At 70.8% G+C, this 112,462-nt stretch carries 109 protein-coding genes, 5 tRNA genes and 1 pseudogene (2 of these 115 running past the window's edge); 48 read left to right on the top strand and 67 right to left on the bottom strand.

Annotated elements, in window-relative coordinates; translation table 11 throughout:
• The 6 genes from ACWPQI_RS04765 to ACWPQI_RS04740 form a co-directional block, all read left to right on the top strand.
• Positions 1 to 1,722: the 3' portion of a glycerol-3-phosphate 1-O-acyltransferase gene (locus tag ACWPQI_RS04765; RefSeq protein WP_010593916.1), read on the top strand. 630 nt of this gene lie to the left of the window's left edge; 1,722 of the gene's 2,352 nt are visible here — the last part of the coding sequence; its start codon lies beyond the left edge, outside the window; its stop codon occupies positions 1,720 to 1,722.
• Complete coding sequence (locus ACWPQI_RS04760) at positions 1,719 to 3,146, top strand: HAD-IB family hydrolase (protein ID WP_010593915.1); 1,428 nt, start codon at positions 1,719 to 1,721, stop codon at positions 3,144 to 3,146. Before ACWPQI_RS04765 ends, ACWPQI_RS04760 begins: the two co-directional genes overlap by 4 nt.
• On the top strand, positions 3,143 to 4,288 hold the full coding sequence (locus ACWPQI_RS04755; RefSeq protein WP_190242370.1) for a lysylphosphatidylglycerol synthase transmembrane domain-containing protein: 1,146 nt from the start codon (positions 3,143 to 3,145) through the stop codon (positions 4,286 to 4,288). The genes ACWPQI_RS04760 and ACWPQI_RS04755 overlap by 4 nt, the downstream gene beginning before the upstream one ends.
• A gap of 99 nt (positions 4,289 to 4,387) precedes the next feature.
• The gene (locus ACWPQI_RS04750) at positions 4,388 to 5,929 is read left to right on the top strand and encodes a sodium-dependent transporter (protein WP_458603127.1); all 1,542 of its coding nucleotides are present in this window, start codon (positions 4,388 to 4,390) and stop codon (positions 5,927 to 5,929) included.
• Positions 5,926 to 6,063 (top strand): methionine/alanine import family NSS transporter small subunit, encoded by a 138-nt coding sequence (locus ACWPQI_RS04745; protein ID WP_082061337.1) that lies wholly within the window; start codon positions 5,926 to 5,928, stop codon positions 6,061 to 6,063. Before ACWPQI_RS04750 ends, ACWPQI_RS04745 begins: the two co-directional genes overlap by 4 nt.
• A 211-nt stretch (positions 6,064 to 6,274) precedes the next feature.
• Positions 6,275 to 7,099, top strand: coding sequence for a hypothetical protein (locus tag ACWPQI_RS04740; protein WP_010593911.1), 825 nt, complete (start codon positions 6,275 to 6,277; stop codon positions 7,097 to 7,099).
• A gap of 49 nt (positions 7,100 to 7,148) precedes the next feature.
• Here the strand turns inward: ACWPQI_RS04740 and ACWPQI_RS04735 are convergent, their stop codons facing one another.
• On the bottom strand, positions 7,149 to 7,796 hold the full coding sequence (locus ACWPQI_RS04735) for a TetR family transcriptional regulator (protein ID WP_010593910.1): 648 nt from the start codon (positions 7,794 to 7,796) through the stop codon (positions 7,149 to 7,151).
• Between the two features lie 161 nt (positions 7,797 to 7,957).
• Here ACWPQI_RS04735 and ACWPQI_RS04730 point away from each other — a divergent pair, with 161 nt between their 5' ends.
• Positions 7,958 to 8,809 (top strand): LLM class F420-dependent oxidoreductase, encoded by an 852-nt coding sequence (locus ACWPQI_RS04730; protein WP_010593909.1) that lies wholly within the window; start codon positions 7,958 to 7,960, stop codon positions 8,807 to 8,809.
• A gap of 28 nt (positions 8,810 to 8,837) precedes the next feature.
• Complete coding sequence (locus tag ACWPQI_RS04725; RefSeq protein ID WP_474738674.1) at positions 8,838 to 10,304, top strand: FAD-dependent oxidoreductase; 1,467 nt, start codon at positions 8,838 to 8,840, stop codon at positions 10,302 to 10,304.
• 105 nt (positions 10,305 to 10,409) lie between these two features.
• Here the strand turns inward: ACWPQI_RS04725 and ACWPQI_RS04720 are convergent, their stop codons facing one another.
• The 8 genes from ACWPQI_RS04720 to ACWPQI_RS04685 all read right to left on the bottom strand — a co-directional run bounded on the left by ACWPQI_RS04720 (position 10,410) and on the right by ACWPQI_RS04685 (position 17,645).
• Complete coding sequence (locus ACWPQI_RS04720; protein ID WP_010593907.1) at positions 10,410 to 11,669, bottom strand: hypothetical protein; 1,260 nt, start codon at positions 11,667 to 11,669, stop codon at positions 10,410 to 10,412.
• A complete protein-coding gene (locus ACWPQI_RS04715; RefSeq protein ID WP_017680889.1) occupies positions 11,663 to 12,214 on the bottom strand; it encodes a Cif family virulence factor in 552 nt (183 codons plus the stop codon). Before ACWPQI_RS04715 ends, ACWPQI_RS04720 begins: the two co-directional genes overlap by 7 nt.
• A 17-nt stretch (positions 12,215 to 12,231) precedes the next feature.
• Positions 12,232 to 12,426 (bottom strand): ferredoxin, encoded by a 195-nt coding sequence (locus ACWPQI_RS04710; protein WP_010593905.1) that lies wholly within the window; start codon positions 12,424 to 12,426, stop codon positions 12,232 to 12,234.
• A gap of 11 nt (positions 12,427 to 12,437) precedes the next feature.
• Positions 12,438 to 13,790 carry a cytochrome P450 gene (locus tag ACWPQI_RS04705; protein ID WP_017680891.1) on the bottom strand — a complete coding sequence of 451 codons (1,353 nt, stop codon included), beginning with the start codon at positions 13,788 to 13,790 and terminating at the stop codon, positions 12,438 to 12,440.
• Positions 13,787 to 14,587, bottom strand: coding sequence for an SDR family oxidoreductase (locus tag ACWPQI_RS04700; protein ID WP_010593902.1), 801 nt, complete (start codon positions 14,585 to 14,587; stop codon positions 13,787 to 13,789). The genes ACWPQI_RS04705 and ACWPQI_RS04700 overlap by 4 nt, the downstream gene beginning before the upstream one ends.
• Entirely contained in the window at positions 14,580 to 15,791 is a 1,212-nt protein-coding gene (locus ACWPQI_RS04695; protein ID WP_017680892.1) for a cytochrome P450, read from the bottom strand. Before ACWPQI_RS04695 ends, ACWPQI_RS04700 begins: the two co-directional genes overlap by 8 nt.
• A 3-nt stretch (positions 15,792 to 15,794) precedes the next feature.
• Positions 15,795 to 16,355, bottom strand: coding sequence for a TetR/AcrR family transcriptional regulator (locus tag ACWPQI_RS04690; RefSeq protein ID WP_010593900.1), 561 nt, complete (start codon positions 16,353 to 16,355; stop codon positions 15,795 to 15,797).
• Between the two features lie 66 nt (positions 16,356 to 16,421).
• Entirely contained in the window at positions 16,422 to 17,645 is a 1,224-nt protein-coding gene (locus ACWPQI_RS04685) for a cytochrome P450 (RefSeq protein ID WP_474738673.1), read from the bottom strand.
• A gap of 86 nt (positions 17,646 to 17,731) precedes the next feature.
• Here ACWPQI_RS04685 and ACWPQI_RS04680 point away from each other — a divergent pair, with 86 nt between their 5' ends.
• The 7 genes from ACWPQI_RS04680 to ACWPQI_RS04650 all read left to right on the top strand — a co-directional run bounded on the left by ACWPQI_RS04680 (position 17,732) and on the right by ACWPQI_RS04650 (position 23,638).
• Positions 17,732 to 18,325 (top strand): TetR/AcrR family transcriptional regulator, encoded by a 594-nt coding sequence (locus tag ACWPQI_RS04680; protein WP_010593898.1) that lies wholly within the window; start codon positions 17,732 to 17,734, stop codon positions 18,323 to 18,325.
• 238 nt (positions 18,326 to 18,563) lie between these two features.
• Positions 18,564 to 20,045: an aldehyde dehydrogenase gene (locus ACWPQI_RS04675; protein ID WP_010593897.1), complete on the top strand. Its 1,482-nt coding sequence runs from the start codon at positions 18,564 to 18,566 to the stop codon at positions 20,043 to 20,045.
• 5 nt (positions 20,046 to 20,050) lie between these two features.
• Entirely contained in the window at positions 20,051 to 20,812 is a 762-nt protein-coding gene (locus ACWPQI_RS04670; RefSeq protein ID WP_017680897.1) for an SDR family oxidoreductase, read from the top strand.
• 29 nt (positions 20,813 to 20,841) lie between these two features.
• Positions 20,842 to 21,675 (top strand): NAD(P)-dependent oxidoreductase, encoded by an 834-nt coding sequence (locus ACWPQI_RS04665; RefSeq protein ID WP_474738834.1) that lies wholly within the window; start codon positions 20,842 to 20,844, stop codon positions 21,673 to 21,675.
• A complete protein-coding gene (locus ACWPQI_RS04660; protein ID WP_010593893.1) occupies positions 21,672 to 22,031 on the top strand; it encodes a carboxymuconolactone decarboxylase family protein in 360 nt (119 codons plus the stop codon). The genes ACWPQI_RS04665 and ACWPQI_RS04660 overlap by 4 nt, the downstream gene beginning before the upstream one ends.
• Before the next feature lie 65 nt (positions 22,032 to 22,096).
• The gene (locus ACWPQI_RS04655) at positions 22,097 to 22,867 is read left to right on the top strand and encodes an SDR family NAD(P)-dependent oxidoreductase (RefSeq protein WP_010593892.1); all 771 of its coding nucleotides are present in this window, start codon (positions 22,097 to 22,099) and stop codon (positions 22,865 to 22,867) included.
• Positions 22,868 to 22,978: 111 nt separating this feature from the next.
• Positions 22,979 to 23,638, top strand: a complete 660-nt coding sequence (locus ACWPQI_RS04650; RefSeq protein ID WP_026137805.1) for a class I SAM-dependent methyltransferase — start codon at positions 22,979 to 22,981, stop codon at positions 23,636 to 23,638.
• 4 nt (positions 23,639 to 23,642) lie between these two features.
• Here ACWPQI_RS04650 and ACWPQI_RS04645 read toward each other — a convergent pair whose 3' ends face one another.
• The 3 genes from ACWPQI_RS04645 to ACWPQI_RS04635 are packed head-to-tail and all read right to left on the bottom strand — an operon-like array spanning position 23,643 to position 26,699.
• Entirely contained in the window at positions 23,643 to 24,743 is a 1,101-nt protein-coding gene (locus tag ACWPQI_RS04645) for a glucosidase family protein (protein WP_017680901.1), read from the bottom strand.
• A complete protein-coding gene (locus ACWPQI_RS04640) occupies positions 24,730 to 25,461 on the bottom strand; it encodes a class I SAM-dependent methyltransferase (RefSeq protein WP_017680902.1) in 732 nt (243 codons plus the stop codon). The genes ACWPQI_RS04645 and ACWPQI_RS04640 overlap by 14 nt, the downstream gene beginning before the upstream one ends.
• On the bottom strand, positions 25,461 to 26,699 hold the full coding sequence (locus tag ACWPQI_RS04635; protein ID WP_026137807.1) for a glycosyltransferase family 4 protein: 1,239 nt from the start codon (positions 26,697 to 26,699) through the stop codon (positions 25,461 to 25,463). The genes ACWPQI_RS04640 and ACWPQI_RS04635 overlap by 1 nt, the downstream gene beginning before the upstream one ends.
• Before the next feature lie 349 nt (positions 26,700 to 27,048).
• Between ACWPQI_RS04635 and ACWPQI_RS04630 the strand changes: the two genes are divergently transcribed.
• The gene (locus ACWPQI_RS04630) at positions 27,049 to 28,017 is read left to right on the top strand and encodes a cyclase family protein (protein ID WP_010593887.1); all 969 of its coding nucleotides are present in this window, start codon (positions 27,049 to 27,051) and stop codon (positions 28,015 to 28,017) included.
• Complete coding sequence (locus tag ACWPQI_RS04625) at positions 28,014 to 29,699, top strand: class I adenylate-forming enzyme family protein (protein ID WP_010593886.1); 1,686 nt, start codon at positions 28,014 to 28,016, stop codon at positions 29,697 to 29,699. Before ACWPQI_RS04630 ends, ACWPQI_RS04625 begins: the two co-directional genes overlap by 4 nt.
• A 56-nt stretch (positions 29,700 to 29,755) precedes the next feature.
• On the opposite strand, the gene ACWPQI_RS04620 is transcribed toward ACWPQI_RS04625, so the two are convergent.
• The 5 genes from ACWPQI_RS04620 to ACWPQI_RS04600 all read right to left on the bottom strand — a co-directional run bounded on the left by ACWPQI_RS04620 (position 29,756) and on the right by ACWPQI_RS04600 (position 30,970).
• Positions 29,756 to 29,829, bottom strand: a tRNA-Asp gene (locus tag ACWPQI_RS04620).
• Positions 29,830 to 29,900: 71 nt separating this feature from the next.
• A tRNA-Phe gene (locus tag ACWPQI_RS04615) sits at positions 29,901 to 29,977 on the bottom strand.
• 37 nt (positions 29,978 to 30,014) lie between these two features.
• Positions 30,015 to 30,088: transfer RNA gene (locus tag ACWPQI_RS04610), tRNA-Asp, on the bottom strand.
• Between the two features lie 57 nt (positions 30,089 to 30,145).
• Positions 30,146 to 30,218: transfer RNA gene (locus tag ACWPQI_RS04605), tRNA-Glu, on the bottom strand.
• A gap of 98 nt (positions 30,219 to 30,316) precedes the next feature.
• Positions 30,317 to 30,970, bottom strand: coding sequence for a TetR/AcrR family transcriptional regulator (locus ACWPQI_RS04600; protein ID WP_010593885.1), 654 nt, complete (start codon positions 30,968 to 30,970; stop codon positions 30,317 to 30,319).
• A 229-nt stretch (positions 30,971 to 31,199) separates the two neighbouring features.
• Between ACWPQI_RS04600 and ACWPQI_RS04595 the strand changes: the two genes are divergently transcribed.
• Positions 31,200 to 31,272 (top strand) — tRNA-Lys (locus tag ACWPQI_RS04595).
• Positions 31,273 to 31,356: 84 nt separating this feature from the next.
• On the opposite strand, the gene ACWPQI_RS04590 is transcribed toward ACWPQI_RS04595, so the two are convergent.
• Positions 31,357 to 31,935 carry a hypothetical protein gene (locus ACWPQI_RS04590; RefSeq protein WP_010593884.1) on the bottom strand — a complete coding sequence of 193 codons (579 nt, stop codon included), beginning with the start codon at positions 31,933 to 31,935 and terminating at the stop codon, positions 31,357 to 31,359.
• A 162-nt stretch (positions 31,936 to 32,097) separates the two neighbouring features.
• On the opposite strand from ACWPQI_RS04590, the gene ACWPQI_RS04585 reads away from it, so the two are divergent.
• The 6 genes from ACWPQI_RS04585 to phoU all read left to right on the top strand — a co-directional run bounded on the left by ACWPQI_RS04585 (position 32,098) and on the right by phoU (position 38,568).
• Entirely contained in the window at positions 32,098 to 32,541 is a 444-nt protein-coding gene (locus ACWPQI_RS04585; protein ID WP_010593883.1) for a hypothetical protein, read from the top strand.
• A gap of 58 nt (positions 32,542 to 32,599) precedes the next feature.
• Complete coding sequence (locus ACWPQI_RS04580) at positions 32,600 to 33,184, top strand: DUF937 domain-containing protein (protein WP_017680906.1); 585 nt, start codon at positions 32,600 to 32,602, stop codon at positions 33,182 to 33,184.
• 218 nt (positions 33,185 to 33,402) lie between these two features.
• Complete coding sequence (locus ACWPQI_RS04575; protein ID WP_010593881.1) at positions 33,403 to 34,359, top strand: acyl-ACP desaturase; 957 nt, start codon at positions 33,403 to 33,405, stop codon at positions 34,357 to 34,359.
• Between the two features lie 120 nt (positions 34,360 to 34,479).
• A complete protein-coding gene (gene dusB / locus ACWPQI_RS04570; protein WP_010593880.1) occupies positions 34,480 to 35,622 on the top strand; it encodes a tRNA dihydrouridine synthase DusB in 1,143 nt (380 codons plus the stop codon).
• Positions 35,623 to 35,926: 304 nt separating this feature from the next.
• On the top strand, positions 35,927 to 37,777 hold the full coding sequence (locus tag ACWPQI_RS04565; RefSeq protein ID WP_010593879.1) for an LCP family protein: 1,851 nt from the start codon (positions 35,927 to 35,929) through the stop codon (positions 37,775 to 37,777).
• Between the two features lie 83 nt (positions 37,778 to 37,860).
• Positions 37,861 to 38,568 carry a phosphate signaling complex protein PhoU gene (gene phoU, locus ACWPQI_RS04560; protein ID WP_010593878.1) on the top strand — a complete coding sequence of 236 codons (708 nt, stop codon included), beginning with the start codon at positions 37,861 to 37,863 and terminating at the stop codon, positions 38,566 to 38,568.
• Positions 38,569 to 38,644: 76 nt separating this feature from the next.
• On the opposite strand, the gene pstB is transcribed toward phoU, so the two are convergent.
• The 6 genes from pstB to ACWPQI_RS04530 all read right to left on the bottom strand — a co-directional run bounded on the left by pstB (position 38,645) and on the right by ACWPQI_RS04530 (position 44,492).
• On the bottom strand, positions 38,645 to 39,421 hold the full coding sequence (gene pstB / locus ACWPQI_RS04555; protein WP_003936505.1) for a phosphate ABC transporter ATP-binding protein PstB: 777 nt from the start codon (positions 39,419 to 39,421) through the stop codon (positions 38,645 to 38,647).
• Between the two features lie 52 nt (positions 39,422 to 39,473).
• On the bottom strand, positions 39,474 to 40,382 hold the full coding sequence (gene pstA / locus ACWPQI_RS04550) for a phosphate ABC transporter permease PstA (protein ID WP_010593877.1): 909 nt from the start codon (positions 40,380 to 40,382) through the stop codon (positions 39,474 to 39,476).
• Positions 40,383 to 40,386: 4 nt separating this feature from the next.
• Entirely contained in the window at positions 40,387 to 41,442 is a 1,056-nt protein-coding gene (gene pstC / locus ACWPQI_RS04545) for a phosphate ABC transporter permease subunit PstC (protein WP_010593876.1), read from the bottom strand.
• A 58-nt stretch (positions 41,443 to 41,500) separates the two neighbouring features.
• The gene (pstS, locus tag ACWPQI_RS04540) at positions 41,501 to 42,619 is read right to left on the bottom strand and encodes a phosphate ABC transporter substrate-binding protein PstS (protein ID WP_010593875.1); all 1,119 of its coding nucleotides are present in this window, start codon (positions 42,617 to 42,619) and stop codon (positions 41,501 to 41,503) included.
• 238 nt (positions 42,620 to 42,857) lie between these two features.
• Positions 42,858 to 43,754 carry a mycothiol synthase gene (gene mshD, locus ACWPQI_RS04535; RefSeq protein ID WP_010593874.1) on the bottom strand — a complete coding sequence of 299 codons (897 nt, stop codon included), beginning with the start codon at positions 43,752 to 43,754 and terminating at the stop codon, positions 42,858 to 42,860.
• 9 nt (positions 43,755 to 43,763) lie between these two features.
• Positions 43,764 to 44,492 (bottom strand): winged helix-turn-helix transcriptional regulator, encoded by a 729-nt coding sequence (locus ACWPQI_RS04530; RefSeq protein ID WP_010593873.1) that lies wholly within the window; start codon positions 44,490 to 44,492, stop codon positions 43,764 to 43,766.
• A gap of 127 nt (positions 44,493 to 44,619) precedes the next feature.
• Here ACWPQI_RS04530 and ACWPQI_RS04525 point away from each other — a divergent pair, with 127 nt between their 5' ends.
• The 5 genes from ACWPQI_RS04525 (at position 44,620) to ACWPQI_RS04505 (ending at position 47,773) form a co-directional block, all read left to right on the top strand.
• On the top strand, positions 44,620 to 45,399 hold the full coding sequence (locus ACWPQI_RS04525; RefSeq protein WP_010593872.1) for an LmeA family phospholipid-binding protein: 780 nt from the start codon (positions 44,620 to 44,622) through the stop codon (positions 45,397 to 45,399).
• Positions 45,396 to 45,842, top strand: coding sequence for a thioredoxin family protein (locus ACWPQI_RS04520; RefSeq protein ID WP_010593871.1), 447 nt, complete (start codon positions 45,396 to 45,398; stop codon positions 45,840 to 45,842). The genes ACWPQI_RS04525 and ACWPQI_RS04520 overlap by 4 nt, the downstream gene beginning before the upstream one ends.
• Before the next feature lie 245 nt (positions 45,843 to 46,087).
• A complete protein-coding gene (locus tag ACWPQI_RS04515; RefSeq protein WP_140188320.1) occupies positions 46,088 to 46,567 on the top strand; it encodes a DUF4395 domain-containing protein in 480 nt (159 codons plus the stop codon).
• A 61-nt stretch (positions 46,568 to 46,628) separates the two neighbouring features.
• On the top strand, positions 46,629 to 47,465 hold the full coding sequence (locus tag ACWPQI_RS04510; RefSeq protein WP_010593869.1) for a sulfurtransferase: 837 nt from the start codon (positions 46,629 to 46,631) through the stop codon (positions 47,463 to 47,465).
• A gap of 2 nt (positions 47,466 to 47,467) precedes the next feature.
• Positions 47,468 to 47,773: a DUF1416 domain-containing protein gene (locus ACWPQI_RS04505; RefSeq protein WP_010593868.1), complete on the top strand. Its 306-nt coding sequence runs from the start codon at positions 47,468 to 47,470 to the stop codon at positions 47,771 to 47,773.
• Between the two features lie 53 nt (positions 47,774 to 47,826).
• Here the strand turns inward: ACWPQI_RS04505 and ACWPQI_RS04500 are convergent, their stop codons facing one another.
• Positions 47,827 to 49,062, bottom strand: a complete 1,236-nt coding sequence (locus ACWPQI_RS04500; protein WP_010593867.1) for a cutinase family protein — start codon at positions 49,060 to 49,062, stop codon at positions 47,827 to 47,829.
• 228 nt (positions 49,063 to 49,290) lie between these two features.
• On the opposite strand from ACWPQI_RS04500, the gene ACWPQI_RS04495 reads away from it, so the two are divergent.
• Entirely contained in the window at positions 49,291 to 49,962 is a 672-nt protein-coding gene (locus ACWPQI_RS04495; RefSeq protein WP_017680914.1) for a heme-binding beta-barrel domain-containing protein, read from the top strand.
• Here the strand turns inward: ACWPQI_RS04495 and ACWPQI_RS04490 are convergent.
• The 6 genes and pseudogenes from ACWPQI_RS04490 to ACWPQI_RS04465 form a co-directional block, all read right to left on the bottom strand.
• Positions 49,950 to 51,662, bottom strand: coding sequence for a BCCT family transporter (locus tag ACWPQI_RS04490; RefSeq protein WP_029539989.1), 1,713 nt, complete (start codon positions 51,660 to 51,662; stop codon positions 49,950 to 49,952). The two genes, ACWPQI_RS04495 and ACWPQI_RS04490, sit on opposite strands and share 13 nt — an antisense overlap.
• 315 nt (positions 51,663 to 51,977) lie before the next feature.
• Positions 51,978 to 53,639: a thiol reductant ABC exporter subunit CydC gene (cydC, locus tag ACWPQI_RS04485; protein ID WP_474738672.1), complete on the bottom strand. Its 1,662-nt coding sequence runs from the start codon at positions 53,637 to 53,639 to the stop codon at positions 51,978 to 51,980.
• Between the two features lie 224 nt (positions 53,640 to 53,863).
• Positions 53,864 to 55,570 (bottom strand): annotated as a pseudogene (gene cydD, locus ACWPQI_RS04480) (thiol reductant ABC exporter subunit CydD); the annotation flags it as partial.
• Positions 55,567 to 56,604 carry a cytochrome d ubiquinol oxidase subunit II gene (gene cydB, locus ACWPQI_RS04475; RefSeq protein WP_040274077.1) on the bottom strand — a complete coding sequence of 346 codons (1,038 nt, stop codon included), beginning with the start codon at positions 56,602 to 56,604 and terminating at the stop codon, positions 55,567 to 55,569. The pseudogene cydD and the gene cydB, both read right to left, overlap by 4 nt.
• A gap of 10 nt (positions 56,605 to 56,614) precedes the next feature.
• Positions 56,615 to 58,111, bottom strand: coding sequence for a cytochrome ubiquinol oxidase subunit I (locus ACWPQI_RS04470; protein WP_017680647.1), 1,497 nt, complete (start codon positions 58,109 to 58,111; stop codon positions 56,615 to 56,617).
• A gap of 212 nt (positions 58,112 to 58,323) precedes the next feature.
• Positions 58,324 to 59,169 carry an aminodeoxychorismate lyase gene (locus ACWPQI_RS04465; RefSeq protein ID WP_010593857.1) on the bottom strand — a complete coding sequence of 282 codons (846 nt, stop codon included), beginning with the start codon at positions 59,167 to 59,169 and terminating at the stop codon, positions 58,324 to 58,326.
• Positions 59,170 to 59,223: 54 nt separating this feature from the next.
• Here ACWPQI_RS04465 and ygfZ point away from each other — a divergent pair, with 54 nt between their 5' ends.
• The 4 genes from ygfZ (at position 59,224) to ACWPQI_RS04445 (ending at position 62,389) form a co-directional block, all read left to right on the top strand.
• Positions 59,224 to 60,354, top strand: a complete 1,131-nt coding sequence (gene ygfZ, locus ACWPQI_RS04460) for a CAF17-like 4Fe-4S cluster assembly/insertion protein YgfZ (protein WP_102031006.1) — start codon at positions 59,224 to 59,226, stop codon at positions 60,352 to 60,354.
• Entirely contained in the window at positions 60,351 to 61,025 is a 675-nt protein-coding gene (locus tag ACWPQI_RS04455) for an MOSC domain-containing protein (protein ID WP_010593855.1), read from the top strand. The genes ygfZ and ACWPQI_RS04455 overlap by 4 nt, the downstream gene beginning before the upstream one ends.
• Positions 61,022 to 61,996, top strand: a complete 975-nt coding sequence (locus tag ACWPQI_RS04450; protein ID WP_102031007.1) for an asparaginase — start codon at positions 61,022 to 61,024, stop codon at positions 61,994 to 61,996. The genes ACWPQI_RS04455 and ACWPQI_RS04450 overlap by 4 nt, the downstream gene beginning before the upstream one ends.
• 183 nt (positions 61,997 to 62,179) lie before the next feature.
• Positions 62,180 to 62,389 (top strand): DUF3073 domain-containing protein, encoded by a 210-nt coding sequence (locus ACWPQI_RS04445; protein WP_003936528.1) that lies wholly within the window; start codon positions 62,180 to 62,182, stop codon positions 62,387 to 62,389.
• 265 nt (positions 62,390 to 62,654) lie between these two features.
• Here ACWPQI_RS04445 and purM read toward each other — a convergent pair whose 3' ends face one another.
• From purM to ACWPQI_RS04405, 8 genes are all read right to left on the bottom strand, one after another.
• Positions 62,655 to 63,728, bottom strand: a complete 1,074-nt coding sequence (purM, locus tag ACWPQI_RS04440) for a phosphoribosylformylglycinamidine cyclo-ligase (RefSeq protein ID WP_026137732.1) — start codon at positions 63,726 to 63,728, stop codon at positions 62,655 to 62,657.
• 175 nt (positions 63,729 to 63,903) lie between these two features.
• Positions 63,904 to 65,490: an amidophosphoribosyltransferase gene (purF, locus tag ACWPQI_RS04435; protein ID WP_010593852.1), complete on the bottom strand. Its 1,587-nt coding sequence runs from the start codon at positions 65,488 to 65,490 to the stop codon at positions 63,904 to 63,906.
• Between the two features lie 116 nt (positions 65,491 to 65,606).
• Positions 65,607 to 65,993 carry a sterol carrier family protein gene (locus ACWPQI_RS04430; protein WP_010593851.1) on the bottom strand — a complete coding sequence of 129 codons (387 nt, stop codon included), beginning with the start codon at positions 65,991 to 65,993 and terminating at the stop codon, positions 65,607 to 65,609.
• An 11-nt stretch (positions 65,994 to 66,004) separates the two neighbouring features.
• Positions 66,005 to 66,688, bottom strand: coding sequence for a CPBP family intramembrane glutamic endopeptidase (locus ACWPQI_RS04425; RefSeq protein ID WP_048772588.1), 684 nt, complete (start codon positions 66,686 to 66,688; stop codon positions 66,005 to 66,007).
• Positions 66,685 to 68,457 (bottom strand): alpha/beta hydrolase, encoded by a 1,773-nt coding sequence (locus ACWPQI_RS04420; RefSeq protein ID WP_010593849.1) that lies wholly within the window; start codon positions 68,455 to 68,457, stop codon positions 66,685 to 66,687. Before ACWPQI_RS04420 ends, ACWPQI_RS04425 begins: the two co-directional genes overlap by 4 nt.
• 3 nt (positions 68,458 to 68,460) lie before the next feature.
• Positions 68,461 to 70,767: a phosphoribosylformylglycinamidine synthase subunit PurL gene (purL, locus tag ACWPQI_RS04415; RefSeq protein ID WP_301914590.1), complete on the bottom strand. Its 2,307-nt coding sequence runs from the start codon at positions 70,765 to 70,767 to the stop codon at positions 68,461 to 68,463.
• Between the two features lie 65 nt (positions 70,768 to 70,832).
• Positions 70,833 to 71,444, bottom strand: coding sequence for a Uma2 family endonuclease (locus ACWPQI_RS04410; RefSeq protein WP_010593847.1), 612 nt, complete (start codon positions 71,442 to 71,444; stop codon positions 70,833 to 70,835).
• 69 nt (positions 71,445 to 71,513) lie between these two features.
• Positions 71,514 to 72,812 carry a M18 family aminopeptidase gene (locus tag ACWPQI_RS04405; protein ID WP_010593846.1) on the bottom strand — a complete coding sequence of 433 codons (1,299 nt, stop codon included), beginning with the start codon at positions 72,810 to 72,812 and terminating at the stop codon, positions 71,514 to 71,516.
• 120 nt (positions 72,813 to 72,932) lie between these two features.
• On the opposite strand from ACWPQI_RS04405, the gene ACWPQI_RS04400 reads away from it, so the two are divergent.
• Positions 72,933 to 74,030, top strand: a complete 1,098-nt coding sequence (locus ACWPQI_RS04400) for an ATP-binding protein (protein ID WP_228287179.1) — start codon at positions 72,933 to 72,935, stop codon at positions 74,028 to 74,030.
• A 46-nt stretch (positions 74,031 to 74,076) separates the two neighbouring features.
• Here the strand turns inward: ACWPQI_RS04400 and ACWPQI_RS04395 are convergent, their stop codons facing one another.
• From ACWPQI_RS04395 to ACWPQI_RS04380, 4 genes are all read right to left on the bottom strand, one after another.
• The gene (locus ACWPQI_RS04395) at positions 74,077 to 74,427 is read right to left on the bottom strand and encodes a VOC family protein (RefSeq protein WP_010593843.1); all 351 of its coding nucleotides are present in this window, start codon (positions 74,425 to 74,427) and stop codon (positions 74,077 to 74,079) included.
• Between the two features lie 60 nt (positions 74,428 to 74,487).
• Entirely contained in the window at positions 74,488 to 74,853 is a 366-nt protein-coding gene (locus tag ACWPQI_RS04390) for a hypothetical protein (protein WP_010593842.1), read from the bottom strand.
• 347 nt (positions 74,854 to 75,200) lie between these two features.
• Positions 75,201 to 77,270 carry a copper-translocating P-type ATPase gene (locus ACWPQI_RS04385; protein WP_010593841.1) on the bottom strand — a complete coding sequence of 690 codons (2,070 nt, stop codon included), beginning with the start codon at positions 77,268 to 77,270 and terminating at the stop codon, positions 75,201 to 75,203.
• A gap of 107 nt (positions 77,271 to 77,377) precedes the next feature.
• Positions 77,378 to 77,959, bottom strand: coding sequence for a DUF305 domain-containing protein (locus ACWPQI_RS04380; RefSeq protein WP_010593840.1), 582 nt, complete (start codon positions 77,957 to 77,959; stop codon positions 77,378 to 77,380).
• A gap of 174 nt (positions 77,960 to 78,133) precedes the next feature.
• On the opposite strand from ACWPQI_RS04380, the gene ACWPQI_RS04375 reads away from it, so the two are divergent.
• Genes ACWPQI_RS04375 through ACWPQI_RS04365 form a run of 3 tightly spaced genes read left to right on the top strand, consistent with a single transcriptional unit; the run spans position 78,134 to position 80,300 of the window.
• On the top strand, positions 78,134 to 78,373 hold the full coding sequence (locus tag ACWPQI_RS04375; protein ID WP_474738671.1) for an SHOCT domain-containing protein: 240 nt from the start codon (positions 78,134 to 78,136) through the stop codon (positions 78,371 to 78,373).
• On the top strand, positions 78,370 to 79,182 hold the full coding sequence (locus ACWPQI_RS04370) for a response regulator transcription factor (RefSeq protein ID WP_017680638.1): 813 nt from the start codon (positions 78,370 to 78,372) through the stop codon (positions 79,180 to 79,182). The genes ACWPQI_RS04375 and ACWPQI_RS04370 overlap by 4 nt, the downstream gene beginning before the upstream one ends.
• On the top strand, positions 79,179 to 80,300 hold the full coding sequence (locus ACWPQI_RS04365; RefSeq protein ID WP_010593837.1) for a sensor histidine kinase: 1,122 nt from the start codon (positions 79,179 to 79,181) through the stop codon (positions 80,298 to 80,300). The genes ACWPQI_RS04370 and ACWPQI_RS04365 overlap by 4 nt, the downstream gene beginning before the upstream one ends.
• Here ACWPQI_RS04365 and purQ read toward each other — a convergent pair.
• From purQ to ACWPQI_RS04350, 3 genes are all read right to left on the bottom strand, one after another.
• Positions 80,267 to 80,944 carry a phosphoribosylformylglycinamidine synthase subunit PurQ gene (purQ, locus tag ACWPQI_RS04360; RefSeq protein WP_003936545.1) on the bottom strand — a complete coding sequence of 226 codons (678 nt, stop codon included), beginning with the start codon at positions 80,942 to 80,944 and terminating at the stop codon, positions 80,267 to 80,269. The genes ACWPQI_RS04365 and purQ overlap by 34 nt on opposite strands.
• Complete coding sequence (purS, locus tag ACWPQI_RS04355) at positions 80,941 to 81,186, bottom strand: phosphoribosylformylglycinamidine synthase subunit PurS (protein ID WP_003936546.1); 246 nt, start codon at positions 81,184 to 81,186, stop codon at positions 80,941 to 80,943. The genes purQ and purS overlap by 4 nt, the downstream gene beginning before the upstream one ends.
• A 114-nt stretch (positions 81,187 to 81,300) precedes the next feature.
• On the bottom strand, positions 81,301 to 83,682 hold the full coding sequence (locus ACWPQI_RS04350) for an ATP-binding protein (RefSeq protein WP_010593835.1): 2,382 nt from the start codon (positions 83,680 to 83,682) through the stop codon (positions 81,301 to 81,303).
• A 181-nt stretch (positions 83,683 to 83,863) separates the two neighbouring features.
• Here ACWPQI_RS04350 and ACWPQI_RS04345 point away from each other — a divergent pair, with 181 nt between their 5' ends.
• From ACWPQI_RS04345 to ACWPQI_RS04335, 3 genes are all read left to right on the top strand, one after another.
• On the top strand, positions 83,864 to 84,172 hold the full coding sequence (locus ACWPQI_RS04345; RefSeq protein WP_017680636.1) for a heavy-metal-associated domain-containing protein: 309 nt from the start codon (positions 83,864 to 83,866) through the stop codon (positions 84,170 to 84,172).
• Between the two features lie 67 nt (positions 84,173 to 84,239).
• Positions 84,240 to 86,480, top strand: coding sequence for a heavy metal translocating P-type ATPase (locus tag ACWPQI_RS04340; RefSeq protein ID WP_124259174.1), 2,241 nt, complete (start codon positions 84,240 to 84,242; stop codon positions 86,478 to 86,480).
• Positions 86,481 to 86,565: 85 nt separating this feature from the next.
• Complete coding sequence (locus ACWPQI_RS04335) at positions 86,566 to 87,282, top strand: hypothetical protein (protein ID WP_474738670.1); 717 nt, start codon at positions 86,566 to 86,568, stop codon at positions 87,280 to 87,282.
• Between the two features lie 131 nt (positions 87,283 to 87,413).
• On the opposite strand, the gene ACWPQI_RS04330 is transcribed toward ACWPQI_RS04335, so the two are convergent.
• The gene (locus ACWPQI_RS04330; RefSeq protein ID WP_010593831.1) at positions 87,414 to 88,892 is read right to left on the bottom strand and encodes a carboxylesterase/lipase family protein; all 1,479 of its coding nucleotides are present in this window, start codon (positions 88,890 to 88,892) and stop codon (positions 87,414 to 87,416) included.
• Between the two features lie 152 nt (positions 88,893 to 89,044).
• On the opposite strand from ACWPQI_RS04330, the gene ACWPQI_RS04325 reads away from it, so the two are divergent.
• Both ACWPQI_RS04325 and ACWPQI_RS04320 read left to right on the top strand, forming a co-directional pair.
• Positions 89,045 to 89,581 (top strand): flavodoxin family protein, encoded by a 537-nt coding sequence (locus tag ACWPQI_RS04325; protein ID WP_010593830.1) that lies wholly within the window; start codon positions 89,045 to 89,047, stop codon positions 89,579 to 89,581.
• A 102-nt stretch (positions 89,582 to 89,683) separates the two neighbouring features.
• The gene (locus ACWPQI_RS04320; RefSeq protein ID WP_010593829.1) at positions 89,684 to 90,328 is read left to right on the top strand and encodes an MBL fold metallo-hydrolase; all 645 of its coding nucleotides are present in this window, start codon (positions 89,684 to 89,686) and stop codon (positions 90,326 to 90,328) included.
• A 54-nt stretch (positions 90,329 to 90,382) separates the two neighbouring features.
• Here the strand turns inward: ACWPQI_RS04320 and ACWPQI_RS04315 are convergent, their stop codons facing one another.
• From ACWPQI_RS04315 to ACWPQI_RS04260, 12 genes are all read right to left on the bottom strand, one after another.
• Positions 90,383 to 92,026, bottom strand: coding sequence for an FAD-binding dehydrogenase (locus ACWPQI_RS04315; protein ID WP_017680633.1), 1,644 nt, complete (start codon positions 92,024 to 92,026; stop codon positions 90,383 to 90,385).
• Between the two features lie 48 nt (positions 92,027 to 92,074).
• Complete coding sequence (locus ACWPQI_RS04310) at positions 92,075 to 92,779, bottom strand: DUF2334 domain-containing protein (protein ID WP_010593827.1); 705 nt, start codon at positions 92,777 to 92,779, stop codon at positions 92,075 to 92,077.
• 30 nt (positions 92,780 to 92,809) lie between these two features.
• Entirely contained in the window at positions 92,810 to 93,463 is a 654-nt protein-coding gene (gene bluB / locus ACWPQI_RS04305) for a 5,6-dimethylbenzimidazole synthase (RefSeq protein ID WP_010593826.1), read from the bottom strand.
• 5 nt (positions 93,464 to 93,468) lie between these two features.
• The gene (locus tag ACWPQI_RS04300) at positions 93,469 to 93,963 is read right to left on the bottom strand and encodes a glutathione peroxidase (protein WP_010593825.1); all 495 of its coding nucleotides are present in this window, start codon (positions 93,961 to 93,963) and stop codon (positions 93,469 to 93,471) included.
• Between the two features lie 69 nt (positions 93,964 to 94,032).
• A complete protein-coding gene (locus ACWPQI_RS04295; protein WP_203011435.1) occupies positions 94,033 to 94,869 on the bottom strand; it encodes a methylamine utilization protein in 837 nt (278 codons plus the stop codon).
• 45 nt (positions 94,870 to 94,914) lie between these two features.
• Positions 94,915 to 95,247 carry a cupredoxin domain-containing protein gene (locus tag ACWPQI_RS04290; RefSeq protein WP_010593823.1) on the bottom strand — a complete coding sequence of 111 codons (333 nt, stop codon included), beginning with the start codon at positions 95,245 to 95,247 and terminating at the stop codon, positions 94,915 to 94,917.
• Positions 95,244 to 95,588 carry a plastocyanin/azurin family copper-binding protein gene (locus tag ACWPQI_RS04285; RefSeq protein WP_017680631.1) on the bottom strand — a complete coding sequence of 115 codons (345 nt, stop codon included), beginning with the start codon at positions 95,586 to 95,588 and terminating at the stop codon, positions 95,244 to 95,246. Before ACWPQI_RS04285 ends, ACWPQI_RS04290 begins: the two co-directional genes overlap by 4 nt.
• 11 nt (positions 95,589 to 95,599) lie before the next feature.
• Positions 95,600 to 97,210 carry a multicopper oxidase family protein gene (locus ACWPQI_RS04280; protein ID WP_040274038.1) on the bottom strand — a complete coding sequence of 537 codons (1,611 nt, stop codon included), beginning with the start codon at positions 97,208 to 97,210 and terminating at the stop codon, positions 95,600 to 95,602.
• Positions 97,207 to 98,520: a hypothetical protein gene (locus ACWPQI_RS04275; RefSeq protein WP_026137730.1), complete on the bottom strand. Its 1,314-nt coding sequence runs from the start codon at positions 98,518 to 98,520 to the stop codon at positions 97,207 to 97,209. Before ACWPQI_RS04275 ends, ACWPQI_RS04280 begins: the two co-directional genes overlap by 4 nt.
• Positions 98,517 to 99,179, bottom strand: coding sequence for a methylamine dehydrogenase light chain (locus ACWPQI_RS04270; RefSeq protein ID WP_010593819.1), 663 nt, complete (start codon positions 99,177 to 99,179; stop codon positions 98,517 to 98,519). Before ACWPQI_RS04270 ends, ACWPQI_RS04275 begins: the two co-directional genes overlap by 4 nt.
• Before the next feature lie 36 nt (positions 99,180 to 99,215).
• Positions 99,216 to 99,830 carry a redoxin domain-containing protein gene (locus tag ACWPQI_RS04265; protein ID WP_474738669.1) on the bottom strand — a complete coding sequence of 205 codons (615 nt, stop codon included), beginning with the start codon at positions 99,828 to 99,830 and terminating at the stop codon, positions 99,216 to 99,218.
• Positions 99,831 to 99,871: 41 nt separating this feature from the next.
• Positions 99,872 to 100,462: a MauE/DoxX family redox-associated membrane protein gene (locus ACWPQI_RS04260; RefSeq protein WP_029539987.1), complete on the bottom strand. Its 591-nt coding sequence runs from the start codon at positions 100,460 to 100,462 to the stop codon at positions 99,872 to 99,874.
• A gap of 436 nt (positions 100,463 to 100,898) precedes the next feature.
• On the opposite strand from ACWPQI_RS04260, the gene ACWPQI_RS04255 reads away from it, so the two are divergent.
• Complete coding sequence (locus ACWPQI_RS04255; protein ID WP_474738833.1) at positions 100,899 to 102,362, top strand: APC family permease; 1,464 nt, start codon at positions 100,899 to 100,901, stop codon at positions 102,360 to 102,362.
• A complete protein-coding gene (locus ACWPQI_RS04250) occupies positions 102,359 to 103,120 on the top strand; it encodes an IclR family transcriptional regulator (protein WP_017680627.1) in 762 nt (253 codons plus the stop codon). Before ACWPQI_RS04255 ends, ACWPQI_RS04250 begins: the two co-directional genes overlap by 4 nt.
• Positions 103,121 to 103,207: 87 nt before the next feature.
• On the opposite strand, the gene ACWPQI_RS04245 is transcribed toward ACWPQI_RS04250, so the two are convergent.
• Together ACWPQI_RS04245 and ACWPQI_RS04240 are read right to left on the bottom strand one after the other, a co-directional pair.
• Positions 103,208 to 104,473 carry a serine hydrolase domain-containing protein gene (locus ACWPQI_RS04245; RefSeq protein ID WP_017680626.1) on the bottom strand — a complete coding sequence of 422 codons (1,266 nt, stop codon included), beginning with the start codon at positions 104,471 to 104,473 and terminating at the stop codon, positions 103,208 to 103,210.
• A gap of 34 nt (positions 104,474 to 104,507) precedes the next feature.
• A complete protein-coding gene (locus tag ACWPQI_RS04240) occupies positions 104,508 to 105,575 on the bottom strand; it encodes a helix-turn-helix transcriptional regulator (RefSeq protein ID WP_474738668.1) in 1,068 nt (355 codons plus the stop codon).
• A gap of 87 nt (positions 105,576 to 105,662) precedes the next feature.
• On the opposite strand from ACWPQI_RS04240, the gene ACWPQI_RS04235 reads away from it, so the two are divergent.
• Together ACWPQI_RS04235 and ACWPQI_RS04230 are read left to right on the top strand one after the other, a co-directional pair.
• Positions 105,663 to 106,124 (top strand): cupin domain-containing protein, encoded by a 462-nt coding sequence (locus tag ACWPQI_RS04235; RefSeq protein ID WP_017680624.1) that lies wholly within the window; start codon positions 105,663 to 105,665, stop codon positions 106,122 to 106,124.
• The gene (locus tag ACWPQI_RS04230) at positions 106,121 to 106,525 is read left to right on the top strand and encodes a DUF1304 domain-containing protein (RefSeq protein WP_017680623.1); all 405 of its coding nucleotides are present in this window, start codon (positions 106,121 to 106,123) and stop codon (positions 106,523 to 106,525) included. The genes ACWPQI_RS04235 and ACWPQI_RS04230 overlap by 4 nt, the downstream gene beginning before the upstream one ends.
• Before the next feature lie 6 nt (positions 106,526 to 106,531).
• Here the strand turns inward: ACWPQI_RS04230 and ACWPQI_RS04225 are convergent, their stop codons facing one another.
• Genes ACWPQI_RS04225 through ACWPQI_RS04210 form a run of 4 tightly spaced genes read right to left on the bottom strand, consistent with a single transcriptional unit; the run spans position 106,532 to position 110,181 of the window.
• Positions 106,532 to 107,296 carry a (2Fe-2S)-binding protein gene (locus tag ACWPQI_RS04225; RefSeq protein ID WP_234420164.1) on the bottom strand — a complete coding sequence of 255 codons (765 nt, stop codon included), beginning with the start codon at positions 107,294 to 107,296 and terminating at the stop codon, positions 106,532 to 106,534.
• On the bottom strand, positions 107,289 to 108,071 hold the full coding sequence (locus ACWPQI_RS04220; protein ID WP_026137726.1) for an ABC transporter ATP-binding protein: 783 nt from the start codon (positions 108,069 to 108,071) through the stop codon (positions 107,289 to 107,291). The genes ACWPQI_RS04225 and ACWPQI_RS04220 overlap by 8 nt, the downstream gene beginning before the upstream one ends.
• Complete coding sequence (locus ACWPQI_RS04215) at positions 108,068 to 109,177, bottom strand: FecCD family ABC transporter permease (RefSeq protein WP_017680620.1); 1,110 nt, start codon at positions 109,175 to 109,177, stop codon at positions 108,068 to 108,070. Before ACWPQI_RS04215 ends, ACWPQI_RS04220 begins: the two co-directional genes overlap by 4 nt.
• A complete protein-coding gene (locus ACWPQI_RS04210) occupies positions 109,174 to 110,181 on the bottom strand; it encodes an ABC transporter substrate-binding protein (protein ID WP_017680619.1) in 1,008 nt (335 codons plus the stop codon). Before ACWPQI_RS04210 ends, ACWPQI_RS04215 begins: the two co-directional genes overlap by 4 nt.
• Before the next feature lie 664 nt (positions 110,182 to 110,845).
• On the opposite strand from ACWPQI_RS04210, the gene ACWPQI_RS04205 reads away from it, so the two are divergent.
• Positions 110,846 to 111,094, top strand: coding sequence for a hypothetical protein (locus ACWPQI_RS04205; RefSeq protein ID WP_017680618.1), 249 nt, complete (start codon positions 110,846 to 110,848; stop codon positions 111,092 to 111,094).
• An 18-nt stretch (positions 111,095 to 111,112) separates the two neighbouring features.
• Here ACWPQI_RS04205 and ACWPQI_RS04200 read toward each other — a convergent pair whose 3' ends face one another.
• Both ACWPQI_RS04200 and ACWPQI_RS04195 read right to left on the bottom strand, forming a co-directional pair.
• Positions 111,113 to 111,448, bottom strand: coding sequence for a hypothetical protein (locus ACWPQI_RS04200; RefSeq protein ID WP_225222236.1), 336 nt, complete (start codon positions 111,446 to 111,448; stop codon positions 111,113 to 111,115).
• A gap of 125 nt (positions 111,449 to 111,573) precedes the next feature.
• Positions 111,574 to 112,462 carry the 3' portion of an LLM class F420-dependent oxidoreductase gene (locus ACWPQI_RS04195; RefSeq protein ID WP_017680617.1) on the bottom strand. It continues 89 nt past the right edge of the window, so only the last 889 of its 978 coding nucleotides appear in the window; its start codon lies beyond the right edge, outside the window; the stop codon is at positions 111,574 to 111,576.

Raw genomic sequence — 112,462 nt, 5'->3', positions numbered from 1 at the left:
GCGACCTCCGCGCTCGGGGAACTCGTCGCCGTCCAGTCCCGGCTGGTGACGGACCTGTTCACCGAGATGATGCGGCCGCTGCACTCCGCGGCGTGGACCGTGCACGCCGATGAAACGGGGCTGCGGAGTCTGCGCGACCTCAACCGCCGCTACCCGCTGGTGTTCCTGCCGTCGCACCGGTCCTACGCGGACGCCTTCGTGCTCGGCGACGTGCTGGCCCGGAACGACTTCCCGCGGAACCACCTCATGGGTGGCGCCAATCTGACGTTCTGGCCGATCGGTCCGATCGCCCGGCGCACCGGCACCGTGTTCATCCGTCGCAGCTTCGGTGACGACGCCGTGTACAAGGCGGCGCTGGAGGAGTACTTCGCATATCTGCTGACGAAGCGGTTCAACCTGGAGTGGTACTTCGAGGGGGGCCGCACCCGCACCGGCAAACTCCGCTCGCCCCGCTACGGCCTGCTCAACTACGTCGCGAACGCGATCCGGGGCGGCCGGGTGGAGGACGCGATGCTCGTGCCGGTCTCCATCACCTACGAGGGGCTCGCCGAGGTCGCGGCCGTCGCGGCCGAACAGACCGGCGCCCAGAAGAAGCCCGAGGGTCTGGCCTGGCTGGCGAGGTACGCGCGCAACCAGCGACGCCGCGCAGGCAACGTGTACGTGCGGTTCGGGGAACCGCTGTCGATGCGCTCGCAGCTCGCCGCGAGCGGGGACCCGGAGCTGTCCGGCGAACCCGCCGCGGACGAGACCGAATACACCGAGCGCAGCCGCAAGGCGCTGCAGAAGGTCGCGTTCGAGGTGGCCGTGGGCATCAACTGCCACACCCCGGTCACCGTGAACTGCCTGGTCACGCTCGCCCTGCTCGGTGTCCGGGACCGGGCGCTGACCCTCGACGAGGTGCGGGCGGTCATCGCACCGGTCCGCCGGTACATCGACGCCCGCGGGATACCGCAGGGCGAACTCGACGTCCTCGACGTCGAGGGCGGCCTGGAGAACGTCCTGTCCGCGCTGAGCGATGCCGGCGTCGTCACCACCTACGCCGGTGGGGACGAGCCGGTCTACTCGATCCAGCCCGGGCAGCACCTGGTCGCCGCGTTCTATCGCAACAGCGGCGTGCACTGGTTCGTCAACCGCGCCCTGATGGAGCTGGCGGTCCTCCACGCGCACGCCAATCCCGACCTCGACCCGGTGCGGGCGGCGTGGGAGGAGGCCAAGGCGGTGCGCGACCTGCTCAAGTTCGAGTTCTTCTTCCCCGACCGGGACCGGTTCGAGGCCGACATGCGCGACGAGATCGCCCTGCTGATGCCGTCCTGGCGTGACGCCCTGCCGGATGTGGAGCTGGCGCTGACCGCGCTGCTCGAAACCGGGTTCTTCATGGCGCACCGCGCGCTGCGGTCCTTCTTGGACGCGCAGCTCGTCGTCGCCGAACGCCTTGCCCGGCGTGACCCGGCCCTGCAGGTCGACCGCAAGACGTTCCTGGACGAGTGCGTCGCCGTCGGCCGGCAGATGCTGCTGCAGGGCCGGCTGTTCGGGCCCGAGTCGGTCTCGTCGGAACTGTTCGCGACGGCGCTGCAGCTTGCCGCCAACCGCGGGCTGCTGGAACGTGGAGGCGACGAGATCCGGCAGCGACGGGAGGAGTTCGCGGCGCAGCTGCTCGCGGTGGGTGAGCGGGTCCGGCTCGCCGAATCTCTCGACGTATCCAACAGAAAGGCGGAGCGGTGATCCTCGAGGAAGCGCTCGAGCGGGTGCGAACCGGGCCGAAGGGTCCGGAGATCGCGGCGTTCTTCGATTTCGACGGCACGATCGTCCACGGCTTCTCCGGCCTGCACTTCTTCCGCGACCGGTTGCTCGCCGGGAAGGTCGGCGCCGCCGAACTCGCCGCCACCATGCTCAACGGTTTGCGTGGCCACGACACCGAGGCGGACTTCGAGCGGTTCGTCGCGGTGGCGTTCAAGGCGTGGGGCGGGCACACCGAGGACGAGCTGTACGAGATCGGGCGCCGGTTGTTCGCGTCCACGATCGCCGGCCACATCTATCCCGAGGCGTGGCAGCTCATCCGGGCGCACCAGGCGGCGGGGCACACGGTGGTGATCGCGTCCTCGGCGTCGCGCTACCAGATCCAGGCGACGGCGGATGCGCTCGGCGTCGAGCACGTCCTGTTCAGCCCGCTCGAGGTGCGCGACGGGGTGCTCACGGGTCGGGTGGACGGAAAGTCGTTGTGGCGCAGCGGCAAAGCGCAGGCCGTGGCGGCGTTCGCCGAGGCGAACAACATCGATCGCGAGCAGAGCTACACGTATTCCAACGGGGGCGAGGACGCCGACTTCCTCGCCACGATGGGCAATCCGACGCCGACCAACCCGGACCGGAACCTCGAGCGCACCGCCGCCGCGCAAGGCTGGCCGATCCTGCGATTCAGGCCGCGCGGAACGCCGGGCACCAAAGAGGTGGTCCGCACCCTCGCCGCGTACGGCGGCCTGTTCGGCTCGGTGTGGACCGGTGTCGGCCTCGGCCTGCTCAACCGCAACAAGAAGGTGGCGCTGGACTCGATCGCCACCCTGGCGGGCGAGGTCCCGCTGGCCCTCGCCGGCATCGATGTCGACATCCGGAACGAGGCCAACGCCTGGTCACAGCGTCCCGCGGTCTTCATCTTCAACCACCAGAGCCAGCTCGATCCGGTGATCATGGCGCGGGTGCTGCGGCACAGCTTCACCGGGGTCACGAAGAAGGAGATGGCGAGCGACCCGCTGTTCGGGCTGGTGCTCCGCTTCGTCGGGGCCGCGTTCGTGGACCGGGCCAACACCGAGCAGGCGAAGGCGGCACTCGGTCCCGTGGTCGACACACTGCGCGAGGGCACCTCGGTGATCATCGCGCCGGAGGGCACCCGCTCCCTGACCCCGGAGATCGGCCGGTTCAAGAAGGGCGCGTTCCACATCGCCATGCAGGCGGGCGTCCCGATCGTGCCGGTGGTGATCCGCAACGCCGGGGAGGTGCTGTGGAAGCACTCCACGGTACTGCGGCCGGGAACCGTCGACGTGGTGGTTCTCGACCCCATCGACGTGAGCGACTGGACGCTCGACGAGCTCGGCGCGCGGGTCGCGGAGGTGGAGGACCTGTACCGGAAGACGCTCGCGAATTGGCCCGCATGACCGATGCGGGTGAGAACGGGGACGCGGCCGTGGGAGAACACGACCGCACCCCGGGCCACGGCAACGGCAACGGCAACGGCAACGGCAACGGCAACGGCAACGGCGGAATGTCGCCGACCCGGCGCCGGCGCCTCAAGTGGCTGCTCGGACTCGTGCTCGTCGTCGTCCTCACCGTCGAGGTCGTCCTCGTCTGGCCGGAGCTGAAGACCAGCGTCAGCAACCTCTCCGACCTGCGCTGGTGGTGGGTGGGCGCGGCAATCCTGGCCGCACTGACCGAGATGTCGAGCTTCGCGCGCGTGCAGCGCACCCTGCTGTCCGCGGCCGGGGTCACGGTGACGCAGCGCCAGTCCCTGTCGGTGGCGTACGCCGCGAACTCGATGAGCGTGACCCTGCCGGGCGGCCCGGTGGTGGCCACCACCTTCACGTACCGGCAGATGCGCAAGTGGGGGGCGAGCCCCGTCGTCTCCACCTGGCAGCTCGTGATGGCCGGTCTGCTGCAGGCGGCAGGACTGGCACTGCTCGGCATCGTGGGCGCGCTGCTCGTGGGCGCCACCACCAACCCGTTCTCGCTCATCTTCTCCCTCGGCGGGTTCGCGGCGTTCGTCGTGCTCGTGCAGTACGCGGCCAGCCGGCCCGATGCATTCGAATCGATCGGCATCATCGCGCTGCGCGGCGTCAACCGCCTGCGCAAGAAGCCGGCACAGGCCGGTGCCCGGGCCTGGAAACGCATCGTGGCTCAGCTGCGGGCGGTCCAACTCGACCGCACCCACGCCGCCCGGGCGTTCGGCTGGTCGCTGTTCAACTGGCTGTGCGACGGCGCGTGCCTCGCCTTCGCCGCGTACGCGATCGGCGGCAAGCCCAGCCTGGCCGGCATCGCCGTCGCATACGCCGCGGGGACCGCCGCCAGCCGCGCGATCCCCCTCCTGCCGGCTGGACTCGGCGTGATGGACGCCGTGCTCGTGCCCGCGCTGACGGCCAGCGGAATGACCGGCGCGCAGGCCCTGTCCGCGGTCGTCGTGTACCGGCTGGTGAGCTTCCTGATGATCGCGGCCATCGGCTGGGTGATCTTCGCCCTGCGCTACCGCGGGGCCCCGCCGGACGAGGAACCGGGCCCCGAACTCGACAAGCTGTGGCAGGACTGAGCCCCGCTCCGACACGCCGTGCCCGTCCGCCCGGATCACCCACGGAGCAGGCCCGCGGGCGCTAGCGTCGACAGTCTGAAACCGAGGAAAGGTACGTCAGTGACTGAGGACGCAGCGGTGCGCACGAGAGAGGTCTGGTCCGGCCGGTCGGTGTTCATTCTCGCCGCCATCGGCTCGGCGGTCGGACTGGGCAACATCTGGCGCTTCCCGTACATCGCGTACGAGAACGGCGGCGGCGCATTCGTCGTGCCGTATCTGGTGGCCCTGCTGACCGCGGGCATTCCCTTGCTGTTCGTCGACTACGCGATCGGGCACAAGTTCCGCGGCTCGCCGCCGCTGGCGTTCCACCGCCTCAAGCGCGCGACCGAGAGCCTCGGCTGGTGGCAGGTGGGCATCTGCTTCGTCATCGGCGTCTACTACGCGGTGATCATCGCGTGGGCGCTGCGCTACACGTTCTTCTCGGCGACCCGGGCGTGGGGTGACGACGCGGAAGCCTTCTTCCTGCAGGACTTCCTGCAGATGGATGCCGACGCCACGTTCGGCCTCGACTTCGTGCCGGGTGTGGCGTGGCCGCTGCTCGGGATCTGGGTCGTGGTGCTCGTCATCCTGGCGCTGGGGGTGCAGCGCGGCATCGGGGCCGCGAACCGGTTCTTCGTGCCGCTGCTGCTGCTGTTGTTCGCCGGCATGGTGGTGCGGGCGCTGACCCTCGACGGCGCCGCGACCGGTCTCGACGCGTTCTTCCGGCCAAACTGGTCGGCGCTCACGGACACCGGCGTGTGGATCGCCGCCTACGGCCAGATCTTCTTCTCGCTGTCCGTCGCCTTCGGCATCATGGTCACCTACTCGTCGTACCTCAAGCACCGGACCAACCTCACGGGCTCCGGTCTCGTCGTCGGCTTCTCCAACTCGAGCTTCGAGATCCTCGCCGGCATCGGGGTGTTCTCGGCGCTGGGCTTCATGGCGCAGGCGCAGGGCGTGGGTGTGGACGAGGTGGTGAGCGGCGGGATCGGCCTTGCGTTCATCGCGTTCCCGACGATCGTCTCGCAGATGCCCGGCGGTGCATTGTTCGGCCTGCTGTTCTTCGGCTCGCTCGTCTTCGCGGGTTTCACGTCGCTGATCAGCATCATCCAGGTGTGCGTATCGGCGGTCGAGGACAAGACCGGCCTCACCCGCGTGCCGGCGGTCCTGCTCGTCGGCAGCGTCGCGACGATCACGTCCGTTCTGCTGTTCCCGACCACCACCGGTCTGAACACCCTCGACGTCGTCGACCGCTTCGCCAACCAGTTCGGCATCGTCGGGGTCGCTCTCGTCACGCTCGTCGTGCTCGCATGGGGCTTGCGCCGGCTGCCCGAGCTGCAGGATCACCTGAACTCGGTGTCGTCGTTCAAGGTCGGCCTCCTCTGGCGGATCTTCGCCGGCGTCCTCACCCCGGTCGTGCTCGGGTACATGCTGATCAGCGAGATCGTGGACCGGATCGACGAAGGTTACGGCGACCTGCCCGACGCGCTCGTCGCCACCTTCGGATGGGGTGTGCAGGTGGCGGTGATCGTGATCGCGGTGGCGCTGTCGTTCGCCCCGTGGGGGTTGACGGACGCCGAGTTGGCGCACACCGAATCGACGGAAGCGGGAGAGAGACTGTGAGCGGATCTGCGATCGCGATGATGGTCGTCGCACTGGGGTTGGTGTGGGGCGGTCTCTCCGCCAGCCTGATGCATCTACGCCGGAATCCGGACGACACCTCGGGCCTGGAGTCGGCCGAACGCCCTCACGAGTGAAATGTCCGGTCTCGAACCGGACACGACTCGTTTCGTTTGCATAACACCACGCCGCGCCGGACTGGCCGGTCTGTTCTCGCTGTGTTCTGCTTGATCCCACCAACACCACGAGTCACACAGGTAACACGTGACTCGCAGGTCTCCGCCCCGGAGCCGTGCAGGACTCCGGGGCGGACGGTGTTCCGGTTCCGACCACGTACAGGAGCGAAGCATGACCACCAGGACCACCCGGCGCGGGCTGCGCCGGCTCACCGCCGCAGCCTCCCTCACCGTGGCCGCTGCCCTGGCGCTGCCCGCCGTCGCGGCCGCCGAACCCCCCGCGGACCCCATCGTCGCTGCCGCGCCGGCACCCGATCCGCTCGTCGGCGCCCTCGAGACGCTCCGGGCCCAGCCGGGCGCCGATGCCCTCGCGGTCGCCGCCGCCGAGGCCATCGGCTCCGCGCGCGGGGGCGCCACCGACGTCGCCGAGGACTCGCCGCTCTCCGCCTACGAGGACGCCGTGGAGTTCCTGCGCGGCCTCGGCATCGAACCGTTCCTCTACCCCACCGGCGCGCCCTTCTGCACCGAGGGCGGCAGCCTGCCGCTCGGCATCGCCCCCGCCGTCGCCGGGGCCGCCCCCGGCCCGTGGCCGAACCTGAACATCCCGATGGTCGGGCCCGTCAACGCCGTCGATCCCGGGGAGACCCTGTTCGCCTTCGTGCCGATGGGCGTGGAGAAGGACGGCGCGAACACCACCGGGATGCAGGTCGCGTGGTTCAACGTCAACACCTTCCAGGGCGGGTTCGTGCCCATGGGCACCATCGCCGAGGCCGCGGCGCTCGCCGTCCCCGGGGGCGTGCCCGAGTTCGCCCGGCCGCTCGTCGCCACCGCGGTGCAGAACTTCTTCGCCGGTGCGGTCCCGCTCGGCGGAGTCCGCGCAGCACCGGTCGCCACCGGCTCGGGAACCGTCCTCGCCGCCGTGTTCGGCACGGTGCAGAACGGCGAGACGTCGTGCTTCTTCCTGCCGACCGTGGGCATCGTGGAGGTCCCGGCCTGATCGTCCGCGTCCGGGGTGTGCATGCACGCCCCGGACGCGGACGATCGCGTCAGCCGATCGCCTGGAGCTTCTCCAGCCGGTCGAACACGAGCCGGACCACACTGTCCATGTGCGCCATCACCTGGTCCGCGGTGGCCCGGCCGGCCGCCCAGCTCACCAGGTTCGACATCCACACGTCGGCGATCACGTGCACCGCGTTGAGCAGCTGCTCGCTCACCACCTCGACGCCCGCCGCGCGGGCGTACATCCCGGTCATGATCGCTCCGAGCCGGTCGAGTTCGGCCGAGGACGACGCGTCCGCGAACATCGCTGCACGCACGAGCGCGTCGTAGAGGTTGTGGTCGCTCTCGAGCCGGCCGATGTAGCCGTGCAGCACCGACATGATCCGCTCGTGCGCCGAGTCACCGGGGATCTCGGTCTCGCCGAACCGGTTGCTCAGATCTTCGAACAGCAGCACCATCGCCACCACCAGCAGGTGGTTCTTGGACGGGAAGTAGCGGTACACGGTGCCCAGGGCCACGCCCGAGCGCTCGGCGACGGCGCGCATCTGGACCGCGTCGTAGCCGCCTTCCGAGGCCAGCTCCTTCGCGGTCTCGATGATCCTCAGGTAGCGGGCGCGCTGGGCCGGCTTCAGGTCCGCGCCCAGAAACGACGCGGGCCGCACCTTCGATCGCGATGCTGCGCTCGCCTCCGCCATCGTCCTCACCTTTCGTACGTCTGTCCGCCAGCGTAGTGCGCTCCCCGTCCCGCGGCGCCCGGACCCGTGCGGATTGAATGGACAGCTGTCTGGAACGAGTTCCACCGCACACTAGAACGCGTTACAGTTGCCTGGACTCGACCAGTAGGGAGGCAGCGTCCGTGCGTCACGGCATCACCCTGTTCACCAGCGATCGCGGCATCCGGCCGGAGCGGGCCGCCCGGGCAGCCGAGGAACGCGGCTTCGACGCGTTCTACGTCCCCGAGCACACCCACATCCCCGTGCGCCGCGAATCCGCACATCCCGGCACCGGCAACGAGACGCTGCCCGACGACCGGTACCGCCGGACCCTGGATCCGTGGGTCGCGCTCGGGCTCGCCGCGGCCGTCACCTCGACCATCCGGCTCGGCACCTCGGTCGCCCTGCCCCTCGAGCACGACCCCATCACGCTGGCCAAGACCGTCGCGACCCTCGATCACCTCTCCGGCGGGCGGGTCGTCCTCGGCGCCGGATTCGGCTGGAACGCCGAGGAACTCGCCGACCACGGCGTACCGCCCGGAAAACGGCGCACCGCGCTGCGCGAGTACCTCGAGGCGATGCAGGCCCTGTGGAACGAGGACGAGGCGGCCTACGCCGGGCAGTTCGTCTCGTTCGGCCCGAGCTGGGCCTGGCCCAAACCGATCCAGCAGCCCCGCCCACCGGTGCTGATCGGCGCGGGCGGCACCGACCGCACCTTCGCGTGGATCGCCCGCTCCGCCGACGGCTGGATCACCACCCCGATCGAACGCGACATCGACGACCGCGTCGAACGGCTGCGGACCACCTGGACCGAAGCCGGCCGCGACGGCGCCCCGGAGATCGTGGTCCTCGCCGGCCGGCCCGACCCCGCCCGGCTCCAGCGGTGGCGCGACCTCGGCGTGACCGAAGTGATGTTCGGCCTGCCCGACCGCCCCGAGGACGAGATCCTCGCCTACCTCGACAAGCTCGCCGCCACGCTGGACTCGACCCGCTGACGGTCCACGACAGAGAAGGAACACCTCCATGACCACTGCCGCCTTCCGCCCACTGCGCGCCGCCGAGATCACCGCCTGGGACCACGAGGCCGACGTCGTCGTCGCCGGCTACGGCATCGCCGGGGTCTCGGCCGCCATCGAGGCCGCCCGCGCCGGCGCCGACGTGCTGATCCTCGAACGCACCGGCGGCTGGGGCGGTGCCGCGGCCCTGTCCGGCGGCATCGTCTACCTGGGCGGCGGCACACCGCTCCAGCGCGAACTCGGATTCGAGGACACCCCCGAGAACATGAAGACGTTCATGCTCGCCGCCCTCGGCCCCGGCGCCGACGAGGCCAAGATCGCGGACTACTGCGACGGCAGCGTCGAGCACTACCGGTGGCTCACCGAGAACGGAGTGGTGTTCAGATCGGCGTTCTGGGGCGAGCCCGGCTGGGAGATCCCCGGCGACGAGGGCCTGATGTACTCGGGCGGCGAGAACTCCGCACCCTTCAACGAGATCGCCACGCCCGCTCCGCGCGGCCACGTGCCGCAGATGAGCAACAAGCGCACCGGCGAGCAGGGCGGCGGGTACATGCTGATGAAGCCGCTGGCCGAGACGGCCGAATCCCTCGGGGTGACACCGGTGTTCGACATCCGGGTGCAGCGGTTGATCGTCGACGACGCGGATCGGGTCGTCGGGATCGCCGCGAAGAAGTTCGGCGACGAGGTCTTCGTGCGGGCACGTCGCGGCGTCGTGCTCACCACCGGTAGCTTCGCGTACAACGACGCCATGGTCACCGCGTTCGCCCCGCAGCTCATCGGCCGGCCGGCCGCCGCGATCGAGGAGCACGACGGCTGCTCCATCCGGATGGCTCAGGCCCTCGGCGCCGACCTCGCGCACATGGGCGCCACCGAGGTGGCGTTCTTCGCCGATCCGCAACTGATGGCACGCGGCATTCTCGTCAACGCCCGCGGCCAGCGGTACGTCCCCGAGGACACCTACCCCGGACGCGTCGGACAGCTCACCCTTCTGCGCAACGACAACCAGGCGTACCTCGTCATCGACGAGGCTTCCTACGAAGAAGGCTGTGCCACCACCAGTTCCACTCCGTACTTCCGGTTCCCGCCGAAATGGGCGGCGGAGACGGTCGCCGAACTCGAATCCGACATGGGCCTGCCGGAGGGCACTCTGCAGGCCACCGTCGAGGTGTACAACCGGCACGCCGCGGCCGGCACCGACCCCGTCCTCGGGAAGAAGCCCGAGTGGGTCAGACCGATCGGGACCCCCGTCGCAGCGCTCGACCTGCGCAACTGCACCGCGGGCTTCACCCTCGGCGGCCTGCACACCACCGTGAACTCGGAGGTCCTGCACGTCTCCGGCGAGCCGATCCCGGGCCTGTACGCCGCGGGCCGCTGCACCTCCGGTGTGTGCGCAGGCGGCTACGCGAGCGGCACGTCGCTCGGGGACAGCAGCTTCTTCGGCCGCCGCGCCGGCATCGCCGCCGCCGCGAACTGAACGTTCCCCCACCCCGTCGGTGTGGCCGAATGTCACATCGGTTCGATCGAATCGAACCGATGTGACATTCGGCCGGTACGGGCCGGACGGATGGGGGCGGGGCGTTCAGACGACGGTGAGCGGCAGGGGGATTCCCCGGTCGGCGAACGCGAAGGTCGCGCCGGTGCTGAAGCGGGTGATCGCGACCTCGCCGCACTCGCTCGCGGGTTCGGCCTCGCGGATCACCTCGACGGTGAGCGCGTGGGCGTCCTCGGACACCACGCGCGCGGTGAAGTGCGGGTCGACGCCGCGCACCAGCGCCTGCAACGGCCCGAGGTGGTCCCCGTCGATCAGGGTGGGCCACGATCCGTCCGCGTCGGCACCCCCGGACCGCCCGAGGCGCAGGTGCAGCCTGCCGGGCTCCCAACTGATCTCGCAATCGACGTACTGCCTCGGCGCGAACACAGGGTGGACCGAGAGCACCGTCGCCAGTCCTTCGACGTCGCGCGGCAGGCCGAGGGCGTCGCGTAGCCGCTCGGACGCCAGCCCCGCAATGCCGGTCAGCTGCTTGCGGGCGAGGGACAGCGCGGTGTCCTCGTCGGTGCGTTTGCGCACGCCGAGAAGGAAGCCCAGCGTGAGCAGATGCTGTTGCAGGCACACCTCCTCCGCGATCCGTACGAGGGCCGAGTGCGAGAAGTCCGCGAACCGCAGGTCGGAGAGCAAGGGGCCGGAGTAGTCGCCGCGTCCCTCGTCCGCCGGGTCGATCGGACCGAGTTCCACCGCGACGGCCGCGGTAAGGCCGATCGCCTCGGTGTGCGGGGCGGTCTCCGGCGGCACGTGCGACGGGTCGATCGTCACCGTCCACGCGCAGTGCGGGTGGCGGTCGGCCGGCCGGCGCGGGGGCCGGTGGATCGGCCGCACCTGCGCGTGCGGGTTGGTGGCGAGGGCGGTCGCGTCGAAGGTGGGGTCCTCGATGTCGTGGCACATGGCCGTCACATACGCCTCGCCCAGCGGCTCGACGTCCATGAGCGCGCCGCAGTGGTCGAGCCGGAACTCGCCGTGGTCGTGGTCGTCGACGCGGAACCGGAAGTCCATGAACTGTGGCGGCGCACCGATGTCGAGCTGCAGCCCCTTGAAGATCGTCTCGACGCCGTCGCCCTCGTACCGCAGGGCGCGCTGCATGCGCCGGGTGTACCACGGGCTCGACGCCTGCCACTCCTCGACGGCCACCTCGGCCATCCCCTGCCGTCCGAACGCCGAGATCAGGTGGGCCATCCCGGACCGGTCGACGAGCTGGCCGCACAGAAGCAGTTCGGGGACGAGGACGGCGAGGTCCGACCGGGTGAGCGCGGCGAACGAGTCGCGGACGTTCACCGGGCTCACCACAGCGGCACCGGTGCCTGTCCGGCCGGGTACCAGCCGGGCAGGCGTTTCGTCGACGTCGACCGTTCGATCCGCCTGTTCATGCCGTCGGACAGGGTGCCGGCCGTGATCATCTCCAGGAACAGGTGGGAGACGTTGCCGAAGTCGAAGAAGTCGCGCTGCCAGGACCACTGGAAGTCCCCGCCGTAGCGGAACCAGCTGCCGCCGAAGCCGTACACCTCGTAGTGTGATCCGTCGTCGCGGGTCGCGTCGGCGACCTGCTTCCAGAAGCCGATGACGTCGCCGGTCCGCTCGTCCACGACGAACCGCTGGTAGGGGTACTGCCATCCCTCGAGACCGGCCATCTCCTGGCCGAGGGCGAGTTCGCGGATCTCCGCCCTTCCGACGGCCATGAAGTCGTCCTTCGGGCCGTAGTTCCAACCGTAGGTCGCGTCCTCGGTGTACATCTCGGCCAAGGGCTTCCAGTCGCCGGCTGCCTCGGCCTTCATGTTCGCTCCGATCCAGCGTTCGATCATCTCGTCGAGTTCGGCTCGGTCGAACGGTGCCATGACGTGTCTCCTCGGGATCAGTCCTCGACGATGCGGAGGGCTCGGGTGGGGCAGTACCGGACGGCGGATTCGACGTCGCCGCGCAGGTTTTCGGGTATGTCGTCCATCAGGATCCGGACCGTGCCGTGCTTGGGAACGTCGAAGACGTCCGGTGCTTCCAGCGCACACATCGCATGCCCCTGACACAGGTCGAGGTCTGCTTCCACTTTCACGGGGGGTGTCCTCACATCCGACGGCGGTAGCGCACCGCACACGGCTGCGCGAGCTGAACCACCATCTTGGAATGGTCGTTGCGGTAGGTTCCGGACGGCTGGGACATCTCGAATTCGTAGTCCCGCAGCAGGACCGAGAAGATCGCCTTGAGCTGCATGAGGGCGAACGCCGCGCCCACGCACCGGTGCCGGCCCGCCCCGAACGGAATCCAGGTCCAGCGATTGACGATGTCCTCCTGCCGCGGATCGATGTAGCGGCCCGGATCGAAGGAATCGGGCTCCGGGAAGTCCTCCGGGATGCGGTTGGAGATCGCCGGGGTGGCGCCGACGAGATCGCCCTCCCCGATCCGGTAACCCTCGACCTCGAACTCGCCGCGCGCGACGCGCAGCAGCAGGATCAGCGGCGGGTGCAGCCGCAGCGTCTCCTTCAGTACCGCCTCGAGCAGCGGGATCTGCCGCAGCGCATGGAAACTCACGCCCTCACCGTCGGCGTAGAGGACGTCGAGCTCGTCGGTGACCCCGCGCAGGTACTCCGGATTGCGCAGCAGCTCGATCAGCGCCCAGGCCGCCGTTCCCGACGTGGTGTGGTGGCCGGCGAACATCATCGAGATGAAGATGCCGGTGATCTCGTCCGCGCTGAACCGCTTGGCGCCGTCCTCGTCCTCGATCGAGACGAGGACGTCGAGCATGTCGCGGTCCTCCCTGCCTCGGGGCGGGTTCGCGATGCGATCGACCATGATCTCCTCGACGAGGGCGACCAGCCCGCGACGAGCCTCGTCGCGGCGACGGAAGCTCTCGATGGGCGCGTAGGGGTCGACGAAGGCGAGCGCGTCGGTGCCCTTTTCCAGGTCGTGGTACAGGCGCGCGAACCGGCTGTCGAGCTGGCCGCGGAACTTCTTGCCGATCAGGCAGGCCGAGGACGTGTAGATCGTCAGCTCCGCGAAGAACTCCAGCAGGTCGATCTCGCCCTCGTCGCCCCAGCCCGCGACGATGTCCCGGACCTCGCGCTCGATCGTGGCCGCGTGACCCTTCATCTGCTCGCCGCGCAACGCCGAGTTGTGCAGCATCTCCTTGCGGCGCTCGGGGCTGGCGTCGAAGACCACACCCTCCCCGAAGACCGGCTTCATGAACGGGTACGCGGCCTGCTGGTCGAGGTCCTCGTCGGCGGAGCGGAAGAAGAACTCGTTGGCCCGCGCGCCGGAGAGCAGCACGACGTTGCGGTCGGCGAGCTGGAAGACCCCCACGTCGCCGCACTCGTCGCGGACGCGCTGCATCAGTCCGATGGGGTCGGTGCGCAGCTCCTCGAGGTGGCCGTGTTCGTGCTCGCCCCCCGAGACACGCGTGGGAGTGACGATCGTGGTCATTCAGGGTCCTTTCCCCGAGAGTCCTTCAGCAGCGGCGCTTCCGGTTGCACTTCGGTCAGTACCAGGTGGGTTCCGCGCGGGGCCGACACGACGGCGACGACGGCGTTCGCGATCTCGGAGGCGCGGAGGAAGTAGGAGTGCCGGGCGAAGCCCCATCTGGTCCAGTCGGCGAGCAGCGGCTCGATGACCTCCGCGGGGGCGTCGAGCCCCATCCCGGTCTGTGTCGGGCCGGGACGCACCACCGACGCGCGAACCCCCGTGCCCTCGAGTTCCATCCGCATCTGGCGCACGAGCGCCTCGAGACCGGTCTTGGCGGCGACGTAGGCGCCCATGCGGGGCCGCGCGACGTCGGCGCAGTCCGAACCGATGACGACGAAGTCGCCGCGGCGCCGTTCGATCATCCCGGGGAGCACGCGATGGGCGAGACGCTGCGTGCCGACGAGGTGGACGTTCACCTGGAACTCGAACCGGTCCGGATCCATCTCGTGCACGAGCCGGAAATCCATGTCGCCGGCGCCGGACAGGACGATCTCGGTGGGGCCCAGGGCGTTCTCGGCGGCGGTGACGAACTCGTCGACCGAGTCGGTGGACGACACGTCGAGGAAGTGCGCGACGGCCTCGCCGCCTTCGCCGCGGATCTTCTCCGCGAGGGCCTCGCACTGTTCGACGCGCCGGGCGCCGAGGGCGACCGGGTGACCGAGGGCGGCGAGTGCGAACGCGGTGGCCGTACCGATGCCGGAGGAGGCGCCGCCGACGATCGCGGGCCGGCGCGGCGGATTGGGCTCGAATCTAGGCATGGCGCCGGGTCACCTCTACGGGCAGGGCCGCGAGGCCTCGGACATTGGTCGAGTGCACGCGCTCGCAACGGTCGAAGTCGACGTCGTAGTCGGCGACGCGCGCGGCGAACTGTTCGAGCGCGATGTTCGCCTCGAGGCGCGCGAGGTGGGCACCGAGGCAGAAGTGCACGCCGCCACCGAAGCTGGCGATCCTGGACGCGCTGTCGCGGCCGATGCGGAAGGTGTCGGGATCGGCGAACACCTCGGCGTCGCGGTTTGCCGAACCGATGAGCAGCAGTACCTTGTCGCCCGCGCGGATGGTGCCGTCGTGCCGTTCGATGTCGGTGGCGGCGGTGCGCGCGACGATCTGGCTGGAGGTGTCGTAGCGCAGTGTCTCCTCCACCCAACCGGAGACGGCGTCCGGGTTGCCGAGGACGCCGGCCAGCTCGGTCTTGTTCTTCGCACCCCAGTACAGCGCGTTGCCGAGAAGTTTGGTGGTGGTCTCGTTGCCCGCGACGACCATCAGGAACATGAAGCCGATGATCTCGTCGTCGCCGAGGCGGTCTCCGTCGACCTCGGCGTCGAGCAGGGCCGAGGTGAGGTCCTCGGTCCGGTGTGTGCGGCGCTGCGCCAGCATGTCCGCGTAGTAGCCGACGAGGTTCAGCGACGCCTCCATCGCCGCGACGGGCACGTCGAGCACGCCCTGCTCCCGGTGGACCACGAGATCCGCCAGCCGGCGCAGTTCGGCGCGGTCGGCCTCGGGCACACCCAGCAGTTCGGAGACGACGTCCATCGGGAGCTTGCCCGCGAACTCCGCGATCCAGTCGAATTCGCCCGTGCCCAAGGCGGTGTCGAGGTATCGGAGGGTCAGCTCGAGGATGCGGCCGCGCAGGTCGGCGACCCGGCGCGGGGTGAAGCCCTTCGAGACGAGCCGGCGCATGCGCATGTGGCGGGGGTCGTCCATCGCGAGAAACGACATGACCTTGTGGGCGTGGGGTCCGTAGGCCGACGGGTCGAGGGAGACCCCGTTGGCGCTGGAGAGCCGGGTGTGGTCGCGGAAGCCCGCGACGACGTCGGCGTGCCGGGACAGGGCCCAGAAGCCGAGGTCGTCGTTGCGATAGAGCGGCGCCTCCTCGCGCAGACGCCGGTAGACCGGGTACGGATCCTCGTGGAAGCCGTAGTCGTAGGGATCGAACAGGAGCGGTTCGAGCGAAGCCTGGGTCATGCGCTACTCCAATAGAAGTGCGGCGGAGGTCTCCAGCCGATCGGCGATCTTCTCGTAGGTCTCGTATCCCATGCCCGCGCGGACGAGGGCGCCGGCGTAGAGCATTTCCAGCGCCTCGATCTCGTCGGGATCGGCGTCGGGGCCGAGCGCGGTGGCGAGCCGCGCCCGGATGTCGAGGCCGATGCGGGCGCGCAGGTGTTCGACGTCGGGGTCGCGGCCGAGCAGTGCGCTGGTGACCGCGCCGGCGAGTTCGGGCTCGTCGGCCATCATCAGCGCGACGTTGCGCAACACCGCGACCACCCGGCCGACGCGGTCGGTCGTGGCCGCCTCGGGTTCGGGCGAGGCGACAAGCCGGCGCCAGAACACTTCGGCGACAAGGTGTTCCTTGGACGAGAAGTAGGTGTAGGCGGTCGCCGGTGCGACACCGGCCCGGGCGGCGACGTTGCGTACGGTCAGTCCTGCGAACCCCTCTTCCCGCAGGACCTCCACGGCAGCGCGCGTCAGGCGATCCACGGTGTCGGCCTGCTTCTCGGTGAGACGGCGGCGGGTGGATTCGAGATTCACATTTCTGGACACGTGTCTGGACATTACTACGGTCGCCTGTCCGGGGCAACGGCCTCCGTACACCGGTCACCCCTTCGGGTACACGCGTACGGGCATGGATTTGATGCCGTTGACGAAGTTCGAGCGCAACCGCCGGACCGGGCCCGCGGGCTCGACGCGCTCGATCCGGCGTGCGAGCGTCTCGAACAGGATCCGCAACTCCAGCCGCGCCAGGTGCGCACCCAGGCAGAAGTGCACCCCGGTGCCGCCGAACGCCACATGCGGATTGTGGGTGCGCCCGATGTCGAAGACGTGCGGATCCTCGAAAACGTCCTCGTCCCGGTTCGCGCTCGGGTAGTAGACCACCACCTTGTCCCCCGCCTCGACGGGCTGGCCCCCTATCGTCGCCGGGCACGTCGGCGTGCGGCGGAACCCGATCACCGGGGTGACCCCCCGGAGGATCTCCTCGACCGCACCGGCGGCGAGTTCCGGCTCGGCCTGCAGGCGGCGCCACTGCTCCGGATGGTCGACGAAGGCCTGCATGCCGCCGGCGGCGGCGTTGCGCGTCGTCTCGTTCCCGGCCACCACCAGCAGCACGAAGAACATGTCGAACTCCATCTCGGTCAGCGTGTCACCGTTCTCGTCCGGCCGGACGAGCCGGGAGACGATGTCGTCGCGCGGCTCCGCCCTGCGCGCCGCGGCGATCTCGTTGGCGTACAGGAAGATCTCCTCGGCGGCGAGTTCTCCGTCGGCCCGGGTGTTGCCGAATTCCGGGTCGTCGAACCCGATCATCCGGTCGGACCAGTCGCAGAGCCTGTCGACGTCCTCCCCGGGTGCGCCGAGCAGGGCGGCGATCACCTCGAGCGGAAGCGGAGCGGCGGCCACCGGTACGAAGTCGACGACCGCGCCGTCGCGGCCCCGCTCGACGAGATCGTCGACGACGCGGTTGCAGATGTCGCGGATGTGTCCCTCGAGCGTCCGGACCGCCCGGGGAGTGAATCCGCGGCTGACGAGCTGGCGCAACCGGGTGTGCTCGGGCGGATCGAGGTTGACGAGCATCGCCGCCTGTTTGCGGCGGGTCTCCGCGTCGAACTCGTCGATCTGCGTCGTGCCGAGCGCCGACGAGAACGTGGTGCTGTCGCGCGAGACCGCGGTGACGTCCGCATGCCGCGTCACCGCCCAGTAGCCGGGTCCGTCCTCCTCGTCCTGCCGGTAGACCGGGCAATTGCGCCGCAGCTCGGCGAAGACGTCGTGAGGGACGCCCTCGGTGTAGAGGTCGGGGTTCTTCAGGTCGATACGGGATGCCGTCACGGGACCACCTCGCGCGTGTATACGAATGACCGTCGTTTACAAGCTACACACATTCGTTTGAAATGGAAGATCCGTAGGATGGCTGCATGGGGACCGGAGAGCACAGGCCGATACGCCGTCGGAATCTCAGCCGCGAGAAGGTGATCGACGCGGCCTCGGCGGTGGTGGACGAGTCCGGCTGGGAGCAGCTGACGATGAGCACCCTCGCCGGCCGTCTCGGCATCGTCACCGCCTCGCTCTACAACCACGTCCGCGGACTCGACGACGTCCGCGGTGAGATCCAGGTGCGGACGATGACCGAGCTCGGCGCCCGGCTCCGCGAGGTGGCAATGGGCCGCAGCGGGCCCGAAGGCCTGCGCGCTCTCATCGATGCGCACCGGGCGTGGGCCGCCGAGCATCCGCACCGCTACCAGGCGCTGACGGTGGCGCCGGGCGACCGCAGCGCCCTGCTCGCGGCGGCCCTCGACGCGAATTCGGCCCTCCGCTCGATGCTCGCCTCGTGCGGGGTGCCGGAGGAGGACACGCTCGAGGCCGCGGTGAGCCTGTTCACCGCGATGCACGGGTTCGCCGTGATCGTGCGCAGCGGCTTCCTCGGCGACGAGCTCGACCTCGACCGCATCTACGAGAACGTGGTCGCGGGCGCCCTGGCCGCCGCTCGCGCGGCCTCCGCGCGATCCTGAGTCCGTCCCACGCCGTCGCCGGAGGAGAAACTGCCGGCCGTCCCGAGTGCCCGTGCCGGCGCGTCCCTGCCGCCGCGCGGACCGGTCCGGCGGCATTGCGCCACCCCCCTGGCCGAACTATAGTCCAGACAGCTGTCCAGAAAATGAGGGGCCTCACATCGTGCCGCCCGGCACTCGACGCCCCGCCGGACCCGTTCCGATACCGCCCGCCACGCCGCCCCGACGAACGGAAGCACCGATGTCCCTGATTCCGACCGGCAGCTCGGCACTGCTCATCGACGGCAAACTCGTTCCCGGTTCGGGAGGCACGTTCGAGGTCGTGAACCCGGCGACGGAGGAAGTCCTCGGCACCGCCGCCGACGGCACCGCCGCCGACGCGGACGCCGCGATCGAGGCGGCCCGTCGCGCCTTCGACACCACCGGCTGGTCCCGCAACCATTCCTTCCGGGCCCGCTGCCTGCGTCAGCTCCGCGATGCGCTGCGCGGTCACCTCGAGGAACTGCGGGCGATCACCATCGCCGAGGCCGGCGCCCCCCGATTCCTCACCACCGGAGCCCATCTCGAGGGCCCCGTCGGCGACCTCGGGTACTTCGCCGATCTGGCCGAGAACTACGCGTGGCGCCAGGATCTCGGCAACGCCGCGCCGATGGGCATCCCCACCCACCGCTACGTGCTCCGCGAGGCGGTCGGTGTCGTCGGGGCGATCACCCCGTGGAACTTCCCGCACCAGATCAACTTCGCCAAGCTGGGCCCCGCGCTCGCCGCCGGCAATGCGATGGTGCTCAAGCCCGCGCCCGACACGCCGTGGTGCGCCGCGGTCGTGGGCCGGATCCTCGCCGAGGAGACCGACATCCCGCCGGGCGTGGTGAACATCGTGACCTCGAGCGACCATGCCCTCGGCGCCCTGCTCGCGACCGACCCGCGGGTGGATCTCGTGTCGTTCACCGGATCCACCCCCACCGGACGGTCGGTGATGCGCGCCGCCTCGGACACCGTGAAGAAGGTGTTCCTCGAACTCGGCGGCAAGTCGGCGTTCATCGTGCTCGACGACGCCGATCTCGGCGCCGCCTGCTCGATGGCCGCCTTCACCGTGTGCACCCACGCCGGGCAGGGGTGCGCCATCACGACCCGCCTGCTCGTCCCCCGCGGCCGCTACGAGGAGGCGGTCCGCGTCACCGCCGACGCGCTGCGCGGCATCCGGCCCGGCGACCCGGACGACCCCGGCACGGTATGCGGTCCGCTGATCTCCGAGCGCCAGCGCGCCCGGGTCGAGGGCTATCTGCGGCTCGCCGTCGAGGAGGGCGGGACGATCGTCGTCGGCGGTGGCCGCCCCGCCGAGCACGAGCGCGGCTTCTTCGTCGAACCGACACTGATCGCCGGGGTCGGCAACGACGCGCGGGTCGCCCGGGAGGAGATCTTCGGGCCGGTCCTCGTGATCCTCCCCTACGACGGCGACGACGAGGCGATCCGCATCGCGAACGACTCCCCCTACGGCCTGTCCGGAGCCGTCTGGGGTACCGACGAGGACCGGATCCGCCGGGTCGTCGAGGGGGTCCGCACCGGCACCCTGAGCGTCAACGGCGGGATCTGGTACGCCGCCGACGCTCCCTTCGGTGGCTACAAGCAGTCCGGGATCGGCCGCGAGATGGGTGTGGCCGGCTTCGAGGAGTACCTGGAGACCAAACTCGTCGCCGAACCCGCGGCGAAGCAGAGAGGCTGACGAACATGATCCGCAGCACAACGCGTTTCGCCGACCGTACCGCCATCGTCACCGGGTCGGCCCAGGGCATCGGCGAGGCGTACGCCAAGGCCCTTGCCGCCGAGGGCGCCTCGGTCGTCGTGGCGGACATCGACACCGAGCGCGGCGGGCACGTGGCCGAGCAGATCGTCGCCGACGGCGGGACCGCCGTCTTCAAGACCGTCGACGTGTCCGATCCCGGTTCGGCCGGCGAACTCGCGGCATTCACGGTCGAGACGTTCGGCGGCATCGACCACGTCGTCAACAACGCCGCGATCTACGGTGGCATGAAACTCGATCTGCTGCTGACGGTTCCGTGGGACTACTACAGGAAATTCATGAGCGTGAACATGGACGGCGCGCTGAACGTCACCCGCGCGGTGTGGCCGCACATGACGGCGAACGGCGGCTCGCTCGTCAACCAGTCGTCGACCGCCGCATGGGTGTACTCCGGCTTCTACGGCCTGGCCAAGGTCGGCGTCAACGGACTCACCCAGCAGCTGGCCACCGAACTCGGCGGCTCGAACATCCGCATCAACGCGATCGCCCCGGGCCCGATCGACACCGAGGCCACCCGCACCGTCACACCGGAAAACATGGTGGCGGACATAGTTTCCAGACTGCCGCTGAAACGGATGGGCACCCCCGGGGATCTGGTGGGCATGTGCCTGTTCCTGCTCTCCGACGAGGCGGACTGGATCACCGGGCAGATCTTCAACGTCGACGGCGGCCAGGTGATCCGCTCGTGACCCGGCTCGGCTGCATCGGCCTCGGCAACATGGGGGCCCCGATGGCGAAGCGACTGCTGGACCGGCCGGGCAGGCTCACCGTGCTCGACACCCGACCCGACGCCGTCGCGCCGTTCACCGCGGCCGGCGCGCGAGCCGCCGACGACCCCGCCGGCCTCGCGCGCGAATGCGACGTCGTGTGCGTCACCGTCGTCGACGACGCCCAGGTCCGCACAGTCGTCGCGGGACTGCTCGGCGGCGCGCGGCCCGGCACGGTCATCGCGGTCCACTCGACCGTCGCCGACACCACCGCCGTGGAACTCGCCGCCGCATGCGCCGAGCGCGGGCTCGAGCTCGTCGATGCTCCCGTCAGCGGCGGGGCCCCCGGCGCCGAGCAGGGCCGGCTCGCGGTGATGGTCGGCGCCTCCGACGCGGCGTTCGACATGGTGCGCGAACCGTTCTCGTGGTTCTCCGACCTCGTCGTGCACGCCGGTCCGGTCGGCGCGGGCACCCGGATGAAGCTGGCCCGGAATCTGCTGCACTTCGTGTCGTTCACCGCTGCCGCGGAGGCGCAGCGGCTCGCCGAGGCGGCCGGGCTGGACATCACCGCGCTCGGGAAGGTGGTCCGCCACACCGACGCGATCAGCGGGGGCGCCGGGGCGATCATGCTCCGGGACACCACCGCACCGATCCCACCGGACGACTTCTGGTTCCCGATCCTCGACCACGTGCGTGCGCTGGGCGAGAAGGACCTGTCGCTGGCCCTCGGTCTCGGCGCTCGGCTCGGCGTCGACCTGCCCCTCGCGGCGCGCGCGCTCGGCGACCTCGGTCCGGGTCTCGGGGTGGGCCGGGGAGAGAACGCACGACAGGAGGAGCCCGCATGACCGACGACCGCCGCCGCCGCGGCCTGGACATGATGTCGCAGGTGTACGGCTGGGAGATGCAGGACGGGCCCGGCGACCATTTCGCCGTCACCGCAGACCACCTCTTCGCCGACATCTGGTCCCGGCCCGGGCTGAGCATCCGCGACCGGCGGCTGCTGTTGCTCGGCGCGCTCACCGCACAGGGGCTGATCGACGTGGCCGAGATCCAGGTCGGGGCCGCACTCCACAACGAGGAACTCGACGAACCGCAACTGAAGGAGATCGCCCTGTTCCTGTGCCACTATGTCGGATGGCCGCTCGGCACCGAACTCGACTCGATGATCGGCGGCGTGCTCGCCCGGCGCCGCAAGACGTGAGCCCACCGAGGGAGTTCCCCGAGCCCGCTCGGGGCCCCGCGGCGCGAGAACCGAAGGAGTGAGCAGTGCAGGACTTCGCGGACCGCCCGGGCGCGGCCCTCGTGGCCGGCGGCACCGGCGGGATCGGCCGGGCGGTGTGCCGGATGCTGGCCGAGCGCGGCAGCGACGTCGCCTTCACGTTCCGCCGCAACGACGGGGCCGCCGCCGCACTGGCGGCGGAACTGCGCACACTCGGGGCGAAGGCGCTGCCGCTGCAGGCGGAGCTGAGCGACAGTGCCGCGGCCGCCGGGGTCGTGGACGCAGCCGTCGCGACGTTCGGTGCACTGCACACACTCGTCCACGCGGCGGGACCGCACGTGCCGATGGTGCACCTGAGCCGGGTGACGCCCGCGCAGTTCCGCGACCAGCTCGTGGGCGACGCGGGCGCGTTCTTCAATCTCGTCCACCCGGTACTGCCCCGGCTGCGGGAGTCGCGGGGCAACATCGTCGCGGTGACGACGGCGGCGACCCGCCGGTTCCCGGTCCGGGACGGCCTGTCGGCCGGACCGAAGGGTGCGATCGAAGCCCTCGTGCGGGCGCTGGCGGCCGAGGAAGGGCGATTCGGGGTGCGGGTCAACGCGGTGGGGCCGGGCATGCTCACCGACGGCACCGCCGCCCGGCTGATCGGGTCCGGCGAACTCGACGAGCGCGCACTGTCCGTCGCGCGCAACAACATTCCCCTGCGACGCTTCGGCGACGCCCACGACGTCGCCGAGGCCGTCGCCTTCCTCGCCTCGGACCGGGCGGACTTCGTGTCCGGGCAGATCCTCGACGTCGACGGCGGCTACGGCGCCTGACCTGCATCCGGCGGCTTGCCGGGTGGCCCGCCGGAACCGGTGGGTACTGTGGTTCCGATACGTACCGCTTCCGAGCACACCGTGGACCGCAACGAACGGAGACCGATCATCATGACCCGCACCACCCTGCCCCGGGAGACGATCGAGCTGGCCGAGGCGACACCGGGTTTCATGCCGATCGACGAGGGCACGGCCCTGCACGACGCCGCGGTCCGGTATCTCGGCGACGGGGTCGGCGTCGAGATCGGCACCTACTGCGGGCGCTCGACCGTCTATCTCGGAGCCGCCGCGAAGGCCACCGGGGGAACCATCGTCACGATCGACCATCATCACGGGTCCGAGGAGCACCAACCCGGATGGGAGTACCACGATCCGGCCCTCGTCGACCCGCACACCGGGCATCTGGACACGGTGGGACGGTTCCGCCACACCCTGGCCGACGCGGACCTCGAATCTCATGTCGTGGCGGTGCTGGGACGATCCGGCCAGGTCGCGGAGTTCTGGCGGACCCCGGTGTCGTTCGTGTTCGTCGACGGTGGTCACAGCAGTGAGGCGGCGCAGGCGGACTACGCGGGCTGGGCGCCGTGGGTGCGTGTCGGCGGCGCCCTGATCATCCACGACGTGTTCCCCGATCCGAAGGACGGCGGCCGTCCCCCGTACGAGGTCTACCTGCGCGCGCTCGGGAGCGGCGAGTTCACCGAGGTGTCGGTGACCGGTTCGCTGCGCGTGCTCGAACGCACTTCCGGCACCGCCGGAATGCTGCCGGGCTGACGGCTCAGACCGTCACCCGGCAGTCCTCGTGACAGCTCTCGGCGGCGACCCATCCGGCGGGTGCGGTGGCGTCGCGGAACACTCCGTTGCCGGCGGTGCTGCGCGAGAGCGCGTCGGCGGCGAGGATGACCGCAGCGCTGGTCCAGGAGCTCTTCTCCACGGGCCAGCGCTTTCCGTCCGTGAACACCATTCCGGTCCAGTAGGACCCGTCCGGGTCGCGAAGATGCTGCATGGCGGCCAGCAGGATCCGGGCCGTCGTGGCCTCACCGATCGCGTCCAGGGCGAGGACGAGCTCGCACGTCTCGGCACCCGTCACCCACGGCCGGTGGTCGACGCAGCGGATGCCGATGTCGCCGACCACGAAATCGTCCCAGCGCTCCCGGATCCGTTGCCGGGCCGGCGCACCGCGCACCGCCCCGCCGAGGATCGGGTAGTACCAGTCCATCGAGTACTCCGGCTTGGGGGTGAATGCCTCCGGATGCCGTCGCAGCACGTGGCCGAGCCGGTACCACGCGACCTCCCAGTCCGGATGGGGGTCGCCGACCACCTCCGACAGGCGCAGCCCGCACTGCAGACTGTGGTGGATGCTCGAACACCCCGTCAGCAGAGCCTCGTCGGCCGTGCCGTGTTCGCCTCGAGCCCAGTAGATCTCGCCTCCGGGTGCCTGCAGCTCGAGCACATGGTCGAGGGCCGCCCGCACCGTCGGCCACAAGCGCACCACATGGTCGGTGTCGCCCGTGACGAGGTAGTGGTGCCACACCCCCACCGCGATGTACGCGGTGAAGTTCGAGTCGGCGTCGTGGTTCTCGACGGCGTCCCCGCGGAACTGCATGGGCCACGAGCCGTCCGGCCGCTGGGTCCGACGGGACCAGTCGAAGGCCGCCTCGGCCTCCTCGAACAACCCCGCGGCGGTGAGCGCCATCGCGGACTCGATGTGGTCCCACGGGTCGGTGTGACCGCCGGGGAACCACGGGATCGCTCCGGAGGACTCCTGCATGTCGGCGATCGCGCGGGCGGTTCGCAGGCACTGATCCTCGGACAGCACTCCCGGCACGGCCGGAACCGCGTGCCGTGCCCCGCCGGGGCGGAAGTCAGCGGCCGACAACGGGAACCGTCGGCTTCTCGAGGTAGAACACGACGCTCTTGCCGAGCACCGGATTCAGCAACGATTCCGCCGTGCGCGTCAGCCACGGCCCCTGCATCAGGTCCCATACGAGGAGACGGTGATACGCCTTCGTCAGGGGGTTGTCGTCGTTGTCGACGCCCACGGCGCATTTGAGCCACCAGTACGGCGAATGCAGGGCATGGGCGTGGTCCCGGCCGCGCACCGTCAGGCCTGCGGCCGTCAGCTTCGCTGCCAGTTCGTCGGCCTTGTAGATCCGCACGTGGCCGCCCTCGACCTCGTGATACGCGTCGGACAGCGCCCAGCAGATCTGCTCCGGCAGCCACCGCGGGACGGTGACGGCCGCGACGCCGCCGGGTTTGAGCACCCGCACGAATTCGGCGATGGCGCGGTCGTCTTCGGGCACGTGCTCGAGCACCTCGGAGATCAGCACCACGTCGAAGGTCTCGTCGTCGTAGGGCAGGGCGAGGGCGTCGCCCACCTCGGCCCGGGCCAGTGCTCCCTCGGGTACCTGGCCCTCGAGTTCCATCGCCGCGAACATGTCGCCGACGGCCTTCATGTCCTCCGCGCTGCGGTCGAACGCCACCACGTCGGCGCCCCGGCGGTAGAGCTCGAACGAGTGCCGTCCGGCGCCCGCGCCGATGTCGATGGCACGGTCACCGGGTTCGACCCCCAGCCGGTCGAAATCGACTGTCAGCATCAGACTTCGGTCCTTCCTGCCTGGGCCGCAACGGTATCCCGGTAGGCCTGGGCGGTCCGGGCGGCCACGGCCGCCCAGCTGAATCGCTCGAGCACCCGGGCCCGCGCCACCGACCCCAGCCGGGCCTGTTCGGCGGGATCGTCGAGAACCCGTGCCAGCGCCGCGGCCAGCTGTTCGCTGTCACCCGGGGGCACGAGGATGCCCGCATCGCCGACCACCTCGGGAATCGCACCGGCGCGACTTGCCACCAGCGGCGTGGCGCAGGCCATGGCCTCGACCGCGGGCAGCGAGAACCCCTCGTAGAGTGACGGGACCGCGGCCACCTGCGCCGAACCGAGCAGTCCGGCCAGCTCGCCGTCGTCGATCCCGGAGACGGTGCGTACCGAGTCCCCGATGGCGAGCTGCTCGATCAGCTTCTCGGTGACGCCGCCCGCGGCCAGCTTGGTGACGAGCACCAGCTCGACCTGCCGCTCGGTGCGGAGCTTCGCCACCGCCTCGAGCAGATTGGCGACGCCCTTGAGCGGTGCGTCCGCGCTGGCCACGCACACGATGCGGCCGGACACGCGTTCGGTCGACGGCGGGGCGAAGATCTCGGTGTCCACTCCCAGCGGGATCGTGCGCAAGCGCCCGTCGGGGATGTCGAACGCGGTACGGATGTCGTCCTCGGAGGATTTCGAGACGGTGAGCAGGGTCGGGATGCGCCGCGCCACCCGGGCCTGCATGCGCAGGAATCCGTACCATCGGCGCAACGTGATCCTGCGGCGCAGCGTCGGGGCGCTCGCGAGGTCCAGCTCCCGGTCGCGGGTGATCGGATGGTGGATGGTCGCGACGAGCGGCAGGCCCGCATCCGCGATCCGGAGCAAGCCGTAGCCGAGGCACTGGTTGTCGTGCACGACGTCGAACTCCCCGGCCCGGTCGCGCAGCAGCCGGGCCACGCGCAGACTGAAGGTCAACGGCTCCGGGAACCCCGCCGTCCACATCGTGCCCAGCTCGAGCAGGTCGATCGCGTCGCGGATCTCCCGCGGGTGCGGAAAGCGGAACGGGTCGTCGTCGCGATAGAGGTCGAGGCTCGGGACCTTCACCAGGGTGACCCCGTCGTCGAGCTCGGGATACGGCTGCCCGGAGAACACCTCGACGTCGTGGCCGAGTGCCGCGAGTTCGCGGCTGAGATGTCGAACGTACACGCCCTGACCACCGCAGTGCGGCTTGCTGCGGTACGACAGCAGAGCTACTCGCACAGATCACCTCGTTCGTCGTGTCACCGGAGTGCGTCCGTCCGGAAGATCGAACTCACTCTAGAACATGTTCTCATCCGACGCTCGACCCGGCTCCGCCCTGCGGATCAGCGCCGGAACCGCACCGGGTCCGGTGCAAACTGAACGTACAGGGTGGCGACCCGTTCCGCCGTCGAAGACCCGCCGAGACGACACCGGCCCAGGCTCTGCGGTGCGCATCACGAGCGGGCGGCGCGCCCTCGTCCTCCGCGGGTTGACACCTCGAGATGTGACCTACACCATAAGCGAACGCTTACCGTACGAACGCTCGGTGAGCGGCAACTGCACCTCGACCCCCGAAACAGGAGACGGTATGTCCGACGCCCCGTCCATGCGCGAACTGCTCGGCGACGACGCCCCCAGCAACTGGGGACGCTGGGGCGCCGACGACGAGATCGGAGCTCTGAACTTCCTCGGCACCAAGGAGGTTCTCGGCGGAATAGCCGAGGTCGAGTCCGGCGACGTGTTCACCCTGCAGATCCACATGGGCCGCAAGGAGGCCCCCGGCGATCCCCTGTGGCCCAGCCGCAGCGGCATCGATCGCCGCAACACCCTCGACGAATCGTCGTGGGACGGCGAGGACGCCCCGCAGTTCCCCGGCGGACTGCACTACGCCGACGACACCGCCACCCTCTTCCTGCAGGGCTCCACCCAGTACGACGCCCTCGGCCACGTCTGGTACGACGGCAAACTCTGGAACGGATACGACGCGCGCAGCACCGTCGGCAGCATGGACAAGGCCTCGGTGCTGCCGATCGCCGAGAAGGGCGTCGTGGGCAGGGGGATCCTGATCGATATGGCCCGCCACCGGGGCAAGGAGTGGCTCGACGCCGGCGAGACCTTCGACCACAACGACCTCGAGGCGGCCGCCGCCGCCCAGGGCGTGACCATCGAGCCGCGCGACATCCTCGTGATCCGTACCGGCTGGCTGAAGTACTGGTACAGCCTCGAAGACACCACCGAGTTCTACGCCGATTTCTGCGAACCCGGCCTGACGTACAGCCGCGGACTCGTCGAATGGTTCCGGAACCGGGAGATCCCCAACCTGGTCACGGACACCATCGCCAACGAGGTGACCACCGACCCGGCCAGTGGCGTGGCGCTGCCCCTGCACTGCGCGCTCATGCGCAATCTCGGCGTCGCCCTCACCGAGATCGCCTGGCTCGAGGACCTCGCCGACGCGTGCGCCGCCGACAACCGCTGGACCTTCCTGTACACCGCGGCCCCGCTGAAGGTCGTGGGCGGCACGGGCGCCCCGGTCAATCCGGTCGTCATCCGATGAGCGCAGCCGGACCCCGCGACGCGCACACGGGCGTCTACGACAGCAAGCCGTGGCTCGCGCGCTACGCGCCGGGCCTGCCGACCCACATCGAGCCGGAGTACACCGACGCGCTGGAGATGTTCCGCGCCACCGTCGCTCGCGACCCGGACGCGGACATCATCCGCTACTTCGACGGGCGCCTGACCCGCCGTGAACTCGACGAGCAGTCCGACGCGTTCGCGGCCGCACTGACGGCCCACGGCTTCTGCCCGGGTGAGCGGGCGGCGCTGTTCCTGCAGAACGTCCCGCAGTTCGTCGTGGCGCAGCTCGGTGTCTGGAAGGCCGGCGGTATCCCGGTCTCCGTCAACCCCATGAACAAGGAACGCGAGCTCGGCGAAATCCTCCTGGACTCGGGGGCTACCGTGCTCGTTGCACTCCAGGGGCTGTACCGGGACGTCGCACAGCACGTCGTCGCCGGCACCGCCGTCCGGATCGTGATCACCACGTCCGAACTGGAATACCAGACGCGTGGAGACGAGCGGATCTTCTCCGGCATCGAACGCCTCGATCTGCCCGGCACTCTCGACCTGCAGGCGCTCCTGGCCGAGTTCCGGGGACGGCCCGTCCCGGTGCACGCCCTCGGCCCGGACGACATCGCGTTCCTCACCTACACATCCGGTACGACCGGACCACCGAAGGGTGCGATGACCACTCACCGCAACGTGGTGTTCAATGCCCGCACCTACCGGGAATGGGTGGGACTCGGCGCGGACGACGTCGTGCTGGGCATCGCCCCGCTGTTCCACATCACCGGGCTCGTCGGGCACATCGCTGTCGCCCTGCTGACAGGCGCGCCCCTGGTGTTGATGTACCGGCTCGACCCAGGCGTGACCCTCGAAACGGTGGCGGTGGAACAGGCGACGTTCACGGTCGGCTCGATCACCGTGTTCATCGCGCTGATGAACGTTCCCGGCGCCCGCGGTGAGTCGCTGAAGACGCTGACCAAGATCTTCTCCGGCGGAGCGCCGATACCGCCGAGCACCGTCGCGGCGTTCGAGACGTTCTCGGGGACGTACATCCACAACATCTACGGCCTCACCGAGACCACCTCTCCCTCGCATGCAGTTCCGTTCGGCACCCGGGCTCCGGTGGACGAGGCCTCCGGCGCCCTGTCGGTCGGAGTCCCGACCTTCGACACCGTCGTGCGGGTCGTCGACGAGGACGGCAACGACCTTCCCGTCGGGGAGGTGGGCGAGCTCGTCACGTCGGGGCCGCAGGTGGTCGCCGGCTACTGGAACAAGCCCGAGGAGACCGCGACCGCGCTGCCCGGGGGTGCCCTCCACACCGGGGACGTCGGGTACATGGACGCCCACGGCTGGTTCTACATCGTCGACCGCAAGAAGGACCAGATCAACGCCGGTGGGTACAAGGTCTGGCCGAGAGAGGTCGAGGACGTGCTCTACGAGCACGATGCGGTGCGCGAGGCCGCGGTCGTGGGGGTGGTGGACAGCTACCGCGGCGAGACGGTCAAGGCGTTCGTCAGCCTCCGTCCGGGGCACTCGGTCACCGAGGAGGAACTGATCGCCTTCGCCAGGGAGAGGATGGCGGCGTACAAGTACCCGCGGCTGGTGGAGATCATCGACGAGATCCCGAAGACCGTGTCCGGCAAGCTTCTTCGCAGGGAACTCCGGGCCCGCGGCTGAACCGGGCAGGACGGCGAAGGCCCGGTCCGTGTCGGGACCGGGCCTTCGCCGTGAAGCGACCCTGACGGGACTCGAACCCGCGACCTCCGCCGTGACAGGGCGGCGCGCTAACCAACTGCGCCACAGGGCCGTGTGCATCCCCGAAGGGGATTTCCACAGAAAACCCACCGCCGGGCGGTGGGCCTACCGTATGAAGTTGTGTGGTGGCCAGGGCCGGGATCGAACCGGCGACCTTCCGCTTTTCAGGCGGACGCTCGTACCAACTGAGCTACCTGGCCGGACGGCACCCGAACCGAATGCCAATTGCCAACTCTGCGACCCTGACGGGACTCGAACCCGCGACCTCCGCCGTGACAGGGCGGCGCGCTAACCAACTGCGCCACAGGGCCATGCTCTTCACTTGTGGTCAAACCGTACTGCATGCGGCGATACTGCTTCCGCAAGCGTACCCCCTACGGGATTCGAACCCGCGCTACCGCCTTGAAAGGGCGGCGTCCTAGGCCGCTAGACGAAGGGGGCCCGCCGGATTACTCCGACCCGCACCCTCAACGGGTTCGCGTTCCGTTGGGAGCTTGGATAGCTTAGGACACCGGTTTCCGGATTCACAAATCAGCAGGTCACGCCGATTGTTCGCCCTCCATGGGCGACTCCGGCGCCCCGCGCCGCCGCTCGAGCCACTCCGGCGCGGCCGTCGCCTCGAGGCACACGTCCAGGCATTCCGCGAAGCGGGCCCGCACGTCGACGTCGGTCGCGGTGAGATCGTGGAAGTAGCGCTGGCCGGCCAGGCACGCCCCGAGCACACCCAGGAACCGTTCGAGGTCGACGCCGGCACGGACCAGCCCCGCGTCCCGCGCCTCGACGGCCAGCCGGCGGCCGGCGGCTCCCCACACCGAGCTGCCGCGCAGCTTCGCCTCGGCGTCGAACTCGGGTTCGGTCACGAGCTTGAACTCGGCCCGGATGATGACGTCGCCCTGCAGGGCGTCGGCGAGATCTCCGACGAGGCCGTGCAACCGCTCGAAGGGATCCAGCCCCGGCGCGTGCAGCCACCGCTCGGTGATCACCCGATAACGGTCGAGGCCCTCCGCGAGCACCGCCCGGGCGAGCTCCTCCTTCGAATCGAAGTGGAAGTACATCGCGCCCTTGGTCGCCCCGGAGTGCTCGAGAATCGCGTTGACCGAGGCTGCGCCGTATCCGCGCCGGGCGAATTCGATCGCCGCGGATTCGACGATGGACGCGCGGGTGCGCCGCGCCCGCTCTTGCTGACGTGACATGGGGGGTTCGTGCCTCCGAACGTGACCTGCGGTCCCCCCGATCGCCACTGTAGCCGCCGGGCGACCGGCACGCGCACAGCCAGGCATTTCCCGTCTTCGCACAGAACACACCAAGTGGTATGCTTTTATCCGGCTCGGGTGCGCCGCAGGGGGTGCGCACCCGAGCCTTCGAGCGGCACGGCCGTCCGATACTGTTGACCGGCGCGATGCAGTTAGACTGTGCGCCCACGCCCCTATAGCTCAGTTGGTAGAGCTACGGACTTTTAATCCGCAGGTCCCAGGTTCGAGCCCTGGTGGGGGCACTGTGACTTCGAACCCTGGTGGGGGCACTGGACACTGCCGGCCGGAGTGCGCCCGCAGTGTTCGACACACCTCGTCGTCGCCTGCTAGTCCGGCGCGCCGGCCACCCTGCCCGGACGGTCGCTTCGCAGCTCCGACTCCTGCTGGGCCCGCTCCCGCTCGAGGTCGCGACCGCGTTTGCGGTACATGAAGCTCAGAGCGGCGAACACGAGGAACATGACCGCTCCGAGGACGGCGCCGACGAGCGTCGCGCCCCGGAATCCTGGGGCGTCGACGTCGAGGATCCGCTCCCCCGCGTGCGCCGCGTTCCCGCTGCCCAGCACGATGCTCGAGGTCATCAGGTTGGGAATCGCCACGATGACGGCGGCGACGACGAACACCACCTGCAGGACGCGATGCCGCCGCCACGTCCTGATCCGCCACACCGCAGCGAAGAGGGCCAACGGCACGAAGGTGCACACGAATCCGAACAGCAGTCCCCAGGCCGTTCCACGAGCGAAACCGGCGTCGGCCAGCCCGGCGACACGCTGCGCCCACCATCGGGGGACGAACGCCGCCAGCGCGAAGTACGCGGCCACCAGCGTGAGCACGGCAGCGACGCTCCACAGGGCCTTCTTCGCCCACGGGGGAAGCCCCGACCGCTGCGCCGTCTCGTTGCCCGCCATCACGTAGTTCCCCTTCCGGGTCCGGGTGTGCCGTCTCTTCAGACTACGGATCCGCACACCCGACACGGCGTCCGAATCGCCGGTTCTGCGCTGCTGCCGCACCCGAAGTGTGGTTAGGGTGGCATCGCTCACGAAACCGATCCGGCGATCGATGGGAGTGGCGTGCGCAGCTTCGTGGACCTCGGCCTGTTCCTGTCTGCCGTCGCCCTGGGAATCGGCTCGTTCCTGCCGGTGGTGGCCGGGGCCCGGCCGACCGAGATCCCGTTGACCGACCTGCGCGACGGGATTGCGGCCGGCGACGTCTCCGCCCTCGGCGCAGCCGACCTTCCGGTCCATCAGGCACTCGCGGCACCGCTCGTCCTCGCCGCCGTCCTGCTGCTCCTGGCCGCCCTGTTCGATTCGGCGGTCGCAGGCTGGGCCGGGGTGGTCGTCGGTCTCGTCGCGACCGGCGCCTTCGCGGTGCGGGTCCACCAGCAGTTCGACGACTACGTGCGCGCGAACCACGCGACGGCGCTGACGAACCAGACGGGGTTCGTGCTGATTCTCAGCGGGTTGGGGGTCGCGTTGCTGTGCGCGGTGATCGCGGGACGGCGGACGTCCGCGTAGCCGCAACGCCGACGCGGAACGCCGACCGGGGTGGCGACGGCGGCTACCCTCGGTGCCCATGCCCTCACTCGACGAACTCCTCTCGCAGATCCCGGTCGACCAGATCGCTCGTCGACTGGGCGTGGACGAGCAGACGGCGGCCACCGCGGTGCGGGCCGCCCTGCCCACGCTCGTCGGCGGCCTCGAGGCGAATACCCGGAATCCGGACGGCGCCACGTCCCTGCTGTCCGCGCTCGACCAGCACCGCGGCTCACCCCTGCTCGACGGCGGAGTGAACGTGAGCGACGTGGACACCGAGGACGGCGACCGGATCGTGTCGAACGTGTTCGGCGACAACAAGGACCAGGTCGTGCAGACGCTGGGCCACGCCGACGGCGCGGGCGGCAGCGACCTCGTCGCGCGACTGCTGCCCATTCTCGCTCCGATCGTGCTGACGTACCTGGCCCGCCAGGCCGGCGGGAAATCCGGCGAGCCGGGTGGCCTGAGCGATCTGCTCGGCGGGCTCCTGCGCAGTGCGTCGGGCGGCGCGGGCAGCGGGGGCGCCTCCGGCGGCCTCGGCGGAGTTCTCGGCAGCGTTCTGGGGGGCAACGGCGGCGGCCTGGGCGATCTGCTCGGCGGACTCCTCGGTGGCGGCAAGCGCTGAGGTTTCGGAGAGGACACGGGCTCACTCCCGCGCGTCGCGCCGAGGCACCCGTGTCCACCCGGTAGGATGGCCGGATCACCGCATGTGAAGGATCCCATCGGCGGTCGGGCCGGGGTCGGCCGAATTTGGAGCACGTCACAGACATGGCGGCGCCCAACCTACGGTGCCGTAGCCTGTAATTCGTTCGTGATACGCACAGTTATGGAGAGGTAAACGGAATGACGCGAGTTCTGACTCAGCTGGAGCTTCTGCGCGAGCTGGAGCCCGTCGCCGAGGCGAACGTCAACCGCCACCTTTCGATGGCCAAGGACTGGCACCCCCACGACTACGTGCCCTGGGACGAGGGACGCAACTTCGCCGCGATGGGCGGCGTGGACTGGGAGCCCGAGCAGTCGAAGCTCGACGAGGTCGCCAAGGCCGCGATGATCACCAATCTGCTCACCGAGGACAACCTGCCGTCCTACCACCGCGAGATCGCCGAGAGCTTCTCCCGCGACGGCGCGTGGGGAACGTGGGTGGGCCGCTGGACCGCCGAGGAGAACCGCCACGGCATCGTGATGCGCGACTACCTCGTCGTCACCCGCGGCGTCGACCCCGTCGCTCTCGAGAATGCCCGCATGGAGCACATGACCAACGGGTTCGCCTCGCCCAACGAGGTGGGGATGCTGCACTCGGTGTCGTACGTCACCTTCCAGGAGCTGGCCACCCGCGTCTCGCACCGCAACACCGGCCGGGCGTGTCACGACTCGATCGCCGACAAGATGCTCCAGCGCATCGCCGCCGACGAGAACCTGCACATGATCTTCTACCGCAACATCTGTGAAGCGGCTCTCGACGTGGCCCCGGATCAGACTCTCGCGGCGATCACCGATGTGCTGACGAACTTCCAGATGCCCGGCGCCGGCATGCCCAACTTCCGCCGCAACGGCGTGCTGATGGCCAAGCACGGCATCTACGACCTGCGTCAGCACCTCGACGAGGTGGTCATGCCGGTGCTCCGCAAGTGGCGCATCTTCGAGCGTGAAGACTTCGGTGCCGAGGGCGCCCGCGTCCTCGACGAACTCGGCACCTTCCTCGAGGATCTCGAGAAGCAGGCGGTGAAGTTCGAGGAGATGCGCGATCGGTCCCTCGCCCGCGACGCCGCCCGCCGCGAACGCAACGAAGCCGCATCCTGATCCTCGCCGGTGCGTGATTCGGGGGCGGCGTCCCCGAACAGCTATCCTGTGCCCGGTGCCGGATTCGGTGCCGGGCACAGTTGTACGCACTTCTTCTTCACGCCGTCTTCGAGGTTCTTCATGTCACCCCTTCGCATCGGCTCGCTCGAGTTGAACAGCCCGGTCGTGCTCGCGCCGATGGCGGGAATCACCAACGTCGCCTTCCGCACCCTGTGCCGCGAGCTCGAACTCGAGCGTTCGGGAAGCACGTCGGGGCTGTACGTGTGCGAAATGGTCACCGCCCGGGCACTCGTCGAACGTCACCCCGTCACGATGCACATGACGACATTCGGCCCCACCGAGACGCCCCGGTCGCTGCAGCTGTACACCGTCGACCCGGACGTCACCTACCAGGCCGCGAAGATGATCGTCGACGAGAACCTCGCCGACCACATCGACATGAACTTCGGCTGCCCCGTGCCGAAGGTCACCCGCAAGGGGGGCGGCTCGGCCCTGCCGTACAAGCGACGCCTGTTCGGCAACATCGTCGCGGCCGCCGTCCGCGCCACCGAGGGCACCGACATCCCGGTGACCGTGAAGTTCCGCATCGGTATCGACGCCGATCACCACACCCACCTCGACGCGGGCCGGATCGCAGCGGCCGAGGGCGCCGCCGCCGTCGCGCTCCATGCCCGCACCGCCGCCCAGCGGTACTCGGGTGAGGCGGACTGGAACGAGATCGCCCGGCTCAAGGAGCACGTCACCGACGTACCGGTCCTGGGCAACGGCGACATCTTCGCCGCCGAGGACGCGCAGAAGATGATGGAGCAGACCGGTTGCGACGGCGTCGTCGTCGGACGCGGATGCCTCGGCCGGCCCTGGCTGTTCGCCGAACTCAGCGCCGCCCTGAACGGCACGCCCATGCCCACCCCGCCGAATCTGGGCGAAGTGGCGGGCATCATGCGCCGGCACGCCGAACTGCTCGCCGACCACCACGGCGAGGACCGCGGCATGCGCGAGATCCGCAAGCACATCGCCTGGTATCTGCGCGGCTTCCCGGCCGGATCCGACGTGCGCAACGCCCTGGCGCGCGTGTCCGGCCTCGCCGAACTCGACGAGTTGCTCGGCCGCCTCGACCCGACGGTGCCCTTCCCCAAGGACGCGGAGGGCCCTCGGGGCCGCCAGGGCTCCCCCGGTACCGTCGCCCTGCCGGACGGCTGGCTCGACGACCCCGAGGACTGCATGGTGCCGGCAGGCGCCGACGTCATGCACTCGGGCGGCTGACGTCGGCTCAGCCGTTCGGACCGGACGAACCGGACCGCACCGGCCTGTCGCTCGGCGGACACCTCGATCCGGATCGAGGCCGCCAGTATCATGACGGGATCGCCGTGGTGGCGGGTGCGTACGAAAGCGGAACATCCGCGGAGAGGCGAGGGAATCGGTGGGTGAGGAGCACGATTCGGGCCTGCCCGACAGTCGCGCTCCGTGGGAACGTCCTATCGCCGACTCCGGGTATCGCAGCTCACACACCGGCCGGACACGCCGACGCCCGACGGATCTGCCCGGTGACGCCGGACCGCCGCCGCCGGTGCGCGGTGCCGAAACCGGCCGTCCCCGCCGCTCGGCCACTCCGGGCGAGAACCCCGACCAGGTCACCGTCGCGGCGCTGATGAACAAGGTGGGGCGCGACAGCACCCCTGTCCGCCGTCCCGAACCCGAACCGGCCGCGCCGAACCCGCAGCCCGTCCGGCCGCCGCGGACATCGCCCGCCGACGACGACCCCACCGAGAAGATCCCGCCCGTGGGCGCCGCGCCGCCGGACAGCCCGCCGCCCACACCCCCGCGCGACGACCGCGCCGACGAGCAGAACGACGAGCCCGAGCAACCGGTCGCGCTGCCCCGAGCGGTCGGGGACAACGGTCCGAGCAGGCTGGCTCTGAGCAAACGGCGCAAACGCCGGCGCCTCGCGACGGCGGGCCGCACCGTCCTGGCCCTGCTGTCCGTACTGACCCTCGTCGGCAGCGGCCTGGTGTGGGGCTACGTGCGTTCCACCGAGGCAGGATTCGCCCAGATCGCGGCGCTGGACACCGAATCCACCGACATCGTCGACCCCGGCGGCCAGACCGGCGACGAGACCTATCTGATCATCGGCACCGACACCCGTGCCGGGGCGAGCGGTGCGGTCGGCGCCGGGACCGAGGCCGAGGCCGAGGGCGCGCGCGCAGACACCGTCATCCTGGTCAACATCCCCGCCGACCGCAGTCGCGTCGTCGCCGTCTCCTTTCCGCGCGACCTCGACGTGACGCGGCCCGTGTGCCGGGGCTGGGACAGCACCACCGGCGAGTACACGTCGGAGACGTTCCCCGCCGCCGAAGGCGACAAGCTCAATGCCACCTACGCGCTGGGCGGACCGAAGTGCCTGGTGAAGGTGATCCAGAAGCTGTCCGGCCTGAAGATCGGGCACTTCGTCGGAATGGATTTCGCCGGCTTCGAGAGCATGGTGAACGAGGTCGGTGGCGTCGAGGTGTGCACCCCTACCCCCCTGGTCGACGGGGAACTCGGCACCGTCATCGAGACCGCGGGCACCCACACCCTCAGCGGCCGGCAGGCGCTGGACTACGTGCGGGCGCGGAAGGTCGAGTCGGAAGGAAACGGCGACTACGGACGCATCACCCGGCAGCAGAAGTTCCTGTCGTCGCTGTTGCGCTCGGCGATGTCGAACAGGGTCCTGTTCGACCCCGGCAAACTGAACGGGTTCATCAACGCGTTCACCCGAGCGACGTTCGTCGAGAACGTCGACACCGAGTCGCTCGTCCGGCTCGGGCGCTCGCTGCAACGGGTCGAAGCCGGAGCCGTCACCTTCCTCACCGTGCCCACGGCGGGAACCAACGAGTGGGGCAACGAGATTCCGCGTCTCGACGACATCAAGGCGATCTTCCACGCGATCATCGACGACGAACCGCTGCCCGGGGAGAAGCGGGAGGCCCCGGAACCCGATTCGTCCGCGCCGCCGCCGGTGTCCGTTCTGCCCGACCGGACCGCGGTGGATCCGTCGACGGTGTCGGTGCAGGTGTCCAACGCTTCCGGCGCGTCCGGCCTCGCGGCCCGGACCGCGGAAGAACTCGGCGCCTACGGTTTCCCGATCTACAGCGTCGGCAACTACTCCGGCACGAGCAAGGAGACCGTCGTCCGCTTCTCGCCCGGGCAGGAAGCCGAGGCGCTGACACTGGCGTCCGCGGTGCCGGGGGCGGTGCTGCAGGAATCCGCGGACCTCGGCGGCATCGTGGAACTCGTCCTCGGCACCGGATTCGCCGGCAGCATCACCGCGCCGACCGAGGCGGGGTCGGTCCTGCCGACGGTGCCCATCCAGGCTGCCGAGGAGAACGAACTGCCGGTCGACCTGTCGATCACCAACGCGGGCGACGATTCCTGCGCTTGAGCGGGTCGTCGCGCCCGGCCATTCACCCTGCGTTCACCCGCTGCTCGTGACCCGGCTGTGTGTGCGCCGTAGTCTGTGTCATTATGCGCGTCGTATACCACGAACAGATGACCGAGCTCGCCGATCTCCTCGGAGAGATGGCGGGCCTTGCGGGCCTTGCGATGGAGCGGGCCACCCAGGCACTGCTCCAGGCGGATCTCGCGCTCGCCGAGACCGTGATCGGTGAGCACGACAAGATCACGGACCTGAGCACGCAGTGCGAGGAGAAGGCATTCTCGCTGCTCGCCCTTCAGGCGCCGGTCGCCGGCGACCTGCGTTCCGTGGTCAGCGGCATCCAGATCGTCGCCGACATCGACCGGATGGGTGCGCTGGCCCTGCACGTCGCCAAGGCGACGCGGCGCCGGCACCCCAATCACGTTCTGCCCGAAGAGGTCAACGGCTACTTCGCCGAGATGGGCCGGATCGCGGTCTCCCTCGGCGCAGCGACCAGGGAGATCCTCGAGACGCGCGATCCCGAGCGGGCGGCCCGGCTGCACCAGGAGGACGAGGCGATGGACGATCTCCATCGTCACCTGTTCACGGTGCTGATGGACCGCGAATGGAAGCACGGCGTGGCCGCGGCGGTGGACGTGACGCTGCTGGGACGGTTCTACGAGCGGTTCGCCGACCACGCCGTCGAGGTGGGTCGTCGCGTGATCTTCCTGGTCACCGGCAAGCTGCCCACCGACGAGGACTTCCGGGCGATGCGTGAACGCGTCGACAAGCTGACGGTGTATCCGCAGGACCAGTAACCCGACGCGGAAAGGCCCCGCCCGGATTTTCCGGGCGGGGCCTTTCCGCGTCCGCGGTGCCGAAGTCGCAGCCGGCTCAGCCGAAGCGACCGGAGATGTAGTCCTCGGTGGCCTTCTGGGTGGGGTTGGAGAAGATCTTCTCGGTGTCGTCGATCTCGACGAGCCGGCCCGGCCTGCCGGTGGCCTCGAGGTTGAAGAATGCGGTCTGATCACTCACGCGCGCCGCCTGCTGCATGTTGTGCGTGACGATCACGATGGTGTAGTCCTGCTTCAGCTCGGCGATCAGATCCTCGATGGCGAGCGTCGAGATCGGGTCGAGAGCGGAGCACGGCTCGTCCATCAGCAACACCTCCGGCTGCACCGCAATGGCGCGGGCGATGCACAGGCGCTGCTGCTGACCACCGGACAGGCCGCCACCGGGCTTGTCGAGACGGTCCTTGACCTCGTTCCACAGGTTCGCGCCGCGCAGCGACCGCTCGGCGATCTCGTCGAGCTTGTTCTTGTCGCGCACGCCCTGCAGCTTGAGGCCGGCGACGACGTTGTCGCGGATCGACATGGTGGGGAACGGGTTGGGGCGCTGGAACACCATGCCGATCGTCTTTCGGACGCCGACCGGATCGACGGACGAGTCGTAGATGTCCTCGCCGTCGAGCAGCACGGAGCCCTCGACGCGGGCACCGGGGGTCACCTCGTGCATTCGGTTGAGCGAGCGCAGCACGGTGGACTTGCCGCAGCCCGACGGTCCGATGAACGCGGTGACGTTCCGCGGCGGCACGGCCAGCGTCACGTCGGCGACGGCGTGGAACTTGCCGTAGAAGATGTTGACGTCCTTGAGGTCCAGACGCTTGGCCATTACCGGCTCCCTACTGGTGTATCGAAATCGGGGGATGTGTGCACGAGGAGGCCTACTTGGTCCGCACCTGGGAGTAGTGGCCGATCACCTTGGCGACGATGTTGAGGACCGCGATGACGAGGATGAGCGTGAGGGCAGCGCCCCAGATCCGCATCGTGCCCGCGTCGGTCGGGTTGTTCATCTCCGCCACCATGACGCCCGGCAGGCTGCCCATCTCGCCACCGAACAGGTTGAAGTTGATGAACGGCGCGTAGCCCACGAGGATCAGCAGCGGCGCGGTCTCGCCCATGACGCGCGCCAGGGCCAGCATGACGCCGGTGATGATGCCCGGCAGCGCGGTCGGGATCACGATGCGCGCGATGGTCTTCCACTTGGGCACGCCGAGGGCGTAGGAGGCCTCGCGCAGGTCCTGCGGCACGATCCGCAGCATTTCCTCGGTGCTGCGCACGACCACGGGAACCATGAGCAGGACCAGCGCCAGGGACACCGCGAAGGCGGACTTCGGGAATCCGAACGTGGCGATCCACAGGGCGTAGATGAACAGTGCGGCAACGATGGAGGGGACGCCGCTGAGGATGTCCACCATGAACGTGGTGATCCTGCCCAGTCGCGTGCCGGCGCCGTACTCCACGAGGTAGATCGCCACGAAGATGCCGATCGGGATGGAGATCACCGCGCACACCAGGCCCTGCAGCAGGGTTCCGACGAGGGCGTGGTAGATGCCACCGCCCATCGCGGACGCGGACAGCCCGCTCAGGGAGTTCGTGAACCAGGTGGCGCTGGTCAGGGCGGGAATGCCCTTGGCGATCACGGTGATCAGGACCCATGCCAGCGGCACGAGAGCGACCAGCACCGACACCGTGACCAGCACGGTGGCGGCGAGATTCGTTGCGCGCCGACGGGTGCCGACGCCCCGGAAGGTGGGGCCCTTGACCGGCGTCTCGAGGAGTGTGGTCGTCATGGCTTCAGTCCTTCTTTCCTGCGACGACCGCACGCGCCGCGGCGTTGACCACGAAGGTCAGCACGAAGAGCACCAGGCCCGCGGCGATGTAGGCACCGGCCTGGATGTCGTTGTTGAACTCGGCGTATCCCAGCGCGATCTTCGAGGCGATGGTGGCGCCGCCGTCGAACAGCGACCACGAGAACGGCTGCGACGTGGTCCGCAGGATCAGGTACAGCGCCATGGTCTCGCCGAGGGCGCGGCCGAGGCCGAGCATCGACCCGCTGATGTAACCCGACTTGCCGAACGGGATGACCGTGGTCCTGACGACCTCCCAGCGGGTGGCGCCGAGGGCGAGCGCTGCCTCGATGTGGGGAGTCGGCGTCTGCACGAACACCTCCCGGCTCACCGCGGCGATGGTGGGCAGGATCATCACGGCGAGCACGATGCCCGCAGTGAAGATCGTGCCGCCGCCGAGGATCGAACCCGAACCGGAGGCGAACAGCGGGAACCAGCCGAGGCTTTCGTTGAGCCACGTCGCCAGCGGGCGGATCGCCGGGGCCAGGACGAGCAGGCCCCACAGGCCGTAGACGATGGACGGCACGGCGGCGAGCAGATCGATGACGTACGCCAGGGGCTTCTTCAGGCGCGCGGGGCAGTACGAGGTGAGGAAGATCGCGATGCCGAGGGCGACCGGCATCGCGAGGACCAGCGCGAAGAACGACACCAGGACGGTCACCTGGAACAGGTCGAGCACACCGAACGACATCTCGGCGATGTCCTGGGTGACCCACTCGCGGCTGGTGAGGAAGTTGACGGTGTTGCGCTGGAGCGCCGGCACCGCGCGCCAGACGAGGAACACGCCGATGGCCGCGATGATCACCGAGATGAGGACGGCGGACCCGGAGGCCAGCGAACTGAAGATCCGGTCGCCCGGTCTGGTCAGCGGTTTGCTGTCGCCGCGCGCTGGGGTGGTAATCGTGGCCTCCGGGATGTTGCCGTGCGGACCGCCCGCCCCGGACCCGGCGTCGTCGCCGGACCCGGAAGTGCGAGGTGCGGATTTGGTGGGCGCGTCACTCATCTGCGCTCGCAATCTCTCTCTGCTCGTGATCGACGGTACGGTCCGCGGCGCTCATCGGCTAGGCGATGGCGTTGATCGACTCGGTGAGCTTCGCCTTGAAGGACTCGGGCAGCGGCACGTAACCCTGCTCGGCGAGACCCTCCTGGCCCTCGTTGGCGGCGCTGACGAGGAACGACTTCACGGCCGCCGAGGTGTCGGCGTCGTAGCCGGCCGAGCACACGATCTCGTAGGTGGCGAGCATGATCGGGTAGGCCCCCTCCTGCGTCGTCCCGAAGATCGAGCTCAGGTCGAGCGTCAGGTCGCCCTCCCCGGTGGGCGCGAAGGTCGCGGCCTCGATGGCCTTGCCGGCCGACTCGTCGGTCAGCTCCACCGCGCCGGACCCGTTGTCGATCTGCGCGATGCTCAGGCTGTTCTGGTCGGCGAAGGACTTCTCGACGTAGGTGATCGAGCCGGGCGCGCTGGCGACGGCCTGGGCGACACCGGCCGACCCCTTGGCGCCTTCACCGATGCCGCCGGTGAAGTCGGAGCCGGCGCCGGAGGTCCAGGCACCGTTCGAGGCGGCCTCGAGGTACTTCTGGAAGTTGTCGGTGGTGCCCGACGAGTCGGAGCGCACGATCGCGGTGATGGCCGAATCCGGAAGGCTCACACCCTCGTTGAGAGCCGCGATGGCCGGATCGTTCCACTGCTTGATGGTGCCGTTGAAGATCTTGGCGACGGTCTCGCCGTTCAGCACGAGGTTGTCGACGCCGTCGACGTTGTACGCGATGGCGACCGGACCGAAGACCAGCGGCAGGTTCCACGCGGGGTTGCCGGCGCACCGCTCGGCGGCCTGGGCGGCCTGCTCGTCCTTGATGGCGGAGTCGGAGCCGGCGAAGTCGATCTGGTTCGCGATGAACTGGGTGCGTCCGTCACCGGAACCCGACGGGTTGTAGGCGACGTTGACGTTCTTGCCCTTCTCCTGGCAGACCGCGATGTAGGTGGACACGAACTGGTCCATCGCGTTCTTCTGCGCGGACGACCCGGCGGCGGACAGCGTCTCCTTGCCCTCACACGTCGCAGCCGAGGCGGACGCGTCCACGTCCGTCGAGGCGGCATTGTTGTCACTGCCGCATGCGGCCAGGGTGAGGGCACCTGCAGCCACCACACCGAGCAGGGCGCCATTGCGCTTGAGGTTCACTCGTTCTCCTCCGGAATTCGCGACCGGCACGCCCGCGATACGGGCGGCGGCATCAGGCGCGGGGCGATCCCGGCGCCGGACCGGCATGCTGCGGCCCGTAATGGAAAGTTAATGAGGACGGGTTGACGGTTGGACGCCCGAAGGTGAACGCGGCGTGAACGCGAAAAGTACACCTGCAGTCCGTATGGTCGACGTCACACGACGAAGACGGGACGGACGCGTGCGGTACGTGCGCCGTTCACGCGCCGACGTAGGCGAGATCGACGTGGAATCGCTCGAACCCGAGCCGGCCGTAGGTGTGCAGGGCGGCGGTGTTGTCACCCTCGACGTACAGCAGCACCGCGCCGAGGCCGCACTCCTGCAGGTACCGCAGCCCGGCGAGGGTGAGCAGCCGGCCGAGACCGCGTCCCTGCGCTCCGGGGTCGATGCCGACCACGTACACCTCGCCGATCGCCGGTCGGTCCGCCGTGGCGGCGTGCACCTTCGTCCAGTGGAAGCCGAGGAGCCGGTCCGGATCCTGTTCGTCGAAGGCGAGGAACACCCCCTCCGGGTCGAACCAGGACTCGCTGCGGCGCTGCGCGAGATCGCGCTCCGTCCACCGGCCCTGCTCGGGGTGCCAGGCGAAAGCGGCCGCGTTGACCCGCAGCAGTTCGGCATCGTCCTCGGGTCCCCGGTACGTCCGCAGGAGCAGACCGTCGGGGACCTGCAGGGCCGGCAGTTCGGGCTCGCCGAGCGGGCGCCGCAACTGCAGGAGCTCGCGGACCGGCGTCAGGCCGAGCCGCGCCGCGAGCGCCCGGGCGGGCTCGAGGTTGCCGTGCGCCCACACCCGGGTGCCGGCACCTCCGGCCTCGAGCGCCGCGGCGACGAGCCGCGACCCCACACCGTGCCGGCGGTGCGGCGGATCGACGACCACCTCCGCCATGGCCGGGTGCTCCCCGTGGCCGGGGACGAGGTTGGCGTAGCCGACGATCGTGGCGTCCGCCACGGCCACCAGATGCTGCTCGTCACCGTCGCCGGTGAGGGAGTGCAGCACCTGCTCGGACACCGGGGCCGTTCCGTCGGCAGCGTGCGCGCGGGCGACGAGTGCCCGCACCTCGGCGGCTTGCTCGGCGGACAGTCGACTGACGAATTCCACGAGGCGAGCCTAGTCGGCGAACTCGGCGTCCTCGAACTCGACGCTGGTGGAGCCGCCCTTCCCGGTCTTGGTGGTGGGACGCACCGCCTTGTAACCGACGTTGCGGACCGTGCCGATCAGGGACTCGTACTCGGGGCCGAGCTTGGCGCGCAGGCGCCGCACGTGCACGTCGACGGTGCGGGTACCACCGAAGAAGTCGTAACCCCACACTTCCTGCAGCAGTTGCGCGCGGGTGAACACCCGGCCGGCGTGCTGTGCGAGGTACTTGAGGAGCTCGAACTCCTTGTACGTCAGGTCGAGGGGACGGCCGCGCAGCCGAGCGGTGTAGGTGCCCTCGTCGATCGAGAGCTCCCCGAGCGTGATCTTGCCGCTGTTCTCGGGGCCGGCTGCAGCGCCGGACCGGCCGACCAGCAGTCGCAGTCGCGCGTCCAGCTCGGCCGGTCCGGTGGTGGTGAGCAGGATGTCGTCCAGCCCCCACTCCGGGTTCACCGCCACCAGGCCCCCCTCGGTGAGCACGGCGACGACCGGGATCGCCGAACCGGTGCTGCCCAGCAACCGGCACAGGCCGCGGGCGGCAGCCAGGTCGGTGCGGGCATCGACGACCGCGATGTCCGCGGACCCCGCCTCGAGGAGCGACGACACCTCGGTCGGCGCCGGGCGCACCGAGTGCGCGAGCAGCGACAGCGAAGGCAGGACCGCCTCCGGGTCGGGATCGGAGGTCAGCAGCAACAGCTCCACCGTGCCTCCATTCTTCGCGGGCTGCGCGAAACTCGTGTGAACGACGCGCTACAGATTAGCGCCACGAGGGCGTTCACCGGGCAACCGCGCTCGGGAAGCGGTGCGAGCCGTCCGTCACAATGGTGCGGTGCGCAAACTCATCCTCGCTCTCGTGACGCTCGTCGGAGTCGCACTCCTGATCGATTTCGGCGCCGCGGCGTGGTCCGAGTACCGGGTCTCGCGGGCGCTGCGGGAGGGTGGTGCGCTGACGGCGGACCCGGCGGTGACCATCCACGGGTTCCCGTTCCTGACCCAGGCCCGGGCCGGCCACTACGAGAACGTCGAGATCCGGGCGCAGGGTGTGCCCAGCGGGACGCTCGGTGACATCACGATCGAGGCCAACCTGATCGGTGCCCACGCGGACGCGGGCGAGCTGCTCGACGGTTCGATCCGCACGGTGCCGGTGGACCTGCTGTACGGGCGCGTGATGATCGACGCGACCGAGCTCGGTCAGCTCTACGGCATTCCCGACCTGCAGGTGTCCGCTCCCCCGGCCGACAAGTCCGACGGCACGGGCGGGTCCGGCGGCTCCGGACGCACCACCGCGGGCGGGGTCGTCCTCACCGGCACGGTTCCGGTGGGCCCGGTCTCCGCGGAGGTCAGCGTGCAGGCGAACCTGCTGCTCGAGGGCGACACGGTGCGCATCGTGGCGTCGGACCTGTACTTCGGTCCGGAGGGACAGGCGGACTTCACCGTCCCGGATCCTCTGAAGCCGACGGTGCTGGGTCTGTTCACCACCACGATCGAACCCCAGAATCTGCCGTTCGGGGTGCGCCCGACCGCGGTCGAGGCCCGCGGCTCGACGATTGTGATCGAGGGTGAGGCACACCGGACCACGATCGATCTCGAGGAGGTGCAGCGCCTGTGACCGCTGTCGTCGTCCTGCTGGTGGTGGTGGCTGCCGCCCTGATCGTCGGGACCGTCCTGCGGGCCCGCGAGGGCAAGGTCCGCGTCGTCGATCCGGCCCCGGTGCCGGGGCCGGATCCGCTGTTGGCGGCGGTGGGGGTGGGCACCGGCGATGCGCCGGTGGTGCTGCACTTCTCCGCGGACTGGTGTGGACCGTGCGCCGCGGTGCGCCGGGTCGTCGCTCAGGTGGTCGCCGACCTCGCGGCCACCGGCGACGGATTGCCCGTACCCCGCGATCTCGAACTGGACATCGACGAGAACCCGCAGCTGGCAAAGGAACTCGGCGTGCTGTCGTTGCCGACGACGTTCCTGTTCGACGCCGCCGGCACCGAGAGGTACCGGGTCTCGGGGGTGCCGACCGCGGCCGACCTGCGGGCCGCGCTGGTGCCGCTGCGCACCCCCTAGGCCCCCGATCCGGCGAGACGTCGGCTAAGCTGCCTGCCGTGTCGACCTGCCGAGAGCTCATGCTCACCCGACGCCGCACAGTCGATCTGTGCCGCCTCGGCGGCTTCTGCTGTACCTGCTGCTGATCCCCCGGCCGAGACGTCCGACCGTCTCCGCGGCATCCGCTGCCGTCCCCGGTGTGATCCCCGCGGTTGTCACCGCGACGGTCCGCCCTCACGCGTCCCCTCCCAGCAGGAGCACCACCCATGTCCACCTCTGCCACCACCACCACCGCCACCACCCACGGGAGCCGGCAGGTTGATGTCCGCGGCCCCCGGTTCGCGGCGTGGATCACCACCGCCGTCCTCGTCGTCGTCCTGGTCGTCGCGTCGGTCTCGACCGCGGTGGCCGGCGTACTGCTCGCCGCCCAGACCGTGGTGTTCGCGGCCGGCGCAGCCCTCGGGCCGCGCCGCAGCCCCTACGGCCTGCTCTTCGCGCGGTTCGTGGCGCCCCGGTCGAGCGCGCCCACCGAGACGGAACCGGTCGCCCCGCTGCGGTTCGCGCAGCTCGTGGGGTTCGTGTTCGCCGCCGTGGGGACCTTCGCCTTCCTCCTCGGCGCCGACCTGACCGGGCTGGTCGCCACCGGATTCGCACTGTTCGCCGCCCTGCTCAACGCCGCGTTCGGGGTGTGCCTCGGGTGCCGGATCTATCCGCTCGTGGCCCGGTTCCGGGCCGTCGCCGCCTGACCACCGTTCCCTCCGCACCGTTCCACTCGACCCGAGAGTGTCAGCACCGAAAGGAAACTCCATGGCTCGCTCCGACGTCCTGGTCTCAGCAGACTGGGCAGAGCAGAACCTCCACGCACCGAATACCGTGTTCATCGAGGTCGACGAGGACACCGCCGCCTACGACGGCGGGCACATCGAAGGTGCGATCAAGCTCGACTGGCGCAAGGACCTGCAGGACGGCGTCCGGCGCGACTTCCTGAACCGGGAGCAGTTCTCCGCCCTGCTGTCCGCGAAGGGCGTCGCCGACGACGACACCGTCGTGCTCTACGGCGGCAACAACAACTGGTTCGCCGCCTACGCGTACTGGTACTTCAAGTTCTACGGGCACCGGGACGTCAAGCTCCTCGACGGCGGCCGCAAGAAGTGGGAGCTCGACGGACGCCCGCTGTCCAAGGACGAGGTCACCCGCCCGGCCACCGAGTACAAGGCGCAGGAGCCGGACTACTCGATCCGCGCCTTCCGCGACGAGGTGATCGACGCGATCGGCACCAAGAACATCATCGACGTCCGCTCCCCCGACGAGTTCTCCGGCAGGATCCTCGCCCCGGCCCACCTGCCGCAGGAGCAGGCCCAGCAGCGCGGCCACGTCCCGGGTGCGATCAACATCCCGTGGAGCACCACCGCCAACGAGGACGGCACCTTCAAGTCGGACGACGACCTCGAGGCCCTCTACCGGGCCAAGGGTTTCGACGACAGCCGCGAGACCATCGCCTACTGCCGGATCGGTGAGCGCTCGAGCCACACCTGGTTCGTGCTGCAGGAGATCCTCGGCAAGAACAACGTCAAGAACTACGACGGCAGCTGGGTCGAATACGGCTCGCTCGTCGGAGCCCCTATCGAGTTGGAGGTTCGCTGACCATGTGTGGTGCACCCGTTCAGTCCCAGACCCTGCCCGCCGGCGTCGACGTCGAGAAGGAGACGGTTCTGACCGGCCGTGTCGTCGACACCGACGGCCAGCCGGTCGGCGGCGCCTTCGTGCGCCTGCTCGACGGCACCGGTGAGTTCACCGCCGAGGTCGTCGCCTCCGGCACCGGTGACTTCCGTTTCTTCGCCGCGCCCGGCGACTGGAAGGTCCGCGCGCTGTCCGGCCGCGGCAACGGTGACGTCGCCGTGAGCCCGACGGCCCCCGGCGTCCACCACGTCGAGGTCACGGTCGCGAAGTAGGACCGATCCGGCGGGGCCCGTTCCTTTCGGGGAACGGGCCCCGCCGTCGTTCGTCAGTTCTGCGGCTGTCCGCTCGCCCGCTCGGCTTCGGCGAGCGCGACGATCCAGTCGACGATCCGCTCGCTGTCCCAGTACCAGGGATCGTGCGGGTTGGTGTTCCAGTAGCCGATGTGCTGGACGAAGCCCAGCAGGATGTACGGCTCGACGAACAGATCGACGATGCCGCTGTTGTCGTCGACGAAGCCGACTCCCTCGGCGCGCAACTTCTCCAGCACGATGGGCCGGCCCGGGCCGACGGCCCAGTCGCGGATCTCCCGCATCCGTTCGGGGCTCACGTCGGCGCTCGGATCCACGGGGTAGGTCTTGTCGACGACCTTGCGCAGCACGTCGAGGAGGGATTCGTCGGACTCCCACCAGTCGTCCCGGGTGACGATGTGCGCGGCGGCGCGGGCCGCCGTCACCGCCACCGTGCGTCCCAGGTCGTCGACGGTCTGCATCGGGTCGATCAGGGTGAACCGCATCTGCCCGAGCATGCCGAGGGCCAGCTCGAGGACCGCGATGTCCTCGGGGGCGTCGCACGCCACGTCGTAGCGCCGGCACGAGTACACCACCCGGTCGGCCAGCGCTCCGTAGTCGGCGGGCTCGGAGGACATGAATCCGCCGCCGCGCGGACCGGCCCCGCCGAGCGAGTCGACCCCCGCGGGGCGGTACGGGTCACCGACGAGGACGACTCCGGCGATGTCGTCCGGGGCGACATGGGCGTCGTCGGGCCGGTGCCCGAGTTCGCGGCTCACCCGTTCGATCACCTCGGCGCCGACGCTGTACCCGACGAGGGCGAACCGGGTGCGCTCCCCGCAGGCGCGCTTGCGTTCGTCGAGGATGCGGTTGGTGGACGCGACACCCGCCGCCACCGAGTCCTGATAGGTGGGCACGTCCTCGAACAGGCCGAGACCGTAGGTGGCCGGGTACGGAACGTACATCCAGCCGATCGTGCCCGGCCGGTCCGCGGTGGCCTCACCGGCCGGGACCGTCACGTTGCCCACCCAGTTCGACCACAGCTGACGCGACTCCTCGACCACGGGGTCGCGGTCGGCCTCGGAGTCGGTGGCGCCGGAAACCGCCACGATCAGCAGATCGGGGCACTCGAGTGCGTAGTTGTCGGGATGGACGCCGGGCCCGGACGAACCGCTGTTCGACCCCGCCCCGGGGACGGCGACCGCGTCGGGCGGGATCAGCGACAGGGCCGCGAGGACCGCGGCAACCGGCAGCAGCAGACGGATGGAGCGCACACGACCTCCGAATCGGGCTTTCCGGGCGAAAGGCCCGCCCGGCCCCGTGCACGGTACTATCCCGCGCGCCGCGTCGCGCGCCCGGTGGGGACGTCGGTTTTCGCGCTTTCCGGACGCCGTCTAGGATATGGCCGTGGTCATCTTCTTCGAAGCGCTCCTTGTCCTGGCGGCCGTGCTCATCACATGGTTCGCGGTGTACGTCCTCTACCGTCTGGTGACCGATCAGCCGTGAGTGCCGAGTCCGGTGAGGAACGGGAAGTCGTCCGCGGCAGCGGCGACAAGGCCGTCGCCGACGCCCTCGAACGGGCCAAGGCGACTGCCGACAAGAACGTCCCGATCCTGAGCGGTCTGCCCGTCCCCGACGACACCGCGAATCTGCGCCTCGGTCCGGACATGCATCCGGAGCTGCTGGCGCTGCTGCCCATGGTGGGTGTGTGGCGGGGCGAGGGCGAGGGCAACGACCCCCGCACCGGCGACTACCGCTTCGGCCAGCAGATCGTGGTCACCCACGACGGCGGCAACTACCTCGTGTGGGAGGCCCGTTCGTGGCGCCTCGACGAGGAGGGCGCCTACAGCGGTCCGGATCGCCGGGAGAGCGGCTTCTGGCGGGTCGCCGGCACCGGCGCGCCCGGCAGCGAGGATCCGGAAACCCTCGAGTTGCTCCTGAATCACAGCTCCGGCGTCGTCGAGCTGTACTACGGCACCGCTCTGACCCAGTCGTCCTGGGAACTGGCGACCGACGTGGTGATCCGCAGCCAGTCCGGCGAGGTGGTCGGCGGCGCCAAGCGCCTGTACGGCATCGTCGAGGGCGGCGACCTCGCCTACGTCGAGGAACGGGTCACCGCGGACGGGGACCTGCGGCCGCACATGTCCGCGCGGCTCGCTCGCTACATCGGTTGATCCTCACGGGTTGATCCTCGCGCCGGGGAATCCGTTCCGTCACCGGGCTCGGCGTCCGGATCCGGCACGGCGCGGGTGACGACGACGGGCTCCGGAGCGGGCCGCTGCTCGGCGGCCTCGAGTTCCTCGGCGGTGCGCACCCGGCTCCACTGCCGGGTCACCGGCTCGGCCCGCTCCCCCAGGTCGTCGCGGATCCCCTTGACGAGGCTGTACATCATCACGAAGCCGATCACGAAGAACGGCAATCCGATCACCGTGATGACCTGCTGCAGCGCGTCGAGACCGTCCTTCCCGGTGGCCACGAGCATGGTCGCGGCGACGAGACCCATCAGGACCGCCCAGAACAGGCGCTGGTGCAGCGGCACCCGTCCCTCGTTGCCGGCGGCCATCATGTCCAGGACCATCGCGGCGGAGTCGACCGAGGTGATGAAGAAGACCACCACGATCACCACGGCGAAGAACGACATGACGCCGGCCCACGGGAAGTTGCCGAGGAACTCGAACAGGGCGCCGGGAATGTCGCCGTCGCCGACGACCCGGTCGGCGAGACCACCCGAGCCGTTCAGCTCGATGTCGAACGAGGCCATTCCGAACACGCTGAACCAGATCACCGAGAACAGCACCGGCAGCCCGAGGACGCCGGCGACGAACTCGCGGATGGTGCGGCCGCGGGAGATGCGGGCGATGAAGATCCCGACGAACGGCGCCCACGTGATGGTCCACGCCCAGTAGAAGACGGTCCAGGTGTTCTGCCAGCCGGTGTCGCCGAACGTGTCGTTCCAGAACGCGAGCCGCGGCAGCATGCTGCCGTAGATGCCGACGGACTCGATCATGCCCTTGAGCAGGAACAGGCTGGGGCCGGTGACGAGGACGAAGGCCAGCAGCGCGACGGCCATGCCGATGTTGAGGTTCGACAGCCGCTTGATGCCGCGATCGAGACCGAGCGCCACCGACGTCCCCGCCGCCACGGTGACCACCGCGATCAGGACGATCTGGACGAGCCCGTTCTCGGGGAGGCCGAACAGCTCGGCGAGGCCGGCGTTGACCTGCAGAGTCCCCAGTCCCACCGACGTGGCCACGCCGAACACGGTGCCCACGATCGCGATCACGTCGATGGTCTTGCCGATGGGTCCGTAGATCCGGCCACCCAGGATCGGGGCGAAGATGGAACTGACGCGCGGCGGCAGCTTGCGCTTGTAGATGAAGTAGCCGAAGCACAGGCCGGGCAGCGCGAAGATCGTCCAGGTGTGCAGCCCGAAGTGGTAGAGCGTGAAGCCGATGGCCTCGGTGGCGGCGGCCGCGGACCCCGGTTCGACGTCCTGCATCGGCGGGTTCGCGAAATGGGAGATCGGTTCGGCCACGCCCCAGAACATCAGGATCGTGCCGATGCCGGCGGCGAACAGCATTCCGAACCACGCCGGAGTGGAGTGTTCGGGCCGGTCGTCGTCGCCGCCGAGCCGCACCCGGCCGTAGTGCGTGAACGCGAGACCGACCAGGAAGACCAGGAAGGTGGACACCCCCAGGATGTAGAACCAGCCCAGGTTCGTCATGATCCAGCCCGACACGGAACTGAACAGGTTGTCGACAGCCGTGGTGAACGCGATCGTCACGACGACGAACACGAGGGCGATCAGCGCGGAGGCGAAGAACACCCCGGGCGACGTACGAAGGCGTAACAAGCCGTGCGCTCGCTCGAGCATGAGGACACCTTTCGTTCGGGACGCGAGGCGCACGCGCCGCCTACCGCGAACGGGGGTACCCCGAACTGCGCGTTCGCACACCTGCCGGACACGCAAACGGCCCCCGAGCCGTTCTCCGCGGACGCCTGGTCGGCGGATTCCGGTCGGACGGACCGGATGGCTCGGGGGGCCGGGTGACTGCGTGGTATTCGCCGGCCGCTGGGCGGTCGACAATCCCGTCGTCGATGACAGCGGCTAGCGCGCAGCCACCTCACGTGTCCGATACTTCAATTCAGACCACCTCCTTTCTCGTGTACGCCCGAAAGTACGCGCCGCTCAGACCGCGGGCAACGAGTTTTTCCCCAGGCGAACGACGAGGTCGGCTGCGGTGTCGCCGGGCAGCTGGTGGGTGACGACGACGACGGTGCGCTCAGGTGCGACGAATCCGGCGTCCCGGTCCAGCAGCAGTCGTTGCAGCTGCGCACCGTCCGCGGCGTCGAGGTGCTCGGTGGGCTCGTCGAGCAGCAGCACCCGCGCGGGGGACACCAGGGCCCGAGCGAGCAGCAACCGGCGCCGCTGGCCCCCGGAGACGGCGCGCGCCCCGCCGACGAGCGTGCTGTGCAGTCCTTCGGGCGGCCCGGCCACCCACTCCCCCAGCCCGACGTCGCCGAGCACGGCCAGCGCCTCGGCCTCGGTGAGGTCGCCGCGGGCCACCCGCAGGTTCTCGAGCACGGACGTCTCGAACAGGTGGGCGTCCTCGGCGAAGAATCCCACCGTCCGCCGCAGGGCGGCCGGGTCGAGTTCGGCGAGCGGCACACCGCCGAGGGTGACCGTCCCGGCGGCGGGTTCGAGCAGCCCCGCGAGGGTCATCAGCGTGCTGGTCTTGCCGCTGCCGCTGCTCCCGACGACGGCGATGCGCGTGCCGGGTGGCAGGTCGAGCGTGAGGGGCCCGGCGGCGGGGCCGCCGGGCCAGCCGCTGCGCAGAGCGACGGCACGCAGGTGGCACGGTTCGACGACGGGCCGGGTGCCGTGCGGCACCGGCCGGTCGGCACGGTCGAGCAGGTCGACGATGCGGCGTGCCGCGATCCGGGCGCGGGTGAGGGTGACGGCAGCACCGGGCAGCGCCGCGGTGGCTTCGAACGCGGACAGGGGCAGCAGCACGAGGATCCCGAGGGACATCGGACTCGCACCCCCGTCGGCGTAGAGCGCGATGCCGACGAGCAACGCCCCGAGAACACTTGCTCCGACCGAGAGGGGGACGGCGGCCTCCGCGTAGGCCGCGGGGACGGCCGCCCGGTCGGTGGCGCGCACCGCGTCGGCATCGGCGCGGCGGGCCCGGCCGACGGCCTGCGGGAGCAGGCCCGCGACCCGCAGTTCTGCGGCGTGGTCGAGCGCGGTGACCGCGTCGCGGGAGAACCGGAGGCGGGCGGCGGCGCTGTCGGCTTCGGCGCGGGCCGCGGCGCGGGCGGACACCCAGGGGGCTACGACGCCGGTGACGAGCAACGCGACGGCGAGGATCGCCGCGGCGGGCGGGGAGATCAGCGCGAGCCAGCCGACGGCGGCGAGGGCGAGGACCGCGGCGACGGCGATGGGCACCAGTGCCCGCACCACCACGTCGCCGAGGGCGTCGACGTCGGCGCCGGTGCGGGCGAGCAGGTCCCCGCGGCGCAGACCGGCGGAGGCCACCGGGTCGCCGTCGGCGAGGCGCCGGTAGACCCGGGTGCGGGCGGCGGTGGTCCCCCGGAGGGCGGTGTCGTGGCTCGCGATTCGCTCGAGGTAGCGGAACAGCCCGCGGGAGATGCCCAGGGCCCGGACCGCGACGACGGCGACCGTCAGGTCCAGCACCGGGGGCATCTGCCACGCCCGGATGATCAGCCAGGCCGACAGGCCGGCGAGCGCGAGGGCGCTGCCCAGGGTGGCGACGCCGGCGGCGACGGCGGCGGCGACCCGTCCGGGGCGCAGTTCGAGCAGCGCCAGGGCCCGGCGCAGATCGTTCATCACCGCTCCCCCGTACCGGGCGCCGCGTCGCCGTGGGAGACGACCCGAACGCCGGAGTCGGAGACGACCCGCACGCCGGAGTCGGAGACGACCCGAACGCCGGAGTCGGAGACGACCCGAACGCCGGAGTCGGAGACGACCCGAACGCCGGAGTCGGAGACGACCCGAACGCCGGAGTCGGAGACGACCCGAACGCCGGAGTCGGAGACGACCCGAACGCCGGAGTCGGAGACGACCCGAACGACGGAGTCGGCGATCGCGAGGATGCTGGGGCGGTGCGCCACGATCACCACGGTGCGTCCGCGACGCGCCAGTTCCCGCACCGTCTCGAGGACCGTGGTCTCGGTCGCGTCGTCGAGGTGGGCGGTGGGCTCGTCCAGCAGCAGGACGGGACGGTCCGCGGCGAGGGTGCGGACGAGGGCGAGCCGTTGCCGCTGCCCGAGCGACAGTCCGCTGCCCTCGGCGCCGACGACGGTGTCCCAGCCGCCGGGCAACTCGTCGAGCACTTCATCGAATCGCGTTGCCGCACAAATCTCTTCGAGTCCGTCGGTGGTGAGATCCACGCCCGTGAGGCGCAGGTTGTCCGCCAGCGTACCGGGGAGCAGCACGGGCCGCTGGGGCAGCCAGGCCACCTGCTCCCACCATGCGTCGTCGGCCGTCACGGGACGACCACCGACCTCGACGCTCCCCTCCGCCGGCTCCGCGAGTCCGAGGACGGCGAGCAGGGCCGTCGACTTGCCGGCACCGTTCGCCCCGGCCAGCACGGTCACGGCGCCCGGCCGGCACACCGCATCGAGCCGGTGCGGGGCGTATCCGTCGCGGCTCGCGACACTGAGATTCGTCAACGTCAGCTCGGCCGAGGTCGCATCGAATCCGGCACCGGCGGTGGCCGAAGGGGTGGCGGCCGCGCGGTCGAGGATCGTGAATGCGCGCTCGGCAGCCGCCTTGCCGTCCTCGGCGGCGTGGAACTTCGCGCCCACCGTGCGCAGCGGCAGGTACGCCTCGGGGGCGAGGATCAGCGCGACGACGCCGGCCTCGAGGGCCATGTCGCCGTAGACGAGGCGCAGACCGATGCTCACCGCGATCAGCGCGACGGAGAGGGTGGCGAGCCATTCGAGCACGGTCCCGGACAGGAACGCCACGCGCAGCGCGGACATGGTGGTGCGACGGTGGTCGTCGCCGAGCTCGCGCACCTTCTCTGCCGGGCCCTGTTCCCGGCCGAGTGCGCGCAACGTGGGCAGACCGGCGATCAGGTCGAGCAGCTGGGCCGAGAGCGTCGTCATGGTCTGCAGCGTGCGGTCGGCCTTGCCCTTGGTCAGCAGCCCGATGAGGATCATGAACGCCGGGATGAGTGGCAGCGTCACGACGACGATGATCGCCGAGGTGAGGTCCTGGAATGCGATGACCACCACGGTGATCGGGGTGAGCGTGACGGCGAGCAGCAGGGCCGGCACGTATCCGGTGAGGTACTCCGACAGCCCGCCGAGCCCGCGGGTGAGCACCGTGGCGATCTCGTCGCGGCGTGGTTCGAGTTCCCGCGGCGGCAGCCGGGTCGCCGCCGCGAGCACCTCGTGCTCGAGTTCGGCGACGACCCGGCTCGCCGAACGGTGCGCGAACCGGGACTGCACCCACGTGACCAGGGTGCGCACGGTGACGGCCCCGGCCAGGACCAGCAACTCGGTCCGCCATTCCCCGAGTTCCGCGGTGCCGGTGGTGAGCACCCCCGCGAGGACCGCACCGATCGCGAGCGCGGACACGACGATCATCGCGACGTTGATCGTGGCCGTGACGAGGGTGAGCACCAGGTAGCCGCGGGCGGTGGCGGAGTAGCGCCACAGCCGCGGGTCGATCGGCCCGCGACGCCGTGGCGCATCCGCCGCTCCGGGAGCGGAGCCGAACGGACGCACCGCGGCGTCGGCGGGCGCGGTCATTTCGCCCCGAGCGACAGACCGATGGACTTCGGGATGTGCTTGGTGGAGATGCGCTGACGGAACACCCAGTACGTCCAGCCCTGGTAGATCAGGACCACCGGCGTGACGATCACCGCCGCCCACGTCATGACCTTCAGTGTGTACGGACTCGACGACGCGTTCTCGATCGTCAGCGACAGGGTGTCGCCCAGCGTGGACGGCATGACGTTCGGGAACAGCGATCCGAACAGCAGGACGACGGTGCCGACGATGGCGACCGTGGTGAACACGAACGCCCAGCCCTCACGCTCCGCGCGGGTGAGCGCGACGACGGCGAGCAGCGCAGCCGCCGCGGCGCCGACGAGCAGCCACGTCCAGGTCTTGCCGTAGGCGAGTTGCGTCCACAGCACGAAGGATCCGGCAACGACGACCGCCGGAACGGCGAGACGTGCGGCGAGGGCCACGGCGTCCTCGCGCACCTCGTCGGCGGACTTCAGGGCGATGAAAACCGCGCCGTGCAGCGCGAACACCAGCGCGGTGGTGGCACCACCGAGCAGCGCGTACGGGTTCAGCAGGTCGAAGAAGCCGCCGATGTACTGCTTGTTCTCGTCGATGGCGACGCCGCGGACGATGTTCGCGAACGCCACGCCCCACAGCACGGCCGGTACCCAGGAGCCGAAGACGATGCCCCAGTCGCAGCGCCGCCGCCAGGTGGGGTCGTCGATCTTGCCGCGGTACTCGATCGCCACGACCCGGACGATGAGACCGAGCAGGATCAGCAGCAGGGGCAGGTAGAACCCCGAGAACAGGGTGGCGTACCACTCGGGGAACGCGGCGAACATCGCGCCGCCCGCGGTCAGCAGCCACACCTCGTTGCCGTCCCACACCGGCCCGATGGTGTTGAGCAACACCCGGCGGCGGGTGTCGGCCGTCTCGGTGCGGCCGCGGCCGAGCACCGGCATCAGCATGCCGACACCGAAGTCGAAGCCCTCGAGCACGAAGTATCCGGTGAACAGCACCGCGATCAGGACGAACCAGATCTCTTGAAGTCCCATGACCGATCTCCTAGTACGCGAAGGACAGCTGCTTGGGCCGGCCGGTGTCGTCGGGTTCGTCGTCGTGCTCGCCCGGCGGGTGAGCGTCGTGCGGCAGCGGGCCCTCGAGGGTGTAGCGGCGGATCAGCCAGAACCACACGACGCCGAGCGCACCGTAGACGACGGTGAAGGCCACCAGGGAGGCGATCACGGCGCCGGCCGAGTTGTTCGACACGCCCTGGTCGACGGTCAGCCGGATCATGTCCACGCCCGTCGGGTTGGGGTGCACGACCCACGGCTGGCGGCCCATCTCGGTGAAGATCCAGCCGGCGCTGTTGGCCAGGAACGGCGTGGGGATGGCGAGGATGCTCAACCAGCCGAACCACTTCTGGTCGGGGACGCGGCCGCGGCGGGTCACCCACAGACCGGCGACGGCCAGCGCTGCCGACCCGGCGGCCAGGCCGATCATGGCGCGGAACGACCAGTAGGTGACGAACAGGTTGGGGCGGTAGTTGCCGGGACCGAATTGCTGCTCGTACTGGTCCTGCAGGTCTTCGACGCCCTGCAGGGTGACGCCGGTGAACTCGCCCTGCGCGAGGTACGGCAGCACGTACGGCACCTCGAGGACGTGGATGACGCCGTCGCAGTTGTTGTGCGTACCGATCGTCAGGACCGAGAACTTGGGGTCGGTCTCGGTGTGGCACAGCGACTCCGCGGACGCCATCTTCATCGGCTGCTGTTCGAACATGAGCTTCGCCTGGATGTCGCCGCTGACGAAGAGCGCGACACCGGAGACGATCATCACGAGCATGCCGAGCCGGGCGGCGGGCCGGAACATGCCGCGGGCCTCGCCTTCGAGCCGGTCGGCCTCGACCGGCTCGGCCTGCGCGGCGCGGCGCATGTTGCGCACCATCCACCAGCCGGCGATGCCGGCGACGAACGTGCCGGCGGTGAGGAACGCCCCGGCGACGGTGTGCGGGAACGCCGCGAGCGCGGTGTTGTTGGTCAGCAGTTCCCAGATGCTCGTCAGTTCCGCACGCCCGGTCTCGGGGTTGTACGTCGCGCCGACGGGGTGCTGCATGAACGAGTTGGCGGAGATGATGAAGTACGCGGAGGCGTTCACGCCGATCGCGACCAGCCAGATCGTCGCCAGGTGGACCAGTTTCGGTAGCCGGCCCCATCCGAAGATCCACAGGCCGAGGAAGGTCGATTCGAGGAAGAACGCCACCAGGCCCTCGAGCGCCAGCGGGGCGCCGAAGACGTCCCCGACGAAGCGGGAGTATTCGCTCCAGTTCATGCCGAACTGGAATTCCTGCACGATGCCGGTGGCCACGCCGAGGGCGAAGTTGATGAGGAAGAGCTTGCCGAAGAACTTCGTCAGGCGGTACCAGTGGTCCTTCTTCGTGACCACCCACATGGTCTGCATGACCGCGATGAGCGGGGCGAGACCGATGGTCAGCGGGACGAGGATGAAGTGATAGACGGTGGTGATGCCGAACTGCCACCGGGACAGGTCCAACACATCCATGGCTACTCCGAGGTAACGCCCAGGGACAGGCTCCGAGTCCGGGGCACGGGCTCGGGGCCTCGGACTCTGTGCACAAGGAACCATCCGCCGGACGCGTCGGTGACCTTGTTACTACTTACAGTAGTAGAAGTGGACAGGAGCGTCGACGGTGTCGACCGACACATCCCCGCGCTCGCGTGCTCCGGACCGGCCCACGACGGGGGATCCGGCGCTCACTCGACCGCGGCGTCCACCAGGGCCTCGACCTCGCCGACCAGGGACCGCCGGGACAGATCGTGCCCGTCGAGGGTGTGCACGCGCGCCGCCAACGCGACGCTCGAGACCAGCCAGACGCCATCTGCCACAACGAGATCCGCAGGACGGACCGGCTCGTACCGCACCACGAAGTTGTGGTCGCCCGCGACGTCGAACAGCGCCTGCTGGGTGGTGCCGGGCAGGATTCCCTGCTCGGGCGGCGGGGTGATCAGCGTGCGCCCGCGCGCGACGAGGACCGACGAACGTGGCCCTTCCAACACGAAACCCTCGCTGCTGATGTAGATCACATCGTCGGCCCCGAGGGACTCGGCATGCCGCAGCGCCGCCATGTTCGTCGCGTAGGACAGGGTCTTGGCGCCGAGCAGCTGCCACGGCGCCTTCGACGCGAGATCCACCGAATACCCGCGCTCGAGCGTCACCACGGACACACCGTCCGCGCGGGCCTTGTACACCCGTTCGGCCACCGGGGTCAGCAACAGGAACGCCGTCGGCTCACTGCCACCCTCCCGGCCGCGGGTGTACACCAGGCGCAACGCCCCTTCCCGCTCCGCGTCCCACTGCTCGACCGCGACGTCGATCGCCAGCCGCCAGTCGTCGCGCTCGGGCGTCGGCAGCCCCGCCGCCGCGGCGGAGGACACGAGCCGGCTCAGGTGCTGCTCGACGGTCCGTGCCCGCCCACCGCGCACGAGGAGGGTCTCGAACACCCCGTCGCCGCGCAGCACCCCGATGTCGTCCGCGTGCAGCAGCGGCACGTCCGCGTCCCGAACCTCGCCGTCCAGCGTCACCAGCACCCGCTCAGCCATGCGCACACCCTATCCATTCCGCCGGGCGCAGACCCGCGCTCCTAGACTGATGTCGTGGCCGACACTCCCTTTGTGACCGACAGCCCACTTCTCGCTCGTCCCGGTGCCGTTCCCGCGCCGGCCGGCACCCCGGACACGGGACTGCCCTGGCACTACGGCGATCCGTTCGGCGAACAGCGGGCCGCCCTCACCGGCGTGGCCGTCGTCGACCGTTCGACCCGGTTCGTCGTCGCGATCTCCGGCGAGGAGCGCCTGAGCTGGTTGCACACCATCTCCAGCCAGCACGTCGCGCAGCTGCCCGACGGCACCTCGGCGGAGAACCTCAGCCTCGATGCGCAGGGCCGCGTCGAGCACCACTTCGTGCAGACCGACCTCGACGGCGTCACCTGGATCGACACCGAACCGCAGCGCGGGCCGGACCTGTTGACGTTCCTCAGCAGAATGGTGTTCTGGTCCAAGGCCGAGCCGCGGGACGGCAACGAGATGGCCGTGCTGAGCCTGCTCGGGCCGCGCGCCGGCGATGCCCCCGTCCTGGCCGCGCTGGGCATCGACGCCCTGCCCGCCGACGTCTACGCCGCGGTCGCCCTGCCCGGCGGCGGGCTCGTCCGGCGCATGCCCTGGCCCACCGACGACGCCTGGGACCTGCTCGTCCCCCGCGAGCGGCTCACCGACGTGTTCGCCGCCCTGGTCGACGCCGGGGCCCGCCCGGCCGGAACGTGGGCGTTCGAGGCGCTGCGCGTCGTCGCGCTCCGCCCGCGGATCGGTCTCGACACCGACGAGCGCACCATCCCGCACGAGGCCCGCTGGATCGGCGGCCCGGCCGAGCACGGCGCCGTCCATCTCGACAAGGGCTGCTACCGGGGGCAGGAGACCGTCGCGCGGGTGCACAATCTCGGCAAGCCGCCCCGGCATCTCGTCCTGCTGCACCTCGACGGCTCCGCCGAGGGCCGGCCCGAACCCGGGGACCCGGTGACCGCCGACGGCCGCGCCGTGGGGCGGCTGGGCACCGTGGTCGACCACTTCGAGCTCGGCCCCGTCGCGCTGGCCCTGATCAAGCGGAACGTGCCCGTCGGCACGGCCCTCGTCGCCGGGCCCTGCGCCGCGGCGATCGATCCGGACTCCATCCCCGACGACGCCACCGTGCAGGCCGGCCGGCTCGCCGTGGAACGGCTCCGGGGTCGGTGAGCCACCGGAACCCGCCGACCGGACGGGTCGAGGCGGTCTGCACGGTGCACTCCGTCCGCGCCAGCGGCACCCGCCGTGTCGCGCACACGGCCATCGACAAGCGTCCCGTGACCGGCCCCGTGCAGGTCCGCCGGCTCGGCCTGGCCGGCGACCGGCAGTGCGACACCGCCCACCACGGCGGTCGCCACAAGGCGGTCTACGCGTACGCCGAGGACGAGGCACGTCGCTGGGCCGACGAGCTCGGCCGCGAACTGCCCGCGGGGTGGTTCGGCGAGAACCTGCGCGTGAGCGGGATCGCCGCCTCGGATGCGGTGATCGGCGAGCGCTGGCGGATCGGCGCGCTCGGTCTGCTCCTCGAGGTCACCGGGCCGCGCACGCCGTGCGGCACCTTCGGGGTGTGGGCGCAGGAACCGGGCTGGGTGCGGCGGTTCGCCGCGCGCGGCGACACCGGGGCCTATCTGAAGGTGCTCGCCGAGGGCCCCGTCGAGGCGGGCGACGGGATCTTCGTCGTGCACGTACCCGAACACGGCGTGACCGTGCGGGACCTGTTCACCGGCCGGGACCCGGCGCGGATCGCGGAGATGCTCGCGCAGCAGGACGACCTGTCCCCTAGTGTCGCCGACAAGGCTCGCAGACGAGTCGCCGGACGAGAGGTGCAGGTGGAGTATTGAGCGTCGAACTCGTGGAAGTGGTGCGATCGGGGTTCCGCGAATGCGTGCACCGCGGCTCGCTCGTCGTACTCGACCCGGCCGGCGACGTGCGGCTCGCACTGGGCGAGATCCGCACGCCGATCTATCCGCGGTCGTCGAACAAGCCGCTGCAGGCGGTGGCGCTGCTGCGGCAGGGCTTCGTGCCCCGCTCGACGGAGGAACTCGCGATCGCGACGGCCTCGCACGAGGGCGAGGCCGGGCACGTCCGGCTGGTGGAGGCGCTGCTCGCCGGGCACGGATTCACCGAGGACGACCTGCAGTGCCCGCCGGATCTGCCGGGCAACGAACCGGCCCGGGCGACGATCGTCGCCGCCGGTCACCCCCGGCGGACGGTGTACATGAACTGCTCCGGCAAGCACGCCGCGATGCTCGCGACGTGTGCCGCGAACGGCTGGCCCGTCCGCGCCGGCGCGGACGAGCCGGGCTACCTCGACTCCGCCCATCCGCTGCAGCAGGCCGTGGTCGAGACGGTCCTCGACCTCGCGGGCGACGTCGAGGACACCGATCTCGGCATCGACGGGTGCGGCCTGCCGATCGTGCCGCTGCCCCTGGTCAATCTCGCCCGGGCCTATTCGCGGCTGGCGACGGCCGGGCCCGGGACGCCGGAACGGGCCGTGGCCGACGCGATCCGGAGTCATCCGCACCTCGTCTCGGGCACCGGCAAGGACGACGCCCGGTTGATGCCCGCGGTGCCGGGACTGCTGTGCAAGGCCGGGGCGGACGGCGTGCACGCGGGTGCCCTGCCGGACGGCACCGCGTTCGCACTGAAGATCGACGACGGCCACGAGCGGGCCCGCCTTCCCCTCACCGCCGCCCTGCTGCACCACCTCGGAGTGACGTGGTCCGAGGAGCACGCGGAGCTCGCGTCGCAGCCGGTGCTCGGCGGTGGGATCCGGGTCGGCACGGTCCGGGCGATCCCCGGAGTGCTCTGAACGCTCCCTCGTCCCGCATTTGCCCAGGTCGCCTGTGGGTGAGACCAATCGGACACCGGCGCCACCAGGTGTGTGGAGGCGGAACCGACTTTTCCACGCTAGAGTGGTGGCCAGGAAAATACTCAATTAACCGGGGCCGCCAAATTCCCCAGGCCGCCCCGTCAAGGCGCGAGGGGGTTAGCCATGGGCCGCGGCCGGGCTAAGGCAAAGCAGACCAAGGTTGCACGGGAGCTCAAGTACAGCTCACCGGCCACCGACTTCGAGAGCCTCCAGCGGGAGTTGTCTGGCGGTACACCCAACTCGCACCGGGACGAGGTCTTCGCAGACCAGCGTTCCGGACCGGACGGTCGTTCCCCCTGGGACGACGACTACGACGACGACTGGCGTCGCTGACCCGAGCCTCACGCACAGGAGGGGGGAGTCGGACCACCGACTCCCCCCTTCGCTGGCACCCTCCTCGCCGTCCGGATCTCGCACACCGCTGCGACACCCGGCCGGCAGGTGAGGCGATCCGGAAAACTTCGTCACCACGACGCGCAGCGCCCGGGCCGTCCTGCACGGCCCGGGCGCTGCGCGTATCGGTGCGACGCGTATCCGGTGTCGGATCCGGCTCCGGTGCCGACTCCGTTTCCGGTGTCGGCTCCGGACCGGCGCCGGGTCAGAACCGCGGGTGGTCGCCCACGAGCACGGCGCGCACGTCGTCCTGGTCCTGAGACTTGCGCACGGTGCCCAGCGTCCAGCAGTCGATGTGGCGCGCGGTGAGCACCGCGAGGGCCCGGTCGACGTCCTCGGGCGCGACGATCGCGACCATGCCGACGCCCATGTTGAAGGTCTTCTCCATCTCGGTCCGCTCGACGCGGCCGCGCTGGGCGATGAGCCCGAACACCGGGGCCGGGCTCCACGTGGTCCGGTCGAGCTCGGCGACGAGTCCCTTCGGCATCACCCGGGCCAGGTTGCCCGCGAGCCCTCCGCCGGTGACGTGGCAGAACGTGCGGACCTCGGTTTCGGCGGCCAGCGCGAGGCAGTCCTTCGCGTAGATCCGGGTCGGCTCGAGCAGTTCCTCGCCGAGGCTGCGGCTGAACTCGTCGACGTGCGCCGTCAGGCTCATCTTGCCGATGTCGAGAAGGACCTTGCGGGCCAGCGAGTATCCGTTCGAGTGCAGCCCCGACGAACCCATGGCGATCACCACGTCGCCCGGGCGCACCCGGTCGGGCCCGAGCAGCCGGTCGGCCTCGACGACGCCGACACCCGTGGCGGACAGGTCGTAGTCCCCGTCGGCCATCACGCCGGGATGCTCGGCGGTCTCGCCGCCGAGCAGGGCGCAGCCGGCCTGGACGCAGCCCGCCGCGATGCCGCCGACGATCTCGGCCACCCGCTCGGGCACCACGCGCCCGACCGCGATGTAGTCCTGCAGGAAGAGCGGCTCGGCGCCGCAGACCACGAGGTCGTCGACGACCATCGCCACGAGGTCGAGACCGACGGTGTCGTGCTTGTCGAGGGCCTGCGCCACCGCCAGTTTGGTGCCGACCCCGTCGGTGGACGCCGCGAGCAGCGGTTCCTTGTAGTCGCCCTTGAGCGCGAACAGCCCCGCGAATCCACCGAGGCCGCCGAGCACCTCCGGGCGGGTCGCCTTCTTCGCGTGCGGCGCGAACAGTTCGACGGCTCGATCGCCGGCCTCGATGTCCACGCCCGCCGCTGCGTAGGAAGCTCCGGGGGTTGTGTCCTCGGTCATGGGTTGTCGGCTCCAGCCTCGAGTTGTGGTGAACAGGTGTATCGGCATCGCTGCCGGGCGCGCGAACGCACGCCGAAGCCCGCCGATCGCGCACCTCAAGGTACCCGACCGGGCCGGACCGCCGACGCGCGACGACGCGAAACCGGGGCCGCCGTCCTCGCGACGGCGGGCGGGTCTAGGGACGGCTCAAGGCGTCCGCGTTGTCGTTGTCGAGCGCCGGCGTGGCCCCCGCGGCCCCGCCGAGCATCCCTTCGAGCACGTTCTTCCCGACGGCGTGCTCCTTCGGCAGCGCGATCGGGTAGTGCCCGTCGAAGCACGCGGCGCACAGGCGCGAGGCGGGCTGCTCGGTGGCGCCGATCATCCCGTCGATCGAGATGTATCCGAGGGAGTCCGCACCGATCGACCGGCGCACCATCTCCACCATCTCGTCGAAGTCGTGCCCGGTCCGTTCGGAGGCGTCGCGGGTGCCGCCGCCGTTGGCGATCAGCTCGGCCGGGGATGCGAAGTCGATGCCGTAGAAGCACGGCCACTTCACCGGCGGCGACGCGATCCGCACGTGGATCTCGAGCGCACCGGCCTCGCGGAGCATCCGGATCAGGGCCCGCTGGGTGTTGCCACGCACGATCGAGTCGTCGACCACGACGAGCCGCTTGCCGCGGATGACCTCGCGCAGCGGATTGAGCTTGAGCCGGATGCCGAGCTGGCGGATGGTCTGGCTCGGCTGGATGAAGGTACGGCCCACGTAGGCGTTCTTCATCAGGCCCTGGCCGTAGGGGATCCCCGAGCCCTGCGCGTAGCCGACGGCGGCGGGGGTGCCCGACTCCGGCACCGGAATGACCAGGTCCGCGTCGACCGGGTGTTCCTTGGCCAGTCGCCGGCCGATCTCCACGCGAGTGGCGTGCACCGAGCGGCCCGCGATCGTCGAGTCCGGCCGCGCGAGGTAGACGTACTCGAACACGCAGCCCTTGGGCTCCGGGTTCGCGAAGCGGCTCGAGCGGACGCCGTCGGCGTCGATGGCGAGCAGCTCGCCGGGCTCGATGTCGCGCACGAAGGACGCGCCGACGATGTCGAGCGCGGCGGTCTCGCTGGCCACGACCCAGCCGCGGTCCAGGCGGCCCAGGCACAGCGGCCGGATTCCCCACGGGTCGCGCGCCGCGTAGAGCGTGTGCTCGTCCATGAAGGTCAGGCAGAAGGCACCGCGCAGGGTCGGCAGCAGCTCGAGGGCCGCCTGCTCGACCGTGCTGTCGGCGGCGGCGTGCGCGAGCAGCGCGCCGACGATGTCGGAGTCGGTGGTGGCCGTGACCGCCCGCCGGTCGTCGCCGAGGCCCAGCTCCCGGGCACGCTGGGCGAGTTCGGCGGTGTTGACCAGATTGCCGTTGTGGCCGAGCGCGACGCCGGTGCCGGCCGCGGTCGTGCGGAAGATCGGCTGGGCGTTCTCCCAGGTGGTCGACCCGGTGGTCGAGTAGCGACAGTGCCCGATCGCGATGTGCCCGGACATGGCGGCGAGGGTCTGCTCGTCGAAGACCTGGCTCACCAGCCCGAGATCCTTGAACACGAGGACCTGAGAGCCGTCGGCGACGGCGATACCGGCCGCCTCCTGCCCCCGGTGCTGCAGCGCATAGAGGCCGTAGTACGTGAGCTTGGACACATCCTCGCCCGGAGCCCAGACTCCGAAGACTCCGCACTCCTCACGAGGTTCGTTCTCGGGTTCCTCGGCTGCGAGGAGATTACGTGTGTGAACCGACAGATCGGCACTGGTCACCGGGGTGCTCCCTGGGGGCTGGACAAAAGAGAGGCAAGGCCATTCTACGGGTCGGCCGACGATGCCCCGCTCCGACGGGTCACCGGGGCCTCCTCCGCCGTTCCCAGCCCTTGCGCTCACAACCGCAACAGCGGCATCCAGTGCGCGATCTCCGCGGCACGGCTCCCGGACGCGTCCAGCGATCCCGCGGCGGCGGCGTCGGCGAAATCGACGAGTCCCGTGACCAGACGAAGCCACGTCCGCGGGCCGGTCTCGACGACGTTGGGCGGGGTCCCCCGGGTGTGGCGGGGCCCCTCGATGCACTGCACCGCCACGAACGGCGGCACCCGCACCTCGACGCTGGATCCGGGCGCCGCCTGCTCCAGGGCGCGAGCGGTCAGGCGCACCGCCGCCGCGAGGTCGGCGCGGACCGGTGCGTCGACCGTCTCGTCCCGCAGCCACGGACCGACCCGCAGGACGGCGGCGCGGAGCTCGGCGGGGTCGACGGGTTTGCGCGGTGCCACGGCGAGCCAGCCTAGCTACGCCGGGCGGCGTCGTCGTCCTCGGCGGGCAGTCCCGCCAGCCGCACCGCCACGGCCCCGCCGACGTTGAGTGCCAGGTGCAGCAGGGCGGGTGCGAGGACGCTGCCGCTGCGGCGGCGCAGCCGGTCGAAGACCACCGCCGAGAGTCCGGTGACGAGCACCGTGCCGAGCACGTGATGACCGGCGTCCCGCGCGGGCTGCACGTGCCACAGCCCGAACGCCGCCGCGTGCAGACCGGACCCCGCCGTGCCCGGACCGAGCAGCGCCGCGAGAACGCTGCGGAACAGCAGCTCCTCGGCGGCGACGGTGCCGAACGGAATGTGCAGCCCCACCCATTCGTAGAAGTCCTCGCGTTCGGCACGGGCTTCGTCGACGAGCCGGGCCCGCAGCGACGGGACGGCGAGCATGCCTGCGTACGCGGCCAGCGGGACGGCGGCGGCGGCCAGACCCCACCGCGCGCCGGACACGAGATGCCGCGGATCCAGTCCCAGCATGCCCCGCTCGACGCCCGCGGCCCGGGCCGCGAACACCGCGGCGGTGCCGACGGTCGCCGAGAGCACGGCGCGCCCGCGCGGCCCGATCCGGGTGGCAGGCAGCACCGCGCCCCAGCCCACGACCGCCGCGGCGACCGCCGGACCGAGCCACGGCCGGCGGTGACTCCGTCCCGGCCGGCTCACTTCTCCGGTCCCTGCAGATCGTCGATGACGGTCAGCGCGAACCGCACCCGCTCGGTGTCGGCCTCGGTCCAGCCGTCGGGCGCAGTGACCGCGATCCAGCCGTCGAGCACCGTGGTGCCGTAGTTGTGACCGTGCCCGTCGGGCACCCCGGCGGCGTTGGTCAGATCCGCGGAGACCTGCCAGAAGGTCACGAACGGGAACCAGCGCATCTGCGGAAGCCGGTCCGGGCCGGGCGGTTCGGACAGCCAGTCCGGCCGGCTGACGATCAGGTCCGGGGACCACCACACCACCGGATCGGACGCGTGCTGCAGGTACAGGATCCGGGGGAACAGCCACGGGGTGTCGGGCTCCCCGATCGACGCGCGGTCGTCGGCGAAGCGCACCACCAGGCCGTCCGCGTACACCGGTTCGACCTCGGTCGTGCCCGGGTCTCGGCGGTCGACGAGCTGGCGCCACAGGCGGTTCGAGTTGGGCGGGCCGACCCACAGGACGCCGTCGACGGTGTCGCGGATCGCGGCGACCGTGCCGAAAGCGCCCTCCCCCGACTGGGTTCCGAGGCTCTCCCCGTACACATACAGCTCCGGCCGATGCTCGGCGGACTGGGCGAGCCACCGGTTGTGAACCCGATCGATGAGCATGTCGCCGGCGGCCGCGGCCTTCTCACGGTCGGCGAGGAAGGAGATCCAGCTCGGCATGTACGAGTACTGCCACGCGACGAGGGCGACGTCGCCGTTGTGGACGAGCTCCATCATCATCGCCGCGGTCGGATTGACCCATCCCGTTCCGGTGGTCGGGATGATCACGAGCACCTCGCGGTCGAACGCGTCGGTGCGTTCGAGCTCGTCGATCACGACGTCGGCACGCGCCTCGGGGGTGTCGGCGGTCTCGAGTCCCGCGTAGACCCGGATCGGTTCCCGGGCCGGGACACCGTTGATCGCGGTCAGCTCGGCGGCGTCGAGACCTCGGCCGACGAAGTCGCGCCCCTGGTAGCCGAGGGTGTCCCACGCCGCGAACGACTCGGGGCTCCCGGACTTCTCGGGCACGAGCGGCTGCGTGACTCCCGGCCGGGTCTCGTTGTTGTGGATGCCGAACACCCAGTTCAGTCCCGCGTAGGCGCCCCGGGCCAGCACACCGTCGATGAGCATGAACACCACCAGCACCACCAGCAGCGCACCGAGCGAACGCGCGGCCCCCGGCGGTATGCGCAGACGCCGCACCAGCTGCCACGCGACGATCCCCGCGAGTTCGCGCAGGCCGCGCCAGGTGGCGATCAGGGTGAGCGCGACGGCGGCGGCGAGCACCAGGGTCCGCAGATACCCGCTGGTCGTGGTGCCCTCGGCGTTCATCAGCGCGGCCAGCTGGCGTTGCTGCCGCGACGCGAACACCAGCGCCACCAGCGACGCGAGCACGGCGGCGACCGGGACCGCCACCTTGATCGCCCGCAGCACGGGCAGCGGCGGTGGCCACCACGGCCGCTTCGCCAGCAGCCGGTTGCCGGCCCAGCCGACGGCACATCCCACCCCGTAGCCGATGGCGACGTTGATGCCGCCGATCAGCCCCTGGAACAACCAGTCGCGAGGCAGCAGCGACGGAGTCAGCGACCAGCAGAAGAACAGGGCCGCGAAGGCGATGCCGGTGAAATCCAGGCTCAGTGCCCCCCACACCTGGGCGGTGTGGGGGTGGCGGTCACCGAATTCGGTGACCGCGTCGATGATCCGGCCCTGCCGGGCCTCTATCGACGCCAGCCGATCGACCTGGGAACCGACCATCGCTCACCCGAACAACGCCGGAAGTGTGCCCTCGTAGACCTCGCGCAGTTCGGCCGTCGTGACCGAGAACAGACCCTGCACCTCGACGGAGTCGGAGCCCTCGTCGACGACCCCGATCCGCACCCACGGCATGTCGCGCGCCGTGCACATGCCGGTGAAGCGGGTCTCCTCGGTGCGCGGCACCGCCACCAGCACCCGGCCGGCGGACTCGGAGAACAGGGTCACGAACGGGTCCGCGTCCTCCGGCAGCAGGATCCGGCAGCCGGTCTCGCCGGCCAGCGCGGCCTCGACGACCGCCTGCGCGAGACCGCCCTCGGACAGGTCGTGGGCGGCGGAGACCAGGCCGTCGCGCGAGGCGGCGGTGAGGATCTCGGCGAGCAGCCGCTCCCGCTCGAGGTCGACCTTCGGCGGGACGCCACCGAGGTGATCGTGCTCGACCTGCGCCCAGATCGAGCCGTCGAACTCGTCGCGGGTCTCCCCCAGCAGGATGAGCGTCTCGCCCGGCTCGAGGCCGAGGCCGGTGGGGATGCGGCGGTGCACGTCGTCGATCACGCCGAGCACGGCGACGACCGGGGTCGGCAGGATCGGAGTGGCCCCGGTCTGGTTGTAGAAGCTGACGTTGCCGCCGGTGACGGGAATGCCGAGCTGCGCGCACCCGTCGGCGAGACCGCGCACGGCCTGCTGGAACTGCCACATCACGCCCGGATCCTCGGGCGAGCCGAAGTTCAGGCAGTTGGACACGGCCTTCGGGGTGGCACCGGTGACGGCGACGTTGCGGTAGGCCTCGGCGAGGGCGAGCTGCGCGCCGGCGTACGGGTCGAGCTGGGTGTAGCGGCCCGAAGCGTCGGTGGCGAGCGCGATCCCGCGGCCGGTCTGCTCGTCGACGCGGATCACGCCCGCGTCGGCGTGCTCGGCGAGCACCGTGTTGCCGCGGACGTAGCGGTCGTACTGCTCGGTGATCCACTTGCGGCTGCACAGCTGCGGCGAGCCGATCATCTTCAGCAGGGTCGCCTTCAGTTCCTCGGGCGTCTGCGGCCGCTTCAGCCCCGCAGTGGTGTCCGCGACGAGCGCGTCCTGGGACTCCGGGCGCTGCACCGGGCGGTGGTACACCGGGCCCTCGTGCGCGACGGTGCGCGGCGGCACGTCGACGACGGTCTCACCGTGCCAGTCGATGACGAGCCGGTCGCCGTCGGTGACCTCGCCGATCACGGTGGCCAGCACGTCCCACTTCTTGCACACGGCCATGAAGGCGTCGACGTTCTCCGGGGTCACGACGGCGCACATGCGCTCCTGGGACTCGCTCGAGAGCACCTCGGCGGGGGTCATGCCGGTCGCGCGCATCGGAACCCGCTCGAGCGCGACGTGCATGCCGCCGTCGCCGGCGGCGGCCAGCTCGGAGGTCGCGCAGGCGAGGCCGGCGCCGCCGAGGTCCTGGATGCCGACGACGAGCTTCTCGCGGTAGAGGTCGAGGCAGCACTCGATGAGCACCTTCTCGGTGAACGGATCCCCCACCTGCACCGCCGGCAGCTTCTTGCGGGACTTCGAGGGGCCGGCTTCCTGTCCGGAACCGGATTCGTCACCGTCGAAGGTCTCCGACGCCAGGACGGACACGCCGCCGATGCCGTCGAGGCCCGTGCGCGCGCCGAACAGGATGATCTTGTTGCCCGTGCCCGACGCGAACGCCAGGTGCAGGTCCTCCGTGCGCATCGCCCCGGCACACAGCGCATTGACCAGGGGGTTGCCGGCATAGGAGGCGTCGAAGACGGTTTCGCCGCCGACGTTGGGCAGGCCGAGGGAGTTGCCGTACCCACCGATGCCGCGGACCACGCCGTCGACGACGCGCCGGGTGTCGGGCGCGTCCGCGGCGCCGAAGCGCAACTGGTCCATGACCGCGATCGGACGGGCACCCATCGCCATGATGTCGCGGACGATGCCGCCGACACCGGTCGCGGCACCCTGGTACGGCTCGACGTAGGACGGATGGTTGTGGGACTCGACCTTGAAGGTGACCGCCCAGCCGTCGCCGATGTCGACGACGCCGGCGTTCTCACCGATGCCCGCGAGCATCGAGGCCCGCATCTCGTCGGTGGTGGTCTCCCCGAAGTACCGCAGGTGCACCTTGGAGGACTTGTAGGAGCAGTGCTCGGACCACATCACCGAGTACATGGCCAGCTCGGCATCCGTGGGACGACGGCCCAGGATCTCCCGGATGCGGGCGTACTCGTCGTCCTTCAGTCCCAGCTCACGGAAGGGCTGGGCGACTTCGGGGGTTTCGGCGGCGTGGGTGACGGTATCCACCTGCGGTGACACTGGGCGTCGGGTCCCTTCACTCTGGGATCGAAACGGCAGGCCGGGCGCGCGCTGCCGCGGCCAGTCTATCCGGGTGCACGCCCGGCTCCGTCCACCGGTGCGGACCGCTGGGGCGGCCGCACCGCCGTCAAGGCGTCGAGGTCCACGCTCACGCGGTGCCCCGCGACCGGGAGCGTCACCTTGCCCGTGTACTCGCCCTCGTAGCGATACCACCCGTCGTCGAGCACGAACACCCCGAGCGTGGCGGGCTCGACGAGGTCGATCATCCAGTACACGGGGATACGGGCCTCGGCGTACTCGGAGAACTTGGTGACGCGGTCGGTGCGGACGGAGCCCTCGGCCATGACCTCCACCACCAGCCGGACGTCGGTCCCCGTCGCGCGGTCCGGATCGGCATCCACCAGTGCGCGGTCGACGACGATGCCGTCCGGGCAGCGCACCGTCAGCGGGGTCTCGGTGAGCAGCACCTCCACGTCGCCGAGCACGGCGAGTTCCTTCGGCAGCTGGTCGGCGAGCTGGGCGACCAGCCCGAACGCGACGTGCTGGTGCAGGTACCCGGGCCGCGGCGACGCCGACAGGACCCCCTCGCAGACCTCGACGTGGAACTGTTCGTACTCGGGCAGTTCCGCCCATTCGGCGAGGGTCAGCAGATGGTCGGGGAACGACGGGCCGGTCACAGGATCACCACCGTTCGCGGTCGGGCGTGTTGTCCCCTCAGTCTGGCACCGGATGCCGCACCGTGCCGGTCAGTTGGGCGGAGTGAGGAACGCCTCGAGCGCGCGGGCGTACGCGGTGACGTCCTTCGTTCCCATGAGTTCGCGCGCCGAGTGCATCGCGAGCTGCGGGGCCCCGACGTCGACGGTCGTCAGTCCGGTCCGGGAGGCGGTGATGGGGCCGATCGTCGAACCGCACGGCAGGTCGGCGCGATGCACGTAGCGCTGCAACGGCACTCCGGCCTGCTCGCAGGCGAGCGCGAAGGCAGCGGCGCCGGCGGCGTCGGTGGCGTAGCGCAGGTTCTGGTTGACCTTGAGCACGGGGCCGCCGTTCACCGCGATGCGGTGGGCGGGCTCGTGGCGGTCGGGGTAGTTCGGGTGGGTGGCATGAGCCATGTCTCCGGAGGCCACCACCGAGCCGGCCATCGTCCGGAGGAAGTCCTCGCGGCCGCCGCCCCGGGCCAGCACGACCCGTTCGAGCACGGTGGTCAACAGGTCGGAGAACGCCCCGCGGTCGGACATGCTGCCGACCTCCTCGTGGTCGAACAGCGCGAGCACCGGCGCCGGGCCACCGTTCCCGGCGACGTGGCCGACGGCCGCGAGCAGCGCCGCGGTCCCGGCGTAGCAGGTGCCCTGGTTGTCCAGGCGCGGCGCGCTGAGCAGGTCCGCATCCGCCCCGATCAGGGTGGACGGGGCGAGATCGTGGGTCATCAGCTCCCAGCCCAGGATCGCGTCGGCCTCCACCTCGACGGCCTCCGCGAGGAAGGCGAGGAAGGACCGCGGCGCGGTGCCCACTCCCCACACGGCGTTCACGTGGCGCTGCGGATCCAGTTGCACGCCCTTGCGGTCCTCCGACAGGTGGATGGCGAGTTGCGGCACGCGCAGGATCGGCCGATCGACGCGCACGAGGACGTCCTCGGCCCCGGTGCCGGTCCGTACGGTGAGCCGGCCGGAGATGCCGAGATCGCGGTCCAGCCACGAGTTCAGCCAGGCTCCCCCGTACGGTTCGAGGCCGACCAGCTGCCAGCCCGCCGAGGTGAGGTCCGGATGCTGCTTGACCCGCAGGTTGGGGCTGTCGGTGTGCCCGCCCACGATCCGGAACGGGCGGGCGGGGTCGCCGTCGGCGCCTTCGGTGCTCCACGCGATCAGCGAACCGCCCCGCAGCAGGTAGTAGCGGCCGGGCTCGCTCGGCCACACCTCGGTCTCGGTGAGCTGCGTGAAGCCCGCGTCGGCGAGAGCGGCGGCGACGGTTGCGCACACGTGGAACGGCGACGGCGACAGATCCACGAAGTTGCACAGGCCCTGGGCGTCGGCGGCGGTAGTCGTAGGCATGGGTGCATCCTCGCACCGCCCGCACCGCTATACACCGCTAAAAGCACCAAAAGAACTAAAAGGAGCTAAAAATCCAGCTAGGCTGGCCGGGTGCGGAACCCGTTCAGACCGTCGTTCGGGGTGACGCCGCCCCTGCTCGTGGGGCGCGGCGACCTGGTGGAGGACTTCGGCGCCTCGCTCGACGACGGTCCGGGCGCGCCCGGACGCGCCACCCTCTACACCGGTGCACGCGGGGTCGGGAAGACCGTGATGCTCAACCAGGCCGAGGAGCAGGCCCGCCGCCGGGGCTGGCTGGTGATCTCCGAGACCGCCACCCCCGGGCTCGTCGACCGGCTCACCCGCGAGCACCTGCCCCGGCTGCTGCACGAGCATCGCGACCCACCGGCCCGGCGCCGGCTGACCGGCGGGTCCGTCGCCGGGGTCTCGGTGAGCTGGACCGACGTCGCGGAGGGCCGGCCCGAGGCCGGCTTGCGCCGGCAGCTCGAGGAGCTGACCGGCATCCTGGCCGGCCACGGCACCGGGCTGCTGATCAGCGTCGACGAGATGCACCGCCGGCGCAGTGGCGACCTGCGCGAGCTCGGCGCCGTCGTCCAGCACGCGTTCCGGGAGGAGCGGGAGCTGGCGTTCGTCGGCGCCGGCCTCCCGGCCGCGGTGAGCGACCTGCTGAGCGACGACGTCGTCACGTTCCTGCGCCGCGCCGACCGGCACGTCCTCGGCCCCGTGTCCCTCGACGACGTCGCCGAGGCGATCCGCGTCCCCGTCGAGGAGTCGGGACGCTCGATCGCGGACGAGCAGTGCCGCACGGCCGCGGCCGCCACCGGCGGATATCCCTTCCTGATCCAGCTGGTGGGCCACAACGTGTGGCGCCGCCGTCCGGACCGGGAACACATCACCGCCGAGGATGTCGCCGACGGCATCGCGGCCGCCCGCCGGCGGATCGGCTCGCTCGTGCTCGAGCCGAGCCTGGCCGATCTGTCGCAGATCGACCGCAGCTTCCTCGTCGCCATGGCGGTCGACGACGGTCCCAGCCGGATCGGCGACGTCGCACGACGCCTCGGCGTGAACGGCACCTACGCCAGCCAGTACCGGCTCCGGTTGATCAACGCCGAACTCGTCGAACCCGCCGGCTACGGCCGGCTCGACTTCACCATGCCCTACCTGCGCGAGTACCTGCGCGAGCATGCCGCCTCGATGGGCGTGCCGCCCCGAGAAGGGTGAGACGTCAACGCTCTTCCGGAGAACCTCGACGCTCTTCCGACAGACCTCAGGGGGTGCTCGCCACGCAGAACTGGTTGCCGTCCGGGTCGGCGAGCGTCACCCACCGGAACCCGCCCATGTCCTGGCGGTGCACCTCGCTCGCACCCGCCTCGACGAGCCGGCTCACCTCGGCGTCGAGGTCGGGCGCCACCAGGTCCAGGTGGATCCGGTTCTTGCCCGGCGTCGGATCCGGAACCTTCTGGAACCCGAGTTTCTGTGGAGTGCCGGGCATTCCGACGACGAAGAACCAGCCCTCGTTGTCCTGTTCGATCCGGCCGCCGGTCTGTTCGGCCCACCACGTGGCGAGCGGACCGGGGTCGGCGCTGTCGAAGGTGATCATGCCGATGTTCAGTGCCATGGCCGGGACGGTAACGGACGGGGCCGACAACGTTGCGCCGCAACGGCACCGGGTACGCCGTCAGCAGGCGGCGCGAACGAGTTGGGTGATGCGGTCCACCTGCTGATCGGTGGGGGCGACCGCACCGTTGGTGGACAGTTCGGCGACGTTGTCGCGGATCTCCTCGTCGCTCGCACCGTCGTCGATCAACGGACAGGTTTCGGTGACGATCGCCTCGATGGAGGCATCGTCCCTGCCGTCGGCCAGGTTCGGGTATCCCGTCCGGAACGTCGCGACGAACGTCCCCAGCTTCGCCGCGTCGACGGCACGTTCGACGACGCTGGAGGCGACGCTGCCGGCCGGGCGGGTCGTGCTCGCCGGCGCCGACGTCTCGTCGTCGGATCCACAGGAGGTGAGGAGGAAGAGGGCGGCGACCGCCGCCACCACAGCAGTCCGAGTCTTCATGGTTCGAGCGTGACACGCCGGGACGTTCCCGTGCCCCGGAAAGGCGGAATTCGCGGCGGACCGCTGCGCTCGGGCACGTTCCGCCCCGGCGGCCGGACAGCCCCGAGGCCGGACAGCCCCGGGGAAAGATGCGTAATGCTACTCGAGACACGGACCGCGACATGCGGCATAGTGGTGCCCGGCACGGCCGATCGGGGGATTCGGCAGTGCCGGCCGGAGCCGGTTGGGGGCCGCTCCGGACCGGAGAAGAAGGGGCCCCGCCGCCGATCGGGACGGCGACGGGGTCCCTTTCTCGTCATGTTCTCTCGCCACGCCGGACGACGATCGGGTCAGCTCCCGGCTGCGATCTTCGCCGGATCCAGCTCCAACCGGCGCAGCAACTGCGCGTTGAGCGCCACGACGATCGTGGACACCGACATGAGCACCGCGGCGACCGCGGGCGGCAGCACCACCCCGGCGAAGGCCAGCACACCGGCCGCGAGCGGCACCGCGACGATGTTGTACCCGGTGGCCCAGACCAGGTTCTGCCACATCTTGCGGAAACTCGCCTGCGACAGGGCGATCACCGACAGCACGGCACGCGGGTCGTCGGCGGCCAGGACCACCCCGGCCGACTCGACGGCGACGTCGGTGCCCGCGCCGATGGCGATGCCGACGTCGGCGCGGGCCAGGGCCGGCGCGTCGTTGACGCCGTCGCCGACCATCGCGACGCGGTGCCCGCGGGCCTGCAGCTCGGCGACCTTCGCGTCCTTGTGTTCGGGCAGCACGTTCGCGAACACCTCGTCGATACCGAGGTCGGCGGCGACGGCGTCGGCCACCTGGAGCGCGTCCCCGGTGATCATGGCGACCTTCACTCCGCGTGCGTGCAGGGCGTCGATCGCCTGCCGCGACTCCTCGCGCACCGCGTCCTCGAGCGCGACGGCCCCGAGCACAGCACCGTCGCGCACGACGTGCAGCACCGACGCCCCGCGCGCGACCCAGGGTCCGGTCGCGGCCTCGACGTCGGCGGGAACGTGCGCCCCCAGGTCCGCGAGGACGGCCGGACCGCCGACGAACACGGTGGCCCCGTCCACCACGGCTCGCACCCCGCGTCCGGGCAGGGACCGGAAGTCCTTCGCCGGCACCGCGGCCCGGCCTCCGGCGGCGGCAACGACGGCGCGGGCGACGGGGTGCTCGCTGTCGGATTCGACGGCGGCCGCCAGGGCCAGCAGGTCGTCCTCGGTGGTGCCGGCGGTGGCGACGACGTCGGTGACGACGTGCCGGCCCTGGGTGAGGGTCCCGGTCTTGTCGAACAGGACGACGTCCACGCCGCGCATCCGCTCGAGCGACAGCCGGTCCTTGACGAGTACGCCGGCGCGGGCGGCGCGCTCGGTCGAGATCGCGATGACGAGCGGAATGGCCAGGCCCAGCGCGTGCGGGCACGCGATGACCAGGACCGTGACGGTACGGACGACGGCCTCGTCGAGGTTGCCGAGCAGCGTCCACACGGCGAAGGTGAGGACACCGGCGAGGGTGGCGAAGTAGAAGAGGAAGGCGGCGGCCCGGTCCGCGAGCGCCTGGGCTCGGGAGGACGAGGCCTGCGCGTCGGCGACCATGCGCTGGATGCCGGCGAGCGCGGTGTCCTCCCCCACCGCGGTGATGCGCACGCGCAGTGCACTGTCGGTGGCGATCGTGCCGGCGACGACGGTGTCGCCGACGGCGCGGGGCACGGCGCGGGACTCACCGGTGATCATCGACTCGTCCACCTCGGCGCGGCCGTCGACGACCGTCCCGTCGGCCGGGACGCGCGCACCGGCCCGCACCAGGGCGACATCGCCGACGGTGAGGTCGCCGAGCGGGACCGGCACCACGCCGTCCGCGGTCACCTTCTCGGCCGTGTCGGGCAGCATCGCGGCCAGGGCGTCGAGCGCGCGCGACGCCGAGCCCAGCGCCCGCATCTCGAGCCAGTGCCCGAGCAGCATGATCACGATCAGCAGCGCCAGTTCCCACCAGAAGTCGAGGTCGAACCCGCCCAGTCCGAGCGTGGTCACCCAGGACGCCGCGAACGCGACGCTGATGGCCATGGCGATGAGCAGCATCATTCCGGGCCGGCGGTCGCGCAGCTCGTTCCACCCGCCGACGAGGAAGGGGCTGCCGCCGTAGACGAAGACGACCGTGCCCAGGACGGGCGAGACCCATCCGGCCCACGCGGCGTCGGGCAGCGGGTAGCCGAGCAGGTCGGCGAACATGGCGCTGAAGACCACGATCGGAACCGCGAGGACCAGGCTCACCCAGAATCTGCGCCGGAAGATCTCACCGTGCGGCCCGTGACCGGCGTGCCGGTCCCGGCTGCGCCCGGTGTCGTTCCCTCCGGGTGGCGCGGTGTGGGCCCCGTGTCCGTGGTGTGCGAGCTGTGTCATGGCTTTCGCCTCGATCCGTTTCCGTTTCCGTGGACCCTTCCATTGATACCCCCAGGGGGTATCAATGGAAGGATTGGGGCGGTCACGATTCGGTCACGGCGGTGGAACTACTGCTCGAGCATGGCGCGCATCTCGTCGATCTCCGCCTGCTGTGTCGCGATGATCGACTCGGCGAGTTGCCGCGCCTCCGGGTTCACTCCCTCGGCCAGCTCGGTCTGCGACATCTCGATCGCACCCTCGTGATGGGCGATCATCATGGTCAGCCACATGCGGTCGAAGTCCATGCCGCGGGCCCCCATCATGGAATCCCACTCGTCGTCGGACATCATTCCCGGCATGCCGCCGGGCATCCCCATGCCGCCGTGCCCCATCCCGTCCTCGTCCGGTGCCTCCTGCCCCCACTCCGCGAGCAGCGACTCCATCTGCTCCATCTCGGGTTCCTGGGCGGCCTCGATGCGGGCGGCGAGGTCGATCAGTTGCGGATCCTCGCTGCGCTCGGGCACGGCCTGGGCCATCTGCACGGCCTGCGCGTGATGGGGGTACATCTCCTGCAGGAACTCGACGTCCGCGTCGGCGAACTGCGCCTGCGCGGCCGGAGCCGAGGTCTGGGACGTGCCCGGGGCCGACGTCCCTGCCTGTTGCTGCGGCTCGTCGCTGCCACACGCCGCGATCACCACAGCCAGCGGCACCGCTGCCGCCGCCGCTACTACTCTCTTGTTCCACAACATGATTCGAACGTACTCGTCGCATCGGCCGGGTCCGGTGCCGCAGGCCCTGGCCCGGCCGGTCCTTCATCGAAACTTCATCGTCCGCAGGGCCCGCCCACATGCGGCGGCGCGCACACTCGTCACAGGAGGTGCGCGATGATGGGTTGGTACGGCGGCGCGGGCTGGGCCGCGGCCCTCGCGATGGGTGTGTTCTGGCTGTTGCTCGCCGGGGTGGTGGTGTGGGCGGTGATCCGGGCCGCGGCACCACCGGATTCCGACGACGATGCCCGCCGGATCCTGGATCGGCGGCTCGCCTCCGGCGAGATCGACCTCGAGACCTACCGGACCCTGCGCGACGAACTGGACGCGCGGTCTCCGCGACGGATGCGGCGATGACCCGCATGCCCGGCACGCGAGGCACCCCCTCGGTCGCCGGGCAGAGCCATCCGGTCGCGCACCCGCTCCGCGACGAGGAACGGGCGGCCGTGAGCGCTGGGTACCCTGGCCGCGTGCACACCCCCGGCCCGCGCATCCTCGTAGTCGACGACGAAGCAGCCCTGGCGAAGGTGGTGGCCAGCTATCTCGAACGGGAGGGCTTCGAGGTCGCACTCGCCCACGACGGGCCGACGGCCGTCGCGCTCGCCCGGCGAACGGATCCGGTGCTCGTCGTGCTCGACCTGATGCTCCCGGGTTTCGACGGGATCGAGGTGTGCCGGCAACTGCGGACGTTCTCCGACGCGTACGTGCTCATGCTCACCGCCCGGGGCGACGAGGTGGACAAGGTCATCGGCCTGTCGGTGGGAGCCGACGACTACGTCGTGAAGCCTTTCGGGCCGAGGGAACTCGTCGCCCGGGTACGGGCGATGCTGCGCCGGCCCCGCAGCGGCACCGCGTCGGAGGCACCGCGCCGCATCGGCGGGCTCGTCGTCGATCCGGTGTCGCGCACCGTCTCGGTCGACGACGCACCCGTCGCGCTGACACGCACGGAATTCGATGTGCTGCTGGCACTTTCGGATCGACCGTCGGCGGCGCTGTCACGGCGGCAGATCATCGACGAGGTGTGGGGGCCGAACTGGTTCGGCGACGAGCACATCGTCGACGTCCACATCCGTGCGCTGCGCCGCAAGCTCGGCGACGACGCCGCCGCCCCCCGCTTCGTCCGTACGGTGCGCGGAGTCGGGTACGCGATGGAGGCCACGGGATGAACCGGCTGGGACTGCGGGGGCGGCTGCTGATCGCGCAGTTGCTCGTGCTGCTCGTCGGGGCGGCGACACTCACCGTGGTCGCGACGCTGGTGGCCGCCCCGCTGTTCCACTACCACCTGGCCCACGCGGGTGTGGAGAACGCGCAGGTGCGCCTGCACACCGAGGAGGCGTTCGCGCAGGCCGGGGCGGTCGCGCTCGCCGCCGGGGCGGCCGTCGCGCTCGGGGCCGCCGCGATCACGTCCGTCGTCCTGATGCGCCGCATCACCGCGCCGGTGAGCCGGCTGGTCGAGGCCACGGGCCATGTCGCCCGCGGCCGCTACGACGTGCCGATCACCCGGTCCGGCGACGCGGACTTCGCCCGGCTCGAGAACGCCTTCGCCGACATGGCGGGCCGTCTCTACACCACCGAACTCTCCCGACGCCGGCTCCTCGACGATCTCGCTCACGAACTGCGCACCCCCGTCGCGACGCTCGAGGCCTACCTCGAAGGCATCGAAGACGACGTACTGCCCGCCGACGCCACCTCGTGGCAGGTGATGCACGATCAGCTCGACCGATTGCGGCGTCTCGTGTCGGACCTGTCCGACCTCTCCGCCGCGGACGAGCACGCGCTCGACCTGCACCCCGAGGAGGGCGACCTCGCCGCGACGGTGGCGGCGTCGGTGTCGGCCGCGACCCCGCGGTTCGCCGACAAGCAGGTGGGACTCGAGGCGGAACCGCCCGAGGTGCTGCCGCCGGTCCGGTTCGATCCGCAGCGGGTCGCACAGATCCTGACGAACCTGCTCGAGAACGCCCTACGGCACACGCCGGCCGGGGGCCGGGTGGTCGTCACGTGCGAGCGCACGGACCGGGCGACCGTCCTGGTGCGGGTGCGCGACACGGGCGACGGCATACCCGCGGATCAGCTCGACGCGGTGTTCGAGCGGTTCCACCGGGTCGATCCGGCCCGCAGCCCCGGCGGCAGCGGCCTGGGCCTGACCATTGCGCGCAGCCTCGCCCGCGCCCACGGCGGCGACCTCACGGCCGCGAGCGACGGGCCCGGGCGGGGCGCTCGCTTCGACCTGACCCTGCCTACGAACGGGTGTCAGGCGGAGACGACCGCGTCGAGAACGCTGTAGAACATGCCGAGCCCGTCGTCGCTGGGGCCCGTGAGCGCTTCGGTGGCGTGCTCGGGGTGCGGCATCAGACCGACGACGCGTCCGTTCGCCGACGAGATGCCCGCGATGCCGCGCTGGGAGCCGTTCGGGTTGTCGCCGGCGTAGCGGAACACCACGCGGCCCTCGCCCTCCAGTTCGTCCAGCACCTTCTCCGAAGCCTGGAACCGGCCCTCACCCGACTTGAGGGGCACCAGGATCTCGGCACCGGCCTCGTAACGGGTGGTCCACGCGGTGTCGTTCGACTCCACCTTCAGCCACTGATCGCGGCAGATGAAGTGCAGGCCCTCGTTGCGGGTGAGGGCACCCGGCAGCAGACCGGCCTCGCACAGCACCTGGAAGCCGTTGCAGATGCCGAGCACCGGCATACCGCCCCGAGCGGCCTCGACGACCTTGCCCATGACGGGGGCGAAGCGCGCGATGGCGCCGCAGCGCAGGTAGTCGCCGTAGGAGAAGCCACCGGGCACGATCACCGCGTCGACTCCCCTCAGGTCGGCGTCGCCGTGCCAGAGGCTGACGGCCTCACCGCCGGCGAGTTCGACGGCGCGGGCCGCATCGATGTCGTCGAGCGTGCCCGGGAAGGTGATGACCCCGACGCGTGCACTCATGCGTCACCGTCGATCCGGCGCACGGTCCAGTCCTCGATGACCGTGTTGGCCAGCAGCGCCTCGGCGATCTTCTCGACCTCGGCGTCGCCGACGCTGCCGTCGACCTCGAGCTCGAAGCGCTTTCCCTGACGGACGTCGGACACGCCCGCGAAGCCCAGTCGCGACAGCGCCCCGACAATGGCCTGGCCCTGCGGATCGAGAATCTCGGCCTTGGGCATGACTTCGACGACGACACGAGCCACGTGCTGCTCCTCGGTAGTAGTGCTGGCGCCCGGGGACGGACACCGGACGCCCCGCAGTTTACCGGCCGACCCCGGGCGACCCGGAATCGGCAGGGCCGCACGCGGGCAGGTCCGTCACGGCTGCGGAGGCGGCTGCTCGGTGAGCGACGCCGTGAAGTTCTCGACGATCTCGGCCGCGAGCGTACGGACCTTCACGTTCGTCGCCTGGGACATCGCCGACAGCTGCGCGAACGCGGTGTCCGCGTCGACCCGGTGCGCTGCCATGAGCAGGCCGACGGCGCGGCTCGTGACACTCCGGGTATCCAAAGCGATCCGGAGCGAGGCGGCCTCGTGCGCACTCGCGGCGAGCAGCTCCTCCCGTAGCCGCGACATCTCCAGGTGCACCCGGACCCGCGCCGTGAGCTCGCTGGGATGGAACGGCTTGACGACGTAGTCGTCGGCACCGGCTCGCAGTCCCTCGACGGCGGACTCCGATCCGGCCCGGGCCGTGAGCAGGATCACCGGAAGCCGCGCCAGCCGTTCGTCGTCGCGCACGTCCTGCAGGAGCGACAACCCGCTCCGCCCCGGCAGCATGACGTCGGTGAGGAGCAGGTCGGGAAGCTCGGCCCGGATCCGCTCGAGCGCGGACTCGGCGTCGGCCGTGGCGTCGACGTGCCAGCCCTGGGCCGTGAGCAGACCGAGAAGGTGGTCACGCATGTCCGCGTTGTCCTCGACGAGGAGGATGCACGGTTGTCCCTCGCGCGGGCCGGCTGCGGGCACCGCGACGGGCCGCCACGCCTCGACCTCTCCCAGGTACGCCGCGCCCGCCGAAGCCACGACGTCGTCCGCGGCGCCGGGCGCCGGCTGGGAGCTCGGCACCGCGGGCACCGTCACCGTGAACACCGTCCCGTGCGGGGCGACGTCGTCGACGGACACCGAACCACCCAGGGCGGCGACGAACTGCGCGACGAGGGACAGTCCGATGCCCGACCCCTCGCGGCTGCGGCCGGACCGGTCGCCGATCTGGTAGAAGCGGTCGAAGATCTTGCCGCGCTCGGCCTCCGCGATGCCCGTGCCCGTGTCTGCGACGCGCAGCACCAGGTTCGCCCCGTCACCCCGCAGGGTCACCGAGACCGATCCCGCCTGGGTGAACTTGATCGCGTTGGACAACAGGTTCAGCACGATGTGTGTCCACATCGTGCGGTCGATGGCCACGTACCGGCTCGGCACATCGTCGACGTCGACCTCGAGGGCGAGCCCCGCAAGGTCCGCCGCGTCCCGGAACAGCTCGGCTCCGTCGCGCGTCACCGCGACGATGTCGGTGGGCTCGCTGTGCGCGGCGAGCCGGCCGGCGTCGCCCCGGGCGACGTCGAGGAGCATGTCGACGAGCCGCTGCAGACGCAGTGCGGCCCGCCGCGCCGCGGCCACGGCGGCGACCTGGGCGGGAGGCAACGCGGCGGTGTGCTCGTCGAGCAGGGTCTGCAGCGGGCCGAGGAGCAGGGTCAGCGGGGTGCGGAACTCGTGGCTGACGTTCTCGAAGAACCGGCTCTTGGCGGCGTCGAGCTCGGCGAGCTCGGCCGCTCGCCGGCGTTCGGCCTCGTAGGCCTGCGCATCGGACAGCGCCGTGGACACGCGGACCGCGACCATGTCCAGGAACACCCGGTACTGCTCGTCGAGCTCGCGGAACCGGCTCGTTCCGAGGACGAGTGCACCGGCCGGGCCGCCCCCGGAGACCGGGAGGGGCAGGACCACCGCGGTGTCGCGGTCGGGACCGAGGTCCGCGACGGCCTCGGCCTTGCCGGACCCGGCCACCCGTGCGATCACTTCCGACAGGTCCGACACGACGCCGGGGGCGGCGCCGAACTCGGCCACCGTCACCATCACCCCCTCGCAGCACAGGTGGGCACTGCCGAACGGCAGATCGTCCTCGTGACCGCCGAGCAGACCGAGCGCGGCCCGGCAGGCGTCGTGGGCGGTGGCCGTCTCCGTCATCGCGAGCTGGCCGAGTTCCCGCAGGACGGCGGCCCGGCGCTCGGCGAGCACCTGCTCGGTGACGTCGGTGGTGGCGACGAAGATGCCGGCGACCGTGCCGTCGGCGGCGCGGACGGGGCTGTAGGAGAACGTCCAGTACGTCTCTTCCGTGTAGCCGAAGCGGTGCATGAACAGTTGCATCCGCTCCGACAGGGTCGGCTCCCCACGCTGCGCCTGGGTGACGAGAGCCCCGATGACGTCCCAGATCTCTTCCCAGCACTCGGCGGCTCGCTGGGCCGCCGCCGCCGGGAACTTCTCCCCGAGCAGGGGCCGGAAGGCGTCGTTGAAGATCTGCACCAGCTCCGGCCCCCAGCACAGCAGCATGGGCACCCGGGACGGGACGACGGTCCGCACGGCCGCCGTGAGTTCGGGGGGCCAGGTGTCGATCGGTCCCAGCTGGGTCGCCGCCCAGTCGGCGTCGCGGTGGACGGTCGCGGTGGGGTCCGGCCCCGGGAACAGGGTGCGGGCCGAAGTCTCGTCGTCCACCTCGGTGCCTCACATCGTGCGTCGTTCCTGTCGGAGCTTCTCAGGATAGAGCGGGCCCACCCGAGCCTCCGCCCGGGCGGTACGCACGATTCCGGGAGTCTCGGGGAAAGGACCGTCCCGGACTGGCGGAGTCATACCCCTAGGGGGTATAAAGGAAGCACACGACCAGAGGAGGATCGCGATGACCCGGCTCCTGCCCCTGACCGACACGGCCGGCGGCTGCCGCTGCGCCGACCACCCGACCGGACCGAGCAGTGAGGATCCCCGAATGAACACCCAGGCCTTCCCCGTCGTCGGCATGACCTGCGGCCACTGCGCCGGGGCCGTCACCGAGGAACTGCGCGCCCTGCCCGGCGTCGAGGACGTCCACGTCGAACTCGTCGCGGGCGGCGTCTCCACCGTCACCGTGACCAGCATCGACGGCCTCGACGACGACGCCGTCGCCACCGCGCTGGACGAGGCCGGCGACTACCACCTCGCCCCGCAGTGAACTGCGACGACACTGCGACGACACTGCGACCCAGCGACGACCCGTCGACTCGAGAAGGGACCCGTCCATGACCACGGGCGAGATGGTGCACGAGGTAGAACTCTCGATCGGCGGCATGACCTGCGCTTCCTGCGCGGCCCGCATCGAGAAGAAGCTCAATCGGATGGACGGGGTGACCGCCACCGTGAACTATGCGACCGAGAAGGCCAAGGTCGCCTACGCGGACGGGGTCGCCCCCGACGACCTCGTCGCGACGGTCGAGGCGACCGGCTACACCGCCGCCCTGCCCGCGCCGCCTCGGGACGAGGAGACCACCGAGGCCACCCCCGAACCGGACGAGGCTGCGGCCTGGCGGCAGCGCCTGACCGTCTCCGCAGTTCTCACCGTGCCGGTGGTACTGCTGTCGATGATCCCGGCCCTGCAGTTCGACAACTGGCAGTGGCTCACCCTGACGCTCGCCTCCCCCGTCGTCGTGTGGGGGGCGCTGCCCTTCCACCGCGCCGCCTGGACCAACGCCCGGCACGGCGCCGCCACGATGGACACCCTCATCTCCGTCGGCGTCACGGCCGCCTACCTGTGGTCGCTGTGGGCACTGTTCTTCACGCACGCCGGCATGACCGGCATGCGCATGTCGTTCGATCTGCTGCCCACCGGCGACTCCGAGCCGCACATCTACCTCGAGGTCGCCGCCGCCGTCACCACCTTCATCCTCGCGGGACGCTACTTCGAGGCCCGCGCCAAGAGGCAGTCGGGCGCGGCGCTGCGGGCACTGCTCGACATGGGTGCCAAGGACGTCGCGGTGCTACGCGACGGTGACCTCGAAACCCGGATCCCGATCGGCCGACTCGCCGTCGGCGACCGGTTCGTCGTGCGGCCCGGGGAGAAGATCGCCACCGACGGCGTCGTCGTCTCGGGCACGTCGGCGGTCGACGCGTCGATGCTCACCGGCGAACCCGTGCCGGTCGAGGTCGCGCCCGGCGACCAGGTCGTCGGCGCCACCGTCAACGCCGGGGGCCGCCTCGTCGTCCGCGCGACCCGCGTCGGCGCCGACACCCAGCTCGCCCAGATGGCACGCCTGGTGACCGAGGCGCAGAACGGCAAGGCCGAGGTGCAACGGCTCGCCGACCGGGTGTCGGCGGTGTTCGTCCCCATCGTCATCGGACTGTCGCTGCTCACCCTCGCCGCATGGCTGCTCACCGGCAACTCGGTGACAGCGGCGTTCACCGCGGCCGTCGCGGTGCTGATCATCGCGTGCCCCTGCGCGCTGGGTCTCGCGACCCCGACCGCGCTGCTCGTCGGCACCGGTCGCGGCGCCCAGCTCGGCATCCTCATCAAGGGACCGCAGATCCTCGAATCGACCCGCCGCGTCGACACCGTCGTGCTCGACAAGACGGGCACCGTCACCACCGGCCGCATGGCCGTCGCGGCCGTGCACACCGCCGACGGTGAGGACGACGGCGAGGCACTGCGCCTGGCCGGGGCACTCGAGCACGCTTCCGAGCACCCCATCGCGCGCGCCGTCGCCGAGCGGGCCGCGGCCACCGGCACTCTCCCGCCCGTGGAGAACTTCGAGAACCACGGTGGCCGAGGAGTTTCCGGTGTCGTCGACGGTCACGCCGTGCTCGCGGGCCGACGGTCGTGGCTGCGCGACGAGTGGTCGCTGACCGCCCCCGAATCGCTGCGGCGCAGCGCCGACGACGCCGAGGCCGAGGGCCGCACACCGGTGTGGATCGCCTGGGACGGACGCATCCGGGCCGTCGTCGTCGTCTCCGACACGATCAAGGACACCTCCGCCGCGGCGATCGCGGAGCTGCGCGAACTCGGTCTGCGTCCCGTACTGCTCACCGGCGACAACCGCAGTGCCGCCGAGACCGTCGCAGCGCAGGTCGGCATCGACGAGGTGATCGCCGAGGTCCTGCCCGCCGACAAGGTCGACGTGGTTGCGAGGCTGCAGAACGAGGGCCGGGTCGTCGCCATGATCGGCGACGGTGTCAACGACGCGGCCGCCCTCGCCCAGGCCGACCTCGGGCTCGCGATGGGCACCGGCACCGACGTCGCGATCGAGGCCTCCGACCTGACCCTCGTGCGCGGCGACCTGCGGGCCGCGCCCGACGCGATCCGGCTCGCCCGCGCGACGCTGCGCACCATCAAGGGCAACCTGTTCTGGGCGTTCGCCTACAACGTCGCGGCCCTCCCGCTCGCGGCGCTCGGGCTGCTCAACCCGCTGATCGCGGGGGCGGCGATGGCGTTCAGTTCGGTGTTCGTGGTGAGCAACAGCCTGCGGCTGCGGCGGTTCAGCCCGCGCTGAGCCGGCCCGGGCGAGGCCGACGCGGTGCTGCCGGGAGTCGTCGATTCCCCGGCGGCGCCGCGTCGCGCTGTGTCACGCTCGACGCATGCAGTCCGAGCCGGACCCGCTGCTGCTCACGGTGCGCAACCTCGCCCGCTTCCACCGCGAGCACGAGAAGTTCTATTCCGAATCGCCCTATCACGACGTGATCCGGCTCCAGCGCAGCTCCCGTGCCCTGAAGGCCCTCGCCGAGCGGTGGTCGGTGGTCGCACCGGCCGACGACACGTCGCCGAGCCCGTTCGCCGGGGCACCCGACCTCAACGACGACCGCGCCACCGAGACGCTCGGCATCCTGTTCATGGAGGGCGGCGGCGAACCGGCGGAGATCACCCGGCTGAAGACCGACCTGCGCGCACTCGCCGAGGCGAGCCGGACGACCGGGCAGTGGCTCGCGTCCGCCATGGCGACGGCCTGGGACATGCTCGAGGCACTGCTCGCATACCCGGAGCTGGCGGACCTGCTCGCCGAACGGCACCGGATCGTCTCCCACGACTGGCAGTGCGCGTCGACGACCGAACTCGTCGCCCGCCACCTCGACCGGGCGGTCGCGATCCTCGAGCGGGTGGACTTCGCTCCCACCGCACTGCGGGCGGACCTCGCCGCCGACCGTATTGCCCCGCGCTACCTCTTCTCGGTCGCGGAGATGCTCGACCACGCCTCGGATCTCGCCGCCCACAGCGCCGTGCTCACACACGAGAACGAGCGTCGCTGGCGGATCTTCCACGAGCGTGTCGAGCAGCTCGTCGCCGGCACCGACCGGTAGGGGCACTCGGCGGTCGGCACCCGGAAACGGGGGCGGGCGGCCGAATGTCACATCGCGTCGATCTGACCGAACCGATGTGACATTCGGCCACGGGCGGCGGGACGCACCGTCGTCCGGATCCGGCCGGGGCGTCACCCGATCCAGCACGCCAGCTCGTCGGACCGCGGGTTCACCACCACCGGATCGCCCTCGCCCCCGAACACCCGGACCGGTCGCGAGGCACCGACCGGTGCCCACCCGGGATCTCCGGTGGTCGCGAATTGCACCCAGGCGCGGTGCATCTCGTCGGCGAGCGACTGCGGGGGCCGGTCTCCGGTGAGCCGGTGGGCGACGTCGAGACGGTCGAAGACGAACGCGATCTCGAGCGCATGGCACGCCCGCAGATCCTGGACCGGGCTCGGCCACGCGAACTCGTACAACCGGGCCGTTCCACCGCCGCGGACGATCGCGTCCGCGAGGGCGACGGTGCCCGACCGGAACGCGTAGTCGGTGAGGATCGCGGCGAGCACGTCCCCGGGACTGGCCCCGGGACGGTGACCGGCGTACAGATCGGCGATCGCGGGATCGATCCCGTACCGGTGCAGGACGAACGGAAGGGTGTCACCGGTGATCACCGCGGCGATGCCGGTCGGCACCAGGAAGAACCGGAACTCGTCGGTGGTCGTTCCGGCCAGCACCGGCACATCCGTGCCTGCCCCCGCGGCGAGCGCGTCGATCGGCAGCGACGGAAGCACCTCACCGTCGATCGTGGGGAACAGGCTCATCACCCCCAGTCCGCGCTGCACCACCGACTCACCCCACCGGGCCGGATCCGGATTCTGTGCCAGTTCGAGACCGAGATCGTCCTGCGCGGACTGCAGGCGGCCGGGGTCGAGGGCACCGAATGCCGCGGCGGTGGCCGGCACCCCCAGGTTGCCGGCGAGGACGGCCGTCACCCGGCGCGCGTCCTCGACGTCCGCGGCCGCGGTGGCATTGCCGCTCTGCACGACGGCGCGGTGGAACAGGCCCGTCGCGGCGGGCGAGGCGAGCAACGCGGCCACGCTCATGCCGCCGGCCGACTCGCCGAACACCGTCACGTTGCCGGGGTCGCCGCCGAACGCCCGGATGTTGTCCTGCACCCAGCGCAGCGCGGCGATCTGGTCGAGCAGGCCTCGGTTGTCCGGCGCGCCGTCGAGCGAAAGGAACCCGGGGACTCCGAGCCGGTAGTTGACCGACACCAGCACCACCCCGTCGCGCGCGAAGGCACGCCCGTCGTAGCTCTCGATCCGGTTCGAGCCGCGGGTGAATGCGCCGCCGTGGATCCACACCATCACCGGCAGTGCCGAGGCACCCGGGTCCGGGGTCCACACCGACAGGTTCAGGCATTCGTCGCCGGGCTCGATGACGTTGCCGAGCAACGCGGCCGCGGGCGCGGCGTACGGCGACTGCGGACAGGTGGGGCCGGGTACGGTGGCGTCACGCGCCCCCTCCCACCGGGGTACCGGTGCCGGAGCGGCGAACCTCGCCGGTCCCACCGGGGCCGCCGCGTACGGGATGCCCAGAAACGCCCACACCCCGTCGACGACCGTCCCCCGGACCGCGCCCGCTCCGGTCTGCACCGTATCCGTCATGTCCCGTTCCTCTCCTCGCGGCTCCTCACAACGCCACCCACCCGAGCGAATGTATCGCTGATCTCCGCAGGAAAGGCCCGTTCGCTCGGTCCGACGGCTCCTATGCTGAGTGGGACGGTCATCGACTTTCCGCCCAGCCGAGGAGGCGCGGCATGCGAGCACTGGTGGTGTACGAATCGATGTTCGGGAACACCCGTCACGTGGCGGAAGCCGTCGCGCGCGGGCTGGGATCCGCGGTACGCACGGTTCCCGTCACCCAGGCACACGAGGAGAACCTGTCCGACTACGACCTCGTGGTGGTCGGCGGCCCCACACATGCGCACGGCATGAGCCGCGAGTCGACGCGCCACGGCGCGGCCGAGCAGGCCGAGAAACCCGACAGCGGACTGACGCTCGAACCCGACGCCGAGAGCGAGGGCGTCCGCGAGTGGCTCGATTCGCTGCCGTCCGGCGGCGGCAGGGCCGCAGCGTTCGACACACGCATCGACCTGGCGGCCGTGCTCACCGGCCGCGCGGGCAAGGGCATCGCCAAGAAGCTGCGCAAGCACGGGTTCGAGCTCGTCGCCGATCCGGAGAGCTTCCTCGTCGACAAGCAGTCGGCACTCGAGCCCGGCGAGGAGGAACGCGCCGAGCAGTGGGGCCGGTCGCTCGCACAGCAGGCGGCGAGCGGATCCGAAGAAGTGCGCTGACCCGCCCGTGGGCCGAGCGGATGTCCCGCTCGTCTCCGTGGGCCGACAGGACGATACCTCCGCTCGGCGCACAGCCGCGCCCGACGGTCCATACTCGGGTCTATGCGACTGACCCACTTCGGACATTCCTGCCTGCTCGTGGAACACCTCGGCGCGACGATCCTGTTCGACCCGGGCAACTTCTCGCACGGCTTCGAGGGCATCACGGGGCTCGACGCGATCCTGGTCACCCATCAGCACCCGGACCACGCCGACCCGGCGCGGCTGCCGGCGCTGGTGGAGGCCAACCCGGGGGCCGCCCTGTACGCGGACCCGCAAACCGCCGCTCAGCTGGGCGGCGGCTGGCAGGCCGTGCACCCGGGCGACGCATTCACCGTCGGCGACGTGCGGGTGCGCGGCACGGGCGGCCGGCACGCCGTCATCCATCCGGAACTGCCGGTCATCGACAACACCGCCTACCTGCTCGGTGACGACGAGAACCCGGCGCGTCTGCTGCATCCGGGCGACTCGCTGTACATCCCGCACGAGAGGGTCGACGTGCTCGCGCTGCCCGCCGCGGCGCCGTGGTTGAAGATCTGGGAGTCGGTGGACTACCTGCGCGCGGTCAACCCGCGGGTGGCCGTCCCGATTCACCAAGGCATCCTCGCAGACCAGGCCACCGGCATCTTCTACGGCCGTTACTCCGAGATGGCCCCGGAGGGCACCGAGTTCCGGGTCCTGCCCGCCGAGGACTCGGTCGAGGCGTAGCCGCCGGTGCGTCCTTTGGGCTGCGGTAGCCGCCCAAAGGGCGCACCGGCCGCGTCAGCGGCCGGCGGCGCGGCCGGCGGCGCGGCCGGAGAAGATGCAGCCGCCGAGGAAGGTGCCCTCGAGCGAGCGGTAGCCGTGTACCCCGCCGCCGCCGAACCCGGCGACCTCCCCCGCCGCGAACAAGCCCTCGAACACCGAGCCGCCGGTCGTCAGTACCCGGCCCGACAGGTCGGTCTCGAGCCCGCCCAACGTCTTGCGGGTGAGCAGGTGCAGCTTGACCGCGATCAGCGGACCGGCCTTCGGGTCGAGCAACCGGTGCGGGGCGGCGATGCGGGTGATCCGGTCCGGCACGTAGGCGCGGGCCGCGCGCATCGCCGCGACCTGCAGATCCTTGGTGTACTTGTTCGCGATCTCGCGGTCCCGGGCCTCGACGACCTGCCTGACCGCCGCATAGTCCAGGGGCGCGTCCGGGGTGATCTCGTTCATCCCTGCCACCAGGTCGGCGAGGGTGTCGCGGACGACGAAGTCGACGCCGCGCTGCTTGAACGCCTCCACCGGTGCCGGCGCGCCGGGCTTGACCCGCTGCAGCACCTTGCGGATGTCGCGGCCGGTCAGGTCCGGATTCTGTTCCTGGCCGGAGAGCGCGAACTCCTTCTCGATGATCTTCTGGTCGAGCACGAACCACGTGTGGTCGTGCCCGCTGCGCACGATGTGCTCGAGGGTGCCGAGGGTGTCGAAGCCCGGAAACAGCGGGACCGGCAGTCGCTTTCCGGTCGCGTCGAGCCACAGCGACGACGGGCCGGGCAGGATGCGGATGCCGTGGTTGGGCCAGACGGGGTCGTAGTTCGTGATGCCCTCGGTGTAGTGCCACATCCGGTCGCGGTTGACGATGCGCCCGCCGGCGCGCTCGGTGATCTCGAGCATCCGCCCGTCGACGTGTGCCGGCACGCCGGTGAGCATGTGCTTCGGCGGGTCTCCCAGCCGCTTCGGCCAGTTCTTCTTCACCAGGTCGTAGTTGCCGCCGATGCCACCCGAGGTGACGATCACCGCGCCGGCCGAGAATTCGAACTCGCCGGTCGCCACGCGCGACGACGCCACACCCCGCGCCGCCGACGACGGTTCGAGCACGGTTCCGCGCACCCCGGTGACGGCGCCGCCGGTGACGACGAGGTCGTCGACGCGGTGCCGGTTCCGCAGGATCACCCGGCCACGGTCGACGCCGTCGAGCACCGTGCGGGCGAAGATCTCGACGAGTCGCGGTCCGGTTCCCCACGTGATGTGGAACCGGGGCACCGAGTTGCCGTGACCGCCGGCGTCGTAGCCGCCGCGTTCGGCCCAGCCGACCATGGGAAACAGCTTCAGCCCGCGTTCCTTCAGCCACGCGTGCTTCTCGCCGGCCGCGAACTCGACGTAGGCCTGCGCCCAGCGGCGCGGCCAGTAGTCCTCGTCCTCCCGGTCGAACGCGGCACTGCCCATCCAGTCCTGCAGGGCCAGGTCGTACGAGTCGCGGATGCCGAGCCGGCGCTGTTCGGGGGAGTCCACGAAGAACAGCCCGCCGAACGACCAGAAGGCCTGTCCCCCGAGGTTGTGCGAGTTCTCCTGGTCGACCAGCACGACGGTGCGCCCGGCGTCGAGGAGTTCGGCTGTGGCGACGAGCCCGGCCAGACCGGCGCCCACCACGATCACGTCTGCGTCCATGCCCGCCAACCTACTGCAGGGTAGGTTCGCGTGGGCGGATCTCCGGGGTCAGGCCGCGCCGAGTGTGCGTGCGCGCGGCGGCCAGCGGTAGACCGAGGGCTGCGCCTCGAGGTGCAGGGCGAGGTCGACCGCGTCGAGCATCGCCTGCCGCGGTCCGGGACGGTCGAGCTGCTTGCCGGAGATGGACAGCCGCAGCAGCCCCCCGCGACGGGCGACCCGGCCGGCGCCGATCACCATCGCCCGGCACCACCACGGTTCGGCCTTGGCGCCCTCCCCGATGCCGAACACCCGCGCGTGGGTGACGGTGTCGCGGTGAAGGTCGTGGATCCCGGCGACGCCGGCCATCAGCCGGAACCCGGTGGCGGGCAGCGCCGCGACGGCCCCCGGCGAGGCGAGCCAGCGCGGCGGTGCGAACAACCGGGTCCGCAGTCCCGTCTCCTCGAGCACCCGGTCGGCGGCGAGCAGCCGCAGCCGCGCCTCGTGTTCGGGCAGGACCGCGAACTCGGCGCGCCGCCGCTTCGTCGCGGCCTGGTCGTAGCCGTGCAGCACGATGGCGTCGCCGCCCTCGCGACGCTCGAGCAGCCACTCCTGGGTGTGCGGGTCGCGTGCGAGCCGGTAGTGGTCCTTCATGCGCGGCGCGACCAGCAGCGACAGCGGCACGCCGCGAGCGTCCATCTCCCGGGCGAAGGCGTCCACCGCCGGGCGGGTCTCGTCCCTGATGCCCGACACCGACACGATCAGCTGGCCGCTCATGGGCTCCACGGTGCCAGGGCCGGGTGAACGTCAGGCGTCGCGCACCTGAAGGGTTTCGGCATGCACGGCGTCGGCGAGGGGCCGGCCGGTCCGCCATCCGAACCGCTCGAGGTCGGGCACGTCCTGCAATCGGGTCACGGGACCGACGCACAGCCACGCGATCGGCCGCACCGGGGGCCGGGCTCCGACGAAGTCGGCGAGGAACGCCTCGTCGTAGAACGACACCCAGCCGACGCCGAGTCCTTCGACGGTTGCCGCGAGCCACAGGTTCTGGATCGACAGCACCGCCGAGAACACGCCCACGTCGTCGACCGTGTGCCGGCCGAGGATGTGCCGCCCTCCGCGCGACGGGTCGTAGGTGACCACGATCCCGGTGCCCGACTCGACGATGCCTTCGACCTTGATGGGATCGAACGTGCGCCGCCGGTCCTCCGGCAGCGAGTCCGCGAACGCGCGACGGCATCCGGCGACGTGGTCGGCGAACTCGGCGAGCCGCTGCGGGTCGCGGACCACGACGAAGTCCCACGGCTGGGTGTTGCCGACGCTGGGTGCCGCGTGCGCCGCCCCCAGCACCCGCCACAGGACCTGCTCGTCGACGCGCTCACCGGTGAACTCCGCGCGGACGTCGCGGCGGGCACGGATCACGTCGTACAGCGCCGCCCGCGCATCGATGGTGTCGGTCATCGCGCTCAGCGGGGCAACGCGGCTTCGAGGGCGGCGATCACTTCGGGGGCGTCGGGCTCGGTGCGGGGCCGGAACCGGGCGACGACGTTCCCGTCGGGTGCGACGAGGAACTTCTCGAAGTTCCACTGCACGTCGCCGGCCTCGCCGTTCGCGTCGGGGTGCCGGGTGAGTTCGGTGTAGAGGGGGTGCCGGCTCTCGCCGTTGACGTCGATCTTCTCCCACAGCGGGAACGTGACGCCGTAGTTGGTGGAGCAGAAGGTCTGGATCTCCTCGGCGGTCCCCGGCTCCTGGCCCATGAACTGGTTGCACGGCACGCCGACGACGGTCAGGCCCCGGTCCGCGTACTCGACGGCGAGCTTCTCGAGCGCCGTGTACTGCGGAGTCAGGCCGCACTTGGAGGCGACGTTGACCACGAGGACCGCGCGACCGTCGAACTCGGCGAGGGAGGTCGGCACCCCGCCGAGGGTGTTGATGCCGATGTTCTGCAGAGAAGTCGTCATGCCGCCCGACGTTAGTCGCGACGGTCCCCGGGGCGGTAGTGCGCCCCGGGGCCGCCGCGGGCAGGCACGTCAGAGTGCGGCGACGACCGCGAATGCGCCGAGGGCGACGAGCGCGGCGCCGGTCAGCGTCTGCACCCGGCGGTCGACCACGCACATCGCCGACAGGAAGCCCGGCATCGACCCACCGCCGCGGGTGTGCACGATCGCCAACAGGCTCGGCAGGCACCGGCCGAGCGAGACGAGCGCGAACAGCGCGGCACCGAGGACGGGTGAGCCGGCCGCGGCGACGCCGAGCACCAGCAGGTAGTACGCGCTCGACCGGATGAAGATCACGAAACCCGGCCCGATGAGGGCGCCGAAGAGCAGCGAGACCTTCCACGGTGCCATCGACCGACGCAGGTGCCGCGGCAGCTGCCTGCGGCGCATCGGCGTCGGCAGCGTCACCAGGCCCAGCTCGTGCAGGCCGTAGGCGAACGCGACGACACCCCACGCGAGGAGCGCCCACGTCACCGGGACCGCCCCGGCGACGAGCGCACCGAGCGCCCCGACGAGCGCGCCGGTCGGGGCACCGGTCGCGATCGAGCCGAGGGCGTGCCAGCCGAGCCGGCGCACCGGGGTCGACGAACCCGGACGGTCGGGCTGCTTCGGGGCGGCGACGACGCCGGCGACCGACATGCCGCACGTCGACCAGTTCGCGGCCAGGGCGGTGACGGCTCCGGCACCCACGACCGCGGCGGTCGTCGCTGCGGGCCCGGACGGGGTGAGCAGCGCCGCCGCCCCGGCACCGGCGACGCCGGCTGCGGCGATCAGCGCCGCACGGGTGTGCGACGGCACGGCCTTCTGCAGGGTGGGACGGATGTCCGGCACGTCCGTCGTCAGCGGCTCGTGCGCGAGAACTGCGGTCATGACTTCCTCCAGGGGATCGGTGTTTTCCGGATACGGACGGCTGGTTCAGGATTCGGTGACGGTGACGGTGACGGTGCCGGTCATGTACCGGTGGACCGAGCAGGTGTACGGGTAGGTGCCCGGTTCGTCGAAGGTGCGGGAGTACGTACCCTCCGCGGTGATCCCGCTGTCGAACGACCCCTCCGATACGACCTGGTGCAGCACCCCGCCGTCCTCGAACCGCCATTCGACGGTGCCGCCGGCCGGCACGGTCACGTCGGGCGGCGCGAAGTGGACGTTGCGGACGACCACCACCGCGTCCGGGGGGCGATCGGACGGGCCGCAGGCTGCGACGAGCGGAAACAGCAGGGCCGCAGCCCACCCCGGCTGCCGGCTCATTCCCGGACGATCACGGTGCCGACCATCATCGGGTGCGGCGTGCAGTGATACGTGAAGGTGCCGGCTTCGTCGAACGTGTAGGAATACGTTCCCTCGGTGAGGAGCTCGCTCTTCAGCCGGCCCTCGAGAGGGCCCTCCCCCACCACGTCGTGCGGCAGTCCGCCGTCGTCGAAGCGCCACTCGACGGTCTGGCCCTTCTCGATCGTCACCGACTCCGGGTTGTAGGCCATGTTCTTCACCTCCACGACGACGGTGGGCTCGGCCGAACCTCCGGCGGTGCCGCAGGCGGACAGGCTCACCGCGGTCAGCAGGCCGGCGAGCAGGACGGCGAACTTTCGCATGACGATTCCTCTCATCGGATGTACCGCAGGTTCGCGGTCATACCGGCTTCGAAGTGGTAGGCGTTGTGGCAGTGGAACATCCATTCACCCGGATTGTCGGCGTCGAATTCGATCGCGAGTTCGGCACCGGGCAGCACGTTGACGGTGTCGCGGCGCAGCCCGCCGTAGGCGCCGACCGCGAAGGTGTGCCCGTGCGTGTGCATCGGGTGCCACATCGTCGACGAGTTCTTCATCGTGATCCGCACGCGCTCACCCTGTTTCATGACCAGGCGGCCGGCGTCGGTCCCGGCCATGCCCCACACGTAGCGGCCCCCCGCCTGGATCAGCTCGATCCGGTAGTCCCGATCGAGTTCGCGTGGATCGAGCCGCACGGCCTCGACGGGCCGCAACGCGCTCTCCGCGACGAGCCGGCCGCCGAGTTCGGGGATCGCGCCGCCCACGTCGGCGTCGGCCATCGGCACCGCGTCCGGGGTGCGCAGCACCGTCGAGGCATATCCTGGCCGCCCTTCGACCTTCGCGACGATCGGCCACACGCCCGACTTCACGGTGACGAGGACGTCGTAGCGTTGCGCCATTCCGACGACGATCGTGTCGGCGACGGTGGGCTGCACGTCGAAGCCGTCCGCCGCGACGATCGTGAGTTCGTGCCCGGCCACCGCGAACCGGTACGGGGTCTCGGCCGCCGCGTTGACGATCCGCAGCCGCACGCGCTGCCCCGCCGCGGCGACGACCGGGGTGGGATCGTTCGGGGGCCGGCCGTTGATCAGGTGCAGCGGGTACGCGATGTGCTGGGTCATCCCGCCGAGCGCCGCGGAGTCGCCGTGCCCGGCACTCACCAGCTGCCGGGCGACGTCCAGGTCCCCGGCGGGCTGCGCCCCGGGTGCCGCACCACCGCCGTGCCCGCCGTGCCCGCCGGAGATCGCGGGGTTGAGCGCGGTGAGCACCGCGTCGGGTGTGGTGCCCAGGCCGTCGAGCCAGTCGTCGAGGACCAGCACGGCGTCGGCGTCGGCGCCGGTGCGGTCGTCGGGGTCCTCGACGATCAGGGCGCCGAACAGCCCGCGATCGGCCTGCAGGCCGCTGTGCGAGTGGTACCAGTGGGTGCCGGGGTCCGGGACGACGAAGCTGTAGTCGAACGTCGTGCCGGGCGCGATCGCCGCCTGGGTGACGGGCGCAGCACCGTCCATGTCGTTGCGGATCCGGATGCCGTGCCAGTGGACGGTGGTGTCGGCATGCAGGTCGTTGCGCACCGCGGCGTCGAGCCGGTCACCCCTGCGGACCCGCAGTTCCGGGGCGACGGCCCGGCCCCCGTACGTCCAGGTGTCGACGAGACGCCCACCCAGGTCGACGGTGGCGACGCCGGCGGCCAGCGCGAACGACGCCACGGTGCCGTTCCAGCCGCGGGCGGCCTCGGCGGCGGCGACCTCCGGGTCGGCCGGGGAAATGTAGTCGAGATCGGCCGCCGCCCCGTTCTCCGCGCCGGCGCCGGCCGGTTGCGTACCGGACGATGCGGTGGCGCAGCCGGCGGCGCCGAACCCGAGCGCGCTCATCCCCAGCGCCCCGGCCCCGAGGGAGCCGAGGGCCAGGAACCTGCGCCGGCCCAACACGGCGCCGGGTGGTCTCATCCGATCACCTCGGGGGTGAGCAGATCGGTGAAATCCTCGACGTTGCCGCTGATCTCCACCGAGGAGACCTGCTGCCCGGTCGCGGCGTCGAACCCGACGATGCGCTGCGCCGCCTCGCCCTGCCCCTCCGGGTTGCCGCCGAGCACGTAGAACGTGGCGCCGTCCACGGAGAACGCCATGCTCGCGATGTCGGTCAGTCCCAGGTCCGGCAGGCTCAGCGACCGGATCGGCGCGAGGTTCGCGGCGTCGGACAGCACGATGCGGGCCAGGTCGCCGCCGCGGGCGGAACTGGGATGGATCGGTGAGTCGGTGTAGGCGATCGCGATCCGGGTGCCGGTGTTGTCGATGACGTCGCTCGCGAACCGGCCCTCGGGCCGGCCGGCGTTGCCGATCGGCGTCACCGCGTCCTGCGGCAGGCCGTTCGAGAAGTCGAAGACGTACACGTCGCCGTTCTCCCCGACCAGCAGGGCCTTGCGTGCCTCGGCGGCCCACCCGACCTTCCGCGCGCTGACGAAGTCGTCCGGCAGCACCTTCGCCCGGGCGGTCTCGGCGGGCACGCCGTCGTCGCCGACGGAGATCCGGACGAGCTCACCGGTCTCCTCGCACACGCTGTAGATCTCGTGGTCCACGGTCCAGGTGAACGGTCCGCAGCCGACGAGCTGCACGGCTCCGCTCTGCTGCCTCGTCTCGAGGTCCACGACGCGGACGCCGTAGAGGCCGTCGTCCCAGGTGACGAAGTACCGCCCGTCGGAGGTGACCGCGTTGGAACCGGGCCGCGAGTGCACACGCGCGACGTCGGGCAGCAGCGCCTCGGCGGGCTCGAGCAGGTTTCCGGAGTAGGTGCTGACGGTGAAGTCGGCGGCGCCCCGCGATCCGCGGGGACGCCACACTTCGGCGGCGAGAACGGCCGGGTCGGACGGGGTCTCGCCGACGAAGCCGTGGATCACCGGGTCCCAGATGCCGGGCCCGACGACGATGCGGCTGCCGGCGACACCCGTCTTCGGGTCGAGGACGTTGACACCGAGCTCCAGCTTCCCGAATCCGCCTGCCACGGCGACGAGTTCGTCGCGCCCGATGGGCTCGATCTCGGAGACGTGCAGCGGTTCGGGGATGGTGTCGCCGATCTCCTGGTCGTCGTGCCCGAGGGCGATGCCCTCCCCCGGGGTGGTGAATTCGACGGTGGGATAGGTGACGTCGCCGGCGGTGCTCGGGTCGTCGCCGGACGAGCCGCAGCCGGCGAGGGTGACGAGCAGCGCGAGGGGCACGGCGGCCGCGGCGGGACGCACGAGGCGACGGGAACGCAATGTCATGATCCGGCACCGACCTTCGGACGCTCGGCGGGACGGGCCTGGCAGTCCTCGCCGATGATGGGGGCCATGGTGCAGGTGTACGACTGGGATTCGTCGGAGACGCACCAGATGATCTCCTGGTCGTAACTGCCCGAGACCGGGTTGTACATCACGGCCTGCATGTCCGGCTCGCCGCAGAACGCGTTGGAGCACGACGGGGCCCCGCAGCAGTCGTAGTAGGCGATGAGGTAGGTCTTGCCGGTGTCGGGGTTCGTGCAGCACCCGACCCAGAATTCGGCACCCGGTTTGCTACCCGGCGCGCACGTGGTCACTCCGCCGCCGTTGCAGGCCGCGCAGGAGGTGCCGTCCATGTTGCACCAGCGCCAGTACTCGCACTCGGCCGGATCCTTGCCGTCGTAGACGGGCACGAGCGGTTCCGGGCCGGGATCGGGTGCGGGCTCCTGCGCGAACGCGGTGCGGGTCACCGGAAGCGAGCTGATGAGCGCCACTCCCGACACACCCATCGTCCAGCGGCCGAGACGGCTGATCATCGAGCGGCGCGACACCTGCTCCGACATCCGGCGTCCGGTCCGGCTCATGAACGAGCCGCCCTTGCCGGCCATCCAGGCGGCCTGTTCCTCGACGGTCTCCTTGTCGACCGGGTACCGGTTCTCGTACATCTCTTCCAACGCATCTCTCCGTTCGTCCGGGGGGATTCAGGCGCTCGCGGCGGCGCGGGCCTTGGCCTGTTCGTGCAGGTGCTGCAGCGACGGGGTGCCGGTCTCGAGGGCGTTGAGCAGGCTCTCGACCTGGGCCATGTGGTTGCACAGGCCCTTGGCGCGGATCTTGCCGTGCTCGTCGAGGATCACCCCGTAGGGCGTGGTGCCGACCTGGTAGGCGATGCCGACGTCGCGGCCGTCGACGTAGCTCAGTTCGGTGCCGATGTTGCTGCCGGCGAGGAACTGCCGGTGCTCCTCGGGTGTGCCGTCGGAGACGATCACGACGTCGAAGTCCCTCTCCGCCTTGGCCATCGCGCGGACGCCGGGCAGCAGACTCTTGCAGGTGGAGCAGGTGGGCGCCGTGAACAGCAGCAGCTGCGGCCGGTCCCGGTGCCCGCCGATGCCGACGGTGCGTCCGACGTGGTCGGTGAGGCCACGGAAGGACGGACCCGCCTGCTCGATCTTCGGGCCGGTCTCCATCATGCGGGCCCCGAGGGGTCCGAGCCGGACCTGCACCCGGCCGATCTCGCGGGCCAGCGCGAGCACCATCAGGAACAGCACGGCGACCGCCGCCGTCAGCACGGTGACCGCAACGAGAAGAATGGTGTCCATCTATCGGTCCTGTCTCGGAAAGGGTTTCGGGAGAGGGGTTCTCAGGCGCCGTAGCGCGACACGGTGGCGACGGCACGCAGTTCGGCGGACGCGGGGGTCAGGTGTTCGTCGACGGGCCGGCGCCCGACGTGGACCACGGCGCGCAACTGGGCTGCCGCGAGGGCGGCGGTGAGGACGAGCGCCGCGAGTGCGAGCGCTGCCGCCTGCTCGAGCACGCCGATGCCCGGGGGCCCGGTGAGGGCCAGCACGATCGACACGACGGCGAACCCGCCGGCCCGCACCGAGTGGAACCAGCCGATACGCGGCGCCGCATCGTGGTCGCCGAACGCGAAGCAGCCGCAGTCGAGCTCGCGCCGGCCGCGGGCGAGGTTCACGGTGAGGCCGACGAAGAAGCCGAGGAACAGCACCGCTGCGGCGGCCGCGGCGGTGCGGCCGGCGACGCCGAACACCAGCAGGGCACCCACGACGATCTCGGCGGCGGGCAGCACCCGCGCGACCACCCGCTCGACCCCGGACGGCAGCAGCCGGTAACCGCGGACAACGCGCAGCAGCCCCTCGTGATCGCCGGCCTTCGGCACCCCCGCGAGCAACAACGTCCCGCCGACGAGCGCCGCTACCACCGCCCACATCATGGTCGTCCCCTTCGCAGTCGAATGATCGTGCCGCTCAATCGTGCGCACCGGATGCGTCGCGAACGGGTCGTCGGGGAAACGTCCGGGGGCACCGCGAGTGGAACCCGGCGTCGCGGTGCGCCTCATGCGAACGCTGCAGGTGGGCGCGGTTTCTCGACCTTTCGGAGGACCTGTTCGCCGGGCACCCGGGCCGTGGGGTGGCGCGGGCCACAGCGCTGTCCCGGGCGGATTCCCACTTGCCGTCCACATGTCGTTCGCGGAGGAAACCGTCGCGTAACACCGCGGCGCTACGTTGTCCCTCGCCCTGAGGCGGTTCACCGCCCGGGTGCCGGCACCGCCGGCCGCACGGACGCACAGACGGGACACGACGATCGTGACAACCGCACTCCGGGCCGCGATTGCCCGCTCACGGGATGCCGGAACTCGCCGGGATCCGGTGTACTCGCCGCTGCGTGCCCTCGGCCGCCGGCAGCTCACCCCCGTCGACCTGCTCGGCCAGTCCCTGTCGACGATCGCGCCGGCCACCGGGATGGTGTTCATCGCGCTGTGGATGGTGACTCACCGCCCGGGCGTGGGCGGCCTGCTCGCGATCGCGGGGACCACCGCCGTGGTGGCGTCGGTGGCGCTGTGCATCACGCAGTTCACGCGGCGGCTCGCCGCGGCCGGCTCGCTCTACAGCTTCGTGTTCCAGGGCCTGAGTGCCCGCGCGACCCTCACCACGGGCGCGGCCCTGCTGGTGGGCTATCTCGGCATCTCGATCTCGGTGATGTCGCAGGCCGCGCAGAGCCTGCTCCGCATCGCCGACCTGTTCGGTGTGCACGTGTCCGGTGCCGCGCCGTGGTCGGTCACGATCGGTCTCGTGGCGCTCGCCGTCGCGGTGGTCACCGTGCGTGGGGTGCGGTTCGCAACGCGCGCGATCCTGCTGGTCGAGACGTGTTCGCTCGTGCTCGTCGTGGCGCTCATGGTGGGCACCCCGGCCGGGGCGGGCCCGGCCACCACCGAACTGCCGGACGCCCCGCTGAGCATCATGCCGTTCCTCGCGATGCTCACCGTGCTGTCGATGGCCGGCTTCGAGAGCGCCGCGTTCTTCGGCCCGGAAGCCAAGCGGCCGTTGGTGACCGTCACGCGCACCGTGCTGATCTCTCCCGTCGTCGTCGGTGTGCTGTTCGTGTTCGCTGCCTGGGCCGCGTTGTCCGGTCACGCCGCCGTCGTCGTCGGCGCGTACTTCGACGGCACGGCGTCCGGCGCGAGTGTCGGCGTGGTGCTCGCCGTGCAGGCGGGTATGACGTGCTCGTGGCTGGCGTCGACCCTGGGCTGCGCGCAAGCCGGTTCGCGGTTGCTGTATTCGATGGGCGTCGAGCGGGTGCTGCCGAGCACCCTCGCCCGGGTCCACGACCGGTTCCGCACCCCGCATGTGAGCGTGCTCGCCTTCACGGCCGCGAGTCTCACCGGTGCATGCCTGTATGCGTCCCTCGCGGAGGCGGATTCGGGGTCGTTCGACGGTGTCGTCGAGATCGGCCTCGTCGTGGCCTACACACTGGTGGCCGTCGCGTCGTGGCGGTTCCTGCACCGCATCGGCGAGCACACCGTGGTGACGCGGGCGGCCGCGGTGTTCGTCTCGGTCCTGGGGATCGGTCTGCTCGGCTACATCGCCGTCGACGGCACCGCGCACGGCGTGTGGATCGTGCCCGCGGCGCTCGCGGCGGTCGCGGTGTCCGGCACGGTGTGGCAGTACGTCCTGCGGCGGGTCCGGCCGGGCAGCCTGGCGACGATCGGGGCGTTCGACTCGGTCGAGACCGGGGACATCCTCCCCGGGGCGGGGACTCTCGTGATCGGTGCGGACGGGCGGCCGCGCATACTTCCGGACGTCCCGCACTCCCGCGACGGGGACCCGGCTTGACGGCGCACGTGTCCGTGCACGCGGACGACTCGCACTTCAGCGGGCAGCAGCCGGGCGCGGTGCAGAAGGCACTGGGAATGCTCGAGGCGGTCGCGCAGCTCGGCCCCGGCACGTCCGCGAAGGAGATCGCCAGGTTCGCGGGGGTGCCGCCGACCACCGCGTACCGCATGCTCAACCTGCTCGTGGCCGACGGGTTCCTCGTCCGTGTGCCGGACCTGTCCGGCTTCGCGCTGGGCCGTCGCACCGCGGAGCTGGCGCGGGCGGCCGTCGAGACGAGCCCGTCGCCGACGCTGCACGACGCCGTGGAGGAGCTGCGGACCCGCACCCGCTTCGGGGTGCACGTCGCGTCGTTCGCGGCCGGGCGGCTGCGGTTCGTGGACAAGGATCCCGACCACGAGATCGTCGCCGTCGGTGCGCTGGCGAAGAACCTGCATGCCAACGCCCTCGGCAAGCTGATGCTCGCGCACCATCCGCACGTGCGTCCCGATCCGCGGCTGCGTCGCCTGACCGACCACACGATCTGCGACCCCGGCGTTCTCGCCGAGGAACTGCGCGCCGTCGCTGTCGCGGGTTACGCGTACGAGGGTGAGGAGTGCCGGATCGGGCGGGCCGCGCTGGCGGCGCCGATCCGGGACCGGTCGGCGTTCGTCGTCGGCGGCCTCTACCTGCAGGGGTCGGCGTCGCGGGTCACCCCGGACGACGCGGCGCTCGTCCGGTTCCTCGTCGACGGCTCGGCACGGCTGTCGGGGCTGCTCTGACGGGGAATGTCACCGGGTGGGTAGGGGCGGGAATGTCACCGGGCGGGCATGGGCGGGAATGTCACCGGGCGGGCATGGGCGGGAATGTCACCGGGCGGGCCGCGACGGGGGCGCGTCGTCCGGGGCGAGCTGCGCACCGATCCGCCGGAAGAGCGTGTCGGCCTCGTTCGAGTACGCGCCGGCGTCGTCGAACGCCGCCGGCGCGTAGGTGACGGCGACGGCGACGGCGATCTTCTGCGACGGCAGGTATGCCTCGACCGCGGCGTACCCACCGAACAGCGGGTTCTGCATCAGCCAGTTGCCGGTGATCACCACCCCGAGTCCGTAGGTGTAGCCCTCGGACTGCGGGAAGCACGTGGGACAACCGGGAAGCGCGGTGGTGCGGCCGCGCAGGTCGGTCGACACCATCGCCCGGTACGACTCCGGTGAGAGCAGCGCGCCGGTGCCGACGGCGACCGCGGTGTCGTGCAGGTCGTGGATGTCGGTGGTCTGGACGGCCCCGTGGGTGATCGTCCAGGAGGGATTCCAGAACGTGGATTCCTCGTAGAAGGGGGTCGCGACGGGGATCCCGAGCGCCTGCCGGCGTTCCGAGCTGAACGCATGCAGCACCGGTTCCGGGATCGCCGGCGTCTGCGACGGCGTCGTGCCGTCCAGTCCGAGCGGGTCGAGCACCTTCTCCTGCAGCAGTTCCGCCACCGGCCGGCCGGTGATCCGTTCGAGGGCCATGCCGAGGATCACGTAGTTGGTGTGCGCGTAGTTCCAGTTGGTGCCGGGCTCGTAGAAGAGGGGCTGGGACGTGCCGAAGGCGAGAAGTTCCTCGGGTGTCCAGTTCCGGAACGGGTCCCGGTAGATCGCGTCCGACAGTTCGGGATTCTGCACGTAGTCGGCGTAGCCGGAGGTCATCTGGGCGAGCTGGCCGAGGGTGACCCGGTCCGAATGCGGGATGTCGGGCAGCCACGTCGAGACCGTGTCGTCGAGGCGGACCGTCCCCTCGTCGACGAGTTGCAGCAGCAGCGTGGCGACGTAGGAGATGGCCACGGCGCCGTTGCGGAAGTGCATGTCGGTCGTCGCCGGCACGCCGGTGGTGGATTCGCCGTAGGCGCGGGTGAGGATCTCCCTGCCGTCGACGGTGACGCGCACGATCGCCGCCTTCAGATGCGACTCCGCCATGGTGTCGCGCACGATCCGGTCCACGGCCTCGGCCTGCGCGGGGTCGGCCGACGAGGAGGTCGCCGACGCGGCCGCGTTGTCCGCCGATCCGGGCGGGCCGGGTGCCGCGTCGTCCGTGGCCGTGCAGGCGACCAGGAGCCCGAGGGCGCACAGCACGGGCAGTATCCGCCGGGTCAGGGGCATACCTGATCTTGGCAGATGCGCTCGACCGGTGTGCTCACTCCGGCGCGGCGACGGCGGCTCGGCGCAGGTCCCGTCCGGACCGCAGGAGGGCGGTGAGTTCGGCCCGGCTGCGCACGCCGGTCTTCGTGTAGATCGCCTTGAGGTGATCGTGGACGGTGTTCGGGGTGATGCCGCGACGGGCCGCGATCTCGGCGGTCGAGTACCCGGCCATCGCCTCGAGGCACACGTCCCGTTCCCGGGCCGTGAGGGCGTAGGCGGCGAGCAGCAACTCGGCGAGTTCGCCACCGGCCGCGGGTTCGAGCGTGACCACGGTCTGCGGTTCGTCACCCCCGAGCAGCGCGGTGGCCCGCAGCAGGATCCAGCCGCCGGTGGTGTCGCGGATCCGCGTTCGGAACACACCCGAACCGCTCGCACGCGCCCCGAACGCGGCGGCGCGCACCATGACGGCCAGCCGTCCCGGTGCGATCTCGTCGAATCGTTCCTCCCAGTCGCGGGCGGCTGCCGTGAGCGCGAGGGGCTCGCCTCCGGCCCCGGTCAGGACCACCGCCGGACCCGGGTCGCCCCGGCCCGAGGGGGCGGTGGCGCGCACGGCGGCGCGGGTCGCGACCGCCACCGCCGGCGCCACCTGCGTGAGGAACTCGACCTCGGCATCGGTGAAGTCCACCCCGGATCGAACGAATCCTGCTGCTCCCCAGCACAATTCACCACTCCGGAAGATCACGCGCAGTTCGTTCTCCACTCCGAGCGGACGCCACACCTCGGCGTGGCGAAGACAGTGGGCCACCTCGTCCGAGGGCAGATCCGATCCCCGGGTCGCCGTGCGGCCGGTGCGGAACAACTCGGCGAAGGTGCCGGGATCGTGCCCGCGGTACTCGCTCTCGGCGAGCAGCGGCTCGTACTCCGGCGGAATCCGGTCGGGGCCGCTGGTCATGGAGCCGATCGTCAGGGACCGGGGATCGATCATCGCCCAGCACGTCAGGTCGCTGCGCACCGTTCGGCCCACGAGTTCGATGGCACGCTCGTGCACCTGGGTCACGTCGGCGCCGGCGGCGGCGAGCGCCACCACCTCCCGGCCCACCTTCTCCGCCCGGATCTCGAGCATGATCCCAGTATGCGCCGGTGGCGGGCTACCACCCATCCCCGTTTCCGGGGATGGGCCACCGGCCGGGCGGTTCCTAACGTGACAGGCATGACCGAGAACACCGAACTCTGCAGGATGGGCGAGGGCCGTCGTCTCACCCTGCCCGACGCCACCGTCACGGCCCTGTCCACCGGCGCACACGCCGGCGGAGCGTACGAACTCTTCCTCGTCGAGGCGCCGCGCACCGAGCCGCCACCGCTGCACGCCGAACCGTGGGCCAAGTCGTATCACGTTCTCACCGGCCGGATCCTGGTCCGCGCCGGCACGGAGGTGCACGAACTCGCGGGCGGGGACACGATCACCGTGGCGGCGGGAACGATGAACTCCTTCACCGTCCTGACCGGCACCGCGACCTTCCTGCTGATCGCGGCCGGGACGTCGATGAGCGGCTTCTTCGGCGCGCTCGAGGGCCTCGCGTCGCCGCAGTCGCCGGGCGAGTCCGCCCGCGCGCTCCGAGCGGTCGCCGACCGGTACGGGGTCGCGCTCGCAACGGAGGCGGGTGCGCCGTGATCACCCTCGCCCAGCTCGCCGCGTCCCTCGCCGCGGCAGTGCATCTGCTCGCGTTCGTGTGGGAGACGCTGCTGTTCCGGCGGCCGTCGATCCACGAGGACCTGTTCCGCATTCCCTCCGGCGACGTCGCGGCGGTGCGGATGTGGGCGTTCAACGTCGGCTTCTACAACCTGTTCCTCGGCGCCGGGGCGCTGATGGGGGTGGCCCTGTGGCGGGCGGGCGAGGACACGGTCGGACGCGCGCTCGTGCTCTACACGTGTTCGTTCATGCTGCTCGCCGGGATCGCCCTGTTCGTCTCGGACCGCCTGGCCATGAGCCGGCCCCGCGGCGCCGGGCTCGGGGGTGCCGCGGCGCAGTGCACGCCACCGGCGATCGCGCTGATCGCGCTCGCGGCGGCCTGATCCGCGTCACGTCCGTGCGGCGACGTACCGCCGCAACGCCGCGTCGCGGTCGGCCGGTGCCCGGCGCGGACAGCTCGTGCACTTGTCGCTGCCGGTCGCGCGGTAGATCAGACAGCAGGAGCTGCGGCGCACGAAGCGCCGTCCCGATTCCGGCGATCCCGGCGCCGCCGTCCCGCTCCCGCCCGGTCCGACGTCGACGAAACGCGGTGGGAGCAGGGGCGGTACGGACAGCACGGCGGCAAGAGCGCATCCGTCCTCGGTGCGGTGGGCGGCACGCCCGGCGTCGAGGGCGCGGTTGGCGATCGAGTCGGACGCGACGGCCCACAGCGCCCGCTCCGAGGCACCCGACACCCCCGCGAGCGGTACGACGATCGCCGACAGCGCCGGCCCGAGAGCACGCGCGAAGGCATCGGCCCCGGTCAGCAGGTGTGAGGACCGTACCGCGCCGAGGTAGCCGTCCGGTCGCAGCGTGCAGCGCCACCGGGCCGGGTCCGGGTCGGGGGCGCAGCCGGTGGCCAGGAGCATCGCGACGGGTCCGGCCACGAGTGTCGAACTCGCCGAGTACCACCAGAGCGTGCCGGCGACCCGGGGGTCGGGGCAGTCCCATCTGCGTCCGGTGTCGCGGACCCGTTCGGCCAGCCACTGCGGATCGGTCGAGAGCCTGCCCGGAAGGACGACGGGCCCGAGGTCGACGGTGTGCGCGAAGTCGCCGAGCAGGGACCGGGCCGCGGCATAGGCACGCGCCACGGCACCGGAGTGGCGGTCAGGCATCGACCGGCCCCCGGACGTCGAGGGTGCGCCGGCCGTCGCCGTCCACACCGACCCGGCCGCGGACGCCGAAGACCTCCGCCAGCAGCGCGGGTTGCAGGACGTCCTCCGGAGTTCCCTCGGCGACCACCGACCCGTGGTTCAGCACCGCCATCCGGTCGCAGTACTCGGTCGCCAGCCGCAGGTCGTGCAGCGTCACCAGGACGGCGAGCCCGTCCGCGGCGAGGCCGCGCAGCAACTCCAGCACGGTCAGCTGGTGACGCAGGTCCAGGTGATTGGTCGGCTCGTCGAGCAGCAGCACCCGGGGCTGCTGGGCCAGGGCCCGGGCGATGGAGACACGCTGACGCTCTCCCCCGGACAGGGCGAGCACGTCGCGGTCGGCGAGGTGCAGCAGCCCGAGCCGGCCGAGCACGTCCTCGACCACCGCCCGGTCGTCGTCGCCGAACGGTTCGAGCCAGCCGCGGCGGGCGGTGCGCCCGAGCTGCACCGATTCGCGGACGGTCGTCCCGCCGAGCGCGACCGGTTCCTGGACGCCGACCCCGACGAGGCGGGCGAGGGAGCGGCGCGTGACGTCGGTGACGTCCCGGTCGTCGACGGTGATCGTGCCGGCCCCGACCGGCACCGCGCGGTAACAGGCGCGCAGCAGGGTCGTCTTGCCGCTGCCGTTGGGTCCGACGAGGGCGAGTACCCGGCCCGCCGCCACGTCGAGGTCCACCCCGTCGAGAACGATGCGTTCGCCCAGCCGGGCACGGACCCCGGTGGCGCGCAGGCAGGTCACCACTCCCGCCCGTAGCTGCGCCACAGCATGACGAGGAAGGCCGGTGCCCCGAGCAGTCCGGTGACGACCCCCACCGGCAGTTCGGTCGAGCTGCTGACCGAGCGGGCGACGACGTCGGCCAGGACCAGCGCGAGCGCCCCGGCCACCGCCGCCACGGGTATCGACCGGACGCTGTTGCGGCCGACGAGGTGACCGGCGACGTGCGGGATCAGCAGTCCGATGAAACCGACGGTCCCCGAGACCGCCACTGCCGCGGCGGTGAGCAGCGAGACCGCGAGCAGGATCAGGATGCGGAACCGCCGCACGTCCATTCCCAGCGCGGTCGCCCCGTCGTCGCCGACGAGCAGCAGGTTCAGCTGCCGGCCGCACAGCAGGACGCCGCCGCCGACGACGAGCAGGACCAGCGCGGGCACGGCCAGCACGGACCAGGTCGCATCCCCGAATCCTCCTGCCAGCCAGCGCATCACGGTGCCGAGCTGGTGGTCGTCACCGAGGACCAGCAGGGTGAAGGTGGTCGCCGCGGAGAACACCATCGACATCGCCACGCCGACGAGGACGATCGCGGTGACGGCGTGGGCGCGCACACTGACCGCGATCGCGCCGGCGAGCGGGACCAGGGCTCCCAGGAAGGCCGCGAACGGCAGGGTGAAGGCTCCGAGGGCGCCGCCGCCGACACCCAGGACCGTCACCAGCACCACCCCGAACCCGGCGCCGGAGGACACGCCCAGCAGATAGGGGTCGGCCAGCGGATTGCGGGTCACCGCCTGCGCCACCACCCCGGCGATCGCGAGCGCGGCACCGACGACGGCCGCCGTCAGCGCTCGGGGCAGGCGGGAGTCGACGACGATCGCTTCCCGCGCCGCGGTCCACCACGGCATGAAGGCTCCCGGGGCGAGGCGGTGCGCGACGATCGCCCACACGTCGCCGAAGGGGATGTTCACCGTGCCCAGCGATACGGCGCCCGCCAGCGCCAGCACGAGCGCGGCGAGCAGCGGCGGCAGGATCAGCCACAGCGAACGATGGTGCGCGCCCCCCTCGCCTGCCCGGACCGTCGTGGCCGGGGCGTGCGGCGACGACGGGCCGGTCAGGGTGCCGGCGGCGGTCACGGCGCGTCCGGGAATGCGGCCGGGTGCAGTCCGCGGGCGATCGTCTCGACCGAATCGACCATGCGCGAACTTTCGAAGAAGTCGTCGAGCGGCACGACGACGAATCGGTCGTTGCGCACGGCGGGTGTGGTGGCCACGATCGGCTGGTTCTTCAGATAGGCGATCTTGTCCTGCGCGCTGGTCGCACCGTAGTCCAGAACGACGATCGCCTCGGGTGCGCGCTCACCGACGATCTCCCAGCCGGTGGTGAAGTACGGCTTCGGGCCTTCGGCGGTGATGTTGTCGGCGCCGGCGTAGCCGGCGATGAGGTTGCCGATGCCCACGCCACCGACCGAGAGCGGTTCGGCCTCGCCGGAGTCGTAGAAGAAGGTGCGCACGGGTGCGACGGCAGCCTGCGCCAGCCGGGCACGTACCGCGTCGAGTTCCGCGGTGATCGACCGGGTCAGATCCGCGGCCTGCTCCTCGACACCGAGAAGAGCGCCGAGCTGGGCGAAGTCGTTCTCCAGCAGGGCGATATCGGAGAAGCCGGCACCGCAGTACTCGGAGAACAGGAACGTGTGGATCCCCGCCTGCTCGAGCGCGTCCCGCCCCCGACCGGTCTTGTCGTCGAATGCGCTGCGCATCCCGCCGACGACCAGGTCCGGTTCGAGGTCGCGGATCTGCTCGTATGTCGGGTACTCGGCGGCCAGCGACGGGATCGCCCGGAACTGCTCGGCCGTCTCCGGGAGCGGGTCGTCCTTCTCGCCGTAGCCCATGCCGACGATGCGGTCCCCCACGCCCATCTGGATCAGGGTTTCGGTGACGTGGTCGTTCATCGACACGATCCGCTGCGGGGGCGCGTCGTAGGTGGCGGTGCGTCCGCAATTGGTGATCGAGACCGGTTCGGCGAAGGCTGCCGCGGACGGGCCGGCGCCGATGTCGGCGCCGCGCGAACAACCGGCCGCGGTGGCGACGGCGAGGACGGCGAGAACCGCGGTGGCGGGACGGCGGAAGTCGACGGGCATGGGACCTCGTGCTCTGCTCAGGTGGCACGGGGCAGACTCCGGCACGGCAGCGGCCCCGGACAGAGGTCACCGACTACCCTGCTGGACTCCATCTCGTAGACCACGACGAAATACCGGAGTCGCGCACGTCCATGCAGGCGATCGGGCTCACCGTCGGGTGGACGGTCTACCGTTGCGGGTCAGCGCCGGACTCGGACCGGACTTTCCCTGCATGGGCGTCAGCAACGCTGCGGTCATTATGCATGTCGACGGCCGGCACGTATCGCAGGGTCGGTCCCGAATGCGCGGGTCCTCGGAACGGCGGCCGGGCGCCGTCCGCGCCGCGTGCTCGAAATTCACCCCTGCTTTCACCCCGTTCGCGACGCTCGCTCCGGCACCGCGGCAAGCTCCGATGCGTTCCACCGAATGGAGGCTGTCGGACAGGCCGCACTCTCGTGCAGCCGGAGCCGTCGCCCCCGGCCCCTCCCCGGAGGGGAACGCGCCGGAACGTCGAGTGGGGATGCGGACCGGCGGGGCCGGTCACCGCGCAGGGGGCGGTGGCCGGCGTCCGGGCGCGGGCAGGCCGACTCTACGAAACCCAGAGTTCAAAATGCGGCCATCTGCCGGAGACCCGGCGCCGCGACACTGGAGGCACAAAGTGTCAACGACGGACGGGGAGACACTGATGTCCGAGAACTTCGCCCACCGACCCGACCCCCACTTCGCTCTGCCGCCCGCGGCGGTGCGCCACCCGGTACGCCTCGACGACCCCGCCCCGGCCCGCCCGGCGCCCGGCCTGCGTCCGCGGTTGGGCACCGTGCTCGGTACGGTCGTCTCCGCGGGGGCCGTCGCCACGATGGTCACCGGCTTCGTCGCGGTCGGTGCCGCCGCCACCGTCTCCGGCGTGATCTCGGCGGTGCGGCTCGGTCCCTGACCGTTCCGGCGAACTTCCTCAGTTGCCGAACTGCACGCTGTCGACGACGACGTCGGACCCGAACAGTTCGCGGGCACGGGCCAGGGCCGCGTGGCGCACCTCCGGTTCCGACAGCCTGATGGGCAGCGCCAGGGTCAGCAGCGAGGAACGACCGCCGGACCCGGGCCGGGTCCTGACCCGGCACACCCAGTCCACCGTTCCGCCCTCCCGGCGCGACGCCAGCTCGGTACGCGCGACGTCGCGGGCGGAACACGGCAGGGCAGGGTCGGTCGTGCGTTCGAGCTCGGCCACGAAATCCTCGAGACGCTCGGTGCGCCACTGACGCAGTCCGGCCACGCGCGGTTCGACGTACATCTCGACACCCTTCGACGCCGGACGACCGTCGGTTTGCGCCTGCCGGAGCACACCGCTGACGAGGCCTGCGGCGTCAGTGAGAACTGACTTCTACCGAGACCATCGCGGCGCGCGGCTCCCGCGTTTCACGAGCCCGGCAGCAGACTGCGCAGCGCCGGCAGCAACTCCTGTTCGGCCCACCGGATGAACGGTTCCTGCCGGTCACCGCCGATCTGGACGAGGGCGACCTCGGTGAACCCCGCCTCGACGAACGGCCGGATCTTGTCGACGTACTCGTCGATGTCGTCGCCGCACGGAAGTTGCGCCCCGACCTGTTCGGGCGTCACGAACTGGGTCGCGGCCGCGAACGAGGACGGCGCGGGCAGATCCGGGTTGACCTTCCAGCCGAGGCCGAACCAGCGGAACTGCTCGTGTGCCCGTCGCACAGCCGCGTCGCGGTCGGTGTCGTAGGAGACGGCGATCTGCCCGACCCGCGGTTTGCCCGCTCCCCCCGCCTCGTCGAACATCCGGGTCAGGTCCGGCTCGGGTTCGGTGGCGACCATCAGGTCGGCCTTCTCCCCGGCGAGGGAGCACGACCGCGCGCCGGAGACGGCGATCCCGATCGGCACCCGGTCCTCGGGCAGGTCGTACAGGTGCGCGGACTCGACGTCGAAGTAGTCGCCGCGGAAGTTCACGTTCCCGCCGTCGAACAGTGCCGAGATGATCTCCACGGCCTCGGCCAGCATCTCGTGCCGGGTGCCGACGGCGGGCCAGCCCTTGCCGACGACGTGCTCGTTGAGGTTCTCCCCCGCGCCCAGTCCGAGGCGGAAGCGGCCCCCGGACAGGATCTGCATCGTCGCCGCCTTCTGCGCCACCACCGCCGGGTGGTACCGCAGGATCGGGCACGTCACGTAGGTCATGAGCGGGATCCGCTCGGTGGCCTGCGCCGCGGCACCGAGGACGGACCACGCGTATCCGGAATGTCCCTGTTCCTCCAGCCACGGGTTGTAGTGGTCGCTGATCACCGAGAAATCG

This window comes from Rhodococcus sp. LMD, from assembly GCF_056108245.1.
Note: the sequence above shows the minus strand (reverse complement) of the source record. Positions and strands in the feature narration are given on the sequence as shown.

Bases quoted from the DNA above. Each gene is read 5' to 3' on its own strand.
- ACWPQI_RS04740 (WP_010593911.1), top strand. From the start codon at position 6,275: ATGACCACCAGGACCACCCGGCGCGGGCTGCGCCGGCTCACCGCCGCA.
- ACWPQI_RS04715 (WP_017680889.1), bottom strand. From the start codon at position 12,214: ATGGCACCGTTCGACCGAGCCGAACTCGACGAGATGATCGAACGCTGG.
- ACWPQI_RS04205 (WP_017680618.1), top strand. From the start codon at position 110,846: ATGTCCGAGAACTTCGCCCACCGACCCGACCCCCACTTCGCTCTGCCG.
- ACWPQI_RS04235 (WP_017680624.1), top strand. From the start codon at position 105,663: ATGACCGAGAACACCGAACTCTGCAGGATGGGCGAGGGCCGTCGTCTC.
- ACWPQI_RS04465 (WP_010593857.1), bottom strand. From the start codon at position 59,169: ATGGCTGAGCGGGTGCTGGTGACGCTGGACGGCGAGGTTCGGGACGCG.
- ACWPQI_RS04705 (WP_017680891.1), bottom strand. From the start codon at position 13,790: ATGACCACGATCGTCACTCCCACGCGTGTCTCGGGGGGCGAGCACGAA.
- ACWPQI_RS04245 (WP_017680626.1), bottom strand. From the start codon at position 104,473: ATGCCCCTGACCCGGCGGATACTGCCCGTGCTGTGCGCCCTCGGGCTC.
- ACWPQI_RS04365 (WP_010593837.1), top strand. From the start codon at position 79,179: ATGAACCGGCTGGGACTGCGGGGGCGGCTGCTGATCGCGCAGTTGCTC.
- dusB (WP_010593880.1), top strand. From the start codon at position 34,480: ATGTCACCCCTTCGCATCGGCTCGCTCGAGTTGAACAGCCCGGTCGTG.
- ACWPQI_RS04700 (WP_010593902.1), bottom strand. From the start codon at position 14,587: ATGCCTAGATTCGAGCCCAATCCGCCGCGCCGGCCCGCGATCGTCGGC.
- ACWPQI_RS04395 (WP_010593843.1), bottom strand. From the start codon at position 74,427: ATGGCACTGAACATCGGCATGATCACCTTCGACAGCGCCGACCCCGGT.
- ACWPQI_RS04510 (WP_010593869.1), top strand. From the start codon at position 46,629: ATGGCTCGCTCCGACGTCCTGGTCTCAGCAGACTGGGCAGAGCAGAAC.
- ACWPQI_RS04505 (WP_010593868.1), top strand. From the start codon at position 47,468: ATGTGTGGTGCACCCGTTCAGTCCCAGACCCTGCCCGCCGGCGTCGAC.
- bluB (WP_010593826.1), bottom strand. From the start codon at position 93,463: ATGACCGACACCATCGATGCGCGGGCGGCGCTGTACGACGTGATCCGT.
- ACWPQI_RS04345 (WP_017680636.1), top strand. From the start codon at position 83,864: ATGACCCGGCTCCTGCCCCTGACCGACACGGCCGGCGGCTGCCGCTGC.
- ACWPQI_RS04490 (WP_029539989.1), bottom strand. From the start codon at position 51,662: ATGCTCGAGCGAGCGCACGGCTTGTTACGCCTTCGTACGTCGCCCGGG.
- ACWPQI_RS04590 (WP_010593884.1), bottom strand. From the start codon at position 31,935: ATGGCGGGCAACGAGACGGCGCAGCGGTCGGGGCTTCCCCCGTGGGCG.
- ACWPQI_RS04335 (WP_474738670.1), top strand. From the start codon at position 86,566: ATGCAGTCCGAGCCGGACCCGCTGCTGCTCACGGTGCGCAACCTCGCC.
- pstA (WP_010593877.1), bottom strand. From the start codon at position 40,382: ATGACGACCACACTCCTCGAGACGCCGGTCAAGGGCCCCACCTTCCGG.
- ACWPQI_RS04285 (WP_017680631.1), bottom strand. From the start codon at position 95,588: ATGCGAAAGTTCGCCGTCCTGCTCGCCGGCCTGCTGACCGCGGTGAGC.
- ACWPQI_RS04575 (WP_010593881.1), top strand. From the start codon at position 33,403: ATGACGCGAGTTCTGACTCAGCTGGAGCTTCTGCGCGAGCTGGAGCCC.
- phoU (WP_010593878.1), top strand. From the start codon at position 37,861: ATGCGCGTCGTATACCACGAACAGATGACCGAGCTCGCCGATCTCCTC.
- ACWPQI_RS04370 (WP_017680638.1), top strand. From the start codon at position 78,370: ATGACCCGCATGCCCGGCACGCGAGGCACCCCCTCGGTCGCCGGGCAG.
- ACWPQI_RS04755 (WP_190242370.1), top strand. From the start codon at position 3,143: ATGACCGATGCGGGTGAGAACGGGGACGCGGCCGTGGGAGAACACGAC.
- ACWPQI_RS04650 (WP_026137805.1), top strand. From the start codon at position 22,979: ATGACCCGCACCACCCTGCCCCGGGAGACGATCGAGCTGGCCGAGGCG.
- ACWPQI_RS04340 (WP_124259174.1), top strand. From the start codon at position 84,240: ATGACCACGGGCGAGATGGTGCACGAGGTAGAACTCTCGATCGGCGGC.
- ACWPQI_RS04470 (WP_017680647.1), bottom strand. From the start codon at position 58,111: ATGGATGTGTTGGACCTGTCCCGGTGGCAGTTCGGCATCACCACCGTC.
- ACWPQI_RS04600 (WP_010593885.1), bottom strand. From the start codon at position 30,970: ATGTCACGTCAGCAAGAGCGGGCGCGGCGCACCCGCGCGTCCATCGTC.
- ACWPQI_RS04295 (WP_203011435.1), bottom strand. From the start codon at position 94,869: ATGACCGCAGTTCTCGCGCACGAGCCGCTGACGACGGACGTGCCGGAC.
- ACWPQI_RS04735 (WP_010593910.1), bottom strand. From the start codon at position 7,796: ATGGCGGAGGCGAGCGCAGCATCGCGATCGAAGGTGCGGCCCGCGTCG.
- purM (WP_026137732.1), bottom strand. From the start codon at position 63,728: ATGACCGAGGACACAACCCCCGGAGCTTCCTACGCAGCGGCGGGCGTG.
- ACWPQI_RS04280 (WP_040274038.1), bottom strand. From the start codon at position 97,210: ATGAGACCACCCGGCGCCGTGTTGGGCCGGCGCAGGTTCCTGGCCCTC.
- ACWPQI_RS04375 (WP_474738671.1), top strand. From the start codon at position 78,134: ATGATGGGTTGGTACGGCGGCGCGGGCTGGGCCGCGGCCCTCGCGATG.
- ACWPQI_RS04200 (WP_225222236.1), bottom strand. From the start codon at position 111,448: ATGTACGTCGAACCGCGCGTGGCCGGACTGCGTCAGTGGCGCACCGAG.
- ACWPQI_RS04670 (WP_017680897.1), top strand. From the start codon at position 20,051: ATGATCCGCAGCACAACGCGTTTCGCCGACCGTACCGCCATCGTCACC.
- pstB (WP_003936505.1), bottom strand. From the start codon at position 39,421: ATGGCCAAGCGTCTGGACCTCAAGGACGTCAACATCTTCTACGGCAAG.
- ACWPQI_RS04630 (WP_010593887.1), top strand. From the start codon at position 27,049: ATGTCCGACGCCCCGTCCATGCGCGAACTGCTCGGCGACGACGCCCCC.
- ACWPQI_RS04325 (WP_010593830.1), top strand. From the start codon at position 89,045: ATGCGAGCACTGGTGGTGTACGAATCGATGTTCGGGAACACCCGTCAC.
- ACWPQI_RS04445 (WP_003936528.1), top strand. From the start codon at position 62,180: ATGGGCCGCGGCCGGGCTAAGGCAAAGCAGACCAAGGTTGCACGGGAG.
- ACWPQI_RS04580 (WP_017680906.1), top strand. From the start codon at position 32,600: ATGCCCTCACTCGACGAACTCCTCTCGCAGATCCCGGTCGACCAGATC.
- ACWPQI_RS04260 (WP_029539987.1), bottom strand. From the start codon at position 100,462: ATGATGTGGGCGGTGGTAGCGGCGCTCGTCGGCGGGACGTTGTTGCTC.
- ACWPQI_RS04405 (WP_010593846.1), bottom strand. From the start codon at position 72,812: ATGCCTACGACTACCGCCGCCGACGCCCAGGGCCTGTGCAACTTCGTG.
- ACWPQI_RS04420 (WP_010593849.1), bottom strand. From the start codon at position 68,457: ATGGTCGGTTCCCAGGTCGATCGGCTGGCGTCGATAGAGGCCCGGCAG.
- purQ (WP_003936545.1), bottom strand. From the start codon at position 80,944: ATGAGTGCACGCGTCGGGGTCATCACCTTCCCGGGCACGCTCGACGAC.
- ACWPQI_RS04515 (WP_140188320.1), top strand. From the start codon at position 46,088: ATGTCCACCTCTGCCACCACCACCACCGCCACCACCCACGGGAGCCGG.
- ACWPQI_RS04665 (WP_474738834.1), top strand. From the start codon at position 20,842: ATGGGGGCCCCGATGGCGAAGCGACTGCTGGACCGGCCGGGCAGGCTC.
- ACWPQI_RS04680 (WP_010593898.1), top strand. From the start codon at position 17,732: ATGGGGACCGGAGAGCACAGGCCGATACGCCGTCGGAATCTCAGCCGC.
- ACWPQI_RS04640 (WP_017680902.1), bottom strand. From the start codon at position 25,461: ATGCTGACAGTCGATTTCGACCGGCTGGGGGTCGAACCCGGTGACCGT.
- ACWPQI_RS04275 (WP_026137730.1), bottom strand. From the start codon at position 98,520: ATGACATTGCGTTCCCGTCGCCTCGTGCGTCCCGCCGCGGCCGCCGTG.
- ACWPQI_RS04265 (WP_474738669.1), bottom strand. From the start codon at position 99,830: ATGGACACCATTCTTCTCGTTGCGGTCACCGTGCTGACGGCGGCGGTC.
- ACWPQI_RS04240 (WP_474738668.1), bottom strand. From the start codon at position 105,575: ATGCTCGAGATCCGGGCGGAGAAGGTGGGCCGGGAGGTGGTGGCGCTC.
- cydC (WP_474738672.1), bottom strand. From the start codon at position 53,639: ATGAACGATCTGCGCCGGGCCCTGGCGCTGCTCGAACTGCGCCCCGGA.
- cydB (WP_040274077.1), bottom strand. From the start codon at position 56,604: ATGGGACTTCAAGAGATCTGGTTCGTCCTGATCGCGGTGCTGTTCACC.
- ACWPQI_RS04625 (WP_010593886.1), top strand. From the start codon at position 28,014: ATGAGCGCAGCCGGACCCCGCGACGCGCACACGGGCGTCTACGACAGC.
- ACWPQI_RS04270 (WP_010593819.1), bottom strand. From the start codon at position 99,179: ATGTACGAGAACCGGTACCCGGTCGACAAGGAGACCGTCGAGGAACAG.
- ACWPQI_RS04385 (WP_010593841.1), bottom strand. From the start codon at position 77,270: ATGACACAGCTCGCACACCACGGACACGGGGCCCACACCGCGCCACCC.
- pstC (WP_010593876.1), bottom strand. From the start codon at position 41,442: ATGAGTGACGCGCCCACCAAATCCGCACCTCGCACTTCCGGGTCCGGC.
- ACWPQI_RS04660 (WP_010593893.1), top strand. From the start codon at position 21,672: ATGACCGACGACCGCCGCCGCCGCGGCCTGGACATGATGTCGCAGGTG.
- ACWPQI_RS04210 (WP_017680619.1), bottom strand. From the start codon at position 110,181: ATGCCCGTCGACTTCCGCCGTCCCGCCACCGCGGTTCTCGCCGTCCTC.
- ACWPQI_RS04225 (WP_234420164.1), bottom strand. From the start codon at position 107,296: ATGCCTGACCGCCACTCCGGTGCCGTGGCGCGTGCCTATGCCGCGGCC.
- ACWPQI_RS04320 (WP_010593829.1), top strand. From the start codon at position 89,684: ATGCGACTGACCCACTTCGGACATTCCTGCCTGCTCGTGGAACACCTC.
- ACWPQI_RS04310 (WP_010593827.1), bottom strand. From the start codon at position 92,779: ATGAGCGGCCAGCTGATCGTGTCGGTGTCGGGCATCAGGGACGAGACC.
- ACWPQI_RS04675 (WP_010593897.1), top strand. From the start codon at position 18,564: ATGTCCCTGATTCCGACCGGCAGCTCGGCACTGCTCATCGACGGCAAA.
- ACWPQI_RS04290 (WP_010593823.1), bottom strand. From the start codon at position 95,247: ATGAGCCGGCAGCCGGGGTGGGCTGCGGCCCTGCTGTTTCCGCTCGTC.
- ACWPQI_RS04330 (WP_010593831.1), bottom strand. From the start codon at position 88,892: ATGACGGATACGGTGCAGACCGGAGCGGGCGCGGTCCGGGGGACGGTC.
- ACWPQI_RS04315 (WP_017680633.1), bottom strand. From the start codon at position 92,026: ATGGACGCAGACGTGATCGTGGTGGGCGCCGGTCTGGCCGGGCTCGTC.
- ACWPQI_RS04725 (WP_474738674.1), top strand. From the start codon at position 8,838: ATGACCACTGCCGCCTTCCGCCCACTGCGCGCCGCCGAGATCACCGCC.
- ACWPQI_RS04300 (WP_010593825.1), bottom strand. From the start codon at position 93,963: ATGACGACTTCTCTGCAGAACATCGGCATCAACACCCTCGGCGGGGTG.
- ACWPQI_RS04695 (WP_017680892.1), bottom strand. From the start codon at position 15,791: ATGACCCAGGCTTCGCTCGAACCGCTCCTGTTCGATCCCTACGACTAC.